Origin of the sequence: Parasutterella excrementihominis YIT 11859 (assembly GCF_000205025.1) — a bacterium.
GTDB lineage: Bacteria > Pseudomonadota > Gammaproteobacteria > Burkholderiales > Burkholderiaceae_F > Parasutterella > Parasutterella excrementihominis.
In genome coordinates this window covers 57,672-171,098 of sequence record NZ_GL883687.1, presented here as the reverse complement: position 1 = coordinate 171,098, position 113,427 = coordinate 57,672, and the positions used below count along the sequence as shown (strand labels likewise).

Sequence of the window (113,427 nt, the reverse complement as noted above, 5' to 3'; positions counted from 1 at the left end):
GTTGGGTTGTAGCGACATCGGCTGCCGATGCGCCTTTAGAAATGAATGCACCTGCAGCGGCTGCAGTGGAAGCTGCTAAAAAGGAACGACGTGTTGTCATGTTTTTTCTCCTTGAGTTGTTTTTGAACTTCAAGGAAATTGTCGTTCCGGCACCTACTCGAGTAACTTGATATCAATCAAGAAAAGTTAAGATTCATCTAAGGAGAATCACTAACCTAGCCTTGATTTGTGACCGAAACCTTTCAGAATTCCGTTGCCGATGGCACAAGCCAGCTTGCGCTGGAAGGCTCTTGTACGAAGTTTCTTTTCTTCTTCGGGATGAGACAGGAAGGCGGTCTCCACAAGCACCGACGGAATATCCGGCGCCTTTAAGACCGCGAAGTTTGCCTGTTCGACCTTTCCACGGTGCAGCTGATTGATTCTGGAGAGCTCATTCAGAATTCGGGCTCCATAAACCATACTGTCCGAAACCTGAGATGTCATAGACATATCCATCAGGATGCGGGCAATCTGCTTGTCTTTATTGCTCAAGTTAACACCGCCGATCAAGTCGGCATCGTTTTGCTTGCGGGCGAGCCAGCGGTTTGCCGTAGAAACCTGACCTCTGGTATTCAGGACGTAAAGGGACGATCCTCTTGCGGTCGGCTTGACCCAAGCGTCAGCGTGAATTGAAACAAAGAAGTCTGCTTTTGCCGCACGCGCCTTCTGAACTCTTCGTTGAAGCGGAACGAAATAGTCTCCGTCTCTGGTGAGGAGCGCTTTAACGCCTTCAATCTCGTTGAGTTCCTGGCGCAGGATACGGGCGACAGCCAGCACCACGTCTTTTTCTCTTGTTCGATGTCTTCTTCCGATAGCGCCCGGATCCTCTCCGCCGTGTCCCGGGTCAATCATGATGACCAAGGTTCTGACTCTAGGGGAGCGGGCTGGTTTCGTCTTCGAAGGCTTTGTCTGGGCCAGCTGAGTTTCCGGTTTCTTTTGAGCCGGCTTCTTCTGCGCAGGCTTTGAAGATCCTTTCGGTTCTTCATCCGGGCGCATCGGAGCAAGCGAGCCGTCGGCAATGCCGGCCAAAATCTGACCCAGCTGATCGACTTCTCCCGAATCCGCCCTGTTCTCCTCCATTCGCTTCTGACCCTCGGCCACTTGCGCCAACAAGCTCTTGATCGCGTCAGGCTCGGATTCTTCCTTTTGAATGATGGCCATCAAAGGATCTTTTTGAGTTGCCGGGTAGATGTCAAAAACCAAGCGATATCGGTATTGTCCGGCCGGTTTCAGAGAAAAAACCTGAGGATCAACATCCGTCTTGAAATCAATCGAGATACGAACCACGTTCGGTCTGTTCTGACCGACTCGAATTCTGGAAATGTAAGGGTCGTTAGGCTTAACTTTTTGAATGATCTGTTTGAGCTTATCGGTCAGAAGCAAACCGTCAATATCTACGGCCAATCTAACCGGATCAGAATTACGCAAAACAAAGTATTTGAACTTCATGGGCGCATCATGCTCGATCGTGATGCGGGTGTATTCCTCCGCAGGCCAGACGCGAACGTCGACTACTTGAGCTCCGTACGCCGGAGACCAGGGAACAAAAGAGAGCAAAAGAGCGCCGCCCGCTCCTTCCAGAAACGACCTGCGAGTGTTCATTATTTTTTAAGGACTTCTAAAACTTGATTGCCGAGAGCAGAATCTGCGGAAATATCACAGACGCGGCCGTCTCCCTCATTCTTAAGCGTAATGGTCAGATCCGGCTGAGGAACAAAAGGCTCTGCCTTGGATGTCCACTCGGACGCCACGACTCTGCCGGGTCCGTAGTTCTCACGGAAACCGGCTTCCTCAAACTCAACGGGGTCTTCAAAACGGTAGAAGTCAAAATGATTGACCGTAAAGCCGTCGACTTTATAGGTCTCCAATAAAGAGAAGGTAGGACTTTTTACTCGGCCCTCGAATCCGAGGGCGCGCAGTGCGGAACGCATCAGGTAGGTTTTACCAGCGCCTAAATCTCCGACTAACTTGATATTGAGTCCTTTTTCCAGGATTTCGGATTTAACGGAGTCCAAGGCTCGAGCCAGCCGAGCGCCCAGTTCTGACGTTGCTTCTTCGTCAGCGAGATGAAACTCTAAGGAATGTGCGTCTGTGTTCATTCATTTCTCGATAAGTCTTCTAAAGATACCACAGCATCGAGGATTTTGAATCAGGCAAGATAGCCATCTCAGGTCAACTTTGCTTAAGTCCAATTTTGTCCGAGAAATCCTCAAAAATCATGAAGACTTCTGTCTCTCATTACTCCAAAAAAGAAATTTGATTTCCTCAGTATCATTCGAATCTGAAGCGGAAGCGTTAAGAAGGAAGATGAAGAACAACTCGATCACGATTAAGCAGCAAGAAGCTCATGATCTGCCGGCGATATACCGATTGATTGAGGAGGCTTTTGCCTCTGTGCAAGAAAGCAATCATCGAGAACAATTCTTAGTCACACGACTGCTTTCTTCTCCGGGTTTCATTCCTGAGTTATCTTTAACTGCGTGGATACAAAACGAACTCGTCGGCTACATTTTGCTGACTGAGATTGAAATTCTGTCAGATTCGACTTCCATGCCATCTTTGAGTCTGGCTCCACTGGCTGTTCGTCCGAAGTTTCAGAAGCAAGGCATCGGTGCCGCTCTGATAAAAGAAGCTCATAAACGCGCTTGTCAGCTGAATTACGAAACCATACTGGTGTTGGGACACAAAGATTACTATCCGAGGTTCGGCTACAAAAAGGCTGAAAATTTCGGCATTACTTTTCCTTTTGAGGTTCAGCCTGAGTTCTGTATGGTAAAGGAGTTAACGCCGGGCGCAGCCTCACGAGCTGCGGGACAAGTTAAGTATCCGAAAGCTTTTTTTGAATACTAAAACTTCAGACATTCAGTCGTTTTTTCATCGTTAATTTTTTCAAAAATTCTGACGTGTCTTGATTAATGGCGACTTTAGGAGAGCAGGTCCAGATCCCGATTCCCGACCTTCTTTTGGCCACCCTCCCTCCGCCAAAGAATTGCACAAAAAAATCTTTTTCTATATAATCGCATCTCCTGTGTGCCGGTATAGCTCAGTTGGTAGAGCAGCGCATTCGTAATGCGAAGGTCGGAGGTTCGACTCCTCTTACCGGCACCACAGAGAAAATGCCTAGGTGGTGAAATGGTAGACACAGGGGACTCAAAATCCCCCGCCTAATAAGCGTGAGAGTTCGAATCTCTCCCTAGGCACCAAAGATTCCGCGAAACCGAGCTCAAACTGCTCGGTTTTTCATCTTAAAAATCAACAAATTAGATCAGATATCGGCATCCAGTTCGTCTTTCCAGCTCGCAACGCTTTTCAACGAAAGCCGGTAAATCAGTTCTAGTCTTTAATAAATTCCTTGTTTTCACTTAAGCGAAAACTGCTCCTTCCTCCAGCCTCTGAGGCTGTTCTAAAATGACTGCCATCAAATAAACAATCTCTGGGAGCAATCGTGAATCTCAAAACCGTTCAAACCCCGGCCCTTCTCCTTGACCTAGACAAGTTCACTCGGAACTGCAATTGGATGAAGGAAAAAGCAGAACGTCTGAATGTAGCGCTCCGTCCTCACCTCAAAACCGGTAAATGCATTGAGTTTGCAAGAACTCAAATGACTTCCCCATCGGGACCTGCAACCGTTTCAACTTTATTGGAAGCGGAGTATTTCTTTAATCTCGGCGTGATCGATCTCATTTATGCCGTCGGCATCTCGCCGGGAAAATTCGAACGCGCCGTGAACTTAAGAGAAGCAGGCTGCGACTTGAAAGTTATCCTTGACAATAAAGAGGCCGCAGAACAATTCAGCGCTTATTGCGAAGAAAGAAAGATCCCTTGCCCTGTCCTGATTGAAATCGACGTCGACGGACACAGATCCGGCGTTAAGCCCGACTCTGACGATCTGATCGAGATTGCAAAAATTCTTCAAGGCAAAGCTTATTTTGCAGGCGTTCTTACGCACGCAGGCGATTCCTATAAATGTGTAGGACAGGCCGCTTGCCTCAAGGCTCAGGAAAACGAAAGAGATTCTCTTGTCCATTGTGCCAATCGCCTCCGTAAAGCCGGATTTGAACCGAAGATTATCTCTGCAGGTTCCACACCCACAGCCGTCTTTGCTGAATCTTGGGAAGGCGTTACTGAAGTCCGTTGCGGCGTTTACTGCCTCTTTGACCTCGTGATGGCAGGACTGAAAGTTTGTACGATTGATCAAATCGCTTTGTCGCTGCTAGTTGAAGTTACAGGACATCAAAAAGAAAAAGGCTGGGTCATCACCGACGGCGGCTGGATGGCTCTTTCCCGCGACCGAGGCACCGCTGCCCAGGCTGTCGATCAGGGATACGGTTTGGTTTGCGACATCGACGGCAACCCGATTGATGATCTTATCGTCGCTTCCGCTAACCAAGAACACGGAATCATTACGCACCGTGACGGCCGCTTAGTTGATCCGAAAGATTTCCCGATCGGAACTCGTCTCAGAATTCTTCCGAATCATGCTTGCGCCATGGCGGCTCAGCATCCTCAGTACTTCGTTGTCCGCAAAGGCAAGATTGTAGATATTTGGAACCGCATCTACGGCTGGCAGCCGAAAGGAGTTTCATTATGAGAGAGGTCATTCTCTCCTCTTTGCCGCCTCCCAACGGCCATTATTCGCATGCCGTTATCTTTAACGGCGCCGCTTATGTTTCCGGCGTTCTCCCGATGCGCGTGAAACCGGGCGCCAGCGTCAAGGAACAATTTGACGCCGTATTCGACGTCATTGAAGCAATCCTTAAAGAATGCGAAAGTTCTTTAGATAAAGTTGTGAACTGCCGCATTTACATTGCCGATCTTAATGATTGGCCCGAAATCAATCGTCTTTACAGCGAGCGATTCAAATCTGCTCGACCGGCTCGAGTCGTTGTTCCTGTCAAAGAGCTGCATTTCGGCTACCGACTTGAAGTGGAATTAATGGCTGCTGTCTGATAATTTCACTAAAGCTTCGGCCTGCTCTGAATCTTCTTTCCCGATTTAGAGCAGGCCTTTTATTTTTTATCGTGAGTTTGCATAAAGTAAATCCCAATCATCAAGAAAATACTATGCAGCTTAATAAACATATCGCAGCGCTTTGCATCGGAACCTTTTGTCTCGGCGTCGCTGAACTCGGAATCGTACCGGTTTTAACGGCAATCGCTAATGATTTCCACGTCACGATCCCTCAAGCCGGCCTTTACATCTCTGCTTATGCAGCAGGCGTCTGCGCAGGTATCGTCGGTCTCTTAGCATTCGGGCGCAACGCCAATCTCAAAACCACACTTCTAATTGCAGCCTGTCTGATCTTTTGCGGAAATTTAGGTGCTTCTCTTGCTCAGAACGACATCATGATGCTGGCGGCTCGCTTTGTGTCGGGCTCTCCTCATGGAATTTTCTTTGCTTTAAGTGCTGTCGTATGTGAACGCCTGGCCGATCCGGGCAAAGCCTCCCGTGACGTTACTTTAATGGTCTTAGGTCAAACCTCTGCCAACTTAGTCGGCGTCCCGCTCGGTTCTTTAATCGGTTTTGCTTTGAGCTGGAGATTGATATTCGGGTTTATTGCTGTCTTAGCATTACTTTTAATCTTAGCTTTAACTCGCTGGCTTCCCTCAATGCCTGTTGTTAAGAAGCCCCTCAGCAACGAGCTTTCAACGCTCAAAAGCTGGCATCCCTGGTTCATTCTTTCCGGAGTTGCTATCGGAAGCGCGGGCTTCTATGCCTACTACTCCTACGTTGACCCGATCATGGCAACGGTTGCTCACATGCCGGCTGCGTCCATGACCTTGATCATGTTCTTAGCAGGAGCTGCCATGTTTATCGGAAACATCGTTTCGGCTCCGCTGACAAAATATTATTCAGATGTTGCATTGGTCTGCGTCGGCCAAACGCTGATTGCCATCGCCGTCTTAGGCGCTCTCTTCTACTCCGACGTTGCTTGGATTGCACTAACTTCCATGGCGCTTGCCGCTTTCGGCTATTTCTTCATTGCCGGCCCAATGCAAGCACTGATTATTGCCGGAGCGGGAGACGCTAAGGTAATTCTTGCGGCCTTAGGGCAGATCGCCTACAACGGCGCTAATGCGATCGGTGCTTTCCTTGGCGGCGAAGCAATCAGGCATTACGGATTTGCAAATTTCAGCGCCCTTCCAGGAAGCGTTCTGAGCTTTATTTCCGCCATTGTCTTTATCAGCTTATTGCTTCGATATCCACGCCACTAAGCAAAAAATCCGGCTGTCGCCAGATTTTTTGTCGAGGAAAACAGTTGAAATTAGAAGCGATAGGTGACGGCAGCGCCGGCCATCCATGCATTCATCTTTTCAAACTTGCCAACCTTCACGTTGCTTTCAGCGCTTGCGTAAAGGTCTCTGTGTCCGATCCCGCGAATATGACCATAAGCCATATCAATCTGCCATTTAGGAGTAGGTTTCCAAGACAAGCCGCAAGTCAGCCACAAGCGTTTGGTGTCAGGAATCAAAGCCGTTCTGAGTTGTTGATGCTTAATCGGGTCCGTCTCCAGTGCAATACCGCCGCGAATCGTCCACTGATCAGTAATATCTAAGTCAGCGCCAAGAGAGAACAACCAGGCCGCCTTCCAATTGTTTTCGATGTTGACATTTCCTAATTTATGTTGGATTACTCCCATCGCGTAAGGCACCATCGGCTTTAACTTATCAGGGAGGCCTTGAACTAGGCCTGCAGACTCAGAAGATGGTTGGAGATTATTCAAGTTATCCATGCTGAAGCGCATGTTTTCAAATTTTTTCCAGTTTGCCCAGCGAGCTAAACCGGAGAGTCTCAACCTCTGAATTGGTTTCCAAGTGGCAGAAATATAAACGGTTTCTGGTGTCTGAAGACGACCTTTACCATCCCCCTCACCATTCATTAATGCATTGCCACGAATGTAGTAATCGCCGCGTGCAGTCACATGGGCAGAGGAACGGTAGGACACTCCGAAACGCAAATCTTCTGTCGGGCTCACCATCAATCCAAGGTTGTATGTAAACATCCAATCAGAGCCCTTGTACTCAAACTCTCCGCCCAATGGGACACCTACATTCCCAAGCTGATACCCCTTCGTGATTCCGCTCTTGATCTTGGAATGCGTCCAAAGAGCAGAAACACCACCGCCAATGCTTACGTACTCGTTTACTTTCCAAGCGATGCTCGGATTGATGTCAACTGTTGTCACAGAACCGCTGATTCCGCGTTCTCTTTGAGCCCAATCGTTGTTGTAACGAATGCGCATTCCATAAGGAGAAGTAATCGCTAAACCCAACCATAAAGAGTCGTTCACCTGATAGGAAAGATATGCGGCAGGAATACTGGCCGGCTTATCACGACCGTTTTCTGTTGCACCGTTCAACCCTTTGTAATCAATATCCAAGGAAACATACGTGCCTGCCACAGTCGTCTGAAGACCATGCAAAAGGGTCATGCCGGCAGGGTTGAAGTGAATCGCAGAAACGTCATCACCGATGATACCGGCGCCGGCGTGAGCACGACCCATACCTGCCACGCTTTGTTCGGTCAGCTGGAAGCCGGCGGCAGAAGCGGTTGATGCGCACATGATGGCAGAAGAACAAAGGGCTGCTGCAATAGTCAGCTTCCCAAAGACTGAGTTCTTAGTTGTCATAACGATATTTAATAAAACTAAATAAAAGCAAAAAGGAGAATGGCGTCATTTTGAAGAGGAACCATACATAAAAACGAGTGATTTTTTAGGTGGTTTCCCTAGGAAATCAATCTCTTCGAAAGGAAACTTTCTGTTTTAAGAACTCTTCCGCTTGATTTTGAGACCTCCCTGTAATCTCAGAAAATCAAGCCCAGAATAAGAAATAACGCAGTTTTTTGATTAATTTTTAAACTCTTTTTACCTAAATAAAGGTACAATTCCTCCCGAAGACACGTCGCCGTCTATCTCTACGAAAGTTTTTATTAACGTTTCGATTTCCCGTTCGTCTTTCCTTTTTATTTAATCGAAAGCCGTTTTCCTAATGCTTATGGATAGAAAACTTCCCAATGACGGCAATACTTAAGAAACGCTGTTTATGGAACAAAAAAGAACACGTCGAACTTTTGATCCTTCATTTAAACATCATGCAGCTCTGCGAGTTGTAGAAGGCAAAGAAAAGGCGGCTGCCGTAGCTGCTGACTTAGGCATCAATATTGTTAGCCTATACAATTGGGTAAAAGATTACGAAAAGACAAAAGCAACGGCGATCGCAAACGCTCAGTCCCAGGCTACACAAGCAGCTGAGACGGCTCCGACAACACAAACCCCTGTAGAAACTTCCTCTCCTATTGAATCTCCGGCCGCTGAAGCCCCTAGAAGACCGAAACTCCAATTAAAGAAACGTCCGCCTGAAACCGCAGAAGCTGCTGCTCCGTCACCTGTCACTCCTGCACTGGCCTCTCCGACACCAGCACCGGCGCCGACTTTCAATAACGAGCCGCGAGTCTTTAGTCCGACGCCCGAACCTGCCGTTCAGGAAACCCGTCCGGCTCCGGAAGTCAAAGATCCCGCGTTTGAAACGCCCGTTTCTCATTCCGAATTTTCTTCAAACAACAGCCGACGCGAAAACTTCCAGCAACGCGACAAAGGAAACCGCAGAAACTCTCTCTTCCAAAGAACGATGCGCGGCCGAAATGCAAGTAAGAATGAAAAGGCCCTGCACGACTCGTTTATTCAGAGCGCCGTAGACAACGCGGTTGTTTCTGCTCAGGCCCAAAAAGCGCAGGAAAACAGACCTCAGCCACCCAAACACAACCCGAATATTTATCAGGTTCCCGTCTACGACACGGAAACTGAACTTCGGATGGATACGGCCTCTGAAGGCCAAGAACATGAAGAACCCAAATGGCCGATTCCATCCGCTTCTCAAGGTCGTTCTTGGAAAGTAATGCATGCTTTGGATCAGCGTCCGAATTACAAGGAAGAAAGCGCTAAGTTCGGCTATGTTGATGAGTTCGATCTGCCTGCAGAAAACCTTCCTGAAGTTTGGGCAATCCTCGATCTGATGCAGAAAAATGCAGACAAGCATGCTTTCGAGGAAATGGTTCATTCCAAAGATTTGAATGTTCCGCCCGAAGTTCTCGCCGATCCGCGCACCATGGTTGTTTCCGGACCGAATGTCCCGAACAAGCCCTGGCTTCGCAAACCCCGTTTAAATCCGATCGCCGAGGATTTCTTCCAAACAACTCCGGATTATTCCAAGAGCGTTTACGAAACCTACGGCGGCATCACGCTTCGCCTCGCTAAGAACAGCACCGGTTCTCCGATTCTCCTCGTTGAGCCCTCTCCGAACGGCGGCAAAGACGTCACAATCGACTTCTCCAAATTTGACCGCTTCGTAGACGACTTCTACGGCAACTTTGTGCGCGACTGCAAGACCGTCATGATGAAACAGAACCCTAAGGAATATCCGAGCTTAAATGCGTTCATCCGCATTCCTGACGAACCCATGTGGAATCCGAAGCTTTGGGCAGGCGTTCGTACTTTCAATTGGAGAGACGGAGAATCTCTCTCTGAAGCCTGGATCCGTTACGCATACGATCAAAGAAGAAACAGCCGTCATCAGAAATATTTCTATCGCACGGACCGCGAATAATTCTTCTTGAATCTTCAACAAAAATCCCGCTGCTGCAGCGGGATTTTTGTTGTCTATTGGATCGGCGTTTTCTTTACCGAAATAATGCCGGCCTTCTCTCGCCAGGCTTCGATCCATCCGGTGAGCAAAACTGTATCGGCAACTTCTACTGTTAATTTAAACGTGCCGTCTCTTCTCTCTTCCAGCTTCTGCATCCGATTAAACGGTGTCTCTCTGAGAATCAAAGCGGTTTGACGGTTTTTAAATACCATCTCCAGCAATACCTTTTGTGCATTGCCGTAATTGAACGGACTTCTGTCGACGTACTGTTGCAAGTCGAAACCCTTCGGCTCTTCTGCAATGAAGGTGGTCAGCTCAACCTTTTTAATACGGTGCAGAGCAAGGTTTCTAATCTGCGTCGTGTCTTCATAACAGCAGACTAAATACAGCCGGACATCTTGCTGCACGAGGCCCAGCGGAGATACACGCAGCTGAACCTCTTCTTCGTTCTCGCTTTTGAAATAAACAATATCGAGTTTGACCTGCTTAAATAAGCCCTCAGAAACTTTATTAAATATCAAGGGACGAATCATCGGCGGACAAAGCGGCAGACTTCCGCTCACGAAGCGAACCTTGCTGAGCCAACGTTTTTCGGGTGACGATCCCGAAGCCGTATGCATATAGTTCTCCGCCGCATCAAAAAGATAGGACAGCGAATTTGTGAGGTCCGGCGGCATCTGATAGCGCAAGTGCTCTCGAGCAAGCAAAAGCAGGAGCGCGCCGTCAGCACCAAGCCCTACGCGATCCAAGTCATTGGAATTTAATAGACGCCGATAGCCGAAAGGTTTGGACTTATCGTCGCACTGTACGCCCATATCGCTTTCAGACAGAGCCTTCAAGTAGCGCTGAAGTGTTCTGCGGCTCAATTCGTAACCTGCCGCCGTGAGCTGCTGGTGCAGATCCGTCGTGGAAATTTTTCGGTTCAGAGGGATTCTCTTCAGAACCTCTAGGAGCATCTTTGCTTCCTGAAGCGATGAAGTGTCTCGAGTCATGTCTCTCTACTCCAAAAAAGCTCCCGAGTATCGAACCGCGGGAGCTTTGTGGTTAACGCATCAGAAGATTATTTCTTCATGAGATTTAATTTCTTCGCAATCTCTTCCTGGCTGTCGTACACCGTCTCATCCTTCTTAGGCTGCAACTTGGTGTAAGAACCGTCGGAGTTCATAACCCAGGCGTGAATGTTGTCCTTCAGCTGAGGAATCACGATCTGATTCATGACGTTATTGCGCAGATTTTCCTGCAGGAGCGGCGTCAGCACTTCGATACGACCGTTCAGGTTACGCGTCATCAAGTCGGCACTGCCGAAGTACATCTCTTCATCCCCGTTATTGTGGAAATAGTAGATGCGGGCATGCTCCAAGAGACGTCCGACAATCGAGCGAACCGTGATCGTATCGGAAACGCCGGGCAAACCGGGACGCAGACTGCAGATACCGCGAACGATACATTCGATCTTCACACCGGCGCGGCTGGCTTCATAAAGAACCTTGACCATTTCATAGTCAACCAGCTGGTTGCACTTGATGATGATATGGCCGTTGCCGTGCTTCTTGTGCTGTTCGATTTCGCGGCGGATCAGCTTGGTAATGCCGGGGCGCAAGGTGTGCGGAGAAACCAGCAGCTTGCGATAGTGGTTGACTACGCCGTAGCCGGTCATCACATTAAACAGATCCTGGACGTCATCGTTGATATCCTTATTGGCCGTGAAGAGCCCCAAGTCGGTATAGATCTTGGCCGAAGCAGCGTTGTAGTTACCGGAACCGATGTGCGTGTAGCGCTCAAGTTTGCCTTTTTCTCGGCGAACAACGAAGCAGAGCTTGGCATGAATTTTGAGGCCGGCAAAACCGTACACAACGTTCACACCGTTGCGTTCCATTTCTTCAGCCCAGTTAATGTTCTGCTCTTCGTCGAACCGAGCCTTCAGCTCAACGACGGCGGTCACCTGTTTGCCGCGGCGACGAGCTTCAAGAAGAGCCTTAGCAACAGGAGAATCGCTGCCGCAGCGGTAAAGCGTCTGCTTAATAGCGACAACGTTCGGATCCAAAGCTGCCTGCTTCAAGAATTCCAACACGCAGTTAAACGAGTCATACGGGTGGTAGACAAGGATGTCGCGCTTGCGGATCTCGTCAAAGCAATTGCGGCCCTGTTCGAAAGCCTTCGGTGTCTTCGGATGATCGGACGGATACTTCAGAGACGGGCGGTCAATCTTCATCATGCGGCCGAATTCGGAGAAGGCCAGAGGAACACGACAGCGGTAGAACTGGTTCGGATGAAGATCTAAGTGTTCATACAGGAAGTCCTGTAGACGCTGCGGCATGCCCTTTTCAATCTCGACACGGACGATTGAACCGAAACGACGCTGTTCGACATAGTCACGAACGGCAGAGAGCAGATCGTCAGCTTCGTCTTCTTCGATCTCACCGTCCGTATTACGAGTAATACGGAAAAGACCCTGAGACTTAACCTTATATCCCGGGAAGAGCGTATTCAAACGGTTGCCGATCAAATCTTCAGTCAGAACAATCACACCTTCAGTGGTGGCGTAGGACAGATCCGGTGTAACGGTGTTGTCTTTATTGGAAACGAACAGGAAACGAGGAACGTTATTCGGGCACTTCAAACGAGCAAAACGGTTCTTAACCGAAATACCGCTTTCAATTGCTTCGAGCTCCATCACGAAATTCAGGCTGGTGTTGGAGATCATCGGGAACGGACGACCTTTGTCCACCGCCTGAGGCGTCAGAACCGGGAAAATATCTTCGTCGAAATAGCGGTTCATTTCCTTCTTCTGTGCTGCGTTCAGCGCAGAGTACTTAGAGAAACGAATGCCTTTATTCTCGAGCTCGGGTTTGAGCGTATCAATCCAGAGGTTTTCAGCTTCTTCGAGAATCTCGGTAACTTTACGACGGATTTCGGAAAGCTGACGAGCGGGCGGCATCTTATCCGGACCGGTCGGTTCGGCTCCGCTTCTGGCCTGTCTCTGAACGTTCATCACGCGAACCATGAAGAATTCGTCGAGATTGTTGTAGAAGATGGACAAGAAGAGAACACGGTTGAGCAGCGGGATCTCGGGATCCATTGCTGTTTCAAGGACTTTACGGTCGAACTCAATCCAACTGATGTCGCGGTTAATGTACAGAGAAGGATCGTCTAAAGAAACCTCCTTCAGAGAAGTCTCTTTTGCTGCAGCGGCAGGGGCAGCCGCTTTAACTGCGGTGCGGCGTACAGCCGGTCTGCGGATCGTCGGAGCCTTAACGGTGCGAGGTTTTGCCGGTGCTTTAGCAGCGGGTTTTGCTTCTGCCGGAGCAGCCGCCTTGGTCGGTTCTGCTGCAGCAGGTTTTGCGGTTGATGTTGCGTTCGTTGTCTTGTTGTCGTCAGCCATGGAATCGTTCCTGATTATGTGATTTTCTGTGAAGAACTTTTAATTTCCTCAAACGGTTAATTTTGGTTTGGAGGTCAATTTTTGTCAATTCTCGTTTCTTGGGATACGGGGCTCAACACCGGCTTTTTTCAGCCTCTTTTCCCACAGATAAAGTACGCCAAGACCGAGTGCGACCCACCCTGCCGCCATCAGCGTGTCCCAAATCCTCCAAATAAGGATGGAATAGTCTCCTCCGTATGCACGCATCAGCCAGTCCAATACAAAAAGGATGTAGCAAGTGATAAAGAAAGTCATGCAGGTGTAGTTCCCGCCGACAAATACCGGAATACCCGCGGAAGACGCCACGATCAGCGCACCGAGCACAAACTTATCGTCAATATACGGAAAGATAAGGATGACTAAGAAGTAAGCGAGCAGTGTTCCGAGAATTCTTTGGACCACTCGTTTATAGCCCGCAGCCACGTTGGAATTTAATAAATAAAGCGCCGTGATTCCGACCCATCCAGGTTCGGAAAAATCAAATAGGAATGAACAGCCCAAAGCACATATCAAGGTAGCAGTGGAAATGAGCGCATACGCATAAGAGTTGCGGTTGCCGCCTTCCACGAGCTTGAGCTGTGCCATCGGGCGGAGCGAGAGCTTCTCGTAGCGCCAAACGAAGTGATCGAGCACGATTGCCGCCATCGCAAGGCTGAAACCGATGAAGTAGCCGACGAAGGCCATCAAGTCCGGTGTGAAATCGAATATCGAAATCAGAAGAAAAACCAGAACATATTTTCCCCATAGCCACCAGAATTTCTCGGCAAAGGTCATCAGGCTTTGACCGAAACACACCAGTCCGATGACGAGCCATTTGCCGTACTCCATACTCTTGAGCACGACACCGAGAAGTGCAGCGCACATAACGCCGATGAAGGTAATGGCAACACCGCCGAGACGCGAAATCAAGTCGCTTTCGGTATCACTCAGCAGAGCCATAAAAGCCCCCAAGGCGGCAAAACCGCCTAATTGGGGGCTATGGAAAAGACCAGACAACAGGAGCGCTGCCGAAATCGTGATCACAAACCTGAATGCTGCGGTCAACCGCGATTTCGTTCCGATCTCTTGACGGAGCCCGGCGCCTGTCATTAAAAATCTCCGCAAAAAGGCCGTTTACAACGGACCCTTCTGCTTTCTAAAGTATTAACCTCCGGTAACCGGCGGGAAGAAGGCCACTTCGTCGCCGTCCTTCAAGACTGTCGATTCTTTGGCCATTTCTTGGTTCACGGCAAAGCGCAGACGAGGCATTTCTTCAAAAGCAGCCTTAAGCGCTGCGTCGTTCTCAGACAGATAGTTAATCAGATCTTCCACGGTTTTTACATCTTCAGGCACTTCAACCGTATCTTCGCCTTTCAGCAGACGTTCTTTCAAAGAAGCAAAATAAAGAACTTTAACTTTCATTGTTTATCTTCCCTGTGAGCAGCACGGACATTCATCATCGCGTCTGTATTTCATTTGACACCATGTCATCGTGCGGGCATCCACCATTAACAGACGACCTGTTAAAGGCTCGCCGAACTTCCCGATAATTTTAAGAGCCTCGGCGGCCTGCATACACCCAAGCATGCCCACTAGGGGTGCAAAAACGCCTTTGGTGGAAGCCTTCTCGTCTTTGCCTTCATGGTTCGGAAAAAGACAGGCATAACAAGCCGACTCAGGATCTCTAAAGTCGAAGACCGTGATTTGACCGTCGAAAGCCACGACTCCGGCCGTAACGAGCGGTTTTTTGAAACGTCGGCAAACGTCATTGAAGATGTAGCGAGACTCGGTATTGTCGGTACAGTCCAAAGCGACATCGCATTCGGAAACAAGCTTCTCCAATTCTTCGAGAGTCGGTCTGTGATCTACCGGAACGATTTCAACCTCGGGGTTTATGGCTTCCAGAGAGACTTTTGCGCTTTCGGCTTTATTCATACCTAAGCGCTCCACATTGTGAATGACCTGGCGCTGCAGATTGGTTAAATCCACCGTATCGGAATCCACAATCGTGATTTTTTTTACACCTGAGGAAGCCAGATACAGAGAGGCTGGTGACCCTAGTCCGCCGGCGCCGATGATTAGCACACGGCCTTGCGAGATTCTTTTTTGGCCTTCGACTCCGACCTCTTTCAAGAGTTCGTGACGAGAGTATCGGTTTTCTTGCACGATGCTCATCCTTTCAAAACAAAAATTCGTTCTCAAGATTCTAAGTATCCGAGAGCAAATTTAGTTAGTCCCTGTGCTCAAATTTATTCGTCCACGATAGATCAGAAGTTTTCAGGAACTATAACCACAACATCGGAGGCGAACATGAATATTCGAACACTCGGCGTCATTTGCGGCGTTTTGTCCGGTTTCTTTTGGGGAACTATGGACATCGCTGCTCAATACCTATTGCACACGGTCCGCATGGCGCCCGCGCAATTCATTTCTTTAACGATGGTCGTTACGACGGTTGCGCTTTTCGGTATTTCTCTTGCCACAAGACCGAAAGAAACCTTTCTTGCAGCAGCTGACAAACAAAACGTCTTTCAGTTCTTCCTATTTGGCGTTTTGGTCCTTCTCACGCAGGTCAGCTTCTATGTTTGTGTGAAGTACTCCAACGCAGAAACGGCAGCAGTTATCGCCGCTACGCGGCCTTTCTGTATCATGGGGCTCCTGCTGTTTGCGGCCGTGATGCCGACTGCTTCGCAGATCTTTTGCTGTGCTTTAGCGCTTATCGGCGTTTGTCTGATGATGACCAAAGGAAACTTCTCGACGCTGTCCTTCGGATGGCTGACGCTTTTGGTCGGCTTCGGCGCGCCGCTCTTTAGTGCCGCCTACACGATCCAGAGCCGCACTATTGTTCGGAAGGTCGGACCGCTCATCGCCATGACTTGGGCCATGCTGTTCACCACGATTCTCTGCAACCTCTACTATCCGTTTTGGAAAGTCAGCCTTGAATGGAGCTTTCTGACTATCTTGAGCGTGCTATGGGTTGCGATCATGGGCCATATCGTTGCTTACACGCTTTACATCGTGAGCGCCTCCAAGATTCTTCCGACCATCACCGGTGTGCTTGAAACCGTTGAACCGTTAACGGCCATCGTGCTCTCATACTTTTTCTTCTCGCAAAAGATGAATGGTTTCATGCTCGCAGGTGCGGCGATGGTCCTTATCGCTGTCGTTCTTCTCGGCTTCAGCAGGCCTAAAGACAAAGCCAATTGAGGACTCAGGCAAACCCATGCTCCGATTTCTATAATCTGCAAACGCTTTAATTGATTTTTCTTTTTGCCAAATGCAGACACTAAGCCAGTTCTTTTCTCAGATTCCGGTTCTGTACAAAACAGCTGCCTTGCTTCTTCTCTCAAACTGTTTCATGACTTTTGCGTGGTACGCACATCTTAAAAATCTCGGAAATTCTCCGCTGTGGGTTGCGATTATTTCCAGCTGGCTTATCGCTTTCTTCGAATACTGCATCATGGTTCCGGCTAACCGCATCGGCTTCTCCGGCCTTTCCTTAGGCCAGCTCAAAATCCTTCAGGAAGTCATCTCATTGAGCATTTTTGTTCCGTTTGCCTTCCTGTACATGAAGCAGCCTCTGAAACTGGACTATCTGTGGGCTTCTTTGTGCATGCTCGGCGCCGCCTACTTCATGTTCCGCGACAAGCTTTAATCCACTGCCGGCAACACAACCGATTCCAACGGGATACTGAAATACCGATACCAAAACATCCAGCTGTCGACCGTGTGCTTCTTGAAATTCTCAACAATGAGATCCGCCATTTCAGAAACTAACGGCGAATGATCCGAATCTCTTCTACAGACGCATATCTCCCAAGGACGGCGGTGCCAGCCGGGAAGCACCGGAACAATATCGCCTCGCATCAGCTCATCAGCGACAAAAGAAGGTACCAAATCTACCGATATGCCTTCTCCTGCAATCAAGTGAGTGCGGCAGGAATAAGCGTCCTCAAAATGCACTTTTTCATCGGATTCAATCTCAAAGACAGCGTCTCGATTTTCTAAGCGCCGACTAAAAGAGCGATTGGAAGAGTTTCTCAACAGAAGGGTATGGTTTCGAAGTTCTTGGACGCTCTGAGGAGTTCCATTCCGGCGAAGGTAGCTGCGAGACGCCATGAGAAACGTAACGTTGTGTCCCGCTGGGATCCATGCGATGCCTTCTTTTGTAGGCCGATATCCGAAGTAAGCCACATCCGCCGCGCCGTTTAATAAACCATCCTCCCCGGCATCAATCAGCACTTCAACCCGCAGCCCCGAATGCTTGCGTTCGAAATTTGAAAACGCATTCAAGTAAGCACTGCGATCGATATTCGCCGGCAAGCTCACTTTCAAAATCCGCTTCGGCTTAATCGTGTCTTGGTGCTTGATGGACTCGGCGGTTTTCAGCAGACGCTGATATTGGCGCGCTATGCGGTCGGCTTCGGAAAACAGTTCCAGCGATTTCGTGACGATCTGCGCCGGTTTTCTTTTTCGATCGAGGATCTCGACTCCCAATTCTTTCTCTAACGAAGAGACCAAACGAGATGCCGCAGGAAGGTCCATATCTAAACGTTCTGCGGCTTGAGCCAGGCTTTTCGTTCTGCCTAATTCCGAGAGGAGGTTCCAGGTTTCGATTTTGAGGGAAGGTCGCATCGGTGTAACTTGTGAAATTCACAACTTAATCGGTACGCTCGCCATTATCCGCTTATTCTCAAGTCTTGAACGAGGACTTGGTTATGCAGAAGAAAACCGAAGGAATTTGTTTTGCGATCAGTGCAGGCATTTGCTGGGGTTCAATGAGTGTCGCAGCACAAGTGCTGATGGAAGATTCCGGCTTTGCCGTCGGCGATTTAGTCGCAGGGCGCCTTCTGGGTGCCGGGGCGCTCCTGCTGATGTTCGAACACTTCTTTATGCGCCGCTCGCTTCTGAAGTATTTCTCCCAACCCGGCGTAGCAAAAGACATCCTTCTTTATGGCGTGCTCGTACTGCTCACGCAGCTGACGTTTTTCCTGGCGATTCAGTGCAGCAATGCAGGCACCGCCGCCATCCTCGCGGCCACTATTCCGGTATTTACGACGATCTGGGACATTTTTGTAAAGCATCGCGCACCTCAGATTCGTGAAATGGCGTGCACGGCGCTGGCAATCATAGCGGTTGTATTGATTACCACCAAAGGAGATTTTGACTCCGTTTCACTCTCTCTAACGGGCGTCCTTTGGGGTCTTGCTTCCTCGGTTGCCGGCGCCGCCAGCAACATCCAGCCGAATGCCGTTCTTAAGAAAATCCCCGTTACCATTGTGGTCGGCGGCGGCATGACGGTCGGCGGCATTGTGATGAGTATCTTCTTTCCGCCGTGGGCAATTGAAGAAGCCAATTGGACGACGCTGTCGGCGCTTTTCTACGCCTATATCGTTGTTGTCGGAACTTTGGTTTCTTTCCTGCTCTATGTATCGAGCCTCAAGATGATCTTAGCGACCTCGGCCAGCCTCTTGAGCTGCTTTGAGCCGATCACGGCTGTTGTCCTCTCCGTCGCTCTGCTCGGTGCTCCGCTCACTCCCGCTGAAGGTGTCGGAGGCGTGCTGGTGTTTGCAGCGGTTTGGCTTCTCGCTTCACGTAAGGAAGCTCAGGCGTAAAAATAGCTCGGAATCATTTCGAGAGCGAGCTATTTGGAAAATTACGGATGAACTATTTCTGTTCTTCTGAGGCCGGAAGAACGCGCTTCAAGAAAGTACGAGTTCTTTCTTCCTTCGGATGCAGAAGAACATCTTCCGGCTTGCCTTGTTCGACGATCACGCCGCCGTCCATAAAGATCACGCGATCGGCCACTTCACGGGCAAAGCCCATTTCGTGCGTAACCACAACCATCGTCATACCGGATTTCGCCAGATCGGTCATCACCTTCAGCACTTCGCCCACGAGTTCCGGGTCAAGCGCAGATGTCGGTTCGTCAAACAGCAGAGCCTTCGGCCCCATTGCCAAGCCTCGAGCAATCGCAACACGCTGCTGCTGACCGCCGGAAAGGCTTGCGGGATAAGCGTTGGCTTTTTCAGCCAAACCGACGCGCTTGAGCATTTCCATGGCCTTCTTCTCGGCCTCGGCTTTGTTGACGCCGGAGACGAGTTTCGGTGCCAAGGCAACGTTCTCAAGAACGGTCTTGTGCGGCCAGAGATTAAAGCGCTGGAACACCATTCCGAGATGTTCACGAACTTTATTGATATCGGTCTTCGGAGAAGTGATGTCAACATCATTTACATAAATCTTGCCGCTGGTGGTTTCTTCCAATGCATTGATGCAGCGAAGCATTGTGGACTTGCCGGAGCCGGACGGTCCTAACACCACGACTTTTTCTCCGGGCATCACTTCGAGGTCAATACCGCGAAGGACTTGGTTATCTCCGAAATACTTGTGCAGATTTTCGATACGGATAACCGGTTTCTGTTCGGTCTTGTTGTCGCTCATCTGTTGTCGTCTCCTTTACCCAAGCGTTGTTCCATCTTCTTCACGAGGTAAGCCAGACCCAAAGTCATGACCCAGTACATCAAAGAAATCGTGATGTACGGTTCCCAGTAGCGGGCTGTTGCACCGGCAACGGTACGTGCGGCGTAAGCCAGTTCAGCCAAACCGATGGCAGAAACCAGAGAAGAGTCTTTCAAAATGGCAATCGCGTTGTTGCCCAACGGCGGAAGCATACGGCGGAAAGCCTGCGGCAGGATGATGTGGAACATGGCCTGCCAGTAAGTCATACCGACGGAGCGGGCAGCTTCCATCTGCCCTTTATCCAAAGACTGGATACCGGCACGGAAAACCTCGGAAAGGTAAGCACCGGCATTCAATGTAATGGCTACGATGCCGGCGAGCATCGCACCGTATGTGGAACGAATCTCACGGGCAAGGTCACCGGAAATTAAAAGGCCTTCGGTCGGATGAATAAAGAACGGAAGGATCGCGAACTGCATCAGCAGAATCTGAACGAAAAGAGGCGTTCCACGGAAGAAGCTCACGTAAACCGTCACCGGCCAGCGAACACAATATTTAAGAATCTGCTTCCAAGGGGAATGTCTTGCATCAGCCAGTCGGGCCATGCCTAAAGCCATACCCAAAATCACACCCAAGGTGACACAGATCACCGTAATTTGGATGGTCATCTTGGCGCCTTCTAAGAAGAGAGGCCAATATTCTGTAATTACTTCGTACCGAAATCCGCCCACGTTCGCTCCTTGGTATTAAAAAATTCCCGAGATTTTATTTAAAAATTACCCGACCATGTAGATCGGGCAATTTCATTGGTTAGTTCCTGTTACTGAGGAAGTTTCGGTGCATCAGTACCGAACCATTTGCGATAAATCTTGTTGTATTCACCGCTGGCGATCACTTTTTCGAGACCGGCGTTGATCTTATCGATCAGCTTCTGGTTACCTTTCTTAACAGCAATGCCGAAGTACTGTTCTTCGAAAGCAGGGTCACGAGTCATGTTGAAGTGCTTGTCGGGGTTGTTGCGGGCATAGAAAGCCAAAACACCGATATCACCGATTGCGGCGACCACACCGCCCTGATTTAGTTCTTCGAGAGCAAGCGGAGTGTTGTCAAAACGACGAATTCTTGTAGAAGCTTTGCCGAATGCCTTAGAGGCAGCAACGTCACCGGCAGAACCGCTCACAACAGCCACACTGCCTTTAGAGAGATCGGAAAGCTTGTTGATCTTGACGGACTTGTCGGTCAGGATCAGCTGATGAGCCAGGAAGTAGGGTTTGGAGAAATCAACAACCTGCTTGCGTTTGTCGGTAATCGTGATACCGGACATGATGATGTCGCGGTCGCCTTTATCGACAGTGGCGAAGATGCCTTCCCACGGTGTGTTGATGAACTTAACGTCAAAACCTTCAGCCTTGGCGATAGCACGCATCAAATCAACGTCGAAGCCGACGAGCTCTTTCTGCGGTGTTTCATATTCGAAAGGACGATAAGTCGCGCCTGTTCCAACGACATACTCTTCAGCATTAATTCCGGCGGAAGCAGTCAATGCGATTGCAGCGCACGCTGTCCAAAGCAGCTTTTTCATCAACATTTAATAGACTCCAATAGAAGAATTCGTCACCGCGTACACGTCGCGGCCATTCTGATCATCATGCCACAGTCGAACCCACATTGGGCGGCTTTTAAGCAGGAATCCTGTGAACCCCTAGGTAAATCCATTAGTTAACAATCAATTTCGTCTGTGAATTGTGAAATCAGGTTGTCTTCGGCTTTTGAAAGTTTAATTGCAGCCTGTGTTCGAAGCTCGATATTCCGAAGGCGTCATTTCGTGACGTTTTTTAAATGCAGTTGAGAAGTGCGCGGGCGTTTTAAAGCCAACAGAATATGAAATTTGCTTTATGGAGAGTTTATTTTCTTTCAATAAGTTTTCGGCCAGATCTAGACGTCTGGTCATTAGCCATTTAGCGGGAGACAACTCTGTGATTTTTAAAAAATCCCGCTTAAAAGTTGCTAGACTTCGGCCCGAGTAAGAGGCAAACTCACTTAAAGAAAGATTTTCTGTAAAGTGATCCTCCATGAACTCCTTTAAATCTACATTCCAATCTCGATAAAAATCAAAAAGCGTCGGGAAAAAGCGAATATTGGTCTGAAGCAAATCAAGAATTAATTCCTCTACCTTTAATTCTGTCATCTTCTGGCCAGGGTCTTGGCCTTCTTCAACGAACAGAATGATGGAAGACAATAATCCTTGCAGGCACAGTGTCCTGTTCAATCTCATGAAGCAATTGGACAACCCGGTAAAATCTTGCGAGAACTCATTATTCTTCAAATGTCTCTGAAAATAGTCTTCTAGTATGTTTTGAGGAAGACGGATATTGAGGCCTTCGTAATTTTTCCCAGCAAAAGAAGCTTTAACAAGCCTAACACTGCAGTCCTTCTTTAAAAAAACACAAGACCCAGCCGGAATTTCCTCTGTCCTTCCCTTATCTGAAATCAAAAGTTTTCCCTGCCGAACAAATACCACACAGTGATCGGTAACCCGATGCTCCATGTGCCACTGGCTCGGCACTGAGCAGGAGAAAATTAAGTTAGAAAAATTAGAAGTAATGTAATTACTCATGAGCAGAGAGCTTCTTAAATATCAAAGGCATTGCCTGTTCATCAAGGGGTGTCATATCCACTAAATCTAATTTTTTGACCATGGATAATGTAGAGGTTTTGTATTTTAAAAAATGGGGCGTTTGCAGATGAGCCTTATATGCCTCCTCATTCTTATAAATTTCCACAATTCGGATTTGTTCCGGGTTTCGCTTCTCTACCATCGGAAAAATCGCGATCACACCCGGCTCTTTCGACACGGACTCTGCTCCGACGGTTCTTGCCTGCTTGAGGTATTCCTCTAGCTGGGACCGATCTACTTGAATTTCAGCAATTCGCACAATCATCTGTTCCTCCTTAGGAAGGTCCTTAGCAATTGCAGCCGAACCCGCGAGAATGGTGAACAAAACAAATACAAAACGCAACAACCAATTACTCATATGCTCTCCTTAGCTTAGATTAAAACCAAATTGATAGGCCAGCTTCGGATATTCCGTTTTCTGGATATCAGTTTTTGTCGGATATCCCCTTGCTTCAATTCTGCCGATATCCTTCCATCCGAGATATCTGCTTAAGGAGTCAAAGTGGGCATTAATAGAATCAAAACTCCATTCAAACTTACCGCCGCAAACTGCAATAAGCCCCATCTTTTTGGGCATCTTCATGAAGTCAGTCCTCCGTGAGGTAAATCGCTCCAAAAGTGCTTTCAAAGACGAATGAATCGCGTAGTAATAGATCGGAGTTACAAAAATTACGACGTCAGCCTGCTCTATAAGGTGCAATATTGCAGGAACATCATCACGGATAAGACATTGGCCTGAGTTTTTGAGACAGAAAAAACAGCCTCGGCAAGCATTAATATCCTCAAAAGACGTATTAACATGACGGACTTCATGGCCTGCTTCCTTAGCACCCTTTACGAAATTAGTCGCCAGCAAATTAGTAGTCCCGTCTTTATGAGGACTTCCGGAAAGAACGAGAATTCTCAACTTTCCCGGGGAAATTACTTTAGAAAATTCTTGCGGCAAAGATTCTCTTTGGAAGAGAGGCGGTGTACTCGCGGCCGCGATCGAAACCCCGTTTACCGCCAGCGTGCTGCCGAGCGTACTCAACAACATTTTTCTCCTATTCATAGATCTCTCCTTCTTAGATCTAGAGATGATTTTTCTGCCAAAAAGTCTAAGGTGAGGATCTCGATGGAGAGATTATTTGAAGATTCGAAGGCTTTTCTCTACGGCTCAAAAGCTTTCTTAAGGGAGCCGGAACAATTATGCTGAAGCGCTCTCAGCTTTGATTTCGCTCAGCCTCTCAAAGGAAGGCTGAGCGAATTTACTCCCAATCAGAGTTTTGAAGGGAGCCGTGTCCCGGACGTTAAAAAACTTCGACGTTATCGATCAAACGTGTGGTGCCGATTTTTGCTGCCGCTAAAACAACTAACGGCGTTTTATTGATCAAGTCGTCTTTGGTGGGCGCAAGAAGGTCGCTTCTCCGAACAACAGCAACATAGTCAGGGATCCAGCCATGGCCGTCGAGCATCTTCATTGCTCTTTCTTCCAACACTTCCGGATCAGCCGTTTCTGCTTCAAGCGCGTCTTTGACGCCTTTAACCGTCTTGTAAAGCAGTGTGGCGTCTTGCAGTTCTTGTGCGCTCAAGTAACGGTTGCGGGAAGACAGAGCAAGACCCGTTTCTTGATTGCGCTGCAGTTCTGCAGGAATAATGCGAATCGGCATGCCGAACTGACGAACCATCTCTTTGATGATCGTCAGCTGCTGATAGTCTTTTTTACCGAAAACGGCAACATCGGGACGCACGATGCAGAAGAGCTTCATGACGACCGTGCAGACGCCTTCAAAAAATCCCGGACGATAGAACCCTTCAAGAATGTCGGCGAGTTTAGGGTCTGGCTTAACTCGGAAAGTCTGGGGCTGCGGATACATGTCTTTTTCGCTCGGCGCGAAGACATAATCAACGACACCCTGTTCTTCGAGCTTTTTGCAGTCCTCTTCCAGCGTTCTGGGGTACTGATCAAAGTCCTCATTGGGTCCGAACTGCAGACGATTAACAAAAATCGACGCTACCACCGTGTCGCCGTACTTGCCGGCTTCCTGCATCAGGTGCAGATGACCTTCATGAAGATTGCCCATGGTCGGAACCAGAGCGATGTTCTTCTTCCCCTTGAGCTCTTCCTGAAGAGCTTCGATTGTATGAACAACTTTCATTTTTTCTCAAAAAATCAGAAGGAGTGCTCGGGCGCCGGAAATTTGCGGTTTTTAACAGCTTTCACGTAATTGGCCACGGCTTCTTTAATGCTTGCGGCTCCTTCCATAAAGTTTTTAGTAAATCTCGGTTTACGGCCGGGAAAGATTCCCAGCAGATCCTGTAATACTAAAACCTGACCGGAGCAATTTAGCCCTCCGCCGATACCAATTGTCGGAATGCTTAAAGCTTCTGTCACACGTTTGGCAACATCTGCGGGCACCATTTCCAGCACGATCATGGATGCACCGGCCTCCTGCAGAGCCAAGGTGTCGGCTAAAAGTTTCTCTTCTCCGGACTTAGTCTTGCCCTGAACAAAGTAGCCGCCGATAGCATTCACAGACTGAGGCGTAAATCCGACGTGTCCGCAAACGGGAATGCCCATGGCCGTTAAGCGGCGAGCCAAAGGACAAACCTCGACACCGCCTTCGAATTTAACCATATGGGCGCCGGCCTGCATAAGTTTGACGGCATTGGCTACCGCCTCGTCTTCATTGACGAGGTAGCTGCCGAAATTCATATCTGCTAAAACCAGTCCGTATTTATTGCCGCGGGCCACGCAGGCGGTGTGATAAACCATATCATCAATGGTCACGGGAAGCGTTGTCTCATGGCCCTGCATCACCATACCGAGAGAGTCTCCGATGAGTTTGATGTCTACACCGGCTTCATCTTCGACGGAAGAGAAAGTTGCGTCATAGCAGGTAAGCATCACAATCGGCTCCCCTGCTTCGTACATTTTCTTGATGGTGCTGAGTCTAACAGGCTTGCGTTCCGTTTTCTGATCCATTGCATTCTCCTAAATTGCCGAACCACTCCTCGGCAGATTTAAATCGGTTAATTCGCTGGTCAGCTGTTGCAGCCAAGAAGACATGAACCTGACCTTTTCCAGCAATATTAAACTGCGGCGCTATCTCTGCAAGAGGAACTAACACGAAGGCCCGCTCCGTCATGCGCGGATGAGGAAGGAGAACAAATGGATCGTCGGAGCGCTGCTCTCCGACGGTAAGAAGGTCTAAATCAATCGTCCGGGGCGCATTGTGGACGCCTGCCGGACGTACACGTCCCAGGTCGGATTCAATTGCTAGCAGTTGTGCCAGCAATGCGCGGGGAGATAATTCCGTCTTTATCTCAAGGACTGCATTGGTGTAATCGGGACCGCTCGAATCAATAGGCTCCGTTTTATAAAGAGAAGAGACTTGAACAAAGCGAACGCCCGGAATATCGGCAATTCGAAGCACTGCCTCCTTCAGAGTGGATTCGGGCTCGCCGAGATTTGCGCCGAGCCCGATAAATGCCTGCTGCAGCATGACCTACTTATCCGCCTTTTCTTTGTCAGAAGCAGCCTTCTGCGCCTTAGGAAACTTGCTTCTGTCGAAACGTTTCTTGCGTCTTCTGCGGCGTTTTTTCTTTTCTTTTTCCTCTCCGTCGGCTTCATCTTCATCCGACTTACCTTCAGCTGCTCTTTCCTGGCGCAGACGTTCGCGCTCTTTGCGGTCCTGCTGCTCGGCTTCTTTGCTCATTTCCAGACGTTCTTCGTCGGTTGCGCCTTCGTAGGCCGTCCACCAGTCTGCAAGCTCATGAGAGGCGTCGCCGCTGGAAGCGCGAAGCAAAAGGAAGTCGTAAGCAGCACGGAAACGCGGGTGCTGGAGAAGCTTCATCGCGGCGCGGCGGCTTCTGACTAAAAATCTCGGCTGAAGTTTCCAGATAATGGCCATGTCGCTGACGTAGCGCGACTGCAAGCCGTCCCAGCGATAGCTGTCGGCCACTTTCTTGGCGGCCTCTTCATAAATCTGTCCGGGCGTTTTACCGGTGGATTTGGCAACCTCTTCCTTCATTTCATGCCACAGGAGCACGGCGAAGAGGAAGCTCGTCGAAATCGATTTACCTAAAGCGACACGAGCGTCACAGCGTTCCAACCCCTTGCGAACAAAAGGTAGACCGAAGGTGCGCTTCAAAACATCAAAGAGCGGAATCGGAATGTTGATGTCATAGCGATTCATGAGTTCCATACAGGCAACGGCAGAACCGCTCAGCACCATCTTGGAGAATTCATCCGCCAGACGGGCGCTCGGAACGGAAAGCAGCAGCGTCTGCATGTAGTGCATCGGAGCGGCGGTTTTCTCGTCGATCGTAAAACCGAGTTTGGCAGCAATTCGTATCGCACGAAGGATGCGAACCGGATCTTCGCGGTAGCGAGTGGCCGGATCGCCGATCATGCGGATTTTTCTCTCGCGGATATCGTCTAATCCGTGGTGATAATCGTAAAGGTCGCCGCTGATCGGGTCGAAATACATCGCATTGACGGTAAAGTCTCTGCGGGCGGCATCTTCATACTGCTCGCCGAAAACGTTGTCGTTGGTAATGACGCCGTCCTCGTCTTTTGTCACGCCTTGCTTAGCAAAGCCGCGGAAAGTCGCCACTTCAATCGTCTCGGCGCCCTTGTTGACATGAACAAGGCGGAATCGTCTTCCGATAATGATGGCGCGCCTTGTGACTTTTTTGACTTCTTCCGGGGTCGCATCGGTGGCGACATCAAAGTCTTTCGGTTTGGCTCCGATCAGCAAATCTCGTACGGCGCCGCCGACAATAAAAGCTTTATATCCGGCGTCCTGAAGCTTTTGGCAGACGGATATTGCAAAAGGGCTCACGGCCAAGAGGTCAATTCCGTTTTCTTCTCTCGGAACAATATGAGCTTTCTTCCGAATTTTTGTCGGCACATTCGCTTTGAAGCCCTCTTCTTCTTTAACCAACTCTCGTACTCCGTACGGACAGAAGCTTTTAGAACAGCTTATGTTCGCTGAATAATTCCAGAATTTCCCAATGTCTCTCCTGAGCCGTACTTCTTAACCGGTCATCGGGATTCGTTGCTACTGCCTTTCCTCCGTGACGGGCCACATGATCAAGCAGCGGAAAATCATTCATAGAATCGGAAAAGAACGCCGATTCTTTCAGATCCGCTGCCGAGCCGCCGCACTTTTGTATAAAACGCTCGGCGTTGACAACCTTCTGCGTTGCAAAGTTTTCACTGATCCAGCGGCCTGTAAACTCTCCGTCGGGCTTTTCCTCCGGCTCGGCGCAGATCAGATCGCGGATACCGAAAAGCTCGGCAATCGGTTCCACCGCGTAACGGTATGAGGCAGTAATCATCACAACTCTAGCACCGGCCTCACGGTATTTTTTGACGAGATCCACTGCGATGGGCAGTACGTGCGGCATGATGTCCTGCTTTAGATACTGAACTCGGAGTTCATCGAGTTCGCGGCGCGGGAAACGCGCCAGCAGCTTCATTTCAAAATCTTCGAATTTATTGATATCGAGGCAGCCGTTTTTATAGTCGACGTCGTATTGAATTCGTTCGGCGCGAAGCTGTTTTTCATCTTTGCCGACGTGGGAAAGCAAGGTTTCGGCCCACAGGATTGAGCTGTCGACGGGAATCAAGGTGCCGTCTAAATCAAAAAACGCGTATTTCACCGATCTTCCTTTGTATCTTGATTGCGTTCGAACCATTCTTTGATCAAGGGGATGGTCACGGCTCTCTTGGCTGACATGGCATAACGGTCCAAGCTGTGAAGCAGATTACTCATCGTGTGCATGTCGCGCGGAAAATTATTCTCGATCCAGTTCAGAACTTCCGGCGCCACTTTCAGGCCGGTCTGAGACGCCGCCTCCAAAATAACCTGGCGCTTTTGTTCGTCAGACAGCGGAGATAGCTCAAAAACAACGCCCCAGCTGAAGCGGCTGGTAAGGTCTTTACGGAAGCCCTGACGTTCAAAATCTTTCGGGCTGCGGTCTGCAGTCACGACAAGATGGGTTCCGGGATGCTCGCGCACGGTGTTGTAAAGAACAAACAGCTCCTGCTGTTGTTCCGGCGTCAGATCTTGAACATTGTCTACGGCGTAGATTGTGCGGTTTTCGTCGAAAGCAGGAACGCCCTCGCTTTGTTTGCCCAAAGCGCGTACGAGGTGTGTTTTGCCGACACCTTCATATCCCCAAAGGTAAGTAAACTGCGGTCCGCGTCCTTCCTTCAGCTCGGAAATCACGGCCACAGCTTCGCTGTTCGACCCCACAATAAAATTAGAGAGAGTCGGCTGTTTTTCAGGGAAAAAATCCAAAGGAAGCTGGCCCCTTATTTGTTCCTTCTTGTCTTTCTCGGATTCAACCAAATCGTTAACCTGCATCAGTCTGTTTGTTTACTTTTCGGATTCTAAAGGTTTCTCGATAAGACTGAGATCATTCTGCTTGCTACTCAAAACGAAACAGGTATGCCCCGTCGCCTTTTCCTCGGGTTTATCCTAGGCCGTACTTGATCGGAGGAATTTCCATGACAATGACATTTAATGAATCACGATGGCCTAAAGAAAACGCAATCAAGGTAGTGAAAGGCAACGGTGTGAGTAAGCTCGCTGTTTTCATGGATCCGATGTGTGTTTACTGCAAACGGCTCAGCCGCGAAACGCTCGCCAATTTAATGAACGTCACCATCTACTGCTACATTTGGCCGTTCTTAAGCGAAGAATCCAAAGAAATCGCCGGGTGCATCTACTCCAGCGCCGACAAGGCTGACGCCTTGGTTCGCTGGATGAAATACGATCAGATGCCCACCGGAATGCCGAATGAATATTCGGAAGAGATGATTGAACAAAACATTGCGCTGGCCGATTATCTCGGACTGCAGGGGACGCCTGCAATCTTCTTATCCGACGGCCGCGGCCCGTTCGGCGCAATGAGTGCCAAAGCTCTTGCGCACAAGATCATTTCCGCTGAACATTACTAAACCATCCTTTTTAGCTTCAAAGAGCCGGCTTACTGCCGGCTTTTCGTTTGCGCGCTGTTACACAGTCTTTGAGAAAACGTCTTGTTAGCTGTTATCCTCATGCGCGGAATTGAAATGCCGTTCAGCGGCTTTTTCTCCTCTAGAATTGAGCAATTCCCAATCTTCAATCTCAAAGCTGTTAAAGATGACAAAACCTCTTTCCTATGCAGACTCCGGCGTTTCTATTGATGCCGGCGACGAGTTAGTTGAACGCATTAAACCCTTTGCCAAAAAGACCCTGATTCCCGGGGTACTCGGTTCCATCGGCGGCTTCGGTGCCTTGTTTGAAATTTCTAAAGATTACAAGGAACCTGTTCTCGTTACGGGAACGGACGGCGTGGGTACCAAACTCAAACTCGCTTTCCTGCTGAATCGTCACGACACCGTCGGCCAGGACTTGGTCGGCATGAGCGTCAATGACATCCTGGTTCAGGGTGCTAAGTCTTTATTCTTCCTTGACTACTTCGCCTGCGGTCATCTTGATGTCGACGTTGCCGAACGCGTTGTCAAAGGCGTCGCACACGGCTGCGAACTGGCCGGCTGCGCATTGATCGGCGGCGAAACGGCCGAAATGCCGGGCATGTATCCGGCCGGTGAATACGACCTTGCCGGCTTTGCCGTCGGTATTGTCGAAAAGAGCCAAATTATTGACGGCAGCCGCATCAAACCGGGCGACGTCGTTCTCGGACTGGCTTCGAGCGGTCCCCACTCCAACGGCTTTTCTTTAATCCGCAAAGTTGTTGAAGTTTCCGGCAAACCCTGGACAACCAAGCTTTCCGACGGAAAGACTCTGGCAGACGCCGTTATGGAACCGACACGCATCTACGTCAAGCCGGTTCTTGAAGCCATGAAGAGCGTGACCATTAAAGGCATGGCCCACATCACCGGCGGCGGACTGCTTGAGAATATTCCCCGCGTTCTGCCCGAAGGCACTCAGTGCGTGATCAAGGCAGGTTCCTGGAAGCGTCCGGCCGTTTTTGACTGGCTCCAGGAGGAAGGTCATATTGAAGACCACGAAATGTACCGTGTCTTCAATAACGGCATCGGCATGGCCGTCATCGTTGCCGCTGAAGATGCTGAAAAAGCTCAGAAAGCTTTGAAAGCTGCCGGTGAAACCGTCTATCGCATCGGTGTCATTGAAGCGCTGCCGGCCGGCGAAGCCCTCTGCGTTGTGCGCTAAGCATTAGTATTCTCGCTAATTGAGCCTCCTTCGGGAGGCTCAATTGTTTTTAATTTCATTACACTGAAAAGAAACAGAAACCGGTTTCAAGGATAAACATGAGCAAACCCATTACAGAGTCCATCTTGAGCAATGAGACCCGCGTTTTTCTCATGTGCTGTGATTTTCGAAGCTTCTCTGCCGTTGCCCACGCTCTCGGCATCACTCAATCGGCTGTTTCGAAGATCATTCGGAAGTTTGAGGATTCCATCGGCTTTGAATTGTTCATCCGCAACTCCCGGCCGCTGACACTCACCCCAGAAGCCCATCTGCTGCACCGACAGCTTCGGGGTCTCAAAGGCGAGATGACACGCTCTTTGTCCTCGCTGCAAAGCAAGAACTACATTAAGCCGATCCTGCGTATCGGGATCTTGGAAAGTCTTCATTTAAATCTGGGCGTGGCGATCCTCAAAAATCTTCTGCCCAACCTGTCTCAGGTCGTCATGCTGACGGCCAGCGCCAATGTCCTGATACAAAGACTGATTGAGCGAAAGCTCGATCTCATTATCACGAACGACGTTTCCACCGAGCCGTCGCATGTTTTCAGAAGGCTGCTGTTTCATGAACCTTCTGTGCTAATCCTTCCCAAATCTTTTGAAAAAGACCCTAATCAAAACTGGACTTGGCAGCGCCTTGCCGTCTGCGGACTGCCGCTCATTCGCTACTGGAACGAAAGCGGCGCCGGAGAAATCAATGAGATGTTCATGAAAACACACGGCCTCAGGTTTCCGGACAAAATCTCCGTCGACACCAATTCACTTCTAGTGACGCTCGTCTCCCAGGGCATCGGCTGGGGATTTTCTCGGCCGACTACCGTCCTGGAAAACATTCACATGCATCCTCATTTCATCGTCCGAGAAATGCAAAAACCCAGTTTTAGCCGAGAAGTGTATTTAATCGGCCGGGAACAGGAATTTGTCGTGGAATCCGAGATCATTACCGACATTGCTAAGCAATTCGTTCAAGAAAACATTATTCCCGAAAGTCTCAAATTCGCACCTTGGGTCAAAGAAGGTTTTACGGTCGGATAGGGCAATTATCCTTTAATTTCATACAAATAAAAGACAATTACAAATCATAAAGTATTCCAACGCGGCATAGATCTTATTCTTCGGTTTCCGAAGCCTGATCCTAAAATATTGGTATAGCCTCAAACCACAAAGAGGTTTCCAACCAAAATTCCCATAAAAAGGAGAAAACTATGCCAATCACAGGCTGGATTGCCATCCTCGTCCTGATCGTCATGTGCTACATGCTGATCAAACAGTACGAAACCCGTATGGTGCTGTTCGGAGGCGGTTTCATTCTCTGCTGTATTTCCCTCGCCCCAATGGCCGGCTTAAACGCCTTTGCCAAAACCATGACCAACGGTGCTTTGATCACGGCCATCTGCTCGGCTACCGGATTTGCCTATTGCGTTACCTATACAGAGTGCGACCGTTCCTTAGTGCATTATCTGACGCGTCCGATCCGCAACGTCGGCATCCTGATGATTCCGATCACCTCGCTGCTTACCTTTGCGATCAACATCGCTATTCCCTCAGCTGCCGGTGTGGGCGCCGTTGTCGGTACGACCTTGATTCCTCTGCTGCTTAGAGCAGGCTTCAAACCGGCCGCCGCTGCAGCAGCCGTTCTGATGGGCACCACCGGTTCTCTGCTTTCTCCGGGCTTGTCTCACAACGCCTATGTTTCCGACATGGCTCATATGTCCATCATGGACCTGATCAGCTATCACGGCATCTATTCCCTGATGATCGGTGTGGTCGGCGCCGTCGGCCTGTGCATTGTCTGCTGGGTTTTGGGCGACAACAAAGGCGAAAAAATGGCGGAAGCCAACCCTGCCGCCGATGCAGAAACGTCCTCCTTTAAGCCGAGCCCCATCAAGGCTTTCGTTCCGCTGATCCCGATCATCCTCATGCTCGTATTCACGTTCTGGATTCCCTCGGTCAAGATGGGCGTTGCACCGGCCATGCTGATCGGTACGATTGTCTGCCTGATCGTTGCTATGTGCGACCCGCAGCAGTTCTCCAAGCAGTTCTTCAAAGGTATGGGCGACTCCTACGGCAGCATCATGGGCATCATCATTGCCGCCGGCGTGCTGGCTGCGGGCTTAACCGCTTCCGGGTTAATTAAAGGCCTCATCGCTTTGATGGTTCAGTCCAAGGAAATTGCACAGTGGGGCGGCTCGATCGGACCATTCGTCCTCTCCGTTCTGATGGGCAGCGGCGACGCAGGCGCCATGGCCTTCAACAGTGCCGTCACTCCGCATGCTCAGGAATTCGGTATGCAGATCCACAGCCTCGGCTCTCTGGCTTTCTTAGCAGGCGCTGCCGGCCGCACGGCTTCCCCGATTGCCGGCATCACCATTCTTGTTGCCGGCTTGGCTAAGGCCAATCCTTTTGACGTTGCAAAGAGAACCTTCCTTCCGATGGTTGTTGCAGTTATTCTTCTTGCCATCTTTATGAGGTAAGAAGCTCTCCCCGGCGCGGGAAGGGCTTCCTTTCCGCGCTCTATTTTTCGGACATACGAGACCGCTATGAAAAAAACGAAAATCGCCGTCATCGGAACCGGAGGCACCATCGTCAGCAGCGGTGCAAATGCAACGCAAATGACGGGCTACAGCATCACGGATGCCGACATTCATACAATTATGACGGCTCTGCCTGAGCTTAATGACATCGCTGAAATCGCTACTTTCTCTGTTTTCAATATCGGTTCGAGCAACATCAAGCTCTCCAACTGGCTGGAGCTCGTGTGTCTGATCAACAAACTTTCCAAGGAAAACTTTGACGGTTTTGTCGTAACACACGGCACCGACACGATGGAAGAAACCGCATTCTTTGCGAATCTGACATTAAAGACTGAGAAACCTGTTGTCTTTACCGGCTCCATGAAACCGGCTACAGCGGTTTCCGCCGACGGTCCTTTAAACCTTCTAAATGCCGTCCGTTTGGCGGGTTCTCCTAAAGCGGCCGGTAAAGGCGTTCTCGTTTCGCTTAACGGCACGATTCATGGAGCACGTGACGTCGTCAAAACCAACACCGTTGCCGTAGAAACCTTCAAGTCTCCGAACAGCGGCCCGCTCGGATACATCATCGGGGATCAGATTGATTTCCTGACCGAATCCGTCAAGCCGCATACACTGCGGTCCTGCTTCGAAGTCGGAGAAACAGACACCGCTGACGAATATCCGAGAGTCTGTGCACTTCTTTGCTGCGCCGACCAAAACCCGGACTTGCTCGAGGCGGCCGTTGACAAGGGCTTCCACGGTATTGTTTTGAGCTGCACGGGCAACGGTTCGGTTCCTTTGGTTTTCGAACCCGTGCTTCAGAAAGCTCATGATGTTGTGTGCGTCCGTTCCAGTCGTACCGGAAGCGGCCCTGTAACGGAGGGGATGACGCGCTGGCAAGTCAACGGTATGATTCCCTCAGGAACCTTAAATCCTCAAAAAGCAAGAATCCTGCTTCAGTTAAGCCTAAAGAAGTTCGGGCTTGACCTAGAAAAAATTAAAGAGATCTTCAAAACATATTGATCTTTCTTGGATCAATTAATCCTAAGGAGAAAACATGTACGACTTACTTCTCAAGAATGCTTGGGTCGTCGATCCGCTGAATTCTGTTAACGGCGTTGCCGATGTCGCCATCCAGGACAGCAAAATTGCCAAAGTCCAGCGCGACATCACGGAAGAAGCTAAAGAAGTCATCGACTTTACCGGCAAAACTCTTCAGCCCGGCATTATTGACAGCCACGTTCACCTCGGCGAAATGTGGGGCTCTCCCTTCGGCCCGAGAATGCTGGCAATGAACGGTGTCACGACTTGCCTGGATATGGCCGGTCCTCTGGAGAACATTCTTGACAACGTTCCTAAATACGGCGTCGGCATTAACATGGCGATCCTCCAGTTCGCCTCTCCTCCCTTCACCTTCAAGGATGCCAACCCTTCCCAGCAGGAAATGATCGACTTGATCGACAAATCCCTGGAAGAAGGCGCGCTCGGTGTCAAACTCCTCGGCGGCCACTATCCGCTTGAACCCGAAGTCTCTTCTCTGCTCATCCGCACCGCCTTGGAACGCAGAGCTTACGTTGCCTGGCATGCAGGAACGACTAAGAACGGCTCCAACATCAACGGCATGATTGAAGCCGTGAAGATGGCTGACGGCTATCCGATGCATTTAGCCCACATCAACGCCTACTGCCGCGGCGCCATCAAAGACGCTATGGAAGAAACGGCCATTGCGATCGATTTGCTCAAAGCCAATCCCAACATCTTCTGCGAAAGCTATGTCTCTCCGAAGAACGGTACACGTCTGACATGCGACAAGGACGGCAAGATTCAGTCCAAGGTGACGGGGAACTGCCTTAGAGCTTTCGGCTTTACCGAAGACAAAGACGGTGTGAGAGCTGCGTTGTTAGCCGGCAAGGCCTTCGTAGTTTACGATGCCGGCGGTTATTCTGATCTGATGACCGGTGAAGAAGCCCTTCGCCGCTGGGAAGCTGCTGACACGAACGTCGGCGGAAGCTTCAACATCAATCCTCCGCTGCCTCGTATCGCCTTGGCTCAGGCCAAACGCGATGACGGCTCCTTCGTCGTTGACGCAATTTCCACCGACGGCGGATGCATCCCCCGCAACGTCATCCTTTCTCAAGGACTGTCTCTCGTAAAACTGGACATCTTGAGTCTCAGCGAATTTGCACAGAAGACCTCTTTGAACCCGGCCCGTATGCTCCGTTTGGCAAACAAGGGTCACCTCTCCGTCGGCGCAGACGCAGATATCACTGTTTACGACTACGCTACTCAGATGCCTGTGGCTTCCTTCATCGAAGGCCGCAAAGTTCTCTTCAACGGAGAATTGGTTTCTAAGGGCGCAACCGTCATCTGTACCGAACACGGCAAAGACGCCATTGAAAAACGCGGCATGAAGGCAATTGTGGTTGATCCCGGCAAGCAGATCGAACGCATCACAGCCCTCTAAAACTTCTTGCCTGTAATACCGACCGAGCGGGGCGCCGAAAGGAGTCCGCTCTTTTTCTTTGTTGTCCGGACGGGTGCTGTTAACTGAGAGCTTCTTAATTACCAAAGAATTTTCCGTGATTTATCTATTGTCGTTTCCCCACCTTCCCACAATTGCAACTTTCTGAAACAATCAAAGGTTAAGGGTGAACTAAGGCACCCTGCTTTTTATCGAACAACCTCAAAGGAAAGATATGACCGATCCGCGTCCCGTCTGCACAGAAAAAACTCAAGACATCATCAAGACTCTGCGCTCCAATGTCCAGGTCGAGGCTGCCCTCGAACTGGCCGTCAAACAGCAGGAAAAGCGCATTGCCGACCAAATCATTCTGACCGAAACTCCGGCTCCTCCCTTCCATGAAGAAGAAAGAGCCAAGGTTCTCCTCGGTATGTTCAAACAGTACGGTTTGACCGATGTCAAACAGGACGCCATCGGCAATGTTATCGGCCGCAGAAAAGGCACCGGCAACGGTCCCACACTCGTCGTCGGCGCTCACATCGACACCGTGTTCCCGGCCGGTACTGACTGCAAAGTTCACAGAGACGGCGACGTCTACAGCGCTCCCGGCATCTCCGATGACGCTGCCGGCTTGGCCTCCATGCTGCAGGTTATCCGCTGCCTGAACGAAAACAACATTGAAACCGTCGGCGACATCGTCTTCGTCGGAACATTGGGTGAAGAAGGCAACGGCGACTTACGCGGCTGCAAAGCGCTCTTCAAAGAAAAGAATGACTATGACGGCATGATCGCCATCGACTCCGCCAATGTTCACCGCATTCTGCGCGGTGCTGTCGGCTGCAAGCGCTTCCGCATTATTTTCGAAGGCCCCGGCGGACACAGCCTCCACAAATTCGGCATTGTCGGTTCTGCTATTCACGGCCTGTCCCGCGCCATCGTCCGTGTTGACGAACTCAAGGTTCCGACCGATCCGAAATGCACTTTCAACTTCGGTGTGATCAAAGGCGGTACCAGCGTAAACGCCATTGCTGCACGCGCTGAAGCCGAACTTGATATCCGAAGCTTCAATCAGCCTGCACTCGAAGCTTTCGTTAAGACCGTTCTTGAAACTATCGAAGCCGCCTGCGACGAAGAAAACATGCGCTGGGGCCTCGAAGGCGACGGCATGGTCTCTTTGAAGATCGAACAAATCGGAGACCGTCCTGCCGGCATGAACGCTGATGACGCTTCCGTCATTCAGGCTGCTTACGGCTCTCTCTTGTCTTTAGGCATTTCTCTGGACAAGTACACTCTGGCCGCAACCGACCAGAACGTGCCTTTGTTCTACGGTCTGCCTGCTACAACGCTCGGCGCCGGCGGCACGGAAGAAAACAACCACGCTTTATCCGAGCGTTGGAACGCCAAAGACGCTTTCCAAGGACCTCAGGTCGCCTTTCTCACAGCCCTCACTCTGGTCGGCATGAAGGGTGTTTCTGAACCGATCCTTGAGAAGGTGCAGCATTAATTTGTTATAACATTTCGAAGCTGAATCCAATTCAGCTCTTGACCGAAGCCGGGTCCGCCCGGCTTTTGTTTTGTCCCTATAACGCAAAAAACCGAGAAAATCGAGTTTTTTTCGGGATTTTTATTTGCAAAACTAAAAAAAAACTAATTTTTGTATCGTGAACTTGATTTAATTTGCGGTACCTTATTTTTTAGAAATAACTTTAAAGCCTTCGGAGTTTGGCCAAATGGAATCATTTATTAATACCGTCAACGGAATTGTCTGGTCACCGGCATTGGTTTACCTTTGCCTCGGCGCCGGTCTTTTCCTTTCTCTGCGCGGCGGTTTCTTACAGCTCAGACACCTTAAACATATGTGGCAGCTGCTCTTTCAGCCGAAAGACAACGTCACCGGTGTTTCCTCTTTTCAAGCCTTGTCTATGACTCTTGCAGGTCGTGTCGGTACCGGCAACATCGCCGGTGTGGCAACTGCAATTACTTTCGGCGGTCCCGGCGCCATCTTCTGGATGTGGATGGTTGCATTCCTCGGCGCCTCTTCTGCTTTCGTCGAATCCACACTCGGCCAGGTCTATAAAGAAAAAATCAACGGCGAATACCGCGGCGGCCCTGCTTTCTACATTGAACGCGGCTTGGGTGTCAAATGGTTCGCCTGGCTCTTTGCCATCGTCACCATCTTCTCCTGCGGTCTTTTCCTTCCCGGTGTGCAGGCAAACGCCATTGCCACCTCTATGGAAAACGCCTTCGGCATCGCTCCAGCAATTTCCGCCGGCTTCATCGCTGCTCTGCTCTCCTTCATTGTGTTCGGCGGCTTAAAGAGAATCGCAGCCTTCACGACGCTCGTCGTCCCGTTCATGGCCCAAGCCTATGTGATCTTCTCTTTGGTGATCGTGTTCATGCACGTTGATCTGCTGGACGACGTCCTCGTCCTCATCGTCAAGAGCGCCTTCGGTGTTGACGCCGCTTTCGGCGCCATCATCGGTCTGGCTGTCTCCTGGGGTGTCAAACGCGGCATCTACTCTAACGAAGCAGGCCAAGGTACCGGTCCTCACGCTTCTTCCGCAGCTTCTGTCAGCCATCCGGCAAAACAAGGTTTGGTTCAGGCCTTCTCCGTCTACGTTGACACGCTGCTCGTTTGCTCTGCCACCGCTTTCATGATCCTCATCACCGGAAGCTATAACGTTGTCGGTCCTGACAATGCCCCGATGTTCATTGGTCTGAAAGATGTCGCTACAGGTCCTGCTTACACCCAGGCCGCTGTTGAAGGCTTAATGCCAGGATTCGGACAGGCATTCGTTGCCATCGCTCTGTTCTTCTTTGCCTTCACGACGATCCTTTCTTATTACTACATTTCAGAAACCAACGTTTCCTACATCAATAGAAAACTGCATCGTCCGTTCTTATTCTTTATCCTCAAGCTGTTTGTCATGGGCTCCTGCATCTTCGGCGCTGTTAAAACAGCCGACCTAGCATGGGCTGTGGGCGACATCGGCGTCGGTCTGATGGCTTGGCTCAACATCATCGCCATTTTGCTGCTGAACAAGAAAGCCTTCCTCTGCTTGCGCGACTACGAAAAGCAGCTTGCTATCGGCCTTGACCCGGTTTTCCATCCGGAAAAACTCGGCATCAAGAACGCCAACTACTGGGTCGGTGAACGTGCTGAAGAAATTCGCGACAAGGAACGCGCAAAACTCAACAGCGGCTCTCGACAAGACTTGGAAGGCAATGTTTTGAACGTGGCATCAGGTAATTAGCTCATTTGAGTGTTTGCTCTAAAAGCGTCGGTCATCCGGCGCTTTTTTCATATCAAACGAATTACAATAAGAAATAAATTGTTACAAACAATATCAAGGATGTTCATCGTGCTAAGAAGAAAATTTTTTGCATTCACTTCAGCCGTTGCCGCCTGTGCAGCCTTTTTCTGCCTTCCTGCAGCTGCGGCTGATTTCACCTGCCCCTACTTCTCTTTACCGCTGACCGGAGACTGGGCTCAGCAGAGAATGCAGCCGGGCTCGGTTCCTCCGAATACTTTCGCGACACTTTTTGCCAGCCGCAAGGCCGGTGAAGGCGTGCTCATTACCGTCATTCCTTCGGATAAAGCTCCAAAAGAAGCTGCTCAGATCATGGCAAATAACTACAAGCAGCAGGGAATGAGAGTGATCGGCAATCCGGTTCAGATTCCTGGGCAGAATGCTTATCGTTTCGCTTACGTCAGCGCCAATAACAAGATGCATGCCATTGTGTTCATCTCAGGCAACGGCAAACATCTCGCAAATGTTTCCGTCCTCGGCAGGCACGGAACAGGCGGCTTAGCCTTACTGAAAGGACTTTCTTCTAAAGAAGACAAGCTCTTCCCGAAGTTCTAAGAACTCAAAAATTATTGCTGCAAGCCGGACAAAATTTGTTCGGCTTCTTTTTTAAGCACGGCTAAAGAGGCAACCTTTTCATCAGGATTGAGCAGCAGTGTGCCCTGCATGGAGCGCATCCATGTCATTTGACGCTTTGCAAGCTGTCGGGTTGCAGCGATTCCGGCTTCTTTGAACGCATCAAACGTCGTCAAACCAGACAGATAATTCCACGCCTGGCGATACCCGACGGAACGCATGCTCGGAAGATCCGCATGCATGCCGGGCATTGCCATCAGCTTTTTCACTTCGTCTAAAAAGCCGTTTTTAATCATCAGCTCAAATCGTTCTGCGATCCTTGCGTGAAGCGCCGCTCGATCCGGAGGAAGCAATGCATAAGAGCTAAGTTTCAGGAGCGGCTCTCCTTTCTGAGCCGTAAGTTCCGAAATCGGTTTGCCCGTCATCTCAAAAACTTCCAGCGCTCTTGTAATGCGCTGAGTATCCGCCGGCGCCAGTCGATCCGCGGTCTTAGGATCGACCGACCTCAATCTTTCATAAAGTGCGGGGAGGCCTTTTTCATTCAGCTCTGCGCCGATCTTTTCACGCACCGCCGGATCGGTTGCCGGCAGCGGAGAAAGGCCTTCTCGGACGGCTTTTGCGTAAAGCATGGTTCCTCCTACAATCAGAGGCACTTTTCCGCGATTTCGTATTTCTGCAACAAGTCGTACGCAGTCCTGTGCAAAATCTGCAGCAGAGTAACTCTCCGTCGGTTCGATAATGTCGATGAGATGATGCGGAACTGCGGCCATTTCTTCTTTTGTCGGTTTGGCTGTACCGATGTCCATATGTCGATAGACCAAGGCGGAATCAATTGAAATAATCTCACTGGGAATTTCCTCGGCTAAGCGAAGCGCCAGTGCCGTCTTTCCGCTAGCGGTCGGCCCCAGCAGCAAAATGGCTTGTGAATCCGACATCATCACTTACCTCTCATGAAGAAACTGTCTAATTCTTTAGCACTCAGCTGAACCCAGGTCGGACGACCGTGATTGCACTCGTCCGCACGATCCGTCTGCTCCATTTGCCGCAAGATCGCGTCCATTTCCTCGATCGTCAGGATGCGGTTTACACGAACAGCTGCATGACAAGCCATTCTTGAAAGCACTTCGTTGCGCTTTTCCGTCATTGCCGTGCTCTTTCCGTACTGGCGGAAGTCATCGAGCACCTCGCGCACGATGGTCGGACCTGCCTGAGAAATTTGATTGATCATCAGCTGCGGAACACTCCGCAAGCTCAGCTGATTTGGCCCGACAGCACTCAATTCCAGTCCAAGCTGCTCTAGCTCTTCACGGGCATCTTCAAATGTCGCCATCTGCTCAGGAGTTACGGTAAAGACCAAAGGAATGAGCATCTCCTGCATCGGCATCTTGCGCTCATCAAAACTCTTTTTGAGACGCTCGTAAAGGATACGTTCATGCGCAGCATGCATATCAACTAAAACCATGCCGGCTGAGTTTTCAGCGATGATAAACGTTCCGCAAACTTGTCCGACAGCACGTCCGAGGGGCTGAGGTCTCTTCGGCGCTTCTGCCGCTGGTTTCGGAGTGGCATGGTTTGCAGAGAGAGTCGCCGGATCTACTTTCATCGCCGCAATGGTTGTCGGGAAGGAGTTCTGAAAACTCTTTGGATGCGGAGATGAAAAATCCAAATATGCTTCCGTATTCGTCCTTGAAGGTTTAGGCTGGGCCGGCCTGAATGAGGACGGATTAACAGTCGGAGCCACCGGCGCTTCTGCAGGCGCCTGAGCAGAGGCATCACGAGGCGAAGACGGCAGCGCCGTGTCCATAATTTCTCCGCTTGAAGGATCCACAATCGTCGTCCTGGCTAAGGCGTCCTCAACTGCATGGAAGATGAACTGATGGACCGCCTGAGAATCTCTCATGCGCACTTCGCTCTTGGTCGGGTGTACGTTCACGTCCACCTTGTGCGGATCCATCTGGAGAAACAGGCAGTAGCTGGGTTGGCTCGACCCGTGAAGAACGTCTTGGTAAGCCATCCGAACGCCATGCGACAAAACCTTATCTCGAACAAATCGGCCGTTGACATAGAAATACTGACAATCCGCGCGGCTTCTCGCGGCAGTCGGAAGACACACCCAGCCGTAAAGACGCAGCGCCGGCGCCTTAATATCCAATGCTCTGTGAGCGTCTCTAAAATCTCGAGGCATCAGGCGCGTCAAACGTTCTTCAATGGAAGAGGCAGGAAGATTGATAATCGGTTTTCCGTTTGCGACAAACAAAAAGGCAACTTCCGGATAAGCCAGCGCAATACGTTCAATCACCGTTTGGCAATGAGCAGCTTCCGTGCCTTCGCTCTTCAAAAACTTGCGGCGTGCCGGAGTCTTGTAAAAGAGGTCCGCCACTTCAATGCGTGTGCCCTTATTTCCGGAGGCAGCGGATATCTCTCCGTCGGCAATGCTGAACGCATCTTCACCGGCAACTCTGGAAATCACTTTCATGTCGGAGACGCTCGCGATCGAGGCAAGAGCTTCGCCGCGGAACCCAAGCGAGCTCACACTTTCCAGTTCATCCAGGTTGGAAACCTTGCTCGTTGCATGGCGCTTTACAGCCAAAGCAAGCTGATCTTTGGGAATACCGCAGCCGTTATCTGAAACGACAATGCGCTTAATACCGCCGCCCTCAATTCGAACTTCAACAGAGTCAGCTCCGGCGTCAATGGCGTTTTCTACCAGCTCCTTAACAACGGACGCGGGTCGCTCAACCACTTCACCGGCTGCAATCTGACTAATCAGCTGATCCGAGAGTTCCTGAATTTTTCGTTCAGGACGCCTTGTTTCCAGTGTTGTTTCTTCCATGTAATTCGTCTCTTCACGAAGAGTGCATGTCCCCTTACCTTATCGCAGTCAGATGAAGCCTGCAAGGACAAGTTTCTCTACTCTTCGGACTACTTTGAGCATCAACAATATATTTAGCCTAAAGCCTTTTCTACAATCGAATGCGGCAATCAAGGATAACAAGGATAACAATGAACTTTTTTAGCGCATTCTTAGAAATGTTCCGCAACAGCGACCAATTCATAGCACACATGTCTGCGGAGTACGGCATCTATGTGTATTTATTTCTCTTTACGGTCTACTTTTTGGAAACCGGAATTGTGATTTGTGCCCTCCTGCCGGGTGACTCGCTTATCTTTGTCTCGGGTGCCGCAAGCGCAGCCGGCATCCTCAACCCGCTCGGAGCTTTCTTGGCTATAGCGCTCGGTGCTTGTTTCGGAAATACCGTTGCATACGGAATCGGTTACTTTCTCGGCAGCAAGATATACGACGGCTCCATTAAATGGATTGACCAACAGCAAATGGCAAAAACGCAGGCATTTTTTGCCAAACATGGGAAACTTACTATCGTCTTAGCTCGTTTCGTTCCGATTATTCGTTCCTTTGCTCCGCTAGTGGCCGGTGCAGCAAAAATGAGCCGACTTAATTTTGAAGTCAGCGGTACGGTCGGAGCCGTTCTTTGGGCAGGAATTATCCTTGCCGCCGGTCACCTTTTTGGGAATATTCCCTTCATTAAGAACAACCTTTCTCTCATTCTTGTCGGCGGAATCGTTCTTGGGTTGGCTCCTTTTGTTATCGGTTACATTGTCAAAAAGTGGAGACAACATCCGGATGAGAAATAGTTAGGAAATACACGGTATCCAACTTGCCTTTTCACATGTCTTTTTCAGCAATTCAGCTACAATTTCGGTCCATTGACTATACAAAAAGAAAATGGACTTCTTAACACTTACCTTAGAGCTGTTCCGCAATGCGGATCACTTCATCATGTACATTGCACAGACCTACGGATGGTGGGTCTACCTTGTGCTGTTCATGATTTTCTACAGTGAAACCGGGATTGTCATTTGCGCCTTCCTCCCGGGTGACTCTCTCCTTTTTATCGCCGGCGCCGCTGCCGCAGCAGGTGCTTTGAATCCTTGGCTCCTCATCGTCATTATTTCTCTGGGCGCGATCCTAGGAAATACAACGAATTTTTACATAGGCAATTGGCTTGGCAATAAGATCTATGACGGCTCAATCAGCTGGATTGATCAAGATGCTTTAAAGAAAACTCACGACTTCTACGAGAAGCACGGCGGAAAAACTATTGTCCTGGCCCGTTTTGTACCGATTGTTCGTTCATTTGCCCCATTAGTCGCAGGTGCCGCTAAAATGAACCCCCTCCGTTTTGAACTCTACAGCGGAGGAGGGGCCATTGTTTGGGTCGGCGGCATTGTCTTGGCTGGTTACTTATTCGGCAATATCCCTTTCATCAAAAACAATCTTTCTTTAATTTTGGTTGTTGGTATCCTTGCTGCCTTAGTTCCCTTTTCCTGCGCACTTCTTATCCAATTATGGAGAAAGTACATAATGAAACAGCGTTAGTTTGCTAAAACCAAAACCTTTCTTCGAAAGCCGCTCATTTCTATGGCGGCTTTTGTTTTGCCCCATTGTTATTAAAGAGCTTTTAAGAACATTCCCTATCTATTAAAAAATAGAGGTTATCGACAAACAATTAGTGGGATTATTCAGTAAGGATTTTGAGATTAGGGATCTCCTTAGGCGGGTAATTTTTTTGCTTTATTTCTGATATAAGAGAGGAGGTTTTCTTCGCCAAAGCTTTCTATACCTCAAGCTTAACCGTTAATTTTATCAACCCGAATACATCCAAGTAAAGATATTTATTTTTTACCTAGCAGGGGTTTCTATAATTTCTTTTATAAAAAAACGCTGACTCATCACTTGGTAAAGACGCGGTTAAAGCTCAGAATCTTACAAATGGGAGCATGATACTGCTGAACTTAGGGGGATTTTCGGACAAATAAAAATTATCCCCGTGCCAATAGGGGTGATAAAAATTATAAATAGCCCCGTATTTTCCCTTTGGTAATTTCGCTGATATAGCCGGGGGAAAAATGTTTCTAGACTGAATGAGTACTTCTATCGAGGCTCTTTTAGGCCCATTCAATCTTATATAACCACTTCTGCGAAGTTTTCAGTTTTTCGCAATTTAGTTCGAGATGACCTGACCAGCCCCGTTTGGTACGAATATAGATAACTAAGGGGAATTTAGATGACAAATCCACTACCGTATCTTGAGCAGCGAAAGCTGGTTAAGCGATGGTCAGGTCCCATCGCTCCTATCGCCAACCTCATCTTTACTCTGATTCTATTTGCCATTACCTGGTGGATCTTCCAAGATCCGCGCGGTGTAATGCGCTTCTACACTCCGTATGTCGGGTATAACTATTGCCGTTGGTGGTTAATTATCCTGATTTGGATGGCCTACATTTTTGATTTTTGGCCTTTCAAGCGGAAATGGCTGGAAACAGCGCATCCGCTCCAAAAAGGTCTCGTGCTGGCCCTAATATCAGTTGCCATCATGATTATGATGATTCACGGGTTTTTCCAGTCCGTTCTCGGCAACACTGCCTTTGCCTATTTCAACCCTCAACAGCTCCTTAAGCTCAAAGGTTTGACAGAGTTCTACGCAACCGAGTATGCAGCTCAGGCCTGCATGATGTTCGCCGTGATCGCTTCCTGGATCTCTCCGGCATGGGTCGTCGCTCTTGAAGGCCGTCCGTGGGAAAATTTAGCGCAGCCGGCAAAAGGTTTCTCTATTTGGCTTGGCACTTTCTGCCTGAGTTTCGTCATTTACTTTATGACGATGCACAACCATATGGGCATCCTTTACTATCCGTGGCAGTACTTCACTTCCATTGCTCCTCCGTATTGGGAAGAATTCGCACAGACCGTATCCGCCAACTTCCATGTAGCTTGGATTATGTGCTGTACCGTTGTGGTGTGGTTCATGGAAGGCATCTGGGAACGCTACCCGTTCACGATGATTAAGACTCCGTGGCTCCGCAGACTGGCTGTTTTCTTCGGCATTATTGTTATTTCCTGGGCTCTGTGCTTCTTCTTCTGGTACATGCAGGAATTAACATGGGGCGAAGCAATTCGCGGTCACAGACGCGACGCTGCTCCTGACTGGCGCTGGCTGCATGTCGGCGAAACCGCCATCTTCTTCCTCGTTCCGGCGCTCTTCCTGCAGTTCTACTGCGGCAATTGGCCCCGTAAGTTCAGCACTCCGGTTAACGTCTTAATCAGATCCACCATCGTTCTTCTGGGCGGCGTTGCGATCTACTGCTTGTATTACAAGTACGGTCATTTCTTCCTCGGAACTCAGAAGGGATTCTCTCATCCGCAGCAGTTCCCGATGATCCCGATGATTTGGTTAATCGACATTTGGCTGATTAACTGGTGGTTCATGGACGGATGGCCAGGCTGGAAACTGACGATGCGTACAGCCGAAGAAGTCGAAGCTGCAGAAAAAGAAGTTGAAGAACGAGCTGTTTGGCGCACAGACATGATACCGGGCTTGGTATGCGGAATCGCAGTCGGTATCGCCTTCTACTTCGCCGTCGTCTGGGTTCTCCCGATCTGCAGCAAACTGTTCACATTAGTCGATTAAAAGAAAGGAATAATTATGAAACGACGTAATTTCGTACAAGGTTTAGCACTTGGTGCCGGTGTTGGTACTCTCGGTGCAATGGGTGCCTATTCTTACTCACCCGCCCGCACGGCCTTTCTTCCTGACATTAAACGCGGAACAGCTGACATCGGCTTGTGCAAATCCGTCAAGATCACCAACATTTCCGAAACAAGCTGGTTTGACAACAGCATCTTTATGCAGGACGTCACGGCTTCCGGCGGTTTGTTGGTTGACCAGTACACCTATAACTGGGCGCCCTTCGGCAACGGTAAAGGCCCCGGCAAAGGAACTTATGAAGACGGTATGAAAAATATCGGACCGTACCTTCCTAAAAATCTGGAAAAAGCTTGGGAAATCACTCGTGAACTGAGTGAGCATGCCGACAACGCAGGCGGCTACTCCTGCCTCGTTGAAATCGAAGCTCTGGACGGCAAGAAAACGAAGTACTTGTTTGACTGCGGCTGGAACTACATGTGGATGGATCAATGCTTCAAGCGCGAAGGCATCGACAAAATGCTCGCCAACGGTGAGATAGCTGCCTTTATCTCCACGCATGAGCACATGGACCACTATTTCGGCTTCCCTGTCGTCGCCAAATACGGCCCCAACGTCACTGTCTACCGTCCATCCACTTTCTACCCTGCAGGTAAGGACTATATGGTGCGCTCCGGCCATGTCGGCAAGGTAATTGACGTCACGAAAGGACTCCATAAAATCCAGGAAGGTGTGGCACTGTACCAGTTCGAATGCCCGATTATTTTCAAGGTCTACGGAGAGATGTCTCTGTACTGCAACGTTAAAGACGTAGGTTTGGTTTCCATTACGGGCTGCTGCCATCAAGGCATCATCCTGTTTGCGGACACGGCTTACAAAGAAATCGCTTACGAAAACGATAAGTTCTACGGTCTTTACGGCGGCCTTCATATCTCCCCGTTTGACGACTGGGATCCGAAGTATGACGACTTGGTCATAGGCCTTAAGAAATGGGATCTTCAGAAGGTGGGCTGCAACCACTGCACAGGCTTAATCACAGCACAAAAATTCGTGGATGCAGGTTATCCGGTGGTACAGGGTACAGCTCGGTTCCGTTCGAAGACAACCAACTACTTAGGCAACGGTGATACGTTACTGTTCCCAAGTTAATTTAACCGCTATCGGCCCCGGGAAGCGGGGCCGGAAAGATTTTCCACCATGTTGCTCGATTGTTTAATTCCCCGAAGCCTTTCTCCTGAAACCGAAAACGAAGGCGTCACTCTTCTTCACAACCTCCTCATGCAGCTCCACTTAGACCGTAAGGTTGCACGAGGATTAGGGTGGAGGGGTTTTCTCCCTTCAAATAAGGGAAATTTCTCTTGGTCCACAAGACTGGCTAACAGCGACTTGGTATATGGAATCGTCTTCATGGGAGAAGAGCATGATGATCAGGCGATTGCCTCCTCGTTTGATCTCTACGCTTTTCCCGTGGGAGACGAATTAAAGACCCAAATGCCCGAGAGCATGCAGGGGTTATACAAAAAAGATAATCACATTCAAAAGATCAGGACTCTATCCGAACATTTCCAGGAACTGCAGGATTTTAAGATCGGTTCGATGGGACTCGTGTTTCGGTTAGATAAAAAAGGTCTTAATCTTTCGTTCCATACTCACAAAAGAGACGCCCGCTTTATCGGACGAGAGATGCGGCCGGCACGTGCCCTTATGCCGCTTTTTTCCGCCCTGATTCAATCATTTAAAACGTCTTTAAACACCACTCCGGCTCTTGGAGTACTGAAATCCGGCAATCTGCCCAGTGTAAATGACTTCTTTATAGAAGCAGAGTTCGGCTTGCCGGTCTTTGAAGACGATGAAGAAATGGACGCCGTTTATAAACTCTCTGCACCTCCTCTTTCATATATCCCGGATGAAGTTGACCTTAGTGACAAACCTCTCATTCACGTTCTTTGCGGTTTTTTAGGATCAGGAAAAACCACTTTTCTGCAAAATTGGCTCAATTTCCTTCACACACGAGAACGTTTTACCGGTGTCCTTCAGAACGAATTTGGTGAAATCGATTTAGACACGGCACTCATCGGAGATGAAACTTGTGTTGAGGCTCTCAACGATGGCTGCATTTGCTGTTCGCTCGCCGACAGCCTTCGTCCGGGGATTTTGCGGTTAATTCAGAACACTCCGGCCGATCAACTGATCTTGGAAACGACCGGTTTAGCAAATCCCGATAACGTGGTTCATTCTCTGGAAGAACTAAATGATATTTGCAAGATCGGTCTAGTCGTCTCTGTGGCCGATGCACCCAACCTTACCGAACATCCGGAATATCTCAATGAAAAACTAAGATTGGCCCAACTTACACGAGCAGACGTCATTGTCGTCAGTAAAGCGGATCTCGTCTGCGACGAAAGCATCGAGCGGCTCACGCAGTCACTACACGATCTTAATTCCAAAGCATTGATCATTCTTTCTGCCAACGGCGATGCAAACTTTGCCGTCCTTGATCACTTCTTCAACCACTGGATAGACAAAAAGTACGGTATGTTTACCTCTCGAAAACACACGCCGGGAGCAGACACGATGCTGCTGAACAACGCCGGGTTTTCCATGCGAGGCAATACCAGTCTATTCGAAACTTGTGCCGTCAAATTTTCTGAACCGCTTGAATTGGAACGAATTGAACCAATCATTCGAAACTCAGGAAAAAAGGTGCTTCGCGCCAAGGGAATTGTCGATATTGTCGGAAAAGGCTGCTGCGAGGTTCAATATACAGATGGAATGCTGAGCATCTCGCAGGCTCGTGATGACTTGCAAGCCTGCGATCGATGGCTGACAATCATTGGAAAAGGCCTCAGACCACAAACGGGCTCAACAACTATAAGGAAGTCAAGATGTCTCTGATTATCGCCGGCGGATGGGTAATGGTACCCTTACTATTGATCTCCATTATTGTCCTTGCTTTGATTATTGATCGGTCTTTAAGTTACATCTGGAATCCGCTTCCGGATGCGGATCAACAAAAGAATATTCTTGAAAAAATTCAAAAAGGCGAATTTGCAGCAGCTGAAACATATTTCTCCGAAACACCTTGGCTCAAAAATTATGCTTCCGCGCTCGGTTCCAGTGAGAAGATGCCTTTTTACGAAGGCGTATTAGCTGAAAATATCTCGTCCTTAGCCGCTATGATGGATAAACGCCTGCCTCTTTTAGCTACGCTGGGTAGGATTTCCCCCTTGCTCGGGTTGTTGGGAACGATCATCGGAATGATTCAGACTTTCGCAGTCATAGCACAATCTCGCAGCGGCATCGATATGGAACTATTAGCCGAAGGAATATGGCAGGCATTAATTACGACCGCAACCGGTCTAATCATCGCCATTCCTGCCGTTTTTTGCTACAGGATTTTCCTTTCGATCGAGAGTAACCGATTGGATTATTTAAACCGCGTGGCCAACAAGGCAGTTCTTTATAAACAGTCTCAGAATAACGCGGCCTAACCCATAGGAAGTCTAGTAACCCGGAGGGAGAGAATTATGATCAACATAAGAGCACGCGGGGAGCGAGAAGACTCTTCTGACCTGACTTCTCTCATTGACGTCGTCTTTATTCTTCTGATCTTCTTTATCCTAGCAGCTAGTTTTGCCGTCCATTCTATTGATTTTGACCTCCCTCCGGCAAAAACATCGAAAGCCTTGGCTGGCCATGTGGTTGAAATTCGCCTAAACAAAGACGGATCATTCCTCTGCGACGGCATCCCAACCAAAAAAGAAGAACTCGATGAACGTTTGGCTTCAGTAATTATCCAATTCAAGGCCAGACCGGGTCAGATTGTGTTGATGGCAGATCCTCAGGCGCCTGCCGGAGAGATGATTTATTTGGTCGATGCTGTTCGTCAACACGGAGGCGAGAAGCTTCATGTCGCTACCTCTCCGAGGGTCGAAAAATGAGCGAACTTTCCAATGACACACTCAAAATCGGCATCTCGCTAGCGATCTTGTGCCATTGTTTTGGTTTGATGTTTTTAACCGCACCTGCGCCGTCCGAAGAAGATTTTCCAATGACCGTCATCGTAAAACTGGACAGTGCACAAGCAGCTGTCTCAGAACAAGGACAATCTCTTGGGATGGAATCTGTTTCGGAAAATAGCCTCACTGAAAAAAAAGTCGCCGATAAAAAACGAGAGATTTACCTACAATACCTTGAAGATGTTTCGCTTTGCATTCACGCGCGGAGGTTCCTAGAGCCAAATTCTCACGGTCTGATCGGTATTGCTCTTTACAAAATCCGTGTCACTGCCGACGGAATTTTCACAGCAGCCGATCTTTACAAAAGTTCAGGAAATAAGCAATTAGATCGGGCAGGTCTGACAGCTGTCAGAGCATGCAGCGGCTTTGTTAAGCGTCCTCCTTCAACCGGCGTACAGCCAATGAATATCTACCAGGAGGTGAGATATCAGTATCGACTTCGATGAAACAATAAACAGGCCGTTTATTCAAGATATTTTGACTTTTCAGATCGTTAAATACGAATAGTTCAGACCTTTCGGATTTACGAGTCTGAAAAGTCTAAATTTTCTCCTCAACTCCTCTGGAAAGCAAAGAAATTTCCCGGTCAATAAAACAAAAACCTGCCGATTTGAGGTCGACAGGTTTCGTTATTTCAGAAAAGACTATTACTTAGTTCTTTCCTGAAGGGCTGCGATAGCAGGCAATGTCTTGCCTTCAAGGAATTCAAGGAAGGCACCGCCGCCTGTAGAGATATAAGAAACTTTATCTGCCACCTTAAAGGCTTTCGCCGCAGCAATCGTATCGCCGCCGCCGACAATCGTGAAAGCACCGTTAGCAGTAGCTTCGGCAACTTTTTCTGCGAGGTCGCGGGTACCTTCTTTGAAGTTGTCCATTTCGAAAACGCCGACCGGACCGTTCCAAATGATCGTCTTGGCGTCTTTCAGGTATTCAGCAAGCATTTTGCTGGTCTTCGGACCGATATCGAGAATCATTTCGTCTGCTTCGATATCGTCAAGATCACAGATTCTGAAGCCGGCGTCATATCCAATATGGTGGGCCACAACAACGTCAACCGGAAGAGGAAGATGACCACCTTTCTCTTTCATGATCTTCATGACTTCTTTGCATTCGCCGACAAGGGCAGGCTCAGCCAAAGAAGTACCGATGTGATGACCTTCAGCCAAAAGGAACGTGTTGGCAATACCGCCGCCGACAATCAAGGTATCAACCAGCGGAGCCAGATGCTTCAAAATGGTGAGCTTCGTGGAAACCTTGGAACCGCCGACGATAGCAACCAGCGGACGTTTGGCTTCGGCAACAGCCTTTGTCAGAGCCTTGATTTCTTTGGCAAGCAGAGGACCAGCGCAGGCGACTTCGGCTTCGCGGGCCAGACCGTCAGTGGTGGCCTGAGCGCGGTGAGCGGTTCCGAAAGCGTCGTTAACGTAGACATCGCAAAGCTTTGCCATCTTCTTAACGAGTTCGGGATCGTTTTTCTTCTCGCCGACATTGCCTCGGCAGTTTTCAAGAATCACGACTTCACCCGGCTTTACGTCAACGCCGTTGAGCCAGTCTTTTTCAAAACGGATCGGCATGCCGAGCATCTTGCCGAACGTTTCGGCAACTTTAGCCAGACTGTCCTGTTCTGTGAGTTCGCCTTCCTTAGGACGACCCAGGTGAGAGCAGACCATCACGCCGGCGCCGCCCTTCAGAGCCATCTTCACGGCAGGCATGGATTCTTTCAAGCGATGGTCATCAGTAACGTTGCCTTCTGCATCGCGGGGAACATTCATGTCGGCACGAATAAAAACACGCTTTCCTTCAAGCGCGCCTTCATTGACTAATTCTTCAAGTGTTTTGACTTTCATGGATCTTCTTTCCTGTTAAACCAAACCCCGACAATGCGGGGTTTGATCAAGTGATTTTAAGAATTACTTCGCGTTGTACATCGCAACAGCGGTGTCGAGCATTCTGCAGGAGAAGCCCCACTCGTTGTCATACCAAGCAACAGCTTTCACCAGCGTACCGTCGATGACCTTAGTCAGAGTGGCATCGAAAATGGAGGAGAAGGAAGTGTGGTTGAAGTCGGAAGAAACCAGCGGCAGTTCGTTGTAGCCGAGAATGCCTTTAAGTTCGGGACTTTCGGAGGCTTCCAGAATGATCTTGTTGACTTCTTCAACGGTTGTCGGACGCTTAGCGTTGAAGGTAAGGTCGGCAACGGAAACGTTCAGAGTCGGAACGCGCATGGCGTAACCGTCAAGCTTGCCCTTCAGTTCGGGGATCACGACACCGACGGCCTTGGCAGCACCGGTCTTCGTCGGGATGATGTTGTCGGCAGCGGCACGGGCGCGGCGCAGATCTTTGTGCTTAACGTCGGTCAGAACCTGGTCATTTGTGAAGGCGTGGATAGTAGTCATCATGCCGTCAACAATGCCGAGTTTATCCATCAAAGGCTTAACGAACGGGCACATGCAGTTGGTGGTGCAGGAAGCGTTGGAAACGACAACGTCGCTTGCCTTGAGAACGTCCTGGTTCACACCGTAGACAACAGTAGCGTCAACGTCTTTGCCCGGAGCGGAGATCAAAACTTTCTTAGCACCGGCTTCGATGTGCTGCATGGCGCCTTCTTTATCGCGGAATGCACCCGTGCATTCGAGAACGATATCGACGTCCAGATCTTTCCAAGGAAGCTTCTTCGGATCACGCTCGGAGCACATGAAAATGCGGTCTCCGTTCACGACCAGATGACCGTCGTCCCAGTAAACGTCGCCGTTGAACTTGCCGTGCGTTGTGTCGAACTTGGTCAGATGAACGGTGGCTTCGGGTTTAGCAGTATCGTTAATGGCAACGATCTTAACGTCCGGCCATTTCTTTTCTTCATAGAAAGCGCGGAGGACGTTGCGACCGATGCGGCCGTAACCGGTAATAGCAACTCGAATAGTCATGTTTATTTTCCTTGAGAAAGAACGTGCTGAACAGTTTCAACAACGTTATCGACGGTGAAACCAAAAAGTTTAAAGAGTTCGGAAGCAGGAGCAGATTCGCCGAAACGATCCAGACCGATAACGGTACCGGCGCCGCGGATGTACTTCCACCAACCGTCCGTTCTGCCGGCCTCGATGGCGACAACGGGTCTGCCTTCGCCTAAGACGAAGTCGCGGTATTCCTTGTCCTGACGATCAAAGACTGTCGTGGAGGGCATGGAGACGAGACGTGTCTGGATGTTCATTGCCAAAAGCTGTTTGCGAGCCTCGGCAGCCAGTGCAACTTCGCTGCCGGTAGCCACCAAAGTCACTTCAACGGAAGATGGACCGTTCGGGGCTTCGAGCATGATGTAGCCGCCCTTTTCCATGTCATCGACATTGATCTCATCGCGTTCAACGAACGGAAGGTTCTGACGGCTGAAAATCAGGGAGGATGGACCGTCCTGCCGGGAAATTGCGCAGGCCCAGGCGGTAAGCGTTTCGCAGGCATCAGCAGGACGCCAGACATCCATGTTCGGGATGATGCGCAGGCTTTCTGTCTGTTCGATCGGCTGATGTGTCGGGCCGTCTTCGCCGACGCCGATAGAGTCGTGTGTAAAGACGAAGATAGAGCGCAGTTTCATCAGCGCAGCCATTCTCAGAGCATTGCGGCCGTAGTCTGCGAACGTAAGGAATGTAGCGCCGTAGGGGATGAATCCGCCGTACAAAGCGATACCGTTCATGATGGCACACATACCGAACTCGCGAACACCGTAGTTGATGTGGCGTCCGAGATAGGTATCCGGTCTCATGGCCTGAACACCTTCCCAGTTAGTCAGGTTGGAGCTTGTCAGGTCTGCAGAGCCGCCGAGCAGTTCAGGCAGATGCGGTGCGTAAGCATTCAAGGCCATCTGACTGGCTTTACGGGTTGCGACTGTCTTAGCTTCGCCGGCTGCGTTAACGATAGCCTCAAGGATGACGTCATCCCAGTTTTCGGGAAGCTGGCCCTTCATGCGGCGTTCTAATTCAGCTGCTTTAGCCGGGAAAGCTTCGGCATAACGGCGATATTTTTCAAGCCATGCCTCTTCCATTTCGGCACCGGCCTTACGTGCATCGAATGCGTCGTAAATTTCCTGAGGAATTTCAAACGGTGCGTATTCCCAGCCCAGAGCCTTCTTGGCTTCGGCAAGCTCTTCGTCTCCGAGCGGAGAACCGTGAGCTTTGCTTGTGCCGGCGCGGTTGGGAGAACCGAAACCGATCACCGTCTTGCAGTCGATGAGTGTCGGCTTGTCAGATTTCTTAGCCTCTTCAATGGCTTCGGAAACTGCTTCGATATCGTGGCCGTCGATCGGGCCGATGACGTTCCAGTTATAGGATTCGAAACGTTCGCGAACGTTTTCGCCGAACCAGTTTTCGATCTTGCCGTCGATGGAAATACCGTTGTCATCGTACAGAGCGATGAGTTTGTTGAGTTTCCAAACACCGGCCAAAGAGCAGACTTCGTGAGAAATGCCTTCCATCAAGCAGCCGTCACCTAAGAATGCATAGGTGTAGTTATTGATGATGTCATAGCCCTCTTCGTTGAATTCGGCTGCCAGCATTTTTTCAGCCAAAGCCATACCGACAGCATTGGCAATTCCCTGTCCGAGCGGACCGGTGGATGTTTCAACGCCGGGAGTCACTCCGATTTCGGGGTGTCCCGGCGTCTTGCTGTGAAGTTGGCGGAAATTCTTCAGATCATCAATGGTGAGGTCGTAGCCCGCCAGATGCAGCAGTGCATACTGGAGCATGGAACCGTGGCCGTTGGAAAGAAGGAAACGGTCGCGGCCGAGCCATTTAGGATCAGAAGGATTGTGACGAAGGTGTTTAGTCCAAAGGGCGACAGCGATATCTGCCATACCCATCGGCATTCCGGGGTGACCGGAATTTGCTTTTTGGACTGCATCCATAGCCAGAGCGCGAACTGCGTTGGCCATTGTCTTACTGGAGACGGAAGAGGACATAGTCAATATGATCTAAATAAGAAAAATCCCGAGTTTCGGGCTTGAGAATACCTGTAATTCTACCAACTCTGAACCCTTATCGAAATCAGCCGTTTAGCCGAAAAACCCTCCTTATTTTCCTTAATAATCCGACAATTGCTTTATCATTTTGTTTTTCTCTGAAAGCACTTTTAACAAAACATGCCCCGCTTTTACTATTTTTTTGAATCCGCTGACACCGAAGCACCTCTTGTTCTGCCGCCGGAGGCCGTCCATCACGCAATGCGGGTTCTGCGCATGAGACAAGGTGACGCAGTCGAAGTGTTCAACGGAAAAGGCTGTGCTGTTAAAGGAACGATTCGTTTTGCAACGGATTTCGCAGAAGTGATTCCACAGGAAGTCATCATGCAGCCGAGAGGACTTAAGCTTGTTCTCATGCAGGCGTTGGTTGCCAACGAGAAAATGGATTGGATTATTGAAAAGGCTTGCGAGCTCGGTTATGCGGAGATCGCTGTTTTTCCGTCCGAGCGCGGCGAAGTGCGCTTGACCTGCGAAAAAGCAGTGAAGCGAGTTGAGCGTTGGAACAAAATTGCCGTCTCTGCGTGTCAACAATGCGGAGAAAACTATCTTCCGAATATTCGGTTCTGCAGCAGTTTGAAAGATGCCGCAGCTCACGCCGAAGGCTTGAAATTCGTCCTGAGCCCGATCGGAAAGACTTACGATTCTCCTGACACTCCGACAGCGGTCACATTCGCCGTGGGGCCTGAAGGCGGCTTATCTCCGAAAGAAATTAATACCCTAATAGAAAGCGGATTTTACAGCTGCAAACTCGGCAACAGAGTCCTAAGAACAGAAACGGCAGCTCTTGCTGCCGCTTCGTTTGCTCAAACTTTGTGGGGTGACTTTCGCTAAGCCGCCATGCGATTAGGCTGATCCGTTCCCGTCAGCGGAGCCGGAGGTCTGAGTCGTCTTGTACCCTTCAGTAATCGCACGGGCCAAATTGGCACCGTAAGTTGCAAAAACCGGACCATCTCTGTAGTTTTCAGGGAATTTGCTCGGTGCACGAGCCTGAATCTTTGCCGCTTCCACCTGACCGCTGGCAGCCAGACGAAGATGGTTTCTCATAGAGAGAACCTTGCGGCTGTACCCGCCGTCGTGAGAATGCTTAGCAGCACCGACGTAGTACTTCAATGCGCCCTTCAGAGAGCCGGTCTTATTCAGATATTCTTTAAGAATCTGGGTACCGACTTCAATTCCGGCTTCCACTTCATGAACGGCTTTAAGACCGCCGAACTCTTTGAAGCGTTTGGCATGCACTTTGGCGTGAACCTGCATCAGACCTTTCGCACCGACAGAGCTGCCGGCCTTCGGGTCAAAAGAGGATTCAGTCGCAATAACTGCCAAAATCAACAAAGGATCAACATCGTGATTTTTGCCAGAAATAAATGCTTGTTCAACAATTTCAGAAGCATCTTCGCGGTCAACGCGGTAATGCTCGGAAATAAAACGAGCGGCATTGGTTTCCATTCGATCAATGACCTGCTCCTCGGTTTCAAACGGCTTGGTCAAATCCTCGCGTTCGAAATTGGAGTAGCTCAAAGATTTAACCTTCAACGGAGGCTCGGTCTGAGGACCTTTAGAATCAGCGGCTACCTTCGGAGAGGAAACTGCTAATGCACTTTGTGAGCCAAGAGAACCTAGACCCAATAAAACAACCAGGGCCAGCGTCAGGGACGCGGCAACCTTTTTGCCCTTGAAAACAGGTTCTTCCTTACAAGCGCGTAGGACGGAAAAAGCGCCTCTATGTGTTTGTTTTTTAAACTGCTGGTTTTTAGTCATCCCGTAATGGTGCCTTTGACAGAATCGTTTGTCCATCGTTTACTAGGTGTTAATACGTGACTGACTGTTAAAAACTTCTTGCCAGTGCAAAAATGATTATGCACCCATTAAGTACTTAAATATGCGACAAATTTTCAAAACCCACCCCTGGGTTCCGCCTAAAGAATTACCCGAGACCCAGGAATTATTCCGCAAATACGGGGTTCCCGGCTCTATTCGGCCGGGTCATCTGCTCAAGGGCAAAGGTGAGCCGTCAAAGCTCTACCTCATCACAAGAGGAGCCGCTGCTTACTATGTTGCAGATCGTTACAAAAGTCATCCGAGTGTTTTAAGCTTATTGATCCCCGGATGTTCAGCGTGCGACTTATCCGTCATCACCGGAGATCGGGTCAATGTTACTACCCGAGCCATTGGGCCTTGTGAGGTGCTCATCATGCAGCCGCATGTTCTAACCGATTTAATGAAAAACAACAGCGAATTTGCCGCCAAGGAGGCCGCGCACGTCACCCGGAAACAAGAGTGTTCTCTGGAAGCAATGGTCGCCAACTTCACACTGGAACCAGCCGAACGTCTAAGGCGTTTCCTTAAAGTTCTGCTGATCAACTATGAAGTTCCGATCTCGGATACCGTGTGGAATCGAATTCCGCTGGATTTGACCAACGAACAATACGGAGCTGTGGTCAACCTGACTCGTGTTTCAGTCAGCCGAATCTTCTCCGACTGGATCAGCAAGGACCTCTTATATAAGAGCGGCCGCAACGTCTACGTTAAAGCCAAACTGTTTGAGAATATCTACGACTGGTGGACCGATTAGTCCGGGCCTACCGTTTCTTCTGCCTTAGATATCGAAAAGAGGAACGCGAACAGCACCATCAGGACCATGGCGATCACGGCACAGGCGCGCACAGCGACGACAGCCGTGAACTGCTCGGAGGCAAAACCTAAGATCAGCTGCCCGACGGGCACGAGTCCGAGCATGACCGCCAAATACATCGCCGAGAAACGCCCGCGGTAGATATCCGGCGCCTTGCACTGCACAAGATTATTTGCCGCCGCAAGCGCAAAGGTCAGTGAGCCTCCGGCTACCAGAGCACAGAGCCACTGTGAAGTCACAGTCTCCAGAGCAGGAAGAACCGCAAAAGCAATACACGTGACCCAACCGCCTGTCCAAACCGTCGTCACATGATGAATAATGCGGCGGTTTCTCTGCATCAAAACAGCAGCAGCCACCGCGCCGAAACCTAAACCTGAGGACATAGAACCGAAGCTCATCAATTCGCTGCCTTTCAGAGAAATCGCAGGCAGCAGAGCTACGGCAGGCATCACTAAGATAGAAAGGCACGCCACCTGCGGCAATACTTCTCGGAGAATAGGATAAGTCATGAAAAGCTGACGAGAAGTCACGCCCACACTCTCTTCTCTCTGCTCACTCGTAGTGCGGTTCGGTATTTTGACAACTGCCATCACGGCGATCATCGGGATGAAGCAGATCGCATTCATCGCGAAACACCAGGTAGCAGAAAAACTTTCAATAATGAAAACCGCCACCATCGGTGCAATCGATCGCGCCACATTCATCACTAAAGACTGCCGAGCCACAGCTTGAGAAACCGTCTCACCGGTCTCTACCAGCATCGAGTGCATAGACGGACCGTCAATAGAAGTCACAATGCCGAAAATCAATGCCAGCACAGCTAAGTTGTACGGATTGAGGTAGCCGAAAAAAGACAGGAACGCTGTAAGTGCCGCGATGACACAGCCAATTGTCTGTGTAATTAAAAGAATATGGTGGCGATGGAAACGATCCGCCATGGAACCCGCTACCGGCGCCAAAGGCAAAGAAGGCAGCGCAGATAGTAGAGCAATAGCGCTCAGCCAGAGCGGGGAATGCGTTTGAGTCCACACAACCCACGACAACGCCATACCGTGAACAAATCGTCCGAGCGTGGAAAAGCTGTAAGCTCCCCAAAAATATCGTCTCGCGGCTATCAGTGGTGTCATGGTGTCCTCTTGTTATTACGAGGTCATTGTAATTTGCCATTCGAATGAAGTGTGAATAGTCAGGCTCCGAAGCGAGCTCGTCTTCCGCGGCGAAGTCGATGTGTTGAAGAACTTGAGGTTTAAAAGTAAAGTAGTCTGACTCATCGAACTCGTTTGAAAAGCCGGAACAACACACTTAAGATGCCCGCAGAAAAAGTCGAAATCCTCACAGATAACGGCACGACAGTGAAAGCAATCGCTCCGGTCATCATCTCTGCCAGCCGTTCAACGGACATCCCGGCTTACTTTCCGAAGTGGTTCGCAACACGATTCAACGGCGGCCGAGGCTACGTGAAGTGGTTCAATCCGTTCAACCAGAAACCGGTCTTTGTTTCTTTTGAAAAAACCAAAGTCATCGTTTTTTGGACCAAGAATCCGAAGCCTTTGATTCCGTATCTTCCGCAACTTGATGCCGCCGGTGTTCATTACTATTTTCATTTCACTCTGAATGACTATCAGCAGGAAAATCTTGAGCCGAACGTACCGTCACTAGAAAGCAGGATTCAAACCTTCAAGGAGCTCGCTTCCTTACTCGGTCCGGAAAGAATCGTCTGGCGTTTTGATCCAGTGCTATTTACTAAAACGCTCACGCCAAGAGAGCTCGCAACGAGGATTTTCAAGATCAGCAAAAAACTCAAAGGCTGTACTAACCGACTGGTGTTTAGTTTCATCGACATCAAGGTCTACAAAAAGGTTCAGAGAAATCTACTCAAGTACTCTGAGCACTTTGCCTCTCAATACGATTCAACCTCTATCTGTGAGGCTGAACCGTCAGCAGAACAAATCGAAGAGTTCGCCGGATACCTTTCGAAGATTCGCGCTTACTGGAAAGAGCGCGGATGGAACTTGGAGATCTGCGCTTGCGCAGAAAAATTCGATCTGTCTCACCACGGAATACTTCCGAGCAAGTGCATCGATGCTGAACTGATGCTCAAAGTTTTCGGCGAAAATCCCGAGCTCACAGACTATCTCACAAAGGCTCCGGCCAGAACTCCGTTTGAGCTTGATCACTTAGATCTGTTCAACGCAAATCGGGTTGAAATGAAAAAGATCGTCACGATCAAAAAAGATCCGGGACAGCGAGAAGAATGCGGGTGCGTTAAAAGCAAGGACATCGGAATGTACAACACGTGTCTCCACGGCTGTGTCTACTGCTATGCAAATACGTCTCCGGAATCAACTCTCAAAAATTTTGAACGGAGAAAGAACCATCCTTTGGCCGAAAGTATCTTCATTCCAGATTTTCCCGAAGCCTAAGTGCAGAAAAGCCGCCCGAAGGCGGCTTTCTTACTAGTCCTTAGTACTGACTAAGGATTATTTTTTGCCAAGGTTGTGATCTTTAACGGCGCTTTCAGCAGCGATACGGCCGGAGTTAACTGCGAAACCAATTGTGGAGCCTGCCATTAGCAAGTCATAAGAGTCACCGTACATACCGCCGACATCGGAACCGGCTGCGTAGAGGTTCGGGATAGCCTTGTCTTTATCTGTGACAACCTGCAGACGGTCGTTAACCTTAATACCGCCCAGAGTTCCCAGAGAGGACGCTACACTCTTGATGGCGTAGTATGGGCCCTGTTTGACCGGGAAGATGTACTGCGGATCCTTAGCAAACAGAGCGTCATGGCGCTGTTCGGCAGCCTTGTTGTATTGTTCAACACTGGCTTTCAGGACGGCAGGATCCATACCTGTCTTTTTGGCGAGTTCGTCAAGCGTATTAGCTTTAACAGCCCAGCCTGCCTGTTCTGCTGCCGGCCATTCTTTTTCGAAGTTAGTCAGTTTTGCTCCGATCGGAACCATAACGCCGACACCTTGGACAATACCGTCGTGCTTCATAGAGTCAAGGTTCTTGTTGTCATAGACAACCCACATCTGACCGCCGATTCTTTCAAGAGCATTACCGGCAGCGGGCCAGTCGCCCATAATGGTTTCGTCGCAGAAACGTTCGCCGTTCGGAGTCAGCCAAAGATGAGGCTGTTTGGCAGTAGCAGAAACATGGTTCGTTGTGGAAACTGCACGGGGGCCCGGACGATAGGACTGCTGAACTTCTAAGCCTTCTTTACCGCCGCCGGCAGACCAAGCCATCTGGATACCGACACCGTTCTTACCGGTCTGGGCAATACCGTCAGTGTTCGGGAAGCGTGTGTACTTCTTCATCATTTCGGGATTGTCAGCAAAACCGCCGGTAGCGATAATCACGGCTTTAGCGTGGATGTTGAGCGTATTGCCGTCTTTATCTTTAGCAACAACGCCGGCAACTTTGCCGTCTTTGCCGAAAATCAGTTTTTCAGCAGGAGTGTTCAGGAGAACCTGCATGCCGTATTCGTCTTTGCCCTTCTTCTGAAGGGCGTTAATCCAGCCAGCGCCGCGGCCCTGATAAATATGCCATGTGTAGAGGCCGCCCGGATAGTTGGTGGTCAGTTTTTCGAACTTAACTCCGTGTTTCTGCATCCATTCGACTGTATCGGCAGATTTATCGACGAAGGCACGAACCAGACGGGCATTGCTGCGCCAGTGACCATAGTTCATGATCTTCTTGAAAGCTTCGTCTTTGGTAAGAGGAATGTAGTAGTCGCGCTGCATCTTGGAACCTACAGCGAAAATACCTTCGGAGAAGTTACCCGTTCCACCGACCATGCCTTTCTTTTCAAGGCCGATGACTTTAGCGCCCTGTTCGGCTGCGGCGAATGCGGCGGCGGTACCGGCGGCACCCTGACCGACCACGACGACGTCTGTTGTGATGTCTTTTTCAGCTGCATAAGGAAGAGAAGAGAATGCAGCAAGCACTGCAACAGCAATCAGCTTTTTCATGTTTGTTTTCTCCGTGTTTTGAGTGTAGTGCCGCTATTTGCGGCGGTGTGTTTTTTGTTATCAAGTCCGTCTGAATCGTGGTTTAAGGCGGTCTTGTTAAGTGTTATTGTGCGGTAATTACACCTCGGCTGTCAGTATCATCCGATACACAAAAAATTCCTGAAATGTATCTCGTGATACATTTTCAGGAGTATTCCTAAGTTAAGTCAGCTGATTATTTTCGATTTTCGTACTTGTCGTCCGCTATACAGTTCGACTGAAGTCTGCGGCCATATGTCGTCTTCCATTCATCGAACTTCGTTCCGCGGGGAAGAATCTCGAAATCATCGGTTGGCTGAGTCACCCTCTCTGCATGAATTTGTTCGGGTGATAACGCCGAATAAAACACACGGATTTCCGGCTGTCCGTTAACGGACCATTTCTCAAAGGTCAGATAACCGCCCGGCGTATTTTCGTTCTGATCTCTTCCGGGAAGTTTCCAGTTCAAATCAAAAATTTCGCCGAGGTTAGCCAAGTTCGTGTCATGCCCGATAAGATAGGTGTATTTAGGACCGTGATCGAGGCTCTCAATAATCTTGTTCGCTAAAGCCGAACCTTTGTAACGAGCAACTTCCATGTCTCGATTAAGCGCAGAAAATACAGCAACGCGTATCGGCATGAGATGCAGAATTCCGTTCCAATCCAATTGGTCCCAAGCGACCTTCTTTTCAGGATTTTGGCCCCACTCCAAAGCAAAGATCTCGGTAATGCTCGAGCAATCGTACGGTGCTCCCTTAAAGCCAACTTTATATTTACTGACCTTTGCGCGCATCGGCCCGGTAAACTCATGTCCCGTTAGTTTCGAGATCTCAGCCATTTGAGCCGCAAACTTTTCGTTGATCCCGACAACTTTTTGAGTGAGTTTTTCTTCGAGCTCTTTGGGATAGTCAATTCGACAGACTTTCGCCTTCAGCGGAGAAAAAATCGCTGAATGTTCGGAACTCGTGACCTTAACTTTATAACCACAGGTCGGATAGAGGCCCTCATTTAAAGCCTCGGCTGTTTTGCGTGTTCGTTCATCAACGTCTGCAATGATTTGAACGTCTTCCGGCTTCGGGCAGACCCCGTAGGTAAAAGGAGCGCGACTGCGATTGAGTTTCCACGTGGCTTTGACAAGATAAAAACCGCGAGATGTGAGCAATCCAGGAGCAACGGGCCAAGCCGACCACTTCTTATCCGACCAACCGTGCAGTTTTTCTGCAGATTGAGTCGGAGAACGCACACCGTGGCGTGAGACTACAACGACATTGAGAAGCTCTTCTGTATGGGGAATCGCTTGCAAAACGTCGGAGGGAGTTTCTGCATGCGCATTGGATAAAAGAACCGCAGCAGAAAGTAGACATAAAGAACCGCAGATTTTTGCTTTCATTCGGATTCTCAAAGTTGAGTCTTGATTATCCGAATATATAGGTTGCCAGGCCGAGGAAGATTAAGAAACCGCCTGAATCGGTAATAAATGTCAGGAGTACCGATCCGCCCATGGCCGGATCTCGGCCGAGTTTCTTAAGCGTAATCGGAACGAGGATAGCCACAATCGCGCCCATGAGCATATTCAGCATCATGGCCAAGAACATGGTAAAGCCGAGCTTCATGCCGTCCGGAGAGTCGTAGTAGAGCCCCCAGGTAAAGAGACCGGCAATAATGCCCCAAATAAAACCATTGACCAAAGCCACCAAGACTTCTTTTTTGACCACGTCGCTTTGGTTGGCTTCGGTAATCTGACCGGTAGCAAGGGAACGGACCAGCAGTGTCAGTGTCTGGTTGCCGGAGTTGCCAGCAATACCCGCGACAATCGGCATTAAGGCTGCCAATGCAACAACCTTTTCAATCGTTCCGTCGAATGCGGAAATTACGCGGGAAGCAAAGAAGGCCGTAAAGAGGTTCACACCGAGCCAGACCCAGCGGGCTTTCGCAGATGACCAAACCGAATCGAAAATATCCTGATCGTCATCCAAACCGACCGCACCGTAAGCCTCTTCATCGCTTTCTTCACGGATCACGTCCACCACTTCGTTCACGGTAAGACGTCCGACCAAACGTCCTGCCTCGTCAACAACCGGTGCGCTCACCAAGTCGTAACGTTCGAAGGCCTGTGCTGCGTCACTGACATCTTCCAGCGGAGACAGTCGTAAAACCTCCGTGAGCATGACGTCTTTAACGGCATCCTCCGGATAATGCGTCAGAATACGGTCAACAGGCAGCGTACCCATGAGACGTTCTTCTCGGTCAATCACAAATACCTGGTCGGTATGGTCGGGGAGTTTCTTTAAGCGGCGAAGATAACGAAGCACGATATCGAGCGTGACTTCCTGACGGATCGATACGATTTCGAAGTCCATACGGGCACCGACCGTATCTTCCGGATAGCTCATGGCCGCGCGCAGCTGAGCTCTTTCTTCGTGCGACAGACCTTCCTGAACTTCGGCCACAACGTCCGGCGGCAAGTCTTCGACTAAGTCGGCGATTTCGTCGGTGTCCAAGCTTTCGACAGCGTCCACCAACTCATCGCGGTTCATGGCGTCAATCAAGGTTTCTCGAACACCTTCATTGACTTCAACCAAAATTTCGCCGTCGCGTCCGGAGCGCACGCAGTCCCAAACGATGAGACGTTCATCGAGCGGAAGGGCTTCCAGAATGTAGGCGATATCGGCAGGGTGCAGTTCCGACAGAGTATCGCGAAGCTCTTTTTTGATCTCTTCGCCGACCTTTAGATCTTTGCGGTCAGCCGCATCTTCCCCTTCGTCAAGCAGCTGCTGCACAAGCGCCAGCCCCCGGGCTGCTGCCTCAGGGTCTCTTACTGCGACGTCATAATCAGGGTCGTGAAGCTGAGAAGAAGGATTGTTTGCGCTCAAGGTTTCACCTGTCGGGTTGCGCCCTTATTTTGCGCTTTTATCCAGAGTTTCGCGAAGTTTTGCGTAAACGTCTTGGGTACCCGGACGATGGCCCATCCAAATTTCGTAGGAATCGGCCGCCTGTTCAACCAGCATCCCGAGACCGTCGGAAGCGTGTCTTGCGCCGCCCTGTTTAGCCAGTTCCATGAACGGTGTGGGCTTAGCGGCGTAGACCAAGTCGTAGGCGAGTTCGCATCCGTCAAATGCGAACGGAGAAACCAAAGGAGCTTTATTCTGCAGGCTTGTCGGCGTGGCATTCACAATCAGGTCATAAGACTCGGAACCGGTCTCATCATAAAGGATGCTCTGAATCCCAAACTCGTCGCAGAGTTCCTGAGCACGAGCAACAGAACGGTTAGCCACGGTCACAGACTTGGGCATGCGTTCCATCAGGGCCGGGAGAATACCGCGAACACCACCGCCGGCGCCGAGGATAAGAATCTTTTTGTGTTCTACAAAGAACTTCAGACGCTCTTCCAAATCACGAATGAAACCCGTGCCGTCTGTGTTTTCACCGAGAATCTTGTTGTTTTGGAAAGTAAGCGTATTCACGGCACGTGACTGGCGAGCCTGAGAAGAACACTTTGTAGAACAGCGGAAAGCGTCTAACTTGAAAGGAATCGTGACATTGAGTCCGTGATAGCCCTCGTCGATCATTTCGCCGATGGCGCTCTCAAATTCGCCGAGCGGGATTTCAACTTTATCGTAGGAAATCTCGTCGCCGAACTGCTTGGCAAACATTAAATGGATTTCCGGAGAGAGACTATGTCCGATGGGATTACCCATAACTCCTAATTTGGTAACCTGCTTCATATTGATGAATCCTTTCAAGATTTCTTTTCTAAATCTTACCTCATGTCTTTACGGGATAGAAGAGAGGTTTTCTATCCATCACGGCAGCCCTTCGTTCCCAGGCTCAACCCCTTCAATCTGAGGCTCTTCCGGAGGCACAGCTTCCGGCGTCCCGACTTCAACTTCGATCTCTTCCTCTTCTAAATCTTCCTCATGGCTTTCGTTCAGCACTTTAATAAGACTGCATTCCATGACTAAAGACAGATAGTCGAGATTCAAAACCTTCATCAGGACGCTCTGACCGCGCGGAAGCTCAGGCAATCCGGGGACGCGCTGAGCCATCGGCAGGCCTTCAATCCTTACGAGGTCGCCCTTAACCACCGTAGCTTTGAGTTCGTTAATGCCTTCCTGTTCAATCCACCGCATCGACCAGTAGCGATCCATACGGGACTGGAAGTCGTTGAAAGCCGAGTAGTTGGAATCAAAAGTAGAAATGATCGAGAAGAGCTCGGAGTCATTATTGCGATACGGGGCTTTTTCGCCTTTAAGGGTCGCAATAATCTGACGCTGGTTGACCATGTCAACGTAACGGCGTAGCGGAGAAGTCGACCAAGCGTAATAAGGAACACCGATACCGTCATGCGGCCCCGGAACGCTTTTCATCTTGACGCGCCCCATTCGCTGGGAACGATAGATACCGGCCACATCTCTTTCTTCCAGCCATCCGCCCCAGGTCGAGTTCGCAAAAATCATCATTTCGGCCACGAGCAGATCCAGCGGATCTCCTCTTCGGCGTCCCTTCAATTCGATTTCCGCATTCTCGTCTTCGCCCTTCAGGCTGAAGTACCAGTCAATGCGTCCGACGGGTTCGGGTCTGCCGCGAACTTCTTCGCGATCTTTCAGAAGTTTCTTGGCGAACTTCCAAAGCCAAATGAGCTCGGGGCCATAAGGAACAGGAAGGTTGCCCTCTTGAATAGCTTCTTCCGTCACCTTATCGGCGATCAGGTCATAACGCAGATTCTTTTCGATTTTGATGCGTTCGAGGCGAGTATCAGTGGAGAGAACGGCAAGCGTTTCGTTATCGACAACGGCGTAAAGAGAAACGACAGGACAGATCAGTCCTTCGTCTAAAGAGAAGGCTGCTACCCAATCTTTCGGCAGCATCGTGGTCTTAAGTCCCGGTGCATAGACGGTCGACATTCTTTCCCGAGCGACCAAGTCGATGTCCGACCCAGGTTCAATGCCCAGGCCCGGTGCGGAAATATGAATACCAACGCGCGTTTTTCCGTCTTCCAACGGCGTTACCGACAAGGCATCATCAATTTCCGTGGTTTCCGAGTCGTCAATAGAGAATGCAACGGCATCTGATAAGGGAAGCTCGTCATGTGCTTCGCGATGAGGCTTGGAGAGGTTTTCGGGAAAATTCTTTCCTTTCGGAAAGTTAATCATGAAGAAGCTTTCGACGTGCCAGCGCCAAGCATTCGGAATCGCACCGACATCGAGCAGCAAACGCAGCGGCATACAGCTGAGTTTGTCGCTCGCTTCATTCAGAGCTTTCCACTCAATGGAGTTCTTATCGGGACGAACCAAAAGCTCAATAGCCTTATTGGCAATTTCGGCTGGGGCCTTATGTTCTTCGATGAGCATCTGAACATAAGCGTCCTTCTGCTCTTCCAGCTTTTTCTTTCGTTCAATCGCGGCAAGAGCCAGCTTCAGTGTCTCGGCCGGTGCCTTACGGTATTTGCCGCGGCCTTTTCGATAGAAATAAACTGGATTGGAATGCAGACGAAGAATCGTCGCCGCCTGCTGAATTGGGGTAACGCTGTCTCCGAAATACTCTGCCGCGATGGTTTTGAAATCGAACTCGTCATCCGGTGCAAATTCCCAGAGGATTTCCAGATCGATTTCTTCAGACTCCTGCTGGGCTCGAGCTAAAAATTCAGCCGGTGACGGACTGTTGTACGTCACGAAGATGTGAGAGCGCTTAACTTTTATTCTTTTTCCTGTCGGTAGTTCAACTTGGCAGGCCGAATCGGTGCCGGACATTTCTGTTCCGACTTTGAATGCTCCGTCTTCTTCAAAAAATAAATTCATTGCGTCCTTTCGTATTGACGTTATGACTGACTGGTATTACCTGTTCTCGGTAGAGTTTAAGCCTATCGTTTAAGGCTCAAACAAGAATTCTTAGGCGCCTATGGCCGGTTACCCGCCTTGGGAACAGGCGCCGCGATGATTTCTTCGCTAAAACGGCTATTCAGCAATAAAACTCATGATCTCTTCGACATGAGGCGCAAAGTCCGTAATTCTATGATCTCCGTCAGGAATCTTCACAATCTTTGTATCTTTTAGAAAATCCAAAGTTTGCTGCGGATCTAAGACTTCGTCCTTCAAGCTGATGAGCGAAAGATAATCCTGAGGCTTCTTCAAATCCTTTACCAGCATCTTCTCTAGCTGGACCATGAATTCGGGGCAAACATACATTTCACGGTCAAGTCCGCTCACTTTGTGCCAGCCCGGCTGGAAATCAACCTGTCCCCAGTTGCCTAACGCAGGATTGAGCAACACGGCCTTTTCCACCGGAAGATGCTCTTTTGCCCACGCCGCATAAAAGCCTCCGAGTGAAGAGCCGATCACATCGACCGGACCGCCTTTGAGATCTTCTTTAATTAGTTTGGACAGAAACTCAGCGACCTCGTCCGGCGACATATAGAGTTCAGGTGCAATGAACGGCTTACCGATCTTTTCATGCGCTTCTTTGAGAAGCTTGGGCTTCGCAGAGTTTGGGTGGGACAAGAAACCGTGAAGATAAAGGGTAGGACGCATGCGTTTAGGCTCCGAACTTAGATTTCAATCCGTCCAGCAGTTTTTTGTGGACGCCGCCGAAGCCGCCGTTGCTCATCACTAAAATTGTATCGCCCTGCTCTGCCTGGCTCACGACATCTTCCACGAGGGCTTCCAGATCTTTGAACTCTTCAGCCTTTTCACCGAGCGGTGCCAAGGCAGCTGCCGTATCCCACTGAACAGCCGGTCCCTGATAACAGAACACTTTATCGGCTTGAACCAAACTTCCCGGGAGCTGAGCTTTCATCGTGCCGAGCTTCATAGTATTGGAGCGCGGCTCAAGAACTGCGAGCAGACGGCCTGTCTGATATTTACTGCGAACGGCTTTGATTGTTTCTTCAATCGCCGTCGGATGATGAGCAAAATCGTCGATCACTTTGGTGCCCGCAACCTCTCCTTTGACTTCCATACGGCGCTTGACGCCTTCAAAGCGAGATAACGCGTCAACTGCTCTTTCCGCGCTGACGCCTGCATTCACAGCAGCTGCAACTGCAGCCGAAGCATTCAGCAGATTGTGTTCGCCCGGGAGAGACAGCTCAAAGCGTCCGACTTCTTTGCCGCCGGCAAACAATCGAGCGCCTTCATGCTCGACCAAACGCCAGTCGCAGACCGGAGACGTTCCGAAACTTTCAGCCGGTGTCCACAAGCCCATCTTCAATACTCGATGAAGCGCTTCGGAGGCTTCGTTGAAAATAACTTTTCCATGGGACGGGATCGTGCGCACCAAATGATGGAACTGGCGCTCAATCGCTTCCAAATTCGGGAAAATATCGGCGTGATCGTATTCAAGGTTGTTCAGAATGACCGTGCGGGGACGATAGTGCACAAACTTGCTACGCTTATCGAAGAAAGCCGTGTCATATTCATCGGCTTCGATCACGAAGTATTCCGATTCGGTCAAACGGGCCGAGTGTCCGAAATTCTGAGGAACACCGCCGATCAGAAAACTGGGATTCAATCCGCAGTCTTCCAAAATCCAGGCCAGCATTGAAGTCGTTGTGGTTTTACCGTGGGTACCGGCAACTGCCAGCACGTGGCGCCCGTTCAAAATGTTCTCTTGCAGCCACTGCGGGCCGGACGTGTAAGGCAAACCGCGGTTAAGAATTTCTTCAAGCAAAGGATTGCCGCGGCTGATCGCATTGCCGATGATATATAAGTCAGCACCGGCGTCGAGTTGTTCCGGATCGTAGTCTTCGATTAAATGGATTCCGGCTTGCTTGAGCTGATCGGACATCGGAGGATAGACTCCGGCGTCGCAGCCGCTGACCTCAATACCAAGACTTTTTGCAAGCTGGGCAATGCCGCCCATAAATGTGCCGCAAATACCGAGAATATGAATGTGCACGTTAAAATCCTCGCTAAATTGATGTGTGGCATTGTGCCACGACTGATCGGAAGATTCCTGCCGACTCTTAATTAATATGAGAAACAAAGACACCCGCGGATTGGCGGCAGAGGCAGCCGCAATCATTGCCGAAGGCGTACCTGACTGGAGTGAGGCCAGACGCAAACTCGCCGAAGAATACGAAATCACTTCCGGCGCCCAGCTGCCGGACGACGACGCGATCGAATCGGCGCTCAGGGAGCACTATGCGATTTTCGACCCGAACGGCCACGCCGAACGTCTTCTGGAACTTAGAAAGGCGGCTTTAATCGTCATGAGAGAAGTGAGTGATTGCAAACCGCTTCTGATCCGTGGCGTCTTGAACGGCTGCGCGGACAAGTATTCGGATATCTATATCGCGGTTGAATGCGACGACGCGAAATCTCTCGAAATCGTTCTAATCGACCGAGAAATTGAAATCGAAGTCTTTCCGAACGAACGGCCCGGAAAGAACGAACCCGTCGAAGAGATCGTTTTTGAGGCTCCGGTCATCAGAGGCGGCTATTTTGATCGCCAACACTTAACGGTTTGGGTTCGTTTGAAAGTTTTTGAGGATCATGCAAAGATTAAAAATCTGATAAAGAAAAATCCAGATCCTTGGCAAATCGAGGAAGAAACCGCAAAAACCGCCAATATCGAACAACTCGAAAGACTGATTTCGCTCACAGAACCGGAGTAAGTATTTACCCTTAAATAGAGCTTATCTTCTTTTAATTTCGTGCAATTTCCGAACGGTTTTTCGGCGTAAATTGTAAGAAAACAGAAACAAGTTAGGCTAACTTATTGAAGATTTAGGCGCAAATAGCGTCTATACTAGGCGGAAAACCAATTTAGCCGCGATTTAGCCCGCGGCTTCGCCTATGAAAAAACTACTTTTGATAAATGGTCCAAACCTCAACCTTTTGGGAACCAGAGAGCCGGACAAATACGGTACGACAACGCTTGCCGAGATCGAAACCGATTTAAGAGCCTTCGTTGAATCCACCGGAGGAACACTTACAACCTACCAGAGTAATCACGAAGGTGATTTAGTCGATAGGATTCAGCAGGCAGCAAAAGAAGGTATCGAAGCAGTCATTATCAACCCCGGCGCTTACACACATACCAGCATCGCGATTCGCGATGCCTTTTTGTCTGTACAGATCCCGTTTATCGAAGTTCATTTATCCAACATTTTTAAGCGTGAGGAATTCAGACACCATTCTTACCTATCTGACATTGCCGAAGGCTGCATCATCGGCCTCGGAGTCCACGGCTACTTCTCAGCCGCCGCCTATTTCCTTACCGCAAAATAATTTTCCCTAATTTATATATAGAAAGGCATTTCTATGGACTTGAGAAAACTTAAAACATTGATCGATTTAGTTCAGGCTTCCGGCATCGCCGAAATCGAAATCAATGAAGAAGGCGACCACGTCAGAATCGTGAACCGCCCTGCCCAAGCCGCTCAAGCCGCACCGGCGATTATCGAGATCCCGCAGGCAACTCCGGCCCCGGCCGCTCCTGCACCCTCCGCAGCCCCTGCTGCTCCTTCTGCCGCTCCGGCCTCTAACTCCCCGAGCGGTACTCAGGTAACAAGCCCGATGGTCGGTACTTTCTATAGAGCTCCGAGCCCCGGCGCCGATCCTTTCGTAGAAGTCGGCACCCAGGTTAAGAAAGGCGACACGCTGTGCATCATTGAAGCCATGAAGCTTCTCAATGAAATTGAAGCCGAAGTCAGCGGCACAGTGAAAGAAATTCTTGTGGATAACGGTTCTCCGGTCGAATTCGGCCAGCCGCTTTTCGTCATCGAATAATCAGTGAGCCCCTATGTTCGGTAAGATTTTGATTGCCAACCGCGGAGAAATCGCACTTCGCATTCAGCGCGCCTGTAAGGAAATGGGCATTAAAACGGTGGTTGCCCACTCGCTTGCAGATACGGATGCCAAGTACGTTCGCCTCGCCGACGAGTCCGTTTGTATCGGACCTGCCCCTGTTCATCAAAGCTATTTGAACATGCCGGCTCTTATCAGTGCTGCGGAAGTCACTGATGCCGAAGCGATCCATCCCGGCTACGGTTTCCTTTCTGAAAACGCCGATTTCGCTGAACGCGTGGAGTCCAGCGGTTTCGTCTTTATCGGCCCGCGTCCCGAAACGATCCGCCTGATGGGCGATAAGGTATCTGCCAAACAAGCCATGATCGACGCGGGCGTGCCCTGCGTCCCCGGTTCCGGCGGCGCCCTGCCTGATGACCCTTCGGAAATCATCAAGATTGCCCGCTCTGTCGGCTACCCAGTCATCATTAAAGCCTCGGGTGGCGGCGGCGGACGCGGTATGAAAGTCGTTCATACCGAAGCTGCATTGATTAACGCCGTCAACACCACCAAGCAGGAAGCAAAAGCCGCTTTCGGCAACGACACGGTTTATCTGGAAAAATTCCTTGAAAACCCACGTCACATTGAGATTCAGGTTCTCGCCGACAACTTCCGCAATGCGATTTGGCTCGGTGAACGCGACTGTTCCATGCAGCGCCGCAACCAGAAAGTCATCGAAGAGTCTCCGGCCATCGGCATTCCCCGCCGCGCGATTGAAAAGATCGGAGAGCGCTGTGCCGAAGGCTGCCGCAAGATCGGCTACCGCGGCGCAGGCACGTTTGAGTTCCTCTACGAAAACGGTGAGTTCTACTTCATTGAAATGAACACCCGTATTCAGGTGGAACACCCGGTCACAGAGTTCGTCACCGGTGTTGATCTGGTTCAGGAACAGATTCGCATTGCCGCAGGCGAAAAACTTCGTTATCGTCAGCGCGACATTCAGATCAAGGGTCACGCGATTGAGTGCCGTATCAACGCTGAAGATCCGTATCGCTTCATCCCCAGCCCCGGCCGCATCACAACACTGCATCAGCCCGGCGGCCCCGGTGTTCGTGTCGACTCTCACGTCTACCCCGGTTACTTCATTCCTCCTCATTACGACTCCATGATCGGCAAGCTCATCACTTACGGTGACACCCGTGACCAGGCTATCGCCAGAATGCGCACGGCACTTTCCGAAACCGTTATTGAAGGCATCTCGACCAACATTCCGCTGCACCGAGAAATGATGATCGATCAGAAGTTCCTTCAGGGCGGCGTGAGCATTCACTATCTGGAAGAGAAGCTGGCACACCGCGAATCTGTGAAGAAATAAGGCTGTTACTCATGTTATTCGAATACTCTCTGCTGACGGACAAAAAGGAAGTCGAGCCTTTGACCGACTTCTTAATGGATAAGGGCGCCTACTCGGTTTCTATCGAGGACGCGGACGCCGAAACCGAACGTGAAAAACCGATTTTCGGAGAACCGGGAATCGAGATTGATGATTTCGCTTGGGACAGCTCCCGTCTTAAAGTCCTCTGCGGAGACGACTTCGACATGGAAGGCGCATTAGAAGCTGCGCTCAAAGAACAAGGTCTTAAAAAACCAGTTCTCGAGGGCAGAACGGAAGTTCCGGACAATGACTGGGTTCGCATCACGCAGGCCCAGTTCACACCGACTCAGATTGCCGGCGATCTTTGGATCGTTCCGTCCTGGCATGAACCGCCCAATCCCGACGCCATCAATATCCGTCTGGATCCGGGCGTTGCTTTCGGTACCGGAACACATCCGACCACACGTCTGTGTCTGGAGTGGCTGCATGACCATAATTTGGAAGGAAAATCCGTTCTGGATTACGGCTGCGGATCCGGAATTTTGGCTGTTGCTGCCAAGAAACTCGGGGCTTCCAAAGTGCTCGGTACGGACATTGATCCTCAGGCCATCGAGGCCGCCGACTATAATGCAGAAGTGAACCGGGCAGACGCCAGCTTCTATCTGCCGAAGGATATGCCGGACGAAAAATTCGATGTCGTTGTGGCAAACATCCTCAGCAATCCGCTTCGACTCTTAGCGCCGGCACTTTTGGCGCGCGTGAAAAAAGGCGGTTATCTCGTTCTTTCCGGCATTTTGGAAAGACAGGCAGAAGAATTGATCGAGGTTTATGGCTCTTATCGTCCTGACTCTCCCCTTTCTGTTTGGAAGTCTATGGACGGCTGGATTTGTTTGGCCGGTCAGATTCACTAATTAGAAAAGAGGCGGCTATGGAACCTAAATTCGAGGGAGATTCGAATCACTACAACTTCCCGTCCGAACCTTCACTGGGCGGAAATCAGAAGCAGAGAGATATTCCGAAAATCGTCCCTGCTGACCTGAAAAAACTTCCCGAAGACTTTAAGCTTCCGACCGCTTCTGTTCGTCCGGGCGAACCCGCTCCGGCGGCTCAGCCTCCTCAGGAACGTCCGAAAGATCCGAAGGCATTGATGGCTTCGCTCTCAAAGGATATTTCTGAACTTTCCGCACCTTTGAAAAAAGAAGAAACTCCTAAAGAAACGAAGTCTGAGACGAAACCTGCTCCTGACCCTATTGAGAAGTTCGGCGTCAAAGGCAGTGACGGCGTTATCCTTCCGCCCGAAGATGACCTCGGAGATCCGACGGATCCGTCCCGCACTCCGGGAATCGTTCGCTCCATCATGCTTTTTATCTGCCTGTGCTTTGTGATTCTTGCCGCATGGCAGGTAACGCTGTTCCTGCAACCCGAAATCCTGAAAAAAGAGCCTCTGAATACACTTTCTCAGCAAAGCTGTGATTATCTCTACTGCCCGCCTCTGAGAACTCCGGTCGTCTTGTCCAACCAAGTCAATGCCATTTCTCCGGGACAGTGGGAGTTAAAGCTTCAGATCCAGAATCAGGATATGCGGAGTCAGAAGCTGCCCGTTATTCAGCTCACTCTTGAAGGCGCAGGCAACTCCAGAATACAAAAAATCTTTGAACCTGCCGAATACAAGACAGATCCGAAGGTTGATCTCATTACCGGCGGCGGTACCGCCAATATCACTATTCCGTTTAGTTTCGATGATGGCAGACCGACTTCTTACAAAGTGAAGGTCTTGGAAGACTAAACAGAAAGCAGCGCAACACTTTTGATGAGGAGCCAAATTTGGCTCCCTTCTTTTATGTCTAATTCGCTGAGCGCTTTGCGTGTTAATTTACCGACGATGATCTTTCCCGAGCAGTTTGCTCGTATCAGGGCACCCGAGGAATCCTTCTGCACCGAAATCTCTTCGACAACACCTTCGAAAGCATTCTGAACCGACAGACCGCTTGGCTGCTCTTTTGCAAATACCACCTCTCTGGCTAATATTCGCAACGACGCCGGACTTCCGATCGGCTGGCCGTTATCTCCGATATGCAGAGCGATGTTGCCGCAGTCAACAGTCATCAGTAACCATTCTTTGTCCTTGGAGACAATTTTGCCTTTTAGGAGAACACCTGTATCCTCACCGATTTTGATCGGCAAATCGATATTGGCAAGAACATCAGTCAAAGCTCCGGAAGTTTTGATCCTGCCGTCTTCCATCACGATGAGATTGTCGGCAAGATGCAGTACTTCTTCCGCAGAGTGCGTGACATAAAGCATCGGAATTTTGAGGTTGGTCTTGAGCTTCTCAAGCCAAGGCATAATCTCGGACTTCCTTTTGAAATCCAGCGCCGCCAGCGGCTCGTCAAAAAGCATGATTTTGGGCTCTGTTGCGACAGCACGCGCAATTGCCACACGCTGGCGCTCACCGCCCGAGAGCTGAGCAGGCTTTCGCCCGAGAAGGCCGCGAATGCCCAATAAATCAATCGCTTCTTCCATACGGGAGCGGGCATCCGTCGATTTGCTGCGCTTAACCGCAAATTCGATATTTTGCTTCGCAGTCAGATGAGGAAAAAGCGACGCCTCTTGAAACACATAGCCTAAAGGCCGCTCCCAAGTCGGTAGAAAAAGTTTTTGTTCGTCGTTTTGCCAATAAACGCCGTCGACCTTAACAAAACCCTTTGCCCGCTCCAATCCTGCAATACAGCGAAGAACCGTTGTTTTTCCGGAGCCGGACGCTCCGAAAAGAACTGTAATTCCGAAATTCGGGAACTCAAATGAACATTCCAGCCTGAAACCGTCTTCCCGAGGAAGCAGCAGAGAAGCGGAACTTAAAGAATCAGACATACAGATTAGAAGTCGAGAAAATTAAGGCATAACGCGCTCGTTGTGGCGATTCAAAAGCGTTAAGCCGAGCAAAACGAAGAAACTAAAGACCACCATGCCGCCGGCCAGCCAATGCGCTTTGCCGTACTCCATTGCCTCAACATAACTGTAAATTTCCGTCGAAACAACTTGTGTTTTACCGGGAACGTTGCCGCCGATCATCAAAACGACGCCGAACTCTCCGATGGTATGCGCAAATGTTAGAAGCGCTGCTGTCACAAAGCCGGGCTTAGCAAGCGGGAGAACGACGTTAAAAAAGGCGTCAAGCGGTTTGGCTCCCAAGGTAGCGGCAACCTCCAAAGGACGCTTGCCGATAGATTCAAAAGCCGCCTGTAGTGGCTGGACGGCAAACGGCATCGAATAAACAATACTTCCGATCACAAGACCGGGGAAAGTAAATGTCAGCAAGCCGATGCCCAAAGCCTCAGTGAGCTTGCCTAAAGGACCCGACGGTCCCATGGCAACGAGGAGATAGAAACCGAGCACGCTCGGCGGAAGAACCAATGGCAGCGTAACAATCGAACTGATCGGCGCTCTCCATTTTGATTTGGTGTGCGACAGCCACCATGCCAGCGGTGTTGCCACCAGCAGCAGGAAAACAGTCGTAATCAAAGCAAGCTCTAAGGTTAGCTTGATAGGGAGCAGTTCTTCCGCAGTAAACATGTCGGTCCTAATTCTTAGTTACTTGGTACTGTAGCCGTAGGAATCAATCACTTTCTGAACCTTCGGGCTTGTTGCCATAAATTTCATGAAGTCTGCCACGGCTTTGTTGTCTTTGCCAGGGTTCAGAATAACGGAATCCTGACGGATGGGCTTATAGCAGTCAGCCGGGATGATCCAGCCGGAGCCGGAAGTAAACTTGCCGTTTTTATAAACCTGAGACAACGCGACAAAACCTACTTGTGCATTTGCTGTCTTAGCGTACTGGAAAGTCTTTCCGATGTTGTCACCGGTGACGAATTTAGGTTCGACTTTCTTAAGATTGCCCCATTTTTCCATGGTCTGATAGGCGGCTTCACCGTAAGGCGCTAACTTCGGATTGGCAACCGCGATTTTCTTAACGGCGTCGGAGAGGATGAAGTTGGGATCTTGTTTGATGAAATTATCTGCTGAGCTCCAGAGAACCAGCTTTCCGAAGGCGTAGGGTTTAGCGTCGATACCGAGACCTTCGTCGACAATCTTCTTAGGTGTCTTTGCATCCGCGGCAAACAAAACCTGATACGGAGCACCATTTTTAATCTGAGCGTAGAAGGCACCGGTTGCACCGAAAGAGGCCAGAATCTTATTACCGCTTTCCTTTTCGTAAATAGCGGAGATTTCTTTTATTGGAGCCGTAAAGTTAGCTGCAACAGCAACGTTGATTTCTGCAGCCGAAACACCGGAAGCAGAAAAGGTTAAGAGTGTTGCAAGAGCGATCATTGTTTTCTTCATAACATCCTCATTGGCTATAATGTAAGCAAATATGGAACTTCTATGTCGTTATTCTAATCTTGAATATCGATAAAATAACAACATTCGTTTAAGTAAGGAATAAAGATGGCCTTAAATATTTCCGACGCCCTTTCACAGAATGTGGTGGATAAAAGAATAGATGTCCTCCAGCGCATCAAACAATACGGAAGTATTTCTGAAGCGGCCCGAAGCGCCGGCATTAGCTACAAAGCCGCATGGCAGGCAATCGAAACGCTTTCCGCTCTTGCCGGGGAACCGTTGGTCGAAAAAACCGTCGGCGGGAACTCAGGCGGAGGCGCTCGCATCACAGAAGCGGGCGAAGCCGTGCTGGAAGCTTCTGCCGCTTTGAATAAGGTAAGAAATCAAATCCTGACAGATATCCAAGGCGGTGAATCTCCGAAACTAGCCGCTTTGGCCTCGGTGGCTCTGCGTATGAGCATCCGCAACATTATTCCCTGCGTGATTGAAGACATTCACGGCGGAATGTCCATGTGCAAGGTCAAGATGAAAGTCTGCGAGGGCCAGTACCTCCGCTCCAGCGTTACGCTCGAAAGCCGTCAGTTGCTCGACCTCAAAGAAGGCAAAAGTGTCTTAGCCCTCTTCAAAGCTTCGGCCGCTACCGTCTCTAAAGAAAAACCGGACGACAGCAGCCGCTGCTTCCTCTTCGGACAAGTCTCCCGGCTACCTCAAAAAGAGAAAGGCGGAGAAGTAACCTTAAGGCTGCCTAACGGCTTAAATGTGGTCGGCTTCATTCGCGGAAATCACGGCTTGCAAATCGGATCTGAAGCTTATATTCAGATTCCTGAACAAAGTGTTGTCATAGCCTTATTAGGCTGATAGCCTAATTTGGTGGAAAGAATAACCCCTTGAATTTCCTGGACAAAAAACAACAGGAAAGTGTTTTTCTAAAGGTAAACCCTTAGGAGTATTTACCTAATCATAAGGTAGGTAGAAAAGCATTTTTCGTTTTCTTAAGATAATATTATGAATGTGAGAGCGGCGCTACACCGTCTCTACTTGATTCTTAAGTCCAATAACATGCTTTCTAATTTCACCCTGGAAAGCGAAAAAAGGGAGTACAAAATGTCTCAAACCGGAAAATGGGGTACTTTTTGGATCCTCGTGATAGGCATCGTCGTCGGCATTCTGTGTACGGCAGGTCTCGTCGGTGTTGTTCAGTGGGCCGGTACCGATAAATTCTGCACAGGCTGGTGCCACTCTATGGACGGCGTTACCTATGCATGGAAACAAGGCCAGCACGCCAGAACCCCGTCAGGTTACACAGCCGGATGCTCCGACTGCCACCTCTTAAATGAAACAAATCGTCCGTTAACACCTGTTGCTTATGTTGAACTCCTGTTCGCAAAAGCAAAAGCCGGTTCTATTTCCGGTTTCGGCGAACTCCGCGGCACACTCAACACACCGCAGATGTGGCTGGAAAAACGTCCTGAACTTTCTAAGGCTGTAAACGACTGGATGGTCTCTTACAATTTCCGCAACTGCCGCGGTTGCCACAACTTAGCCGATATGTACAACGCTAAGAACCCGATGGTTGCTAAGATGCACGCCGGCTTCATCGACAAACCGACAAACTGCATAATGTGCCATAAGACCGCCGGTCACAACTACAAGATGGCTGACGAAATCATTAAGGCTACAGGCAAATGGCCTGATCCGGCCAAAGCTTGGGAACAGGCTGACGCCGCTGCTAAGAAATAATTCTTAGAACAAACGGAGCTCGAAAGTGAGCTCCGTTTTTTGTGCCCATAAAAAACGCCGAGAATCGCGGCGTTTTGTTTTAGCTACCAAAAGACTTAGTCTTTCTTTGAACGATTGGCAAAGAAGTTAGCCTTCTGAATGTTTTCAGTAGCCAGCGTGAAGATCTGGTTGGTCAGGTCTTCAGCCAGGGCTTCGCATTCGGCCAGAAGCTCAAGGTTGGTCTTCTGCAGGAGAGCAGTGGCAGCTTTCTTGTCGGACTTGATGAGTTCGACGTACTGCTTTTCCATCTGTTCCTGCTTAGCCGTCATGGCGCGTTCCTGATCGCCGAAGGCTTTCTTCACGATCGGAGCATAAGTCGGATAGTCGGTCATGACGAGCGTCTGAAGTTTACGGAACTTCCAGTAAACAGAGGCACTGTCAGCCTGGCAAGTACCGATACCGTAGTGGCCCGGAACCTGTTCGAGGCCCTGATAGAAAGGCATGAAGCAGGAAAGATCAGCCATACCGAAAGCGATGTAGATCACATCACCGATAGCTCTCGGCAGCCAGGGACGAACCTGCATAACGTGTGCTTCGTAAGTACGGAAGACACTGACGGGACGCCAGGGTTCATTGCCGTTAAGGCCGTGAGAGTACGGATCGTGCTCGCTGGCGTCGAAGTGGTCACGCATCACGCGCTTGGCGTCTTCGAGGGAGAGTTTGCGTTCGGGCTTCATAAATACGCCGAATTCGCGGCCGTCTTCGACGGGCTGAATCACAGACGGATTGAAGAGCTTCTGGATCTGCCAAACGCGCGGATCGTTGTAAACACGGTCACGGTCGTCGTTGCGTGTGTAAGCAGCGGCGAAATCGAACGGACCTTTCTGCGGATCATAGAAGCCGTGTCTGATGGCAAAGTCGATCAGGTCGGGGCTGCCTTTGAACTCGGAAGCGTTCGGATCGTAAAGACGCAGACGGCCCTGATTGCCGGAACCGAAGTAAACGTCTTCCGGAATTCTCTGAGCCATCCACTGATGACCGGTTCCGGTTTCCAGATACCAGATTTCGTTGTCGTCAACAAATGCAACGCCGAAACCTTCGCCTGCGCCGTGTGTTTCAATTATCTTGCCTAAGAGCTCAACACCTTCTGCCGCGGTATGGCAGCGAGGAAGAATGATATCGATGATGTCGTCTTCAGTGATACCGGTTTCTTTGTTGTACGGATCGATGGCCAATGCGTCGTCACGGGCGAAAATGGACTCCGTGCCGGTCACGCCGAGGCCGGCTTCGTTAAAGCCGACGGCGCCGTGAAGTTTTGTCTGCCAGTTGGGAACCGAGGTGTAACGCATAGCGTGCACAGGCTGCGGATAGCTGAAATCGGTTGCGCCGTTGTGATCCTTGGTGCGATACATCGCGCCTTCAGGATAGTAGCAAGCAGGATGAATGATGAACAACTGAGCCTTGAGCGCAGAGCTATCGGCACTTCTTGCAACTAAGAAAGAACCGTCAACCGTAGCTTTGTCGCCGACGATAAAAGTAGTGCACATATGCAACTCCTTGGTTAAAAAGTGAACCCATTCTAATTGCTATCGCTCAGAGAGGCTTAAAAACAGTTTTTGCCGAGCGCAAAAATATGTGAAGAATTAAGACAATGCGTCAAACATCAGCGCCTTTTTCCTTGTAAAAATAGGTACCGCGCTAAAATGGTCGAATTCAAAAAAGCGAACATAAAGATGGCATCACAAAACGCATCAAATATTGTTTTTAGAAAAGACTACACGGCTCCCGATCATCAGATCGAGTCGATCGACCTTTCTTTCGATTTAATCCCTACCTGCACAGAAGTCACTTCCAAAATTATTGCTGTCCCGCAGGAAGACAGAAAAAGTGACGATCTGATTTTGGACGGAGACGACCTGACACTAGTCTCCATCAAGATCGCGGGCGAAGATTCCTTCCCCGGGCAATACGACATGCGTCCCGGAAAGCTCATTATTCACAACATTAAGGAACGCACGGAAATTGAAATCGTCACGAGAATCAATCCGCGCAACAACCTTGAGCTCTCCGGACTTTACATGAGTAAGAACAACTACATTACTCAGTGCGAGTCCGAAGGCTTCCGCCGCATTACCTACTTCCCCGATCGTCCCGACATTCTTGCCAAGTACAGAGTGGTCATTCGTGCGCCGAAAGACTACAAAGACCTTCTTTCCAATGGCAATCTTGTCGAACAGGGAGAACTGCTCGACGGACGCAACTATGCCATCTGGGAAGATCCGTTCCCGAAACCCTCTTACCTCTTTGCCTTGGTTGCCGGCAATTTCGTCGCTCAGGAGCAGAAAGTCACCTTGTCCGACGGCCGCGAAGCCTTGCTCCAAATTTGGACGGAACCGGCCAACAAAGGTAAAACAGAGTTTGCCATGCAAAGTCTGGTCAAAGCCATTAAGTGGGACGAAGAGCGTTTCGGTTTGGACCTGGACTTAGACCGCTTCATGATTGTGGCGACCGACGACTTCAACTTCGGCGCCATGGAAAACAAAGGCCTGAACATCTTTAACTCCAAATATGTTCTGGCTGATGAGAATGTCGCAACCGATCAGGACTTCGCCAATATTGAAGCCGTCATCGGACACGAATATTTCCATAACTGGACCGGCGATCGCGTCACCTGCCGAGATTGGTTCCAGCTGTCTCTGAAAGAAGGCCTTACCGTCTTCAGAGAGCAGGAATTCTCTGCCGATATGTTGGGCGACGAATCTTCCCGCGCGGTAAAACGTATCGATGACGTACGCGTACTGAGAAATTCTCAGTTCCCGGAAGACGCCGGCCCTATGGCTCATCCGATTCGTCCGGAGTCTTACCGCTCGATCAACAATTTCTACACCACTACGGTGTATGAAAAAGGCGCTGAAGTCGTCCGTATGTATCAGACACTGTTCGGCAAGGACGGCTTCCGCCGCGGCTTGCTTGAATACATCAATCGCTATGACGGCACCGCAGCAACTTGCGACGATTTCTTAAATGCCATGGCGGAATCGAATTATGAAGACTTGTCTCAGTTCGAACTCTGGTATTCACAGGCCGGTACTCCGCGCATCTCTGTCGAAACCAAATGGGACGAAATCGCCAAAACCTTTACTTTGACACTGCGTCAGAACAACCGAACCTTCCCGGGCAAACCGGCGCCGAAGCCGCTCATGATTCCCGTGAAGATCGGCATTCTGGACGACGCTGGAAACGATATTCCTCTGCAGCTCGAAGGTGAAGACTCCCCGGACGGCACGTCTCGTCTGCTGATTTTGGACGAGGCAGTCCAGAGCTGGACTTTCCGCAATGTCTCGACAAAACCACTGCTCTCCATCGGAAGAGGCTTCTCCGCTCCGGTCATCTTCAACACCGAATACACCCGCGAACAGTTGGCTTTCTTAGCCCGCCACGATTCCGATCTTTTCAACCGTGCCGATGCGTTTGAAAAGCTCACGCTCCAAATGGTCGATCAGTTCATCACGGATCTGAGCAGACGCGGAGCTCAGAACGCAATGCCGTCCGAGTCCTATCTTTTCGCCTTTGAGGACATCCTGAACGACGACTCTCTGTCTCCGGCTTACCGCGCCAAAGTTCTAGAAATGCCGAGCGAGAATTACATCGCCGAGAACCGTGTTCTGATCGAACCGGCGCTCATTCGCGAGGCCTGCGACTTGATCAAGCGCAGAATCGGTCAGCGCCTAAGAGGCTCTTTTGAAGACAAGATTAAAAACAACCAGACACCGGGTCTTTATCGACCGGATGCCGCGGACGCAGGTCGCCGTGCGCTTAAGCTGCTGTCCCTGAGCTACCTGGCTTATGCTCAGGATGCCAAGGCTATGCAACAGGTTCGCAATCTCTATAAAAATGCAAACAACCTGACCGACCGATTAGGTGCCGTCAATATTGCCGTGCAGGCTTCCCTGCCGATCGGAGAAGAACTCTTGAGTAAGGCAGACGTTGAATGGAAGTCTGAACCGCTTCTGAACAACAAGTGGCTGGCGCTCAGCACTCAGCTCCGCACTCAGCGCGGCAAGCGTCCGACCGTGGATTTAATTCGTGCCCTGACTCAGCATCCGAAGTATCAGGATCACAACCCGAACAGCATTTACGCCCTGCTCGGCACATTCTTCCGTACAGGCGGTCCGGAATTCCATCGTCCTGACGGAATGGGTTATCAGCTTTGGGTTGACAGCGTTCTGTTCGTCGACAAATTCAACCCGCAAGTGGCAGCCCGCCTTGCTCGAGCTTTAGAAAACTGGCGCCGTTACGAGCCGACTTTGTCCAACCTCATGTACAAAGCGCTCAAATATGTCAGTGAAGAGAAGAATCTTTCTCCGAATGTTCGAGAAATTATTGAGCATGCCCTGACAGAACCCGTCTAGAATTTTTTTAGAATGCAGAACACAAACGATCTTTCAAAAGGAGATTTATAAAGTGGCCATCAACCTTCAGCAGTTTTTAGCGAAACAGTTAAGCGACGGCGTCATCGATCAGCAGCTTTGCGATCTTCTCAACGCGGTTGCAGACTTGAGTAAAGAAATCAACGATAAGGTGACCCACGGAGCTCTTGCCGGCGTTCTCGGCTTTGCCGGAACAGACAACGTTCAAGGCGAACACCAGAAAAAACTTGACGTCATCACAAATGAAATCTTTGTGGAAGGCGTCGAGTGGACCGGTGCCTTAGCCGGCATGGCCAGTGAAGAAATGGACCACTGCCTGCCTACTCCGGCAGCTTACAAACGCGGCAAATATCTCATCATGTTCGACCCCTTAGACGGTTCGAGCAATATCGATATCAACGCGCCGATTGGAACGATCTTCTCCATTACTAAGGCTCCCGAAGGAAAGATCGCCGATGAGAGCTTCCTCACGCCGGGCCGCAAGCAGATTGCCGCCGGCTATGTGATGTACTCGCCGCAAACCATCCTAACCTTAACGGTCGGAAACGGCGTTTTCATGTTCACGCTAAACCTCGGCACGGGCGAATACATCCTCACGAAGGAAAATATCCGTATTCCTGTTCAGACACAGGAATTTGCGATCAATATGTCGAACATGAGACATTGGGAAGCTCCTGTTCAGAAGTACGTTCAGGAACTTTTAGCCGGCGATACCGGTCCTTTGGGCAAGAATTTCAACATGCGCTGGGTGGCTGCCATGGTTGCTGAAGTTCATCGAGTTCTCTGCCGCGGCGGCATATTCATGTATCCGCGCGACAACCGCGATCCGTCTAAACCCGGCAAACTCCGTTTGATGTATGAAGCCAACCCGATGTCTTTCCTTATCGAACAGGCCGGCGGCAAAGCCACAAACGGATATCAGAATATTCTTGACCTGCAGCCCGAGAAGCTGCATCAGAGAGTGGCCGTATTCTTAGGGAGTGCCGAAGAAGTGGAACGTGTCACTTCTTATCACGAGTAATACGTTCTCTTCAGAAACAGAAAGCGGGCAGAAGCCCGCTTTCTTGTTATTGTCAGCGACTATTGCTGATCAGGATTTTTATTAGCAATCAAAATCTTTGTAATTTTGTCGTCCATCGTATCCAGCGTACCGGAAATAGAAGTATTCAATTCTTTATTGGCGGCAGCAATCTGATCTTCCGCACCCTTGAAAGCTTCAAGGATCTTGTTCTGGCGTTCGGTTAAGCGCTGTTCGGTCTGACTAAGAATCTGTTTTTGTTCTTCCATCCAGACTTGCCATTTCTTTTCAAAGTCAGCCTTAACATCGGTCAGTCGGGAAGCTTCCTGATCCGTTGCAAGCTTGCGCTGTTCCTGGAGTTCTTTTGTCAGGCGGCGCATTGTGGCAAACGATCCGGTTTGCTGGACAAACAAGATGTAAATCACGATCACGAAAAGCAAGCTGAACCAGAAAAGAAGCATCAGCGTAATCGGCGCCTTAGCTGTAGTAATCAAAAGATTGACTTCTGCGGGGGCGTTTACAGCCGGCCAATTAATAAAGACAAAACCGGCTCCGACTAATAAGACCAATAAGAGGACGATATAGCGCATAAAGGGACCTTATAAATTTTTAGAGAGGATTATGTCAGTTTAATAGATATGCGCGCATATGCACAGAAGCTGTTACGTGCAACCTCTCAGATCTTCTCGTTTCCTTCAACTGCGATTTTCGCTAAAGATGTTGAGCAATAAAATAGGTTCGGAGGTTGGTTACTCATCATGGCTGCTGATGGAACCTCCTGCGCAGGATAGAAACCCAATGAGAAATCATAATCACTTTGATTTTTTAATGTACCTGACGCGAAATTGGGCTTGTCAGACTCACCATTTAAGATAGGACAGCCGGTCCCGGAGGATTTTTTGTACTTGAAGATTTTGTCAGTAAGGATGACAAGTTATTTAAATTAAAGAAATCGTAACGCCCAAGGCAGGTTTGCAACTCTTTGTTGGATAAGGATTATCTTACGCCAGAGCCTTTAAAAGAATCTCGATCCATAATTCTTCGAATGGGTTTTAAAAGTCGAATTAGAAAGTGGAGCTTTTATTTAAATAAGTACATACCCTTACCTGTTGACACACGGGAACATCAGAACTTCTCTTCCAAAAATCTCCTTAGGATTCATGGAGTTCCTCCAGTGATCGGAGAAGTGAAAACACAGCTCATTTGGAGAAAGAATTTGCTCGTACCGAACATCCGAGCACTCATGGAGGTACTCCAATAGGCGCATAATGATGGGAATATTTAGGAGAGAATGAATGAAAACTGATCCGCGTTTCCCAAAACTTCATATCGTTGACCATCCGCTCGTGCAGCACAAGCTCAGCACCATGCGTGAAAAGAAGACCCCGTCTAATTCTTTCCGTCAACTGCTTCGCGAACTTACTTACCTGATCGGATATGAAGTGACACGCGATCTGCCGCTCGAAACTCGTACGATTGATACTCCGCTTTGCAAATGCAAAGGTAATTTCATCAAAGGTAAAAAGCTGGTAATCATTCCGATCCTGAGAGCTGGCTTAGGTATGTCAGAAGGACTACTGGACTTGATGCCGTCCGCCCGTGTGGGTCATATCGGCTTATACCGCGGCCCTGATCATAAACCGGTTGAATACCTTGTTAAGCTGCCCTCCAAACTCGAAGGCCGTCGCGTCATTCTGTGTGACCCGATGCTGGCTACCGGTAACTCTGCGGTCGCAGCTGTCGATACATTGCTTAAGCGCGGCGTAAAACCAAAAGACATTACTTTTGTCGCTCTGGTTTCTGCTCCGGAAGGTGTTGAAACATTCCAGAAAGCTCATCCCGAAATTGAACTCTACGTCGCCTCTTTAGACGAAAAGCTCGACAAGAACGCTTACATCCTTCCTGGTCTTGGCGATGCCGGAGATAGAGTTTTCGGCACCAAATAAGTGCATTCTTGAATAAAATTTAGGTGTAAACCCTCGTATTTTTATTAAAAATGAGGGTTTTGCTTTATCTTCTTCAGTCAAAGCTTGATTTTTAGAAGACAGGTCGTTCGTTCAAGCGCATTATTACGCTCAGTGTTAAACGCTAACTCATCCTATTTCTAAGGTTTATCATGGCTGATGATTTCAAAGACATCTCCCACCTCTACAAGGTGACACCTTCTGCCAAGACCATCATTGATGGCGAAGACTTGGTGGAAACAAAACAGAAATCCAAGGCTTATGCCTGGTGCGACGTTCTCCAGTCCGTTACCGGCTTGATCCTCGGTCTCTTCCTTTTCTGCCATATGGGCTTCACAAGCTCCATTCTTCTTGGCAAAGACACTTTCTGGTCTCTGGTTTCTTTGACCGGCGGCTACTTCATTGACGGTGTCGATCACCTCTGGATGCACTCCGTATTCGTCGGCGTGATCTTCGTCCTGGTTGTTATTCACGCGATTCTTGCTCTCCGCAAGTTCCCGAACAACTACAAAGCCTTCCGCATCATGCGCGGCCACTACAAACTGCTCCGTCACACCGACACAACAATGTGGTGGGTTCAGTTCATCACCGGTGTTATCCTCACCGCTCTGGTCTTCCCGCACATGCTCCCCATGCTGATGGATCCGGGCAGCATCGGACCTTACGGCAGCGGTCTCGAGGTTTATCACTCCTGGCTGTGGGTTGTCTTCCTGTTCCTCATCGTTACTGAACTTCACGGCATGATCGGTCTGTATCGTCTGTGCATGAAGTGGTGCGGTCCGTCGAACGCCACACGCAGCTTCCTCCGCAAGCTTACATATGTCCTCATCGTCGGTATGATCGCCATGGGTTCCTTCACGATCATGGGCTTCTACAACGCCGGTGAAGAAGCTGCCAAACTTGATCCCGAAGCTCACTACGTTCCGGGCTGGCTGCAGACTCCTCAGACTGCTCCTTACCCGAGCTGGTGGCCTGACCACCTCAAGAAGAACTAATCAGATTCTTCTGAGTACATAATTCAGACGGGCGCGTTAAGCGCCCGTTTTCTTTTGTCTGTTCAAAATCCTTTCTACGTCCTTCTGTGACGGGCTAAGAATTCACCATAATCACAAGCCCTGGATTGACCGATACTCTCAACCTGCGTCCTGTTTGGTTACAGGGAACTGGTTGTTTTACCATCGATCTCCGCGGCGCATTTAGGTCTGGTTACAGGCAAAATTTAGGCCCGGACTCTTTACGAGGCCGGACCTAAATAATTTCTATGTCTAAGTCTGATTAACCGTTCAGCTTCTTAGCCATTCCGGCATACATGTCAAAGGCCTGTTTGAATGCGCCTTCGTCAATGTCGAAAGATCCCTGGTGATGGCCTGCAGCTCTGTCAGCGCCGCAAATGAAGAATGCAGCTTTACCGCCGTGAGCCTGGACACGCTTACCGAGAACGGAAATGTCTTCGGAACCGCCGAAGTTTCCATCCGGACGGATCTTGTTGATTCCGGGAACAGTCTTGGCAACTTCGATCAACATTTCAGAAAGTTCTTTATCGTTGGTAAAGTCAACGGCAGCGCCCATCTGAGAAATTTCATAAGAGACGTCAAAGCCCTTGGCGATACCTTCAACAATGTTTCTGACGTTTTCGGCCATGTAATCATTGATGGAGCTGGTTTCACCGCGAACTTCTAAAGCCATGTGGGCAGAGCTCGGAATGACGTTGCGGCCTTCTCCGGCGCGCAGCGTGCCGACGTTAATACGAGTCATACCACCGCCGTGACGAGGAATACCCATCATCTGTACAACTGCGTTGCAGGCAGCTGCCAGAGCGTTGCGTCCGGCGTTCGGTTCTTTACCGGCGTGAGCGGGTTTGCCCTTGAAAGTTACGTCGTATTTGGAGGTGCAAAGTAAACCGTAGGGAGCGGCAACGATTTCACCGGTATCAGCCATGAAGGAAATATGGCTGCCGAGGAAGTAGTCAGCATCGTCAACAATTCCGGAAGCAGCAATGGCGCTGGCGCCGCGAACACCTTCTTCAGCAGGCTGGAAGACGATCTTAAACTTGCCCTTCAGTTCATCTTTATGCTCGGCAATCCAATGAGCCAGAGTCAGACCGATAGAAATGTGGGAGTCATGACCGCAGGCGTGCATAAAGCCGGCGTGCTGGCTTCTGAAACCTTCTTTGTTCGGCTTATGTTCGGGATTGTCGGTTTCGTTCACGCAAACGCAGTCAATATCGAAACGGAAAGCAGTGGTCGGACCTTCTTTGCCGGTGTCAAGCAAAGCAACACAGCCTGTATAGCCTTCGGTTTCATCAATGAAAGACTGAGAAACTCCGCGGGTCAGGGCGTTCTTAATGCCTTCCTGAACGAGTTTTTCGTTGCGGCCGAAAACCTGTTCGGGGTTGATAATCTTGGTGCCGAGCAGGACTTCATAGCCCCAGGAGCGCAGCTTGGTGACGATGTAATTCGTGGTCCAGAATTCTGTCCAGCCTTCTTCCGGCCACTGATGAAGCTCACGTCTTTGTTCGACAAGCTGCTTGGTGTAATCAGTCATTTTTTCTCCTTTTGTTTTGTCAGTTCGTTATATATAACAGACTGATTTTAAACCAGTCGTAACGAAATGTGAACACTTTTTTAGTCATCAGTAAATCCTATGAATATTAAGCTCTTACCCGATTTACCCCGTAAAAACACAAACCGCCCGACCCACAGAGGGACCGAGCGGTTTTATTTGTTCAGCTAAGGCTGATTAAACCATAATCAAAGCCAAGGTAATCACGCCCACAATCATCGGGATTGCGGTACGTTTCACCAATTGGATCGGCGGAACCATTGCGAGACCGGAAATAAGAATCACAACACCGGCGATCGGAGACATCGTACGGCCGAGGGAGCCGGAGATGAGTGCCAGAGAACCGAGGTTAGGAACCTGCATTCCGAAGTCAAGTGCGTGCGGAGTAACCGCTTCGTTGAAAGCAAAGGTAGCAGCGTCGCCGGAACCGGTAATAACAGCCAGAACGAATGGTCCAAGAGAACCGCCCCAGCGAGCGAGTTCGTTGGAGGTCTTCAGAGCTGTAACGAAAGCATCGATCAGACCGGCACTGCGGAGACCGGCAGCGAACACACCGGCGGCAATGATGATACCCATAACGTCGCCGTAGCCGTTGCCCATACCTCTGAAGAACTCTTTGGAGAACTTCTGAGGATCGCACCAGGAGACGAGCAGCGTGAAGATGGCGCCGAGGACCATAGCCTGAGCAACACCCATCTTAAGAACCGGAACGTACTTGTTGCCGAGAACGAGGATGATCAAGGGGATGAGCGGGGCAAGAGCTTTCAGGAAGTTGATCTTCTCGATCGGAGCACCGCCTTCCTTAGCAGAGTAAACAGCCAGTTCTTCAGCAGTAGGCTTGTTGTCACGAAGAACCAAGCAGACGATCGTAATACCAACCAAACCGATACCCATCATGATGAGCGAGAACGGAGTGTGGAGAGAGATCAAATCCATCACGTTCATCTTGGAGATGCCGGCAACGAAGTTGTTGTGGCTCATACCCGGAGAAAGAATGGAACCGTATGTACCCATCAAAATGGCAGCACCGGCTGCAGCGGGACGGATACCGGCGCGAATCATAACCGGAATGAACGTTGCACCCACAGCAGCAGCACAACCTGCGGCAGAAGGAATAGCAATGTTGACGAAGAAGGTCACGGCAGTAGCGGCCGGAATCAGCAGAATGCCCAATCTCTTGAGCGGAGCTGCAAGCAGGCTAACCAGATGACGATCGCAGGAAGTGTGCGTAACGACGTAAGCAAAGCCCATCGCACCGCAGATTGCCATGATCAAGCTGGCGTTCGTCATGCTCTTGGCAAACTGGTCTAAAGCTGCCATCGGTTTCATAGAGATGCAGCATAAGAACAAGCCGGCTGTGAACAACACCAAACGTGTCTCATAGCGCTTAATTAAGCAGTAAATCGTCGCAATAATGACGAGCACTGCAATCCAGGCTGTAATTGACATTGAAATATACCTATTGATTTTTTGTGTACTGCTTTTTCCGAATCCGGACAAAACTCTCCCCGGCTGAAATGGGAAAATTCACTATTTCGGCCTGCCGTGAGTGTTTCACATTTGTCACTTTTTTGTAATGTGGGTAACCCTTACATCTGCACATTTCTTTTACATTTAGACATAAAATTATTGATCCCGTTTATTTGTGACTTTTACTCATTTCTTCCCATCTTTCGGAGTCTGACTTAACGATTTAGACTCTCACAGATACTCAACATTCACACCAGGAGAACACATGACAACTGACTTCCAAAAAGATTCCCTAGTCTTTGCTCAAAAATGCTTTGATGACGTGCGCGCTATGTCCAAAGACACCACCGGCGTTTCCAGACAGGGTTACAGCCCTGTTGAAACAAAGGTTCTTGAGTACTTCAAAAAAATCGGCGTAGAACTCAATCTCGAAATCAGCACCGACAAGGCCGGCAACGTTTGGATGACCGTCCCCGGAAAAAATCGTGAACTTCCCGCGCTCGTGAGCGGCTCTCATGCCGACTCTGTTCCTCAGGGCGGAAACTATGACGGACTAGCCGGCATCGTCGCCGCTCTGACCGTCGCCCGATGGATGCGCGAAACGGGTTATCAGCCCGAACGCGACTATACGGTTCTGATGATGAGAATGGAAGAAAGCTCCTGGTTTGGCAAATGCTATGTGGGTTCTCTCGGTATGACCGGCCAGCTCACTGAAAAGGATTTAGCCCTCAAACATCGCAGCAACGGAAAAACACTTGCTGAGACCATCAAAGAATGCGGCTTTAATCCGGAAGATCTGACAACCGGCGAGCCTGTTGTCGATCTCGCCAAGATGGCTGCCTTTATCGAACTTCATATCGAACAGGGCCCGACCCTTGATTCTTCCGAAGAATACCGCGTCGGTATCGTCACCGGCATCCGCGGCAACCTTCGTCATAAGACGATTCGCTGCATCGGCCAGACCGCTCATTCCGGCGCCGTTGACAAACAATTCAGACACGACGCCGTGCTCGCTTTTGCCGAATTGGCCTATCGTATGGACTGCTTGTGGGATGAGTGGCTCAAAGCCGGACACGACCTGGTTTTCACGATCGGCGTCGTTCACACTGCCCCGACTTCTGCAATCGCGATCGTTCCGGGCGAAGTTACCTTCTGTTCCGACATTCGTTCTCTGTCTCAGGAGACACTCGACGGCTTCCATGCTTTGTTTGAAGAAGAAGCCCGTAAGATCGGAGAAAAACGCGGCGTTAAATTTGAATTTGACGGCATGATCAAGAGCCAGCCGCTCGCCATTCACAAAGAACTCAGCGAGCACTTGGCCAAGTCCGCCACTGAGGCAGGCCTCAAGGTTAAGAAGTTGCCGTCCGGCGCAGGTCACGATACGGTTATTTTCGGCAACCTCGGCATTCCAGCTGCGATGATCTTCGTTGCTAACCAGAAGGGTTCTCACAATCCGAACGAAGCCATGGAAATCACAGACTTCATTCAAGGTGCAGAAGCACTGTGGCACGCCGTCAAGGCTTTCCCGGTCGGAGGCATCCGCTAAACATTGATTAGCTTTCTATAGGCGTCCGATGCATTGGCTTCAGACGCCTTTTGTTTTGGCCTTTCGAAAAATAATCGAACAATGGTGTTCTCGTCATTAGAATGAACGGAAGTTGCAACGTTCATTCATTGGAGAAGCCGAAAGTGAACCTGAAAAAACTCCTTGTAACTTTCAGCCACTCGCTGTTTTGGCAGATCTCCTGCTTTTTGCTCGTCGTCACTGCCTTTGCCTTCGGAGCCCTCTTCCTCGTACTTCAAATCTCGGAAGATTCGACCGGAAAAGGCAGTGCAATTAATGTGTCGGGCTCTCTTCGTATGCAGAGTTATGTGCTGGCCTTGACAGTCGCACGCAGCTCGGAAGACACCGAGGTTGTTCGCAGTAAGGACATTAAGGCTGCCATTGCAGAATTCGAAAGACGTTTAAACCTGCCGGGGCTAACTCAGGCTATTCCTGAGGAGTCAGACAATGAACTTCGCAAAAGCTACGACCTTATTTCCTCCGATTTCTATTCAAAAATAAAACCGATGGCGATAGAAACCATTCAGCAGCCGCAAAAGATCCATGAGTTTTTAAATACGGTTCCTAAGTTCGTCTCTGTCATCGACACGTTTGTTTTTGACCTGGAACAGGATCTCGAATCAAAAAGCAATTTCATCCACGCCGGCCTCATTGCTTTCATGCTTTTGGCCTTCGTCCTTTACTTCGGTGTACGCTATTTCCTGCGTCACACGCTGTTTGAACCCTTAGAAGATTTGGCTAACCTTGCCTCTTCCGTCCGAAACGGCGATTTCACAAAGTCGAGTACTTACAGAAAGCACAATGAGATCGGAACACTTTCCGAAAGCATGAACTTCATGATCCGCGACTTATCGCGCATGTACTCATCCCTGGAAGAACAAGTTCGTGAAAAGACTGCTGACTTAAATCGCCAAAACAAAGCGCTCAACCTGCTCTACGGGCTTAAGAACGTCCTCGGGGCTGAGCTCAACCGATCGGTTTTAGAAAAAGCCCTGGACTTTTGCTCCGAAAATTTAGAAGCCTTGAGCTGCGCTGTTTACCTTCGCAACGACGGCGACAAGACGCTTCGTCTTGCCGCGCGATTCAGCCACCATCCGATTGACCCCGAAGAAATAAGAAAGTTTTTTGAAGGCCAAAACGTTTCCTTCGAGAAATACAATTTCTTCAAGAAAGAAGTCCTCGGAAAAGACTGCACACTCGTTCTTGTCCCCGGAGCTGTCGGAACCACGAGGCTGTCTTTTGCTGCAATCTTTTGCGGTGAAGCTCCGGTGCACATCGATCGCGAACTGCTTCGAAGCATTGCACGAGAATTTGCTTTAGCGATCAACAACTCTGAGAAGAACGTGGAGTCTCGCCGCCTGATTCTTTTTGAAGAACGCTCGACAATCGCGCGCGAACTTCATGACTCGATCGCTCAGTCCCTCTCCTTCTCTCGAATTCAAATCACACGTCTGGACGCCGCACTTAAAAACAAGTCCGACGAAGCTGAAGTCCGCAGCATTCTCGATGAGCTCAAGCTCGGCGTGATCACCGCTTATCAACAGCTCCGTTCAGTTTTGACAACCTTCCGTCTCAAGCCGAAATCTCCAGACCTTCGTGAGAACATTCTTTCCTCTCTGGATGAATTTAAGGAGCGTTCCGGCATCGACTATAGCGTCGAAAATCAGATTCAAAGTTTTGAGCTGGATGCTCAAAGCCATGTACATTTGCTCCACATCCTGCGTGAAGCTCTGACCAACGTCGAGAAGCATTCTCGGGCAAGCGCCGTAGAGGTCACCTTTAAACCGATAGGGGAATATTCCTTCGAAATGCGCGTCTCAGACAACGGGCAAGGATTTGATCTAAAAAGTAAGAAAGGTCATTACGGGTTGGAAATCATGCATGAGCGTGCTAAGGTATTGGGCGGGGAATTGCATGTTGAACCTGTCATCCCCCACGGAACTTCGGTTGTTCTTCGTTTTAACTCTCAGAAAAAGGCGGTTTCCTGATGGCTAGTGAACATGACATTATTGTTGTAGATGACCACCCGCTCTTTCGCCGCGGCGTCATCCAGTTATTAAAAATGGATCCGTCCTTTAACGTTGTCGCTGAAGCCGGCGATTTCGAAGCAGCAATGGTAGCTGTACGCGAAAGAGACCCCGATATCGTTCTTTTGGACTTGAACATGAAGCACACGAGCGGCGTGGAGATCCTAACGGCAATCAAAACGTTTGACCCTTCGATCCGTGTCATCATGCTCACGGTTTCGGACTCTCCTTCCGACCTGCTCCAATGCTTCCAAAACGGCGCCGACGGCTACCTGCTCAAAGATCAGGAGCCGGAACAGATTCTTGAAGACATTCAGAAAGCCGCAAAAGGCCAAACAGTTCTCTCTGCGTCGATGAATCAGGCCTTAGCCGAGTGCTTAAGAGAAGAGTCCTTCAGCAAAGAGCGCCGCGTCTCCGAGCTTACAGAACGAGAAAAGAGCGTCTTGAAGCTCATTGCGCAGGGCAAGACCAACAAAGAAATCGGCAAAGCCCTTGAAATTTCTGACGGCACGGTCAAAGTGCACGTCAAACATGTGCTCCACAAGCTCTCCTTCCGCTCCAGAGTGGAAGCAGCGGTTTGGGCTAAAGAACAAAAGAATCTTTAGTTCTGCCAATACAAAAAAAGCGCACGACTGGAAATTCGGAAGTGCGCTTTTTTGTGTGGCTCTACGCTTTATTTTTGCGGCAGAACTTCAGCGTGGCAGAGCAGGCATTCGTAGCGGTTGGGATTGACCTTACCGTCGCTCACATGGCTGGGAGGCAGCGGTGTGGGAGAGCCTTTGGCTACTTTCATGCCCGGTTCGCCGGGGATGTGGCACATCACGCAGGCATTCTTTTCCGGAGTAATCGGAATGTAGGCTGCGATCGGATGCGGAATCATCGGGGGAGCAAACTTGGCGAGCTCAGAGGACTGAGCAGGCTGCTGTGCATACACTACAGGGGCAAAGACCAGTGCAGCAAGAGAAAGCATGAATAATTTTTTCATATGAACTCCTATTGAGTTTTCTTTGAATCTTTAATCGGGCGAATTCCGAAATTAAGGCTGTTTTCCGGGCAAATGCTCACGCATTTACCGCAGTTCGTGCATTCTCCGGAAGCGTACATACCGACTTCCGCCGCTTTCTTGAAGTTAATCACTTGCGGTTCGGGGCAGACTTTGATGCAGTCGCCGCAGCGGGTGCACGTATCATTGTCAAACTTGACTTTGGTCAGACCGATCTTTCCCCACAACGCCCAGAAGGCGCCTAAAGGACAGAGATGGCCGCACCAGCCGCGTTTTGTCACGGCAAGGTCAAGCGCAAAGATTCCGAAGACAGCACTCAACAGACCTAAGAATCCTCCGTAAACGATCTCACGCCACAGAATGCCTTGCGGGCTGATGGCTTCAAAAGCTGCCGTTCCCGTCACAATAGACAGAATCAGAGCAATCGCCAGAAGCACATAACGCGTACCGGAAGACAGAGACAGAACGTTCGTGTTGATGCCTAACTTCTTACGGCACCAGAAGGCAAAGTCCGTCACCAAGTTCATCGGGCACACCCAGGAGCAGAACGATCTGCCGCTTACAACCCAGTAAACGGCAAGGATGATTCCGGCTCCGATCATGGATTCCGGTGAAAGCCAATACTGAGCGACCAAGCGCTGCAGAGCGGCAAACGGATCAGCCAGCGGAACGGTGTCAAAGATTCGAGAAGAAGAAAGATCACCTGCAAGAATCGGATGACCGAGGACTTTCCAGCCGAAGCGGAATGTCCCGATGAAGGCGAGCAGAATGCAGAACTGAACAAAACGGCGCGCAATCGTAAAACGATAGCGATGCAGCCATTCTCCGAACGTGCGGGGCGCGTCCAGATGACGAATTACTTTTTTGTTTTCCATCATGGCAGCTCCGAATTCAGGAAGTCGAGGCCTCCCGGAGGAAGCGGCTTCCCATCTTTACTCGTCATCGGTGCATCGGGCACAGCTCGAGCATCGAGTTTTTCCTTCCAGCCCAAACGATAGTGGTCGCCGATCTTACCGAGGAACGCATCCGGATCAACAATGTTGATGGAAGGTTTATCGGTCGGGCAGCTATGCACGCACAAACCGCATCCGGTGCACTTATCGGGATGAATTTCCGGTACGAACATCGCATGGTTACTGATCTGACGCGGCTGGCTCACGATCACGATCGCCTTGTTTTGTTCAGGGCAGTCGCGATAGCAGATTTCGCAGCGCAGACCTTGCCAGGACAAGCATGTGTAGTGGTCGATTGCGGCCACACCCATCTTTGCCTCGGTAATGTCGGTTAATTCGTGCGACAGCGCTCCGCTCGGACAGGCTTTCACGCAGGGAATGTCTCTGCACATGTAGCAGGGAATATCACGCGGCGTAAAGAACGGTGTTCCAGGGGCGGCGATATCGTTGAAACGGGCCAGTTTCAGCGTGTCGTAAGGGCATGCTTCCACACACAGTCCGCATTTGGAACAGGCGGTTTCAAACTGATCAGGAGGCAGTGCTCCGGGCGGACGGGGAACAAACCCCTGGGCTTTGGCGGACTTCTGCAGGAATAAATCCCAAATCAGACCGGCGCCCACGCCGACGGCAGCGACTTGCAAACCTTTCTTCAAAACGTCTCTTCGGGTTTGATTCGTCATGGAGGGTACGGAGGGCCGTCCCGGCCCTCCCGTTCAAAAGTTACTGAGCCTTATAGACCTTGACGGCAGATTTCTTGAAATCCGGTTCTTCGGAAATCGGGTCTGTCGCGTCAATAACGACCTGGTTGGTCTGAACTTTTCTATCGAAGAAGGCCAGCCATGTCATTCCTCTCGGCATGAAGTTACGCTGGTTGGTCTGAACAATCGCCTTGACCTGACCGCGGCGGCTTTCGCAAACTGCGACGTCACCGTTCTTCAGGCCGCGTTTTTCAGCATCCTTCGGATTCATGTACAAGAAGGAGTTCGCCTGAGCACGTTCAAGTTCAGGCACTCTCATGGTCATACTGCCGGTATGCCAATGTTCAAGGATACGGCCGGTGCAGAGCCACAGGTCATATTCCTTATCCGGCTGTTCAACAGGAGCAGCGTACGGACGGAAGAAGATCTTAGCCTTGTTAGGCAGCGGAACCGGTTTCGGATCCGTGACACCGAACAAGTTGCCGGTCGGGATTGCCTTGAAGAGCTTACCGTAGAAAGCGTAACCGCCTTCCTTGACATACGGGTCATAGTCCTGGTTGAAGCGGTAGAGGGTTTCTTTACCGTTGACAACCGGCCAAATCAAACCGCGTGTTTCGGAGTTCATATAGGTTGTGAAGTCAGCCAGGTCATGGCCGTCGCCCAATGTGAACTTACGATATTCGTTGAACAGGGCCTTTTCAGGGAACCAGTTCAGGTTGCCCGGAGCGGTTGTGCTATTGATCTTACTGACGAGGTCAGGATCAGGCCAAGCCACCTTCAGGTTATCAGGACGTGCAAAGAGAACGTCATAGAGCGTCATGTCGGGTTTGATGCCCATCTTCTCGGCTTCGTCGAGAACGCTCGGCAGTTTACCGTCGGTGTAGCCGTCAACCTTGAGGCCCGGAACCGGCTGTTCGCCCCAACAGTCTTTAACCTGCAGGCGTTTTGCAAATTCCATCATCATCCACAGATCGGTACGAGCTTCTCCGGGAGGATTGGCCATCTGCTGCCAGCCTTGTGTACGACGTTCGGCGTTGCCATAGAGACCCCATTTTTCGAAGATCATTGCTGCCGGCAGAATCAAGTCGGCGTACTGGCAGGAGAATGTCGGATAGGCATCGGCAACCACAACGAAGTTTTCGGGATGGCGAGCTGCCTTAAGCCAGTGATTGGAGTTCGGTGCAGCCTGGAAGGGGTTGACAACCTGTGTCCAAACGAAGTTGACAGAATTGTCTTCCATACCGCGGAGGATTTCCATGTAAGCACGGCCAACCTTCGGGTTAATCGTCTTTTCAGGGACACCCCAAATCTTTTCACTCTTCACACGAGCCGGTTTCTGAGCAACCAGCAGGTCGGACGGCAGACGGTGGCAGAAAGTACCGACTTCACGAGCAGAACCGCAAGCGGAAGGCTGACCAGTTAAGGAGAAGGCACCGTTGCCCGGACGAGCGTGTTTAGCAAGAAGGAGATGGACGGAGTAGATCAGTTCATTGACCCAAACGCCTCTCTGATGCTGGTTAAAGCCCATGCACCAGAAGCTGAGGATGTCGTTCTTCTTGTCGATGTAGATGTCAGCAAGGTTCTTAAGTTTCTTCTTGAAGTCTTCCAGGCTTTCGTCAGGGTCGCCCTTAGCGATTTGTGCCGTGAAGTCCAAGGTGTAGGGTTCAACGCCTTTTTTGAAGTCTTCAAACGAGATGCTCCAGTGAGCACCGGCTTTGCCGCCCTGCTGAGTCTGTTTGACTTCTTTGCCGGCTAATTCAGGACGGCTCTGAGCGATGGCTTCTTCCTTGCTCAGGATGATGGCGTTCTGTTTAGCCTGAATATCTTTTTCTTTCGGAAATGCAAACTTGTCGGTAGGACGCATACCGTAGCCGATATCCATTCCGCCTGCGGCGAAGATGCAGTGCTTGTTCACAAAGTCGTGATCAATTGCGTCACGGTGAACTATTTCTCTCAGGATATAGTTAAGGATAGCCAAGTCACCATTCGGAGCAAAGATGATCGTTTCATCGGCCATGTTAGAACTCATGTTCTTATAGGTCGTAAGATTGATGATCTTCGTCTCTTTGTGCGTCAGCTTGCGGTCGGCAACGCGAGACCAAAGAACCGGATGAGCCTCGGCCATGTTATTGCCCCACAAAACCATTGTGTTGCATTTTTCAATGTCGGAGTAATTGTTAGCCGGCTCGTCTATACCAAATACCTGGTAAAAACCAACCACAGCGCTCGCCATACAGAGACGGGCATTCGGGTCAATGTTGTTAGAACGCCAACCAGCTTTTACGAGTTTGCTGGCTGCATAAGCTTCCGGAATGGTGTACTGACCGCTGCCCAGAATTGCAACGCCTGTCGGTCCTTTTTCCTTGTAAACACGTTTGAACTGATTCGCCATTTCGGTGAGAGCCTCGTCCCATGTCACCGCTTCAAACTTTCCGTTCTTATCGAACTTCCCGTTTGTACGGCGCATCAGAGGCTGTGTCAGGCGATCCTTTCCGTAAAGAATCTTGGCATTGAAATAACCTTTAATACAGTTCAAGCCCTTGTTAACGGGTGCATCCGGGTCGCCTTTTGTGGCAACAACACGGCCGTCCTTTACGCCGACCTGAAGCCCGCAGCCTGTCCCGCAGAAACGGCATACGCCTTTCGTCCAAACGATAGCGCCTTCGCTGCTCTGAATCGCAGCTTTAGCAACTTCGCTCAGAGGTATACCAACCGTCATCGCTGCAGATGCAGCCACTCCGGCTTTCAGTAAATCACGACGTTTAACTTGGGGATTATTAATCGTCATATTGTCTCCTGAACAAGAAATCTAATTGGGGAAAACTTAAGTATTAGAGGAACAAACTACTGCATCGTCCTCAAAGTTGTGAACAACAAGAGCCGCATCGGCAACACCAGAAAGAGTTGAAACGGCTTTAAAAAGGTCAACTTCCGCTGTGACATCCGGAGCTTCAATCACGATGATGCAGCGATTATGATCGGGGTCCTGTTGGTGGACTTCCACACCCTCTATGGTGTCGAGTTCACGGAGCATTTCGTCATAACGGCCGGGGAAGGCACTAACCAACACTCCGGAATAGTTCATAACAACTCCTTTAAATAATATGAGTGTCCTTCAAGAATCTACCAACACTTGAGCGACAAGCTCAAGCGAGTACTCCATGAGCATAAAACAAAACGAGGGAAAACACTAGGTGTTTTCCCTCGCCTCAAAAATCAGAGCTTTTCTAGAGTACTAAATCTTCTCTTAGATCCAGCCGCGAGCGATCGCCATAAAGTAACCGCAGATCGTGGCGGTGATCACACCGATCAAGCCAGGAAGGATGAAGGAGTGGTTGATCACGAACTTACCAATATGAGTTGTTCCGGAACGGTCGAACTCGATGGAAGCCAGGTCAGAAGGATATGTCGGGATGATGTAGTAGCCATAGCAAGCAGAGCAGCAGCCGACAACCACACCAGTCGGAGTACCGATGCTGATGGCAACCGGAACCACGATAGCGATAGCAGCAGCCTGAGAGTTAACGAGCTTGGAAACTAACAGGAGAACGACTGCGTATGCCCACGGATAGAGCTTGACGTATTCAACGAGGACTTCTTTCAGTTCATTGAGGTGAGCCTTGAAGATCGTATCGGAGAGCCATGCAACGCCGAACACGCAGACCACAGCAACCATACCGGAACGGAACACAGAGGTACCGCCGACGGACTTCGGAGGAGTCTTTGTGATCATGCAGATGAGAGCGCCGGCGCAGAGCATGAACATCTGAATAACCAGAGTCATGGAGAGAGGTTTCTTGCCGACCATCGGACGGAGTTCAGAGAAGGCACCAAGCAGAGCAACGACGAGAACAACAGCAAGGAAGATCCACATAGCTGTCCACTGTCTGGAAGGAAGCTTCTTGCCGAGGAGAGTCATGGAATCGCCGTAAACATAGCGCTTGGCTTCCGGATCAGCGATCAGAGCCTGGAACTGCGGGTCTTTGTCGAGGTCTTTGCCGCGGAAGTTGGAGTATGTAGCCATGACGAGCAAACCGATCAAACCGGCAGGGATGGTCAAACTGCAGAGTTCAACCAGGCCGACTTCAGTACCGTTTGCCATCGGATGGCCGGCGATCAAAGCGACCATAGAAACGCAGGCGACGGACACCGGAGAGCAGATCACACCCATCTGAGCAGCGATAGAGGAAGCTGCCATCGGACGTTCCGGACGGATACCGGTCTTGATTGCGACGTCATAAATAATAGGAAGGAGTGTGTAAACCGTATGGCCTGTACCGCAGAGGATCGTCAGTGTGAAGGTGCAAAGCGGAGCGAGGAAGGTCACAACTTTAGGACGTTTTCTCAGAATCTTTTCAGCGATCTGAAGCATGCAGTCCAAGCCGCCGGAAGCCTGCAGTGTAGAACCTGCTGCCACCACGGCGATGATGGTCAGAATAACGTCGACCGGCGGTTTACCCGGAGGAAGACCTAACCAAGGTTTCGGACCGAACATAATCACAATCAAACTGATGCCGGAGAACAAACCCAGGAACATACCGCCGCGCGGAGCGGAGATGAAGAGGAATGCAATCAGCAGGGCAAATTGGAACCAGAAATAAATACTCATGGCGAATTTCTCCTGTCTAAACTTTCAGAGATCTTTTTACAAATTGTTTCCATCTGAAACAAACGGAATAATCCGCCGATTTGTTTTTGTAAACAAGCGAAAAGTTCAGTTTGTACGCTAAATTAGGGAAAGTACCTAAACCTTACGGATTAAATTTTAAGCTTAATTATTTGTTTTTAAATATTCTTTTTGAAGAATGAGAAGGTTTTTCAATTTTATGCGAAACGTAATTTTATTAGGTGTTTCTACTTATATTTTGATGATCTAAACGCCTACAAATTAGCCTTTTTCCTAGACATATTTGTTTTCATTCTGGCTTTTCCGTCTTGCATTTTTGAAACATTTTGGTTTGAAGGCACGATGAGTTAGCCGCCTTTTTCAGGAATCGCGGCGAAAAAGTATTTCCGGCTTCTCAGAATGTCCATTCTCATGAATCAATTAGAGCCTTAATGGGGACCGTTAATTTATATTAAAGTTTTATGAAAAAGAATAAAAAATAAATATTGGACATGAAAAAGGGCCCACTGGTAAATTTTGTTTCATCAGCCACCTCTCTCCATAGGACCCACGATCATGTTGAAAAGAAGACAAGTTTTACTCGCGGTTGGCGCCTCCGTTTCCGGCCTCCCCCTCCCCGCTCTTGCTCAAACCGCCGACAGTTCTTTAAAAGGAACACCTATCGAAAACATCAAACTGACGCACCTAACAGTCAATAAGAATGCCCCGGTTGTCTTTTATTCTCCGAGCGTCTCGCCCCAAGCCGTTTTAGACATATTCAAAGCCGTCGGACTGCCCGTACAAGGCAGAGTCGGTTTGAAGGTTGTATTCGGAAATCAGCGTGACCGCGCCAAAATGATCGATCCGGCTCTCCTGAAGCCGATCGCTGATGAACTTCATGCAACGCTGATTGAGAGCAATTACATGGACAGCGCCCGCTCGGACGCTGCAGCTCATTTGGCAACCGCTAAATCCCTCGGTTATAACAAGGTCGCTCCGATCGATATTTTGGATGCCGAAAAAGAAATAGCAATTCCGGTGCACAACGGCTACCACCTAAAGAACTTCATTACCGGATCGCACCTGGCTGATTACGACACGCTGGTTTCAATCGTTCGTTTCAAAGGACATAACTTACAGAGATACAGCGGAGCGACGAAAAACCTTTCCATCTGTCTGGGAACGGCCAGAGGTGCGTGCCAGGTACACAGTGCCGGCGAAGTCACGGACTACTACCATCCCTCTTCTCCCAAAGAGACTTCCGAATCTATGGCAGACGCCGTGAGCGCGGCCCTTGATTACAAGAAAGGACGCTGGGTGTTTATTAACATCATCAACGCCTTAAAACCGGTCGACGGCTGCAGCGGAACGGCGGATCGTCCTGATCTCGGCATCGTTGCTTCCACGGATCCGATTGCTGCCGACCGAGCCGCGCTTGATATCGTCTATGGTCTTACCTCTGATCCGGAACTGCGCAAAGAATGGGAACGCGAACATTCCGTCGACGTTCTCGATTATGCCGAAAGGAAAGGACTCGGCTCTAAGGTCTACCGTCTGCAGAAAATTGACTGACAAGTACGGTCTTTGCCTGAATTTACGGCGCCGCCGCATCGAATAAAATGAGCAGATATCTCAGCACTTTCGGCTAAAGGAGACTCCTCGACGATGACAGAAAATCGCGTTCTTTTTGATTATGACCGTGCGGCCCGCACCTCGGTTCCCGAGGCGGTCTTCTGCCAAAGCAAGTCCCGTGAGGTCATCTACAGTCTCATGGAAGAGTTCTCCCAAGCGGATGCGCCGGCAATTCTTTTTACCCGGCTCAGTGAAGAGGTCTTCTCCTCCTCTCCCGCCGAAGTAAGCCGACATTATTCTTTTGACTCATTGGCCCGTACCGCCTTTTGCAAAAAGCTTGATCAAGAACACCAAGGAAGTGTCGCTATCGTTTCCGCCGGAACCGCAGACGGCTTCATCACCTGGGAAGCCGCGCGTACGCTGGAATTCATGAATATTCCCTTCCAAGTGTTCGAAGACTGCGGCGTAGCAGGCCTCTGGCGCCTGGAAAGCAAAATCGAAGAGATCAACCGCCACCGCATCATTATTGCCGTGGCCGGCATGGAAGCCGCACTCGGCAGCGTTCTTGCGGGACTCACCTCCCGGCCCATCATCGGCGTCCCCACTTCTGTGGGATACGGCGTCTGTGACGGCGGAAAAACTGCCCTGAACAGTCTCTTAGCCTGCTGCTCTCCGGGACTTTCGGTCGTAAATATCGACAATGGTTTCGGCGCCGCCTGCACTGCCGCTAAAACTCTCAGCTCTTTCGGATGCTAATCAAATGACTCCTCATTCCCACGATATCGAATCTCTCCACGCTCACGATCACTGCGAAGAGCATGTTCACCATCATGACCATGCGGATCATGACCACGAAGACCATCATCACCATCACGAACACCACAGTCACGGAGCCGATCAAAAAATTCTCACGATTCGTCTCCATTCCGGCATCGCAGGAGATATGTTCCTGTGCGGCTTAATGTGCATGCTCGGCATGAACAATGAAGAAGCAGACTCCGTTTTGAACGGAATCTTTTCCGAGCTCAAAGGTTCGGTCCATCTTGAGGACAAATTTGTCGGCGGTATCCGCGGCTCCTTCTGCCGTGTAGAGCTACTTCACGAACATGAGCACCGTCGACTGTCCGATGTCCGCGCCATCATTGAAAAAGCCCGGATGAGCAACAAAGCCAAGGAACTCGCGCTTAAAACTTTCGGATTCGTTGCTGAAGCCGAGGGCAAAGTGCACGGCATGACACCCGAAGAAGTGACCTTCCACGAGGTCGGAGCATTAGACAGCATTTTGGATATCTGCTTTAACTGCGAGCTCTTCACTCGTTTGAATCCGGATCGTCTCATTGTCAGCCCGCTTCCGATCGCTGACGGACACATTCATTGCGCACACGGCGTGATCCCATCTCCGGCGCCGGCTGTTCAAGCGCTTTTAGTCGGTATTCCGGTTCGTCCTTTCGGTGCCGAAGGTGAAACCGTGACGCCGACCGGCATTGCCCTTCTTAAGGCTTTCGGCGCTGAGTTTGGTCCGTGGCCGCAAATGGTTATCGAAAAAATTGAAACCGTGTATGGGACGTATGTCTATGAAGGCGTACCTAACGGCGCTACCTTCGCATTAGGAAAAAGTTTTGAATAACGACCCTCGTTTGTCCCGACTTGAAAAGGTGCTTGCTGAGATTGCGCCTGATAAGCGGCTCGCGATCGCCTTTTCCGGCGGTTTGGACAGCCGTTTCCTGAGCTTTGCAGCCAAGTATCTGGGATACACCGTCAAACTTCTCACCGTTAGAGGTCCGCACATTTCTGCGGAAGAGACAGCGGAAGCCGTGCAGTGGGCGCAGGATAACGGCTTTGAGATGGAGCTTCTTGATCTCAATCCCCTGCAGATGAAAGCTGTTGAGTTTAATCACACTGACCGGTGCTACTTCTGCAAAAAGCATTTGTTCCTTGAGCTCAAAAGACGGGCAGCGGATCTTCCGCTCTGCGACGGTACCAACCATTCGGACTTATCTCATTACCGTCCCGGACTGAAGGCATTGAGCGAACTGAAAATCCATTCACCTTTGGCTGAAGCCGAATTTTCTAAACAGGACAATCGCGAAGTCGGCGCCTTAATCGGCTTGGACCATTGGGATCAGGCTGCACGGCCCTGTATGCTGACGCGTCTGCCTTACAACCAAAAAGTTCTCGCCTCCGACCTCACCGCTCTCGAGGAAACCGAAACGGCAATGAACCGTTTCTTTGCCGGCTTGAACAAAGGCGAGATTCGCTTCCGGCTTCGCAAGGTCAGTCCGGAAACGTTTGAAATGCACATCCAAAGAGAAGACTTCAAGCGTCTTTCCGAGGAAGAGCGCACAGAGGCTGAACATCTCTTGGCTTCCTTCCCGCTCTTTGCTTCGGCTCAATGGAAGCCGATGGAGAAGCTCTCGGGATATTTCGATCGGCTTCTCGGACAAAAAGCTCATTAATCGACAAAGGACGCCGAAGCGTCCTTTGTATGAGCTGCGCGACAGATTATTCTTCGACGCGCGGTACCGTGAGAGAGCCTTCCGGCATAACGATAACGGATTCCACTTTACCGATTTCTTTTTCCGCAGCTGCCAAAGCTTCTTCGATCGTGTCATAAGCACCTGAGAACAGCATGTCGCGTGCCATCTTACGATCTAAAGCAGTCACTAAGTAGTATTTGGCTTTTTCCATTAAGCGCGTTACGGCGTAAGCCTTGTTTGCACCGATACGGAAATCTTTCTCGAGTTCAGCTTTAATGGCCTGAGGAGAACCGAGGCGGCGGCAAGCTTCTTCCAGAACGGCAGATCCGCTTCCTTCAACGCACTCAGCCACCATAATGACGGCTCCGCCTTTGCGAACGGCACAGGCTGCGTTGTCCATTGTTTTTTGCATCTGATAAACATTGATATCTTTCGGATATCCGCCGCAGGAGGCAATCACTAGATCAGCTTCCTTCGGGATGACGCTGCCGTAGACTTCGTCCACAAACTTGCAGGCTTCTTTATGAGCCTTGATGTAGTCGCCGGCAAACATCTTGAGGAACTGGTGCTTCGCGTTCAGGATGGCGTTAAACAAAAAGAGGGAGCGTCCTTTAGCGAAAAGTGCCACACCTTCCATCTGGTCTTCGTAGCAGGGATTGCCGGTCGTTTTTCCGAGGCCGGCCGCTGGATCGAGCATGAAGCTGTGGTTGACACGCACTGTTTCCATAGCGGCACATCCCGGGAGAATGGCCTTACGGCCGCCGCCGTATCCGCTGAAGTAATGGTGAACGATCGTACCTGTCAGGATAACGTGGTCGACGTCGCAGAGATGCTTATTGATCCAAACCGGAGTTCCGCGGGAAGTCGTACCGAAGTACTTAAAGTCTTCCTGCTCGTTGCAGAGACTGTTGTACATCTTCAAACGAGAAGCAACGTCCTTGCCAACTGCCTGAACCATTTCTTCTTCTGTCATAGGACGATGTGTACCCAAGGCGAAGACGATGTGCATATCTTCATCTTTGACGCCGAGCTTATTCATCTCATTGACGAGGACCGGCATGAAATCAAAGCTGTTTGCGACGCGGGTCGGATCGTTGCAGATGAAAGCAATTTTCTGGCCCGGTTTAATGATTTCGTTGATGGGAGGACATCCAATCGGGTGGTAGATCGCCTCGAGAACTTCGTAGGGGATGTTTTTCAGCGGCTCAAACTCTTTAGTACGAACCTCTTTTAGGACCAGAGTTTCGTCGAGTTCGATTTCTTTAGAGCCTTGTCCGTAGGGCAAAACGTACTTCTTCATGGAGTCTCCTAATTCTGAACGTAAATCCTGTGTGCCGTGCGCCTGGAATAAAAATTGTCTTGAACGGGTTGATGATCAATGGAATTGTCTCTCATCGGATCGTCAGGCCTTAATGTTAATACCTGTTACAAAAGTTGTCTCCTTTTCTTTTGGCTGCGCTTTACTCATCAATTCCCCGAAAAATAAGAAGTTGTCATCTCACTTCCTTGATTTATTTTGCTTTAGAAGCAGCTGTCAGTTATCTGAACGGCTGGTTTCTACGGTCTTATTCCATCAATGCTCCGCATCTGCTGAAACCAAGCAAGTACAAGCCTTGTGTTTGGTAAAATTTGAGATTGTCTTTTTATAGCTTTAAGGACTCTTTTAAATGTCAGGACATTCCAAGTGGGCCAATATTCAACATAGAAAAGGCCGTCAGGATGCAAAGCGCTCCAATCTCTGGACCAAAGTCATTCGTGAAATCATCGTCGCAGCTCGTTTAGGCGGCGGAGACCCGGACATGAATCCGCGTCTGAGACTCTCTCTCTTGAAAGCACGGGCAGCCAACGTGCCTAAAGACACTGTTAAAAATGCCATTCTGAAAGGCACCGGTCAGCTTGAAGGCGCCAACTACGAAGAAATCCGTTATGAAGGCTACGGCGTCGGCGGCGCAGCTCTGATCATCGACTGCACCACGGACAACCGAACCCGTACTGTTGCAGACGTTCGCCATATCCTCTCCAAGAACGGCGGCAACCTCGGTACAGACGGCAGCGTTTCCTTCATGTTCAAGCACTGCGGCTATTTCCTCTTTGCTCCCGGACTGAAAGAAGACGACGTCATGGAAGTCGCTCTTGATAACGGCGCCGATGATGTGGTTACCGAAGAAGACGGCTCCATCGAAGTCACTTGCGATCCGGCCGCTTTCGAAGCTCTGCACAAAGCCTTCACGGACAAAGGCTGGGAACCCGAAGTTGCTGAAGTTACCTGGAAGAGCGACTCTGAAACCGTTCTTACCGGCGACGACGCAGAACGTATGCAGCGTCTCATCGACGCTCTGGAAGACCTCGATGACGTCTCTGAGGTTTACACCACCGCTGTCTTTGAATAATTACTCAATTCAACCTTAAAACTTAGAGAGTTCCCATGAAGATTCTGGTTATCGGAAGTGGCGGCCGTGAGCACGCCCTGGCGTGGCGCTTAGCCCAATCTCCCCGAGTTGAAAAAGTCTACGTTGCTCCGGGTAATGCCGGAACGGCAAATACACCGAACCTTGAAAATTTGGCTATTTCCGACTTGAACGAACTCGCCGATTTCGCTGCTTCCAACGATATTGCTTTCACCGTCGTCGGCCCCGAAGCTCCGCTCGCCAAGGGTGTTGTCAACATCTTCCGCGACCGCGGCTTAAAGATCTTCGGGCCGACCAAAGAAGCTGCTCAGCTGGAATCTTCTAAGGACTTCGCTAAGGCCTTCATGAAGCGTCACGGTATCCCGACAGCCGAATACGAAACCTTTACGAATGCCGAAGCCGCTCATGCTTATGTCCGCCACAAAGGCGCTCCGATCGTCATCAAAGCCGACGGCTTAGCCGCCGGCAAAGGTGTCGTTGTTGCGATGACGGAAGAAGACGCGCACGAAGCCGTCGACTTCATACTCCAGGACAACAAACTTGGTGACGCCGGCGCCCGTATTGTCATTGAGGATTATCTCGATGGCGAAGAAGCCAGTTTCATCGTTATGGTGGACGGCGAACACGTTCTTCCGATGGCCACCAGCCAAGACCACAAGAGACTTCTCGATAACGACGAAGGCCCCAACACCGGCGGCATGGGTGCTTACTCCCCGGCTCCGGTCGTAACGCCCGAGATCTATCAGATGGTCATGGACCAGATCATTTATCCGACCGTCAGAGGTATGAAGAAAGACGGTATCGTCTTTACGGGCTTTCTCTACGCAGGATTAATGATCAGCAAAGATGCCGCCGGGAAACCCACGGTTAAGACGCTGGAATTCAACTGCCGCTTCGGAGATCCGGAAACCCAGCCCATCATGTCTCGCTTAAAGAGCGACTTCTCCGAGCTGATTGAAGCCGGTATTGACGGCTCTTTAGACAAGGTCATTGCCGAATGGGATCCTCGCTGCGCCCTCGGCGTCGTGCTGGCCTCCAAAGGCTATCCGGCAGCCCCGAGAAAAGGCGACGTTATCTCCGGCGTTGAGCTCCAAGGCGACGACACAGTCACTTTCCACGCCGGCACCAAGTTCAACGGTAAAGGCGAACTGGTCACCAGCGGCGGCCGCGTCCTCTGCGTTGTAGGGCTCGGTGACGATTTGCATCAGGCCCGTGACAAGGCATACAAAGCTCTGGACAAAGTTCATTTCGACGGTATGCAGTACCGTAAAGACATCGGTCACAGAGCACTTTAATTATTACTTTATGCGCCACCCTAAACTTTTTTCGTTTATCGCAGCGCTCGGACTCGGGGCTTGTGCCTGTGCATTTGCACAAACGACCTCGCCCCTGCCCGGTCCGTTTCCGGCCGATCCGACCCCTAAACCTTTTGACTACCCCGAAGGCTTATCCACTCCGCAATTCACATTGGAGCAGAATCCCGCCTCTGTCATTCAGTTCGGAGACTTTCCGATTGTGCTCGGCGTCACGCCCCTTTCCGTTGTGACTAAAGCGTTCGGAGGCAGTCTGCATCACTTGCCCGATCGTACGGACTACCTTTGTTATTCCGCTCCGATCCAAGAAACACCGAAGCCTAAGAAAAAGGCCAAGAAAAAGCCCGTCGAGGATGAAGTTCCTCCTCCCGAAGTCATCGGACAGAACATTTGGTTCATCATCGGTGAGCGCGGAGAGGTTACCGAAGCTAAGGCTGAAGCTGTCACCACTGAAGGCGAACTCTGTCCTGCACTGCCGGAAGCTTTTTCTAATGTGGCTTTCGGACCTTTCCGCCTCGGTGTTAATTTGAAGCCCAGAGAAATCAAAAAACTTGAAATCCCTGAGCCCAGTGTTGCCGAGGAAGATTCTCCTTGGCGTTATTGGTTTGCAACCAATAAAGAATCCCAGCCCATTCACTACGGTTTCTTTGCCGTCGAATCCGATCCTGAGTTCGGACCTAAGAAAATGATTTCGACCGAGCTCGAATTCAAAGGAGCCTCTCATTGAGAATCGGCGTTTTCGGGGGAACCTTTGATCCGGTGCACGAGTCCCACATTCAAATGGGGCTCGATGCGCTGGAACAATGCCATCTAGATAAGGTATTTTTTGTTCCGACGCGTCCTTGGCAGAAAACCGCCCGCGCCTCTGAAGAAGATCGAGCCGCCATGCTGAGCATGGCGCTTGCACCATACCAAAACAAACTTATTGTCGATCGACGAGAGCTGGAGCGCACCGGCGCCTCATATTCCATCGATACGCTCTATTCCTTCAGGCAAGAGTTCGGTCCGGAGATCCCGATTTATTTCATCATGGGCTCAGACCAGTGGAAAAATCTCAAGACCTGGGTCTTATGGGAAAAATTTCCGCTCCTGTGCAATCTTTTAATTTTTACGCGCGACGGTGAATTGGGCGACGATCCTTATGAAGGAAAGTTCCCGTTAATTCCGGTTCAGAACCTCGGTTCGAATCCGGCGCCTAACGGTCTTATCGTACTTGCAAGAAGCGAGCCGGCGCCGTACTCTTCAACTGCTATTCGCAAAGCTTTATTTGAAGAGCCCGCTCGCTCTCAAACGATTCCGGGACTCACTGCCGACGTACATCAATACATTCTTTCTCACGACCTTTATCTGCCGAGAGAAGGCGGCAAAGGAATTTAGTCCTCAACTGCCGATTGCTCCCCGTTTAATCAGTTTCCGGCTGTAATTTCGATTTCAACATCTCCCGACCAATGAGTAGGCAACGGTGAGAGGATTTTGCCGATTTTTTGCATATCAAACATTTCTCCGTTTTGTGCATACATGATCACAAAACTGTGTCTAGGCGGCCAATAGACTATTTCGCCGACCTCATACCTTGTATAAGCAACGTTGTCCGTCGGAAGCGGGGCTCTGAATCGATAGCAAAGTTCTCGGCCGTACAGGTCTGCCATTTTCATCTTTAGAGGAAGCTGAGACCGAATCGCTCTGCCCGTGGCATTGTCGAAAAGGACCGCTTGGTAGGGCTTCCCACTGATTTTGATCTCTACAGGAAAGGCAGACTTCTCCTGCTGGGCAAATAATGGTGCTGTTGCTGATGCCATCGCTAATGCTCCTAAAAATATTCTTCTTTTCATTATTCGTTCTCCTTTTGGATTGTCTTCAGCCACGCTGTAATTTCATCAGGACGAACGGTCTGACCGCTCTCAAAGCGCCTCCCGGATAAGACTCTTGCGCCTTTGCAAAACCTCTTGATATTGTTTTCTGCGCGATCGATTCCAACCTCCATAGATACGCAAAAAGGTATAACCGTTTTTCCCTGCCAGTCGTATTTTTCAAGGAAGGAGCGCACAATCATCGGCTCCTCATACCACCAAATCGGAAACCCAATGAACACGGTTGAATACTTTGACAGGTCAACGCTCGGACTGCTCAGTGGCGGTCTCGCATTTTCGTCAAGTTCTTTCTTTGCTTCAATAGAGTTCTGTCGATGAAGGACGGGATATTTTCTTGATGACCGAATGGCATAAAGGTCAGCACCGGTCAGCGTTCCGATCGTTTTTGCTGCCTCCTCCACGTTTCCTGTAGACGCCGTAGCATGAGTAACAGCGTCGGCGCCGAAAGGCATTTCAGGAAGTCGGCTAAAAAAAGCAACCAACGTTCTCGACTCTGCTGCCCCAGACGGCCTCGTAAAGCCCACCATGAAGTAGGCTGCTCCAAGCAGGAAAATTCTTCTGCCGAACATTATCGGTTCTCCGAAAACGCTTTCATAGAATCGAACCCGAAGATAAATTCCGTATCCGCGGCTCTTTTATGACAGGACATACACCGCTGCACCGGATCATCCGTGATTAAACGCTTCTGCGGCGTAAATGAAGAATACTGCCAGTCCCCGTTGCGGTAGCTCTGAGGAACACTCTTTCCGAAGTCAGGGACCTTTTCCATCTGGATGAAGCGAATCAGGCGTCCTTTTCGACCGCCTTCGTCCTCATATTCGATTCCGACGACGGCAGAACCGTAAGGGAGGGGCTTACCGGATTGGACGGCTTCAAGGACTGAACCCTGAGTGTATTTCTCACTGATTTTGCCGCCGTATTGACTCGTGTTGTAATGAACCCAGTCATCCTGCGGCTCGGACATCAACAACTCCTGAGCACTCACGCTGAGCGCCGCCAAGCTGAATATTCCGAACAGAACCAAATTCTTCATTGCTTTCTCCTATTTGTTTCCACCCAGAAACAAGGCCAAACAAAGGTCGTAATACCGTGAATTAACCTGTCGTTTCTGGTTTCTAACCATGTAAAAATTTTAGAAATCAAGGAAAATAGGCTCTATCAAATCTTCGCCATTCTTTTACTAATTTCTGTCAAGGAGGTTCCATGTCGATACTCAGACCGTCGAAAGAAGAAATCCTTGACCACCTTAGAACTTCTGTCATCACAGAAGCCGGAAAAAGAACAGGTTTTCTAGGAACGACCGTCCCCAAGCTCAATGTTGTCCGCAGAGTACAGCAAGGCCAAAAACTCTCTTTCAACGAACCTTACCTCCAAGGCACTAAAAAGACTTACATTGCCGACAAATCCTTTACTTACACGGCCGGCGACATTGTCATAACGAACTTAAGCCTATCCTCGAGGACTATTGTTCAGGAAGCTTCTTCTGCAAGACCGTTCCTCTCCATCATGCTGACGCTCGATCCCCTGATTCTCTCGGATGTTGCACGACGGTACGGCTTCGATGCTTTTGAGGAGGCCGACAGCTCTGCTATGGCCGTATCTCAGGCAGACAACGATTTTCTTCTCGCGTTCGCACGGATGAGCAGCCTCTTAGAGAAAGAGCAAAACGGCATTCCGTTGGATAGACTGTATTACGAGGAACTCATGCTGAGGCTTCTTGCCTCAGATTTAGGCAGTTGGGCGTTAGAGATAGTTTCGCCGGATTCCCGTGTCTCGAAAATCACAAAGGCGATAGACATTCTCAAAAAAGACTACAAAGAGAGTATTCGAATCGGGAGACTGGCGGATGCCTCTAATCTCTCGTTGTCGAGTTTCAACCGACAATTTAAGGCTTTGACCGGAACAACACCACTCCAATACCAGAAACAACTGAGACTACACGAGGCAGACAGGCTCCTCCGTTTTGAAAAGAGGAGCGTTTCCCAAGCTGCTTTTAGCGTTGGATACTCGAGCCTCGCTCAGTTTTCCGGAGACTATAAAAAATTTTTCGGACAGCTTCCGAGTCAAGTCTCCGTCGGTTAATTTAAGGCCTCCAAAAAATCCCAAGTAGTCATCATTCCAAAGTTATGAATGTAATTTCGGAAGGGACGCCAACGCGCATCGTGAAGCCGTTCCATAGTCCGGAGCCGTTGGTCACGTAAACCTTCCTTGCGCCTCGATCGTAGAAGCCGCTCACTAAGCCGTCATTGAAATAGGCCAGAATCGGATACATAAAGAAGATATGGCCCCCGTGCGTGTGTCCGGAAAGCTGGAGGTCAAATTTCTCTTTTGTCAGGGAACCGGTCTTTGGCTGGTGCGCCAAAAGAATTCTGAAATCCTCGGGGCTCGTTCCGGAAAACGTCCTTTCAACGTTCGGCGGCTCTTCTCCGAAACGTGACGCACCAAGGTCTGTCGTTCCGCCGACCACTAACGATGCACCGTCCTTAGTCAGTACATCACTGCCGTTGCGCAAGACTTTAATGCCGAGCGTCGGCAGCGCCGCCACCCATTCTCTATAAACGGAGTAGTACTCATGATTGCCGGGTACGGCATAGACACCGTACTTGGACTTTAAATGCTTCAAAGGCTCAAGCTCAGGAAGAAGTTTTTGTACCCGACCATCGATAAAGTCACCCGTGATCATCACGATGTCGGGATTTAAACCATTGGTCCTTTTCACGATCTCGGACAGCCATTCTTTGCGCTGAACAGGCCCGACGTGCAGGTCGCTCAGCAAGGCGATCGTTGTTCCTTTCCATTGAGCAGGAAGATTTTTAAAGACAATCGTTTCAGTCTTCACCTCAGGCACTTTGATGCCTTCATACATACCCCAAAAGCCGCCTGCAACAGAAACAATAAAA

Annotated in this window: 106 protein-coding genes and 2 tRNA genes (2 of these 108 running past the window's edge); 54 read left to right on the top strand and 54 right to left on the bottom strand. The window is 49.9% G+C overall.

Annotated features, from left to right (window positions below):
• From HMPREF9439_RS03360 to tsaE, 3 genes are all read right to left on the bottom strand, one after another.
• On the bottom strand, positions 1-100 hold the start of the coding sequence (locus HMPREF9439_RS03360; protein WP_008863708.1) for an FAD-dependent oxidoreductase. It extends 1,472 nt beyond the left edge of the window; only the first 100 of its 1,572 coding nucleotides appear in the window; its start codon is at positions 98-100; the stop codon falls past the left edge of the window.
• Positions 101-210: 110 nt separating this feature from the next.
• Positions 211-1,641, bottom strand: coding sequence for an N-acetylmuramoyl-L-alanine amidase (locus HMPREF9439_RS03355; protein ID WP_008863707.1), 1,431 nt, complete (start codon positions 1,639-1,641; stop codon positions 211-213).
• A complete protein-coding gene (gene tsaE, locus HMPREF9439_RS03350) occupies positions 1,641-2,138 on the bottom strand; it encodes a tRNA (adenosine(37)-N6)-threonylcarbamoyltransferase complex ATPase subunit type 1 TsaE (protein WP_008863706.1) in 498 nt (165 codons plus the stop codon). Before tsaE ends, HMPREF9439_RS03355 begins: the two co-directional genes overlap by 1 nt.
• Positions 2,139-2,346: 208 nt before the next feature.
• Between tsaE and HMPREF9439_RS03345 the strand changes: the two genes are divergently transcribed.
• From HMPREF9439_RS03345 to HMPREF9439_RS03320, 6 genes are all read left to right on the top strand, one after another.
• Positions 2,347-2,889 (top strand): GNAT family N-acetyltransferase, encoded by a 543-nt coding sequence (locus tag HMPREF9439_RS03345; protein WP_008863705.1) that lies wholly within the window; start codon positions 2,347-2,349, stop codon positions 2,887-2,889.
• Positions 2,890-3,071: 182 nt separating this feature from the next.
• Positions 3,072-3,147 (top strand) — tRNA-Thr (locus HMPREF9439_RS03340).
• Between the two features lie 10 nt (positions 3,148-3,157).
• Positions 3,158-3,242 (top strand) — tRNA-Leu (locus tag HMPREF9439_RS03335).
• Between the two features lie 242 nt (positions 3,243-3,484).
• Positions 3,485-4,630 carry an alanine racemase gene (locus HMPREF9439_RS03330; RefSeq protein ID WP_008863704.1) on the top strand — a complete coding sequence of 382 codons (1,146 nt, stop codon included), beginning with the start codon at positions 3,485-3,487 and terminating at the stop codon, positions 4,628-4,630.
• Positions 4,627-4,989 (top strand): RidA family protein, encoded by a 363-nt coding sequence (locus HMPREF9439_RS03325; RefSeq protein WP_008863703.1) that lies wholly within the window; start codon positions 4,627-4,629, stop codon positions 4,987-4,989. The genes HMPREF9439_RS03330 and HMPREF9439_RS03325 overlap by 4 nt, the downstream gene beginning before the upstream one ends.
• Before the next feature lie 113 nt (positions 4,990-5,102).
• Positions 5,103-6,254 carry an MFS transporter gene (locus tag HMPREF9439_RS03320; RefSeq protein ID WP_008863702.1) on the top strand — a complete coding sequence of 384 codons (1,152 nt, stop codon included), beginning with the start codon at positions 5,103-5,105 and terminating at the stop codon, positions 6,252-6,254.
• A 50-nt stretch (positions 6,255-6,304) separates the two neighbouring features.
• Here HMPREF9439_RS03320 and HMPREF9439_RS03315 read toward each other — a convergent pair whose 3' ends face one another.
• Positions 6,305-7,669: an OmpP1/FadL family transporter gene (locus HMPREF9439_RS03315; protein WP_008863701.1), complete on the bottom strand. Its 1,365-nt coding sequence runs from the start codon at positions 7,667-7,669 to the stop codon at positions 6,305-6,307.
• 415 nt (positions 7,670-8,084) lie between these two features.
• On the opposite strand from HMPREF9439_RS03315, the gene HMPREF9439_RS03310 reads away from it, so the two are divergent.
• Positions 8,085-9,644 (top strand): transposase, encoded by a 1,560-nt coding sequence (locus HMPREF9439_RS03310; RefSeq protein WP_008863700.1) that lies wholly within the window; start codon positions 8,085-8,087, stop codon positions 9,642-9,644.
• A 53-nt stretch (positions 9,645-9,697) separates the two neighbouring features.
• On the opposite strand, the gene HMPREF9439_RS03305 is transcribed toward HMPREF9439_RS03310, so the two are convergent.
• The 5 genes from HMPREF9439_RS03305 to HMPREF9439_RS03285 form a co-directional block, all read right to left on the bottom strand.
• Complete coding sequence (locus tag HMPREF9439_RS03305) at positions 9,698-10,675, bottom strand: helix-turn-helix transcriptional regulator (protein WP_008810708.1); 978 nt, start codon at positions 10,673-10,675, stop codon at positions 9,698-9,700.
• A 68-nt stretch (positions 10,676-10,743) separates the two neighbouring features.
• Positions 10,744-13,065 carry a polyphosphate kinase 1 gene (gene ppk1, locus HMPREF9439_RS03300; protein WP_008863699.1) on the bottom strand — a complete coding sequence of 774 codons (2,322 nt, stop codon included), beginning with the start codon at positions 13,063-13,065 and terminating at the stop codon, positions 10,744-10,746.
• Between the two features lie 84 nt (positions 13,066-13,149).
• Entirely contained in the window at positions 13,150-14,193 is a 1,044-nt protein-coding gene (locus HMPREF9439_RS03295; RefSeq protein ID WP_008863698.1) for an FUSC family protein, read from the bottom strand.
• Between the two features lie 54 nt (positions 14,194-14,247).
• On the bottom strand, positions 14,248-14,505 hold the full coding sequence (moaD, locus tag HMPREF9439_RS03290; protein ID WP_008810705.1) for a molybdopterin converting factor subunit 1: 258 nt from the start codon (positions 14,503-14,505) through the stop codon (positions 14,248-14,250).
• A 3-nt stretch (positions 14,506-14,508) separates the two neighbouring features.
• A complete protein-coding gene (locus tag HMPREF9439_RS03285; protein WP_008863697.1) occupies positions 14,509-15,258 on the bottom strand; it encodes a HesA/MoeB/ThiF family protein in 750 nt (249 codons plus the stop codon).
• Positions 15,259-15,393: 135 nt separating this feature from the next.
• Between HMPREF9439_RS03285 and HMPREF9439_RS03280 the strand changes: the two genes are divergently transcribed.
• Together HMPREF9439_RS03280 and HMPREF9439_RS03275 are read left to right on the top strand one after the other, a co-directional pair.
• Positions 15,394-16,290 (top strand): DMT family transporter, encoded by an 897-nt coding sequence (locus HMPREF9439_RS03280; protein ID WP_008863696.1) that lies wholly within the window; start codon positions 15,394-15,396, stop codon positions 16,288-16,290.
• 70 nt (positions 16,291-16,360) lie between these two features.
• A complete protein-coding gene (locus HMPREF9439_RS03275) occupies positions 16,361-16,738 on the top strand; it encodes a DMT family protein (protein WP_008863695.1) in 378 nt (125 codons plus the stop codon).
• On the opposite strand, the gene HMPREF9439_RS03270 is transcribed toward HMPREF9439_RS03275, so the two are convergent.
• The gene (locus tag HMPREF9439_RS03270) at positions 16,735-17,718 is read right to left on the bottom strand and encodes a LysR family transcriptional regulator (protein WP_008810701.1); all 984 of its coding nucleotides are present in this window, start codon (positions 17,716-17,718) and stop codon (positions 16,735-16,737) included. The two genes, HMPREF9439_RS03275 and HMPREF9439_RS03270, sit on opposite strands and share 4 nt — an antisense overlap.
• A gap of 83 nt (positions 17,719-17,801) precedes the next feature.
• Between HMPREF9439_RS03270 and HMPREF9439_RS03265 the strand changes: the two genes are divergently transcribed.
• Positions 17,802-18,698, top strand: a complete 897-nt coding sequence (locus HMPREF9439_RS03265; protein ID WP_008863694.1) for a DMT family transporter — start codon at positions 17,802-17,804, stop codon at positions 18,696-18,698.
• A gap of 52 nt (positions 18,699-18,750) precedes the next feature.
• On the opposite strand, the gene HMPREF9439_RS03260 is transcribed toward HMPREF9439_RS03265, so the two are convergent.
• The 12 genes from HMPREF9439_RS03260 to HMPREF9439_RS03205 form a co-directional block, all read right to left on the bottom strand.
• The gene (locus tag HMPREF9439_RS03260; protein ID WP_008810699.1) at positions 18,751-19,524 is read right to left on the bottom strand and encodes an amino acid ABC transporter ATP-binding protein; all 774 of its coding nucleotides are present in this window, start codon (positions 19,522-19,524) and stop codon (positions 18,751-18,753) included.
• On the bottom strand, positions 19,521-20,273 hold the full coding sequence (locus HMPREF9439_RS03255; RefSeq protein ID WP_008810698.1) for an amino acid ABC transporter permease: 753 nt from the start codon (positions 20,271-20,273) through the stop codon (positions 19,521-19,523). Before HMPREF9439_RS03255 ends, HMPREF9439_RS03260 begins: the two co-directional genes overlap by 4 nt.
• Before the next feature lie 89 nt (positions 20,274-20,362).
• A complete protein-coding gene (locus tag HMPREF9439_RS03250) occupies positions 20,363-21,130 on the bottom strand; it encodes a basic amino acid ABC transporter substrate-binding protein (RefSeq protein WP_008810697.1) in 768 nt (255 codons plus the stop codon).
• 189 nt (positions 21,131-21,319) lie between these two features.
• Positions 21,320-22,159: an AraC family transcriptional regulator gene (locus HMPREF9439_RS03245; protein WP_040603375.1), complete on the bottom strand. Its 840-nt coding sequence runs from the start codon at positions 22,157-22,159 to the stop codon at positions 21,320-21,322.
• On the bottom strand, positions 22,152-22,577 hold the full coding sequence (locus HMPREF9439_RS03240) for an antibiotic biosynthesis monooxygenase family protein (RefSeq protein ID WP_008810695.1): 426 nt from the start codon (positions 22,575-22,577) through the stop codon (positions 22,152-22,154). Before HMPREF9439_RS03240 ends, HMPREF9439_RS03245 begins: the two co-directional genes overlap by 8 nt.
• A 9-nt stretch (positions 22,578-22,586) precedes the next feature.
• Positions 22,587-23,270: a flavodoxin family protein gene (locus tag HMPREF9439_RS03235; RefSeq protein ID WP_008863692.1), complete on the bottom strand. Its 684-nt coding sequence runs from the start codon at positions 23,268-23,270 to the stop codon at positions 22,587-22,589.
• 238 nt (positions 23,271-23,508) lie between these two features.
• Positions 23,509-24,357: a pantoate--beta-alanine ligase gene (gene panC, locus HMPREF9439_RS03230; RefSeq protein ID WP_008863691.1), complete on the bottom strand. Its 849-nt coding sequence runs from the start codon at positions 24,355-24,357 to the stop codon at positions 23,509-23,511.
• 14 nt (positions 24,358-24,371) lie between these two features.
• Entirely contained in the window at positions 24,372-25,184 is an 813-nt protein-coding gene (gene panB / locus HMPREF9439_RS03225; RefSeq protein ID WP_008810692.1) for a 3-methyl-2-oxobutanoate hydroxymethyltransferase, read from the bottom strand.
• The gene (gene folK, locus HMPREF9439_RS03220; RefSeq protein WP_008863690.1) at positions 25,153-25,704 is read right to left on the bottom strand and encodes a 2-amino-4-hydroxy-6-hydroxymethyldihydropteridine diphosphokinase; all 552 of its coding nucleotides are present in this window, start codon (positions 25,702-25,704) and stop codon (positions 25,153-25,155) included. Before folK ends, panB begins: the two co-directional genes overlap by 32 nt.
• A 3-nt stretch (positions 25,705-25,707) precedes the next feature.
• On the bottom strand, positions 25,708-27,147 hold the full coding sequence (gene pcnB, locus HMPREF9439_RS03215) for a polynucleotide adenylyltransferase PcnB (RefSeq protein WP_008863689.1): 1,440 nt from the start codon (positions 27,145-27,147) through the stop codon (positions 25,708-25,710).
• Positions 27,148-27,175: 28 nt separating this feature from the next.
• Complete coding sequence (locus tag HMPREF9439_RS03210; RefSeq protein WP_008863688.1) at positions 27,176-27,868, bottom strand: HAD family hydrolase; 693 nt, start codon at positions 27,866-27,868, stop codon at positions 27,176-27,178.
• The gene (locus HMPREF9439_RS03205; protein ID WP_008863687.1) at positions 27,865-28,575 is read right to left on the bottom strand and encodes an HdaA/DnaA family protein; all 711 of its coding nucleotides are present in this window, start codon (positions 28,573-28,575) and stop codon (positions 27,865-27,867) included. The genes HMPREF9439_RS03210 and HMPREF9439_RS03205 overlap by 4 nt, the downstream gene beginning before the upstream one ends.
• 143 nt (positions 28,576-28,718) lie before the next feature.
• Between HMPREF9439_RS03205 and HMPREF9439_RS03200 the strand changes: the two genes are divergently transcribed.
• The 9 genes from HMPREF9439_RS03200 (at position 28,719) to HMPREF9439_RS03160 (ending at position 39,265) form a co-directional block, all read left to right on the top strand.
• On the top strand, positions 28,719-29,171 hold the full coding sequence (locus tag HMPREF9439_RS03200) for a DsbC family protein (RefSeq protein ID WP_008810687.1): 453 nt from the start codon (positions 28,719-28,721) through the stop codon (positions 29,169-29,171).
• Between the two features lie 184 nt (positions 29,172-29,355).
• Positions 29,356-30,390: a phosphoribosylformylglycinamidine cyclo-ligase gene (purM, locus tag HMPREF9439_RS03195; protein ID WP_008863686.1), complete on the top strand. Its 1,035-nt coding sequence runs from the start codon at positions 29,356-29,358 to the stop codon at positions 30,388-30,390.
• 98 nt (positions 30,391-30,488) lie between these two features.
• Positions 30,489-31,460 carry a LysR family transcriptional regulator gene (locus HMPREF9439_RS03190; protein ID WP_040603374.1) on the top strand — a complete coding sequence of 324 codons (972 nt, stop codon included), beginning with the start codon at positions 30,489-30,491 and terminating at the stop codon, positions 31,458-31,460.
• A gap of 170 nt (positions 31,461-31,630) precedes the next feature.
• Entirely contained in the window at positions 31,631-32,899 is a 1,269-nt protein-coding gene (gene dcuC / locus HMPREF9439_RS03185) for a C4-dicarboxylate transporter DcuC (protein ID WP_008810684.1), read from the top strand.
• Between the two features lie 66 nt (positions 32,900-32,965).
• Positions 32,966-33,961 carry an asparaginase gene (locus tag HMPREF9439_RS03180; protein ID WP_008863683.1) on the top strand — a complete coding sequence of 332 codons (996 nt, stop codon included), beginning with the start codon at positions 32,966-32,968 and terminating at the stop codon, positions 33,959-33,961.
• A gap of 34 nt (positions 33,962-33,995) precedes the next feature.
• Positions 33,996-35,402: an amidohydrolase family protein gene (locus HMPREF9439_RS03175; RefSeq protein WP_008810682.1), complete on the top strand. Its 1,407-nt coding sequence runs from the start codon at positions 33,996-33,998 to the stop codon at positions 35,400-35,402.
• A gap of 232 nt (positions 35,403-35,634) precedes the next feature.
• On the top strand, positions 35,635-36,903 hold the full coding sequence (locus HMPREF9439_RS03170) for a M20/M25/M40 family metallo-hydrolase (RefSeq protein ID WP_008863682.1): 1,269 nt from the start codon (positions 35,635-35,637) through the stop codon (positions 36,901-36,903).
• Between the two features lie 226 nt (positions 36,904-37,129).
• On the top strand, positions 37,130-38,653 hold the full coding sequence (locus HMPREF9439_RS03165) for an alanine/glycine:cation symporter family protein (RefSeq protein WP_008810680.1): 1,524 nt from the start codon (positions 37,130-37,132) through the stop codon (positions 38,651-38,653).
• Between the two features lie 99 nt (positions 38,654-38,752).
• Positions 38,753-39,265, top strand: coding sequence for a hypothetical protein (locus HMPREF9439_RS03160; RefSeq protein ID WP_008863680.1), 513 nt, complete (start codon positions 38,753-38,755; stop codon positions 39,263-39,265).
• An 11-nt stretch (positions 39,266-39,276) separates the two neighbouring features.
• On the opposite strand, the gene miaA is transcribed toward HMPREF9439_RS03160, so the two are convergent.
• Complete coding sequence (miaA, locus tag HMPREF9439_RS03155; protein ID WP_008810678.1) at positions 39,277-40,221, bottom strand: tRNA (adenosine(37)-N6)-dimethylallyltransferase MiaA; 945 nt, start codon at positions 40,219-40,221, stop codon at positions 39,277-39,279.
• Positions 40,221-42,116 carry a DNA mismatch repair endonuclease MutL gene (gene mutL, locus HMPREF9439_RS03150; RefSeq protein ID WP_008863679.1) on the bottom strand — a complete coding sequence of 632 codons (1,896 nt, stop codon included), beginning with the start codon at positions 42,114-42,116 and terminating at the stop codon, positions 40,221-40,223. Before mutL ends, miaA begins: the two co-directional genes overlap by 1 nt.
• Positions 42,117-42,286: 170 nt before the next feature.
• On the opposite strand from mutL, the gene HMPREF9439_RS03145 reads away from it, so the two are divergent.
• The 8 genes from HMPREF9439_RS03145 (at position 42,287) to HMPREF9439_RS03110 (ending at position 50,251) form a co-directional block, all read left to right on the top strand.
• Positions 42,287-42,937: a VTT domain-containing protein gene (locus HMPREF9439_RS03145; protein ID WP_008863678.1), complete on the top strand. Its 651-nt coding sequence runs from the start codon at positions 42,287-42,289 to the stop codon at positions 42,935-42,937.
• Between the two features lie 91 nt (positions 42,938-43,028).
• Entirely contained in the window at positions 43,029-43,682 is a 654-nt protein-coding gene (locus HMPREF9439_RS03140; protein WP_008810675.1) for a VTT domain-containing protein, read from the top strand.
• Between the two features lie 688 nt (positions 43,683-44,370).
• On the top strand, positions 44,371-45,771 hold the full coding sequence (locus HMPREF9439_RS03135) for a hypothetical protein (protein WP_008810674.1): 1,401 nt from the start codon (positions 44,371-44,373) through the stop codon (positions 45,769-45,771).
• Between the two features lie 15 nt (positions 45,772-45,786).
• On the top strand, positions 45,787-46,935 hold the full coding sequence (locus tag HMPREF9439_RS03130; protein ID WP_008810673.1) for an MBL fold metallo-hydrolase: 1,149 nt from the start codon (positions 45,787-45,789) through the stop codon (positions 46,933-46,935).
• Between the two features lie 48 nt (positions 46,936-46,983).
• Positions 46,984-48,681, top strand: coding sequence for a CobW family GTP-binding protein (locus HMPREF9439_RS03125; protein ID WP_008863677.1), 1,698 nt, complete (start codon positions 46,984-46,986; stop codon positions 48,679-48,681).
• A complete protein-coding gene (locus HMPREF9439_RS03120; RefSeq protein ID WP_008863676.1) occupies positions 48,672-49,277 on the top strand; it encodes a MotA/TolQ/ExbB proton channel family protein in 606 nt (201 codons plus the stop codon). Before HMPREF9439_RS03125 ends, HMPREF9439_RS03120 begins: the two co-directional genes overlap by 10 nt.
• 36 nt (positions 49,278-49,313) lie before the next feature.
• On the top strand, positions 49,314-49,727 hold the full coding sequence (locus HMPREF9439_RS03115; protein WP_008810670.1) for an ExbD/TolR family protein: 414 nt from the start codon (positions 49,314-49,316) through the stop codon (positions 49,725-49,727).
• Positions 49,724-50,251 carry an energy transducer TonB family protein gene (locus tag HMPREF9439_RS03110; protein WP_008863675.1) on the top strand — a complete coding sequence of 176 codons (528 nt, stop codon included), beginning with the start codon at positions 49,724-49,726 and terminating at the stop codon, positions 50,249-50,251. The genes HMPREF9439_RS03115 and HMPREF9439_RS03110 overlap by 4 nt, the downstream gene beginning before the upstream one ends.
• Before the next feature lie 201 nt (positions 50,252-50,452).
• On the opposite strand, the gene HMPREF9439_RS03105 is transcribed toward HMPREF9439_RS03110, so the two are convergent.
• The 3 genes from HMPREF9439_RS03105 to tkt form a co-directional block, all read right to left on the bottom strand.
• Entirely contained in the window at positions 50,453-51,652 is a 1,200-nt protein-coding gene (locus tag HMPREF9439_RS03105) for a phosphoglycerate kinase (protein ID WP_008810668.1), read from the bottom strand.
• Between the two features lie 63 nt (positions 51,653-51,715).
• A complete protein-coding gene (gap, locus tag HMPREF9439_RS03100) occupies positions 51,716-52,729 on the bottom strand; it encodes a type I glyceraldehyde-3-phosphate dehydrogenase (protein WP_008810667.1) in 1,014 nt (337 codons plus the stop codon).
• Between the two features lie 2 nt (positions 52,730-52,731).
• Entirely contained in the window at positions 52,732-54,750 is a 2,019-nt protein-coding gene (gene tkt / locus HMPREF9439_RS03095) for a transketolase (protein WP_174260298.1), read from the bottom strand.
• Between the two features lie 180 nt (positions 54,751-54,930).
• Between tkt and HMPREF9439_RS03090 the strand changes: the two genes are divergently transcribed.
• Complete coding sequence (locus tag HMPREF9439_RS03090) at positions 54,931-55,641, top strand: 16S rRNA (uracil(1498)-N(3))-methyltransferase (RefSeq protein ID WP_008810665.1); 711 nt, start codon at positions 54,931-54,933, stop codon at positions 55,639-55,641.
• A 12-nt stretch (positions 55,642-55,653) separates the two neighbouring features.
• On the opposite strand, the gene HMPREF9439_RS03085 is transcribed toward HMPREF9439_RS03090, so the two are convergent.
• Entirely contained in the window at positions 55,654-56,568 is a 915-nt protein-coding gene (locus HMPREF9439_RS03085) for a transglycosylase SLT domain-containing protein (RefSeq protein WP_008810664.1), read from the bottom strand.
• Between the two features lie 121 nt (positions 56,569-56,689).
• On the opposite strand from HMPREF9439_RS03085, the gene HMPREF9439_RS03080 reads away from it, so the two are divergent.
• The gene (locus HMPREF9439_RS03080) at positions 56,690-57,382 is read left to right on the top strand and encodes a Crp/Fnr family transcriptional regulator (protein WP_008810663.1); all 693 of its coding nucleotides are present in this window, start codon (positions 56,690-56,692) and stop codon (positions 57,380-57,382) included.
• On the opposite strand, the gene HMPREF9439_RS03075 is transcribed toward HMPREF9439_RS03080, so the two are convergent.
• Entirely contained in the window at positions 57,379-58,569 is a 1,191-nt protein-coding gene (locus HMPREF9439_RS03075) for an MFS transporter (protein ID WP_008810662.1), read from the bottom strand. The genes HMPREF9439_RS03080 and HMPREF9439_RS03075 overlap by 4 nt on opposite strands.
• 180 nt (positions 58,570-58,749) lie before the next feature.
• Here HMPREF9439_RS03075 and HMPREF9439_RS03070 point away from each other — a divergent pair, with 180 nt between their 5' ends.
• The gene (locus HMPREF9439_RS03070; RefSeq protein WP_008863672.1) at positions 58,750-59,865 is read left to right on the top strand and encodes a DUF1848 domain-containing protein; all 1,116 of its coding nucleotides are present in this window, start codon (positions 58,750-58,752) and stop codon (positions 59,863-59,865) included.
• Between the two features lie 57 nt (positions 59,866-59,922).
• Here the strand turns inward: HMPREF9439_RS03070 and HMPREF9439_RS03065 are convergent, their stop codons facing one another.
• The 7 genes from HMPREF9439_RS03065 to mpl form a co-directional block, all read right to left on the bottom strand.
• Complete coding sequence (locus HMPREF9439_RS03065; RefSeq protein ID WP_008810660.1) at positions 59,923-61,416, bottom strand: FAD-dependent oxidoreductase; 1,494 nt, start codon at positions 61,414-61,416, stop codon at positions 59,923-59,925.
• Positions 61,417-61,630: 214 nt separating this feature from the next.
• Positions 61,631-62,824 (bottom strand): histidine-type phosphatase, encoded by a 1,194-nt coding sequence (locus HMPREF9439_RS03060; RefSeq protein ID WP_008863671.1) that lies wholly within the window; start codon positions 62,822-62,824, stop codon positions 61,631-61,633.
• 25 nt (positions 62,825-62,849) lie between these two features.
• Positions 62,850-64,307, bottom strand: coding sequence for a magnesium transporter (mgtE, locus tag HMPREF9439_RS03055; RefSeq protein WP_008810658.1), 1,458 nt, complete (start codon positions 64,305-64,307; stop codon positions 62,850-62,852).
• Positions 64,308-64,331: 24 nt separating this feature from the next.
• Positions 64,332-65,159 carry a shikimate dehydrogenase gene (aroE, locus tag HMPREF9439_RS03050; protein ID WP_008810657.1) on the bottom strand — a complete coding sequence of 276 codons (828 nt, stop codon included), beginning with the start codon at positions 65,157-65,159 and terminating at the stop codon, positions 64,332-64,334.
• Positions 65,160-65,237: 78 nt separating this feature from the next.
• Positions 65,238-67,232: a ribonuclease catalytic domain-containing protein gene (locus HMPREF9439_RS03045; protein ID WP_008863670.1), complete on the bottom strand. Its 1,995-nt coding sequence runs from the start codon at positions 67,230-67,232 to the stop codon at positions 65,238-65,240.
• A 156-nt stretch (positions 67,233-67,388) separates the two neighbouring features.
• Positions 67,389-67,961 carry a YqiA/YcfP family alpha/beta fold hydrolase gene (locus tag HMPREF9439_RS03040; protein WP_008810655.1) on the bottom strand — a complete coding sequence of 191 codons (573 nt, stop codon included), beginning with the start codon at positions 67,959-67,961 and terminating at the stop codon, positions 67,389-67,391.
• A gap of 4 nt (positions 67,962-67,965) precedes the next feature.
• The gene (gene mpl, locus HMPREF9439_RS03035) at positions 67,966-69,324 is read right to left on the bottom strand and encodes a UDP-N-acetylmuramate:L-alanyl-gamma-D-glutamyl-meso-diaminopimelate ligase (protein WP_040603373.1); all 1,359 of its coding nucleotides are present in this window, start codon (positions 69,322-69,324) and stop codon (positions 67,966-67,968) included.
• A gap of 76 nt (positions 69,325-69,400) precedes the next feature.
• Here mpl and HMPREF9439_RS03030 point away from each other — a divergent pair, with 76 nt between their 5' ends.
• The 6 genes from HMPREF9439_RS03030 to HMPREF9439_RS03005 all read left to right on the top strand — a co-directional run bounded on the left by HMPREF9439_RS03030 (position 69,401) and on the right by HMPREF9439_RS03005 (position 74,317).
• Complete coding sequence (locus tag HMPREF9439_RS03030; protein WP_008810653.1) at positions 69,401-70,042, top strand: hypothetical protein; 642 nt, start codon at positions 69,401-69,403, stop codon at positions 70,040-70,042.
• 181 nt (positions 70,043-70,223) lie between these two features.
• The gene (aroQ, locus tag HMPREF9439_RS03025) at positions 70,224-70,658 is read left to right on the top strand and encodes a type II 3-dehydroquinate dehydratase (protein ID WP_008863668.1); all 435 of its coding nucleotides are present in this window, start codon (positions 70,224-70,226) and stop codon (positions 70,656-70,658) included.
• Between the two features lie 33 nt (positions 70,659-70,691).
• Entirely contained in the window at positions 70,692-71,159 is a 468-nt protein-coding gene (gene accB, locus HMPREF9439_RS03020) for an acetyl-CoA carboxylase biotin carboxyl carrier protein (protein ID WP_008810651.1), read from the top strand.
• A 13-nt stretch (positions 71,160-71,172) separates the two neighbouring features.
• The gene (accC, locus tag HMPREF9439_RS03015) at positions 71,173-72,531 is read left to right on the top strand and encodes an acetyl-CoA carboxylase biotin carboxylase subunit (protein WP_008863667.1); all 1,359 of its coding nucleotides are present in this window, start codon (positions 71,173-71,175) and stop codon (positions 72,529-72,531) included.
• A gap of 11 nt (positions 72,532-72,542) precedes the next feature.
• Positions 72,543-73,442, top strand: coding sequence for a 50S ribosomal protein L11 methyltransferase (gene prmA, locus HMPREF9439_RS03010; RefSeq protein WP_008810649.1), 900 nt, complete (start codon positions 72,543-72,545; stop codon positions 73,440-73,442).
• 17 nt (positions 73,443-73,459) lie between these two features.
• Positions 73,460-74,317: a DUF3426 domain-containing protein gene (locus HMPREF9439_RS03005; protein WP_008863666.1), complete on the top strand. Its 858-nt coding sequence runs from the start codon at positions 73,460-73,462 to the stop codon at positions 74,315-74,317.
• Here the strand turns inward: HMPREF9439_RS03005 and modC are convergent.
• Genes modC through modA form a run of 3 tightly spaced genes read right to left on the bottom strand, consistent with a single transcriptional unit; the run spans position 74,314 to position 76,872 of the window.
• Positions 74,314-75,402, bottom strand: a complete 1,089-nt coding sequence (modC, locus tag HMPREF9439_RS03000; RefSeq protein WP_008863665.1) for a molybdenum ABC transporter ATP-binding protein — start codon at positions 75,400-75,402, stop codon at positions 74,314-74,316. The two genes, HMPREF9439_RS03005 and modC, sit on opposite strands and share 4 nt — an antisense overlap.
• Before the next feature lie 21 nt (positions 75,403-75,423).
• Positions 75,424-76,104, bottom strand: coding sequence for a molybdate ABC transporter permease subunit (modB, locus tag HMPREF9439_RS02995; RefSeq protein ID WP_008810646.1), 681 nt, complete (start codon positions 76,102-76,104; stop codon positions 75,424-75,426).
• An 18-nt stretch (positions 76,105-76,122) separates the two neighbouring features.
• Positions 76,123-76,872, bottom strand: a complete 750-nt coding sequence (gene modA / locus HMPREF9439_RS02990; RefSeq protein WP_008810645.1) for a molybdate ABC transporter substrate-binding protein — start codon at positions 76,870-76,872, stop codon at positions 76,123-76,125.
• Between the two features lie 105 nt (positions 76,873-76,977).
• Here modA and HMPREF9439_RS02985 point away from each other — a divergent pair, with 105 nt between their 5' ends.
• On the top strand, positions 76,978-77,730 hold the full coding sequence (locus HMPREF9439_RS02985) for a TOBE domain-containing protein (RefSeq protein WP_008810644.1): 753 nt from the start codon (positions 76,978-76,980) through the stop codon (positions 77,728-77,730).
• A gap of 246 nt (positions 77,731-77,976) precedes the next feature.
• Positions 77,977-78,612, top strand: coding sequence for a cytochrome c3 family protein (locus HMPREF9439_RS02980; protein ID WP_244862375.1), 636 nt, complete (start codon positions 77,977-77,979; stop codon positions 78,610-78,612).
• A gap of 95 nt (positions 78,613-78,707) precedes the next feature.
• On the opposite strand, the gene HMPREF9439_RS02975 is transcribed toward HMPREF9439_RS02980, so the two are convergent.
• Positions 78,708-80,138 (bottom strand): C69 family dipeptidase, encoded by a 1,431-nt coding sequence (locus HMPREF9439_RS02975; RefSeq protein ID WP_008810642.1) that lies wholly within the window; start codon positions 80,136-80,138, stop codon positions 78,708-78,710.
• Between the two features lie 186 nt (positions 80,139-80,324).
• Here HMPREF9439_RS02975 and pepN point away from each other — a divergent pair, with 186 nt between their 5' ends.
• Together pepN and HMPREF9439_RS02965 are read left to right on the top strand one after the other, a co-directional pair.
• On the top strand, positions 80,325-83,003 hold the full coding sequence (pepN, locus tag HMPREF9439_RS02970; protein ID WP_008810641.1) for an aminopeptidase N: 2,679 nt from the start codon (positions 80,325-80,327) through the stop codon (positions 83,001-83,003).
• A gap of 52 nt (positions 83,004-83,055) precedes the next feature.
• Positions 83,056-84,042, top strand: a complete 987-nt coding sequence (locus HMPREF9439_RS02965) for a class 1 fructose-bisphosphatase (RefSeq protein ID WP_008863663.1) — start codon at positions 83,056-83,058, stop codon at positions 84,040-84,042.
• Between the two features lie 59 nt (positions 84,043-84,101).
• Here HMPREF9439_RS02965 and HMPREF9439_RS02960 read toward each other — a convergent pair whose 3' ends face one another.
• Positions 84,102-84,629 carry a LapA family protein gene (locus tag HMPREF9439_RS02960; RefSeq protein WP_008810639.1) on the bottom strand — a complete coding sequence of 176 codons (528 nt, stop codon included), beginning with the start codon at positions 84,627-84,629 and terminating at the stop codon, positions 84,102-84,104.
• 705 nt (positions 84,630-85,334) lie between these two features.
• On the opposite strand from HMPREF9439_RS02960, the gene upp reads away from it, so the two are divergent.
• Both upp and HMPREF9439_RS02950 read left to right on the top strand, forming a co-directional pair.
• Complete coding sequence (gene upp / locus HMPREF9439_RS02955; RefSeq protein ID WP_008810638.1) at positions 85,335-85,985, top strand: uracil phosphoribosyltransferase; 651 nt, start codon at positions 85,335-85,337, stop codon at positions 85,983-85,985.
• A 170-nt stretch (positions 85,986-86,155) separates the two neighbouring features.
• Complete coding sequence (locus HMPREF9439_RS02950) at positions 86,156-86,998, top strand: fumarate reductase cytochrome b subunit (RefSeq protein ID WP_008863660.1); 843 nt, start codon at positions 86,156-86,158, stop codon at positions 86,996-86,998.
• A gap of 280 nt (positions 86,999-87,278) precedes the next feature.
• On the opposite strand, the gene HMPREF9439_RS02945 is transcribed toward HMPREF9439_RS02950, so the two are convergent.
• Positions 87,279-88,547 (bottom strand): amidohydrolase, encoded by a 1,269-nt coding sequence (locus HMPREF9439_RS02945; RefSeq protein WP_008863659.1) that lies wholly within the window; start codon positions 88,545-88,547, stop codon positions 87,279-87,281.
• Positions 88,548-88,742: 195 nt separating this feature from the next.
• Positions 88,743-90,014: a C4-dicarboxylate transporter DcuC gene (gene dcuC, locus HMPREF9439_RS02940; protein ID WP_008863658.1), complete on the bottom strand. Its 1,272-nt coding sequence runs from the start codon at positions 90,012-90,014 to the stop codon at positions 88,743-88,745.
• Between the two features lie 286 nt (positions 90,015-90,300).
• Between dcuC (HMPREF9439_RS02940) and HMPREF9439_RS02935 the strand changes: the two genes are divergently transcribed.
• From HMPREF9439_RS02935 to narL, 3 genes are all read left to right on the top strand, one after another.
• Positions 90,301-91,581 carry a Zn-dependent hydrolase gene (locus HMPREF9439_RS02935; protein WP_008863657.1) on the top strand — a complete coding sequence of 427 codons (1,281 nt, stop codon included), beginning with the start codon at positions 90,301-90,303 and terminating at the stop codon, positions 91,579-91,581.
• 143 nt (positions 91,582-91,724) lie between these two features.
• Positions 91,725-93,587 (top strand): histidine kinase, encoded by a 1,863-nt coding sequence (locus tag HMPREF9439_RS02930; protein ID WP_244862374.1) that lies wholly within the window; start codon positions 91,725-91,727, stop codon positions 93,585-93,587.
• On the top strand, positions 93,587-94,231 hold the full coding sequence (narL, locus tag HMPREF9439_RS02925) for a two-component system response regulator NarL (RefSeq protein ID WP_008810632.1): 645 nt from the start codon (positions 93,587-93,589) through the stop codon (positions 94,229-94,231). Before HMPREF9439_RS02930 ends, narL begins: the two co-directional genes overlap by 1 nt.
• Positions 94,232-94,299: 68 nt before the next feature.
• On the opposite strand, the gene HMPREF9439_RS02920 is transcribed toward narL, so the two are convergent.
• The 6 genes from HMPREF9439_RS02920 to HMPREF9439_RS02895 form a co-directional block, all read right to left on the bottom strand.
• Entirely contained in the window at positions 94,300-94,611 is a 312-nt protein-coding gene (locus tag HMPREF9439_RS02920; RefSeq protein WP_008810631.1) for a nitrate reductase cytochrome c-type subunit, read from the bottom strand.
• 8 nt (positions 94,612-94,619) lie between these two features.
• On the bottom strand, positions 94,620-95,507 hold the full coding sequence (napH, locus tag HMPREF9439_RS02915; protein WP_008863655.1) for a quinol dehydrogenase ferredoxin subunit NapH: 888 nt from the start codon (positions 95,505-95,507) through the stop codon (positions 94,620-94,622).
• Positions 95,504-96,262: a ferredoxin-type protein NapG gene (napG, locus tag HMPREF9439_RS02910; protein WP_008810629.1), complete on the bottom strand. Its 759-nt coding sequence runs from the start codon at positions 96,260-96,262 to the stop codon at positions 95,504-95,506. Before napG ends, napH begins: the two co-directional genes overlap by 4 nt.
• A gap of 40 nt (positions 96,263-96,302) precedes the next feature.
• Complete coding sequence (gene napA, locus HMPREF9439_RS02905; protein ID WP_008863654.1) at positions 96,303-99,068, bottom strand: nitrate reductase catalytic subunit NapA; 2,766 nt, start codon at positions 99,066-99,068, stop codon at positions 96,303-96,305.
• Positions 99,069-99,104: 36 nt separating this feature from the next.
• A complete protein-coding gene (locus HMPREF9439_RS02900) occupies positions 99,105-99,365 on the bottom strand; it encodes a chaperone NapD (protein WP_008810627.1) in 261 nt (86 codons plus the stop codon).
• Positions 99,366-99,527: 162 nt separating this feature from the next.
• On the bottom strand, positions 99,528-100,889 hold the full coding sequence (locus tag HMPREF9439_RS02895) for an anaerobic C4-dicarboxylate transporter (RefSeq protein WP_008863653.1): 1,362 nt from the start codon (positions 100,887-100,889) through the stop codon (positions 99,528-99,530).
• Positions 100,890-101,462: 573 nt separating this feature from the next.
• On the opposite strand from HMPREF9439_RS02895, the gene HMPREF9439_RS02890 reads away from it, so the two are divergent.
• The 4 genes from HMPREF9439_RS02890 (at position 101,463) to larE (ending at position 104,914) form a co-directional block, all read left to right on the top strand.
• Positions 101,463-102,458, top strand: coding sequence for a DUF362 domain-containing protein (locus HMPREF9439_RS02890; RefSeq protein ID WP_008863651.1), 996 nt, complete (start codon positions 101,463-101,465; stop codon positions 102,456-102,458).
• 93 nt (positions 102,459-102,551) lie between these two features.
• The gene (larB, locus tag HMPREF9439_RS02885) at positions 102,552-103,214 is read left to right on the top strand and encodes a nickel pincer cofactor biosynthesis protein LarB (protein ID WP_008863650.1); all 663 of its coding nucleotides are present in this window, start codon (positions 102,552-102,554) and stop codon (positions 103,212-103,214) included.
• Positions 103,215-103,218: 4 nt separating this feature from the next.
• Positions 103,219-104,085 carry a nickel pincer cofactor biosynthesis protein LarC gene (gene larC, locus HMPREF9439_RS02880; protein WP_040603372.1) on the top strand — a complete coding sequence of 289 codons (867 nt, stop codon included), beginning with the start codon at positions 103,219-103,221 and terminating at the stop codon, positions 104,083-104,085.
• Entirely contained in the window at positions 104,078-104,914 is an 837-nt protein-coding gene (larE, locus tag HMPREF9439_RS02875; RefSeq protein ID WP_008863647.1) for an ATP-dependent sacrificial sulfur transferase LarE, read from the top strand. Before larC ends, larE begins: the two co-directional genes overlap by 8 nt.
• A 46-nt stretch (positions 104,915-104,960) precedes the next feature.
• On the opposite strand, the gene HMPREF9439_RS02870 is transcribed toward larE, so the two are convergent.
• Positions 104,961-106,235 carry a nickel-dependent lactate racemase family protein gene (locus tag HMPREF9439_RS02870; protein ID WP_008863646.1) on the bottom strand — a complete coding sequence of 425 codons (1,275 nt, stop codon included), beginning with the start codon at positions 106,233-106,235 and terminating at the stop codon, positions 104,961-104,963.
• Positions 106,236-106,602: 367 nt separating this feature from the next.
• Here HMPREF9439_RS02870 and HMPREF9439_RS02865 point away from each other — a divergent pair, with 367 nt between their 5' ends.
• Genes HMPREF9439_RS02865 through nadD form a run of 4 tightly spaced genes read left to right on the top strand, consistent with a single transcriptional unit; the run spans position 106,603 to position 110,033 of the window.
• Positions 106,603-107,325, top strand: coding sequence for a YebC/PmpR family DNA-binding transcriptional regulator (locus tag HMPREF9439_RS02865; RefSeq protein WP_008863644.1), 723 nt, complete (start codon positions 106,603-106,605; stop codon positions 107,323-107,325).
• A 35-nt stretch (positions 107,326-107,360) separates the two neighbouring features.
• Complete coding sequence (purD, locus tag HMPREF9439_RS02860) at positions 107,361-108,638, top strand: phosphoribosylamine--glycine ligase (RefSeq protein WP_008863643.1); 1,278 nt, start codon at positions 107,361-107,363, stop codon at positions 108,636-108,638.
• Between the two features lie 10 nt (positions 108,639-108,648).
• Positions 108,649-109,383 (top strand): hypothetical protein, encoded by a 735-nt coding sequence (locus HMPREF9439_RS02855; protein ID WP_008863642.1) that lies wholly within the window; start codon positions 108,649-108,651, stop codon positions 109,381-109,383.
• Positions 109,380-110,033, top strand: a complete 654-nt coding sequence (nadD, locus tag HMPREF9439_RS02850) for a nicotinate (nicotinamide) nucleotide adenylyltransferase (protein WP_008863641.1) — start codon at positions 109,380-109,382, stop codon at positions 110,031-110,033. The genes HMPREF9439_RS02855 and nadD overlap by 4 nt, the downstream gene beginning before the upstream one ends.
• A gap of 29 nt (positions 110,034-110,062) precedes the next feature.
• Here nadD and HMPREF9439_RS02845 read toward each other — a convergent pair whose 3' ends face one another.
• Genes HMPREF9439_RS02845 through HMPREF9439_RS02835 form a run of 3 tightly spaced genes read right to left on the bottom strand, consistent with a single transcriptional unit; the run spans position 110,063 to position 111,560 of the window.
• Entirely contained in the window at positions 110,063-110,488 is a 426-nt protein-coding gene (locus tag HMPREF9439_RS02845) for a cyclophilin-like fold protein (protein WP_008863640.1), read from the bottom strand.
• Entirely contained in the window at positions 110,488-111,096 is a 609-nt protein-coding gene (locus tag HMPREF9439_RS02840) for a flavodoxin (RefSeq protein WP_008863639.1), read from the bottom strand. Before HMPREF9439_RS02840 ends, HMPREF9439_RS02845 begins: the two co-directional genes overlap by 1 nt.
• Positions 111,096-111,560 (bottom strand): cytochrome P460 family protein, encoded by a 465-nt coding sequence (locus HMPREF9439_RS02835; RefSeq protein ID WP_008863638.1) that lies wholly within the window; start codon positions 111,558-111,560, stop codon positions 111,096-111,098. The genes HMPREF9439_RS02840 and HMPREF9439_RS02835 overlap by 1 nt, the downstream gene beginning before the upstream one ends.
• A 170-nt stretch (positions 111,561-111,730) precedes the next feature.
• Between HMPREF9439_RS02835 and HMPREF9439_RS02830 the strand changes: the two genes are divergently transcribed.
• Positions 111,731-112,609 (top strand): AraC family transcriptional regulator, encoded by an 879-nt coding sequence (locus HMPREF9439_RS02830; RefSeq protein WP_008863637.1) that lies wholly within the window; start codon positions 111,731-111,733, stop codon positions 112,607-112,609.
• A 31-nt stretch (positions 112,610-112,640) separates the two neighbouring features.
• On the opposite strand, the gene HMPREF9439_RS02825 is transcribed toward HMPREF9439_RS02830, so the two are convergent.
• On the bottom strand, positions 112,641-113,427 hold the 3' portion of the coding sequence (locus tag HMPREF9439_RS02825) for a metallophosphoesterase (RefSeq protein WP_008863636.1). Its footprint extends 338 nt past the window's final position; 787 of the gene's 1,125 nt are visible here — the last part of the coding sequence; its start codon lies off the right edge, out of view; the stop codon is at positions 112,641-112,643.

What these genes read in the sequence shown, in the direction of transcription:
- HMPREF9439_RS03045 (WP_008863670.1), bottom strand. Translation starts at nt 67,232, where the DNA reads ATGAATTTATTTTTTGAAGAAGACGGAGCATTCAAAGTCGGAACAGAA.
- HMPREF9439_RS02890 (WP_008863651.1), top strand. Translation starts at nt 101,463, where the DNA reads ATGTTGAAAAGAAGACAAGTTTTACTCGCGGTTGGCGCCTCCGTTTCC.
- HMPREF9439_RS03115 (WP_008810670.1), top strand. Translation starts at nt 49,314, where the DNA reads ATGATCAACATAAGAGCACGCGGGGAGCGAGAAGACTCTTCTGACCTG.
- HMPREF9439_RS03160 (WP_008863680.1), top strand. Translation starts at nt 38,753, where the DNA reads ATGTTCATCGTGCTAAGAAGAAAATTTTTTGCATTCACTTCAGCCGTT.
- HMPREF9439_RS03285 (WP_008863697.1), bottom strand. Translation starts at nt 15,258, where the DNA reads ATGAGCATCGTGCAAGAAAACCGATACTCTCGTCACGAACTCTTGAAA.
- HMPREF9439_RS03060 (WP_008863671.1), bottom strand. Translation starts at nt 62,824, where the DNA reads ATGAAAGCAAAAATCTGCGGTTCTTTATGTCTACTTTCTGCTGCGGTT.
- narL (WP_008810632.1), top strand. Translation starts at nt 93,587, where the DNA reads ATGGCTAGTGAACATGACATTATTGTTGTAGATGACCACCCGCTCTTT.
- accB (WP_008810651.1), top strand. Translation starts at nt 70,692, where the DNA reads ATGGACTTGAGAAAACTTAAAACATTGATCGATTTAGTTCAGGCTTCC.
- HMPREF9439_RS02975 (WP_008810642.1), bottom strand. Translation starts at nt 80,138, where the DNA reads ATGTGCACTACTTTTATCGTCGGCGACAAAGCTACGGTTGACGGTTCT.
- prmA (WP_008810649.1), top strand. Translation starts at nt 72,543, where the DNA reads ATGTTATTCGAATACTCTCTGCTGACGGACAAAAAGGAAGTCGAGCCT.
- HMPREF9439_RS02945 (WP_008863659.1), bottom strand. Translation starts at nt 88,547, where the DNA reads ATGACTGATTACACCAAGCAGCTTGTCGAACAAAGACGTGAGCTTCAT.
- HMPREF9439_RS03320 (WP_008863702.1), top strand. Translation starts at nt 5,103, where the DNA reads ATGCAGCTTAATAAACATATCGCAGCGCTTTGCATCGGAACCTTTTGT.
- panB (WP_008810692.1), bottom strand. Translation starts at nt 25,184, where the DNA reads ATGGATCAGAAAACGGAACGCAAGCCTGTTAGACTCAGCACCATCAAG.
- HMPREF9439_RS03005 (WP_008863666.1), top strand. Translation starts at nt 73,460, where the DNA reads ATGGAACCTAAATTCGAGGGAGATTCGAATCACTACAACTTCCCGTCC.
- HMPREF9439_RS02865 (WP_008863644.1), top strand. Translation starts at nt 106,603, where the DNA reads ATGTCAGGACATTCCAAGTGGGCCAATATTCAACATAGAAAAGGCCGT.
- HMPREF9439_RS03040 (WP_008810655.1), bottom strand. Translation starts at nt 67,961, where the DNA reads ATGCGTCCTACCCTTTATCTTCACGGTTTCTTGTCCCACCCAAACTCT.
- HMPREF9439_RS03205 (WP_008863687.1), bottom strand. Translation starts at nt 28,575, where the DNA reads ATGCAGGTTAACGATTTGGTTGAATCCGAGAAAGACAAGAAGGAACAA.
- HMPREF9439_RS03240 (WP_008810695.1), bottom strand. Translation starts at nt 22,577, where the DNA reads ATGAGTAATTGGTTGTTGCGTTTTGTATTTGTTTTGTTCACCATTCTC.
- HMPREF9439_RS02960 (WP_008810639.1), bottom strand. Translation starts at nt 84,629, where the DNA reads ATGCGCTATATCGTCCTCTTATTGGTCTTATTAGTCGGAGCCGGTTTT.
- folK (WP_008863690.1), bottom strand. Translation starts at nt 25,704, where the DNA reads ATGCTGCAGCAGGCATTTATCGGGCTCGGCGCAAATCTCGGCGAGCCC.
- HMPREF9439_RS03175 (WP_008810682.1), top strand. Translation starts at nt 33,996, where the DNA reads ATGTACGACTTACTTCTCAAGAATGCTTGGGTCGTCGATCCGCTGAAT.
- larC (WP_040603372.1), top strand. Translation starts at nt 103,219, where the DNA reads ATGACTCCTCATTCCCACGATATCGAATCTCTCCACGCTCACGATCAC.
- HMPREF9439_RS03295 (WP_008863698.1), bottom strand. Translation starts at nt 14,193, where the DNA reads ATGACAGGCGCCGGGCTCCGTCAAGAGATCGGAACGAAATCGCGGTTG.
- napH (WP_008863655.1), bottom strand. Translation starts at nt 95,507, where the DNA reads ATGATGGAAAACAAAAAAGTAATTCGTCATCTGGACGCGCCCCGCACG.
- HMPREF9439_RS02980 (WP_244862375.1), top strand. Translation starts at nt 77,977, where the DNA reads ATGTCTCAAACCGGAAAATGGGGTACTTTTTGGATCCTCGTGATAGGC.
- HMPREF9439_RS03265 (WP_008863694.1), top strand. Translation starts at nt 17,802, where the DNA reads ATGCAGAAGAAAACCGAAGGAATTTGTTTTGCGATCAGTGCAGGCATT.
- HMPREF9439_RS03260 (WP_008810699.1), bottom strand. Translation starts at nt 19,524, where the DNA reads ATGAGCGACAACAAGACCGAACAGAAACCGGTTATCCGTATCGAAAAT.
- HMPREF9439_RS03270 (WP_008810701.1), bottom strand. Translation starts at nt 17,718, where the DNA reads ATGCGACCTTCCCTCAAAATCGAAACCTGGAACCTCCTCTCGGAATTA.
- HMPREF9439_RS03275 (WP_008863695.1), top strand. Translation starts at nt 16,361, where the DNA reads ATGCAGACACTAAGCCAGTTCTTTTCTCAGATTCCGGTTCTGTACAAA.
- HMPREF9439_RS03110 (WP_008863675.1), top strand. Translation starts at nt 49,724, where the DNA reads ATGAGCGAACTTTCCAATGACACACTCAAAATCGGCATCTCGCTAGCG.
- gap (WP_008810667.1), bottom strand. Translation starts at nt 52,729, where the DNA reads ATGACTATTCGAGTTGCTATTACCGGTTACGGCCGCATCGGTCGCAAC.
- HMPREF9439_RS03280 (WP_008863696.1), top strand. Translation starts at nt 15,394, where the DNA reads ATGAATATTCGAACACTCGGCGTCATTTGCGGCGTTTTGTCCGGTTTC.
- HMPREF9439_RS03085 (WP_008810664.1), bottom strand. Translation starts at nt 56,568, where the DNA reads ATGACTAAAAACCAGCAGTTTAAAAAACAAACACATAGAGGCGCTTTT.
- HMPREF9439_RS03135 (WP_008810674.1), top strand. Translation starts at nt 44,371, where the DNA reads ATGACAAATCCACTACCGTATCTTGAGCAGCGAAAGCTGGTTAAGCGA.
- modA (WP_008810645.1), bottom strand. Translation starts at nt 76,872, where the DNA reads ATGAAGAAAACAATGATCGCTCTTGCAACACTCTTAACCTTTTCTGCT.
- HMPREF9439_RS03325 (WP_008863703.1), top strand. Translation starts at nt 4,627, where the DNA reads ATGAGAGAGGTCATTCTCTCCTCTTTGCCGCCTCCCAACGGCCATTAT.
- HMPREF9439_RS02935 (WP_008863657.1), top strand. Translation starts at nt 90,301, where the DNA reads ATGACAACTGACTTCCAAAAAGATTCCCTAGTCTTTGCTCAAAAATGC.
- modC (WP_008863665.1), bottom strand. Translation starts at nt 75,402, where the DNA reads ATGTCTGATTCTTTAAGTTCCGCTTCTCTGCTGCTTCCTCGGGAAGAC.
- HMPREF9439_RS03200 (WP_008810687.1), top strand. Translation starts at nt 28,719, where the DNA reads ATGACAATGACATTTAATGAATCACGATGGCCTAAAGAAAACGCAATC.
- HMPREF9439_RS03080 (WP_008810663.1), top strand. Translation starts at nt 56,690, where the DNA reads ATGCGACAAATTTTCAAAACCCACCCCTGGGTTCCGCCTAAAGAATTA.
- mutL (WP_008863679.1), bottom strand. Translation starts at nt 42,116, where the DNA reads ATGGAAGAAACAACACTGGAAACAAGGCGTCCTGAACGAAAAATTCAG.
- HMPREF9439_RS03170 (WP_008863682.1), top strand. Translation starts at nt 35,635, where the DNA reads ATGACCGATCCGCGTCCCGTCTGCACAGAAAAAACTCAAGACATCATC.
- HMPREF9439_RS03305 (WP_008810708.1), bottom strand. Translation starts at nt 10,675, where the DNA reads ATGACTCGAGACACTTCATCGCTTCAGGAAGCAAAGATGCTCCTAGAG.
- larB (WP_008863650.1), top strand. Translation starts at nt 102,552, where the DNA reads ATGACAGAAAATCGCGTTCTTTTTGATTATGACCGTGCGGCCCGCACC.
- ppk1 (WP_008863699.1), bottom strand. Translation starts at nt 13,065, where the DNA reads ATGGCTGACGACAACAAGACAACGAACGCAACATCAACCGCAAAACCT.
- miaA (WP_008810678.1), bottom strand. Translation starts at nt 40,221, where the DNA reads ATGATGTCGGATTCACAAGCCATTTTGCTGCTGGGGCCGACCGCTAGC.
- HMPREF9439_RS03315 (WP_008863701.1), bottom strand. Translation starts at nt 7,669, where the DNA reads ATGACAACTAAGAACTCAGTCTTTGGGAAGCTGACTATTGCAGCAGCC.
- HMPREF9439_RS02855 (WP_008863642.1), top strand. Translation starts at nt 108,649, where the DNA reads ATGCGCCACCCTAAACTTTTTTCGTTTATCGCAGCGCTCGGACTCGGG.
- HMPREF9439_RS02985 (WP_008810644.1), top strand. Translation starts at nt 76,978, where the DNA reads ATGGCCTTAAATATTTCCGACGCCCTTTCACAGAATGTGGTGGATAAA.
- HMPREF9439_RS03030 (WP_008810653.1), top strand. Translation starts at nt 69,401, where the DNA reads ATGAGAAACAAAGACACCCGCGGATTGGCGGCAGAGGCAGCCGCAATC.
- HMPREF9439_RS03180 (WP_008863683.1), top strand. Translation starts at nt 32,966, where the DNA reads ATGAAAAAAACGAAAATCGCCGTCATCGGAACCGGAGGCACCATCGTC.
- HMPREF9439_RS02840 (WP_008863639.1), bottom strand. Translation starts at nt 111,096, where the DNA reads ATGTTCGGCAGAAGAATTTTCCTGCTTGGAGCAGCCTACTTCATGGTG.
- HMPREF9439_RS03120 (WP_008863676.1), top strand. Translation starts at nt 48,672, where the DNA reads ATGTCTCTGATTATCGCCGGCGGATGGGTAATGGTACCCTTACTATTG.
- HMPREF9439_RS03140 (WP_008810675.1), top strand. Translation starts at nt 43,029, where the DNA reads ATGGACTTCTTAACACTTACCTTAGAGCTGTTCCGCAATGCGGATCAC.
- accC (WP_008863667.1), top strand. Translation starts at nt 71,173, where the DNA reads ATGTTCGGTAAGATTTTGATTGCCAACCGCGGAGAAATCGCACTTCGC.
- HMPREF9439_RS03105 (WP_008810668.1), bottom strand. Translation starts at nt 51,652, where the DNA reads ATGAAAGTCAAAACACTTGAAGAATTAGTCAATGAAGGCGCGCTTGAA.
- HMPREF9439_RS02900 (WP_008810627.1), bottom strand. Translation starts at nt 99,365, where the DNA reads ATGAACTATTCCGGAGTGTTGGTTAGTGCCTTCCCCGGCCGTTATGAC.
- HMPREF9439_RS03245 (WP_040603375.1), bottom strand. Translation starts at nt 22,159, where the DNA reads ATGAGTAATTACATTACTTCTAATTTTTCTAACTTAATTTTCTCCTGC.
- tsaE (WP_008863706.1), bottom strand. Translation starts at nt 2,138, where the DNA reads ATGAACACAGACGCACATTCCTTAGAGTTTCATCTCGCTGACGAAGAA.
- HMPREF9439_RS02835 (WP_008863638.1), bottom strand. Translation starts at nt 111,560, where the DNA reads ATGAAGAATTTGGTTCTGTTCGGAATATTCAGCTTGGCGGCGCTCAGC.
- HMPREF9439_RS02950 (WP_008863660.1), top strand. Translation starts at nt 86,156, where the DNA reads ATGGCTGATGATTTCAAAGACATCTCCCACCTCTACAAGGTGACACCT.
- HMPREF9439_RS03355 (WP_008863707.1), bottom strand. Translation starts at nt 1,641, where the DNA reads ATGAACACTCGCAGGTCGTTTCTGGAAGGAGCGGGCGGCGCTCTTTTG.
- pepN (WP_008810641.1), top strand. Translation starts at nt 80,325, where the DNA reads ATGGCATCACAAAACGCATCAAATATTGTTTTTAGAAAAGACTACACG.
- modB (WP_008810646.1), bottom strand. Translation starts at nt 76,104, where the DNA reads ATGTTTACTGCGGAAGAACTGCTCCCTATCAAGCTAACCTTAGAGCTT.
- HMPREF9439_RS02870 (WP_008863646.1), bottom strand. Translation starts at nt 106,235, where the DNA reads ATGAAGAAGTACGTTTTGCCCTACGGACAAGGCTCTAAAGAAATCGAA.
- aroQ (WP_008863668.1), top strand. Translation starts at nt 70,224, where the DNA reads ATGAAAAAACTACTTTTGATAAATGGTCCAAACCTCAACCTTTTGGGA.
- dcuC (WP_008863658.1), bottom strand. Translation starts at nt 90,014, where the DNA reads ATGTCAATTACAGCCTGGATTGCAGTGCTCGTCATTATTGCGACGATT.
- HMPREF9439_RS03090 (WP_008810665.1), top strand. Translation starts at nt 54,931, where the DNA reads ATGCCCCGCTTTTACTATTTTTTTGAATCCGCTGACACCGAAGCACCT.
- moaD (WP_008810705.1), bottom strand. Translation starts at nt 14,505, where the DNA reads ATGAAAGTTAAAGTTCTTTATTTTGCTTCTTTGAAAGAACGTCTGCTG.
- HMPREF9439_RS03075 (WP_008810662.1), bottom strand. Translation starts at nt 58,569, where the DNA reads ATGACACCACTGATAGCCGCGAGACGATATTTTTGGGGAGCTTACAGC.
- napA (WP_008863654.1), bottom strand. Translation starts at nt 99,068, where the DNA reads ATGACGATTAATAATCCCCAAGTTAAACGTCGTGATTTACTGAAAGCC.
- HMPREF9439_RS03345 (WP_008863705.1), top strand. Translation starts at nt 2,347, where the DNA reads ATGAAGAACAACTCGATCACGATTAAGCAGCAAGAAGCTCATGATCTG.
- HMPREF9439_RS03190 (WP_040603374.1), top strand. Translation starts at nt 30,489, where the DNA reads ATGAGCAAACCCATTACAGAGTCCATCTTGAGCAATGAGACCCGCGTT.
- HMPREF9439_RS03145 (WP_008863678.1), top strand. Translation starts at nt 42,287, where the DNA reads ATGAACTTTTTTAGCGCATTCTTAGAAATGTTCCGCAACAGCGACCAA.
- HMPREF9439_RS02845 (WP_008863640.1), bottom strand. Translation starts at nt 110,488, where the DNA reads ATGAAAAGAAGAATATTTTTAGGAGCATTAGCGATGGCATCAGCAACA.
- aroE (WP_008810657.1), bottom strand. Translation starts at nt 65,159, where the DNA reads ATGAAGCAGGTTACCAAATTAGGAGTTATGGGTAATCCCATCGGACAT.
- purM (WP_008863686.1), top strand. Translation starts at nt 29,356, where the DNA reads ATGACAAAACCTCTTTCCTATGCAGACTCCGGCGTTTCTATTGATGCC.
- HMPREF9439_RS03125 (WP_008863677.1), top strand. Translation starts at nt 46,984, where the DNA reads ATGTTGCTCGATTGTTTAATTCCCCGAAGCCTTTCTCCTGAAACCGAA.
- purD (WP_008863643.1), top strand. Translation starts at nt 107,361, where the DNA reads ATGAAGATTCTGGTTATCGGAAGTGGCGGCCGTGAGCACGCCCTGGCG.
- HMPREF9439_RS02895 (WP_008863653.1), bottom strand. Translation starts at nt 100,889, where the DNA reads ATGAGTATTTATTTCTGGTTCCAATTTGCCCTGCTGATTGCATTCCTC.
- HMPREF9439_RS03130 (WP_008810673.1), top strand. Translation starts at nt 45,787, where the DNA reads ATGAAACGACGTAATTTCGTACAAGGTTTAGCACTTGGTGCCGGTGTT.
- dcuC (WP_008810684.1), top strand. Translation starts at nt 31,631, where the DNA reads ATGCCAATCACAGGCTGGATTGCCATCCTCGTCCTGATCGTCATGTGC.
- HMPREF9439_RS03065 (WP_008810660.1), bottom strand. Translation starts at nt 61,416, where the DNA reads ATGAAAAAGCTGATTGCTGTTGCAGTGCTTGCTGCATTCTCTTCTCTT.
- upp (WP_008810638.1), top strand. Translation starts at nt 85,335, where the DNA reads ATGAAAACTGATCCGCGTTTCCCAAAACTTCATATCGTTGACCATCCG.
- HMPREF9439_RS02920 (WP_008810631.1), bottom strand. Translation starts at nt 94,611, where the DNA reads ATGAAAAAATTATTCATGCTTTCTCTTGCTGCACTGGTCTTTGCCCCT.
- HMPREF9439_RS03235 (WP_008863692.1), bottom strand. Translation starts at nt 23,270, where the DNA reads ATGAATAGGAGAAAAATGTTGTTGAGTACGCTCGGCAGCACGCTGGCG.
- tkt (WP_174260298.1), bottom strand. Translation starts at nt 54,750, where the DNA reads ATGTCCTCTTCCGTCTCCAGTAAGACAATGGCCAACGCAGTTCGCGCT.
- HMPREF9439_RS03310 (WP_008863700.1), top strand. Translation starts at nt 8,085, where the DNA reads ATGGAACAAAAAAGAACACGTCGAACTTTTGATCCTTCATTTAAACAT.
- HMPREF9439_RS03250 (WP_008810697.1), bottom strand. Translation starts at nt 21,130, where the DNA reads ATGTTGATGAAAAAGCTGCTTTGGACAGCGTGCGCTGCAATCGCATTG.
- HMPREF9439_RS03165 (WP_008810680.1), top strand. Translation starts at nt 37,130, where the DNA reads ATGGAATCATTTATTAATACCGTCAACGGAATTGTCTGGTCACCGGCA.
- HMPREF9439_RS03070 (WP_008863672.1), top strand. Translation starts at nt 58,750, where the DNA reads ATGCCCGCAGAAAAAGTCGAAATCCTCACAGATAACGGCACGACAGTG.
- HMPREF9439_RS02830 (WP_008863637.1), top strand. Translation starts at nt 111,731, where the DNA reads ATGTCGATACTCAGACCGTCGAAAGAAGAAATCCTTGACCACCTTAGA.
- napG (WP_008810629.1), bottom strand. Translation starts at nt 96,262, where the DNA reads ATGACGAATCAAACCCGAAGAGACGTTTTGAAGAAAGGTTTGCAAGTC.
- panC (WP_008863691.1), bottom strand. Translation starts at nt 24,357, where the DNA reads ATGAAAGTTGTTCATACAATCGAAGCTCTTCAGGAAGAGCTCAAGGGG.